This is a genomic window from Microcystis wesenbergii FACHB-1317, assembly GCF_014696875.1.
GTDB classification, from domain to species: domain Bacteria; phylum Cyanobacteriota; class Cyanobacteriia; order Cyanobacteriales; family Microcystaceae; genus Microcystis; species Microcystis wesenbergii_A.
Map to the genome: position 1 here is coordinate 1 of NZ_JACJQV010000089.1, position 115343 is coordinate 115343.

At 42.3% G+C, this 115343-nt stretch carries 101 protein-coding genes, 4 pseudogenes and 1 other annotated feature (1 of these 106 running past the window's edge); of the genes and pseudogenes, 61 read left to right on the forward strand and 44 right to left on the reverse strand.

Annotated elements, in window-relative coordinates:
* Positions 1 to 618: 618 nt before the first annotated feature.
* Both htpG and ribD read right to left on the reverse strand, forming a co-directional pair.
* Complete coding sequence (gene htpG / locus H6F92_RS04875) at positions 619 to 2592, reverse strand: molecular chaperone HtpG (RefSeq protein WP_265795887.1); 1974 nt, start codon at positions 2590 to 2592, stop codon at positions 619 to 621.
* A gap of 259 nt (positions 2593 to 2851) precedes the next feature.
* Entirely contained in the window at positions 2852 to 3949 is a 1098-nt protein-coding gene (ribD, locus tag H6F92_RS04880; RefSeq protein ID WP_190356982.1) for a bifunctional diaminohydroxyphosphoribosylaminopyrimidine deaminase/5-amino-6-(5-phosphoribosylamino)uracil reductase RibD, read from the reverse strand.
* A gap of 414 nt (positions 3950 to 4363) precedes the next feature.
* On the opposite strand from ribD, the gene H6F92_RS04885 reads away from it, so the two are divergent.
* Positions 4364 to 5800, forward strand: a complete 1437-nt coding sequence (locus H6F92_RS04885; protein ID WP_190356983.1) for an ammonium transporter — start codon at positions 4364 to 4366, stop codon at positions 5798 to 5800.
* Positions 5801 to 5976: 176 nt separating this feature from the next.
* Positions 5977 to 7401: an ammonium transporter gene (locus H6F92_RS04890; RefSeq protein WP_190356984.1), complete on the forward strand. Its 1425-nt coding sequence runs from the start codon at positions 5977 to 5979 to the stop codon at positions 7399 to 7401.
* Positions 7402 to 7518: 117 nt separating this feature from the next.
* On the opposite strand, the gene H6F92_RS04895 is transcribed toward H6F92_RS04890, so the two are convergent.
* The 3 genes from H6F92_RS04895 to H6F92_RS04905 all read right to left on the reverse strand — a co-directional run bounded on the left by H6F92_RS04895 (position 7519) and on the right by H6F92_RS04905 (position 10624).
* On the reverse strand, positions 7519 to 8409 hold the full coding sequence (locus tag H6F92_RS04895; protein WP_190356985.1) for a hypothetical protein: 891 nt from the start codon (positions 8407 to 8409) through the stop codon (positions 7519 to 7521).
* Positions 8410 to 8615: 206 nt separating this feature from the next.
* Positions 8616 to 9554: a glycosyltransferase family 2 protein gene (locus H6F92_RS04900; protein ID WP_190357056.1), complete on the reverse strand. Its 939-nt coding sequence runs from the start codon at positions 9552 to 9554 to the stop codon at positions 8616 to 8618.
* Between the two features lie 200 nt (positions 9555 to 9754).
* On the reverse strand, positions 9755 to 10624 hold the full coding sequence (locus H6F92_RS04905) for an alpha/beta fold hydrolase (RefSeq protein ID WP_190356986.1): 870 nt from the start codon (positions 10622 to 10624) through the stop codon (positions 9755 to 9757).
* Positions 10625 to 10784: 160 nt separating this feature from the next.
* Here H6F92_RS04905 and H6F92_RS04910 point away from each other — a divergent pair, with 160 nt between their 5' ends.
* The 3 genes from H6F92_RS04910 (at position 10785) to H6F92_RS04920 (ending at position 13604) form a co-directional block, all read left to right on the forward strand.
* A complete protein-coding gene (locus H6F92_RS04910; protein ID WP_190356987.1) occupies positions 10785 to 11702 on the forward strand; it encodes a histone deacetylase family protein in 918 nt (305 codons plus the stop codon).
* A gap of 115 nt (positions 11703 to 11817) precedes the next feature.
* On the forward strand, positions 11818 to 13011 hold the full coding sequence (locus H6F92_RS04915) for a Coenzyme F420 hydrogenase/dehydrogenase, beta subunit C-terminal domain (RefSeq protein WP_190356988.1): 1194 nt from the start codon (positions 11818 to 11820) through the stop codon (positions 13009 to 13011).
* Between the two features lie 380 nt (positions 13012 to 13391).
* Entirely contained in the window at positions 13392 to 13604 is a 213-nt protein-coding gene (locus tag H6F92_RS04920; RefSeq protein ID WP_072926058.1) for a type II toxin-antitoxin system HicB family antitoxin, read from the forward strand.
* A 367-nt stretch (positions 13605 to 13971) separates the two neighbouring features.
* On the opposite strand, the gene H6F92_RS04925 is transcribed toward H6F92_RS04920, so the two are convergent.
* The 9 genes from H6F92_RS04925 to H6F92_RS04965 form a co-directional block, all read right to left on the reverse strand.
* Positions 13972 to 14235: a type II toxin-antitoxin system Phd/YefM family antitoxin gene (locus H6F92_RS04925; protein WP_002748707.1), complete on the reverse strand. Its 264-nt coding sequence runs from the start codon at positions 14233 to 14235 to the stop codon at positions 13972 to 13974.
* Positions 14236 to 14507: 272 nt separating this feature from the next.
* Positions 14508 to 14684 (reverse strand): tetratricopeptide repeat protein, encoded by a 177-nt coding sequence (locus H6F92_RS04930; protein ID WP_149978875.1) that lies wholly within the window; start codon positions 14682 to 14684, stop codon positions 14508 to 14510.
* Positions 14663 to 15076, reverse strand: a complete 414-nt coding sequence (locus H6F92_RS04935) for a type II toxin-antitoxin system VapC family toxin (RefSeq protein WP_110580699.1) — start codon at positions 15074 to 15076, stop codon at positions 14663 to 14665. Before H6F92_RS04935 ends, H6F92_RS04930 begins: the two co-directional genes overlap by 22 nt.
* Positions 15073 to 15294: a hypothetical protein gene (locus H6F92_RS04940; protein ID WP_190356989.1), complete on the reverse strand. Its 222-nt coding sequence runs from the start codon at positions 15292 to 15294 to the stop codon at positions 15073 to 15075. The genes H6F92_RS04935 and H6F92_RS04940 overlap by 4 nt, the downstream gene beginning before the upstream one ends.
* 506 nt (positions 15295 to 15800) lie before the next feature.
* A complete protein-coding gene (locus tag H6F92_RS04945) occupies positions 15801 to 16082 on the reverse strand; it encodes a tetratricopeptide repeat protein (protein ID WP_242030007.1) in 282 nt (93 codons plus the stop codon).
* Between the two features lie 2 nt (positions 16083 to 16084).
* Positions 16085 to 16510, reverse strand: coding sequence for a type II toxin-antitoxin system VapC family toxin (locus H6F92_RS04950; RefSeq protein ID WP_002756072.1), 426 nt, complete (start codon positions 16508 to 16510; stop codon positions 16085 to 16087).
* A 35-nt stretch (positions 16511 to 16545) separates the two neighbouring features.
* Positions 16546 to 16785, reverse strand: coding sequence for a hypothetical protein (locus H6F92_RS04955; protein ID WP_002735146.1), 240 nt, complete (start codon positions 16783 to 16785; stop codon positions 16546 to 16548).
* A gap of 318 nt (positions 16786 to 17103) precedes the next feature.
* The gene (locus H6F92_RS04960; RefSeq protein ID WP_338420898.1) at positions 17104 to 19443 is read right to left on the reverse strand and encodes a tetratricopeptide repeat protein; all 2340 of its coding nucleotides are present in this window, start codon (positions 19441 to 19443) and stop codon (positions 17104 to 17106) included.
* Between the two features lie 135 nt (positions 19444 to 19578).
* Positions 19579 to 20025: a hypothetical protein gene (locus H6F92_RS04965; RefSeq protein ID WP_190357059.1), complete on the reverse strand. Its 447-nt coding sequence runs from the start codon at positions 20023 to 20025 to the stop codon at positions 19579 to 19581.
* A 357-nt stretch (positions 20026 to 20382) separates the two neighbouring features.
* On the opposite strand from H6F92_RS04965, the gene H6F92_RS04970 reads away from it, so the two are divergent.
* Complete coding sequence (locus tag H6F92_RS04970; protein ID WP_002781516.1) at positions 20383 to 20727, forward strand: hypothetical protein; 345 nt, start codon at positions 20383 to 20385, stop codon at positions 20725 to 20727.
* A gap of 225 nt (positions 20728 to 20952) precedes the next feature.
* Here the strand turns inward: H6F92_RS04970 and H6F92_RS04975 are convergent, their stop codons facing one another.
* The 5 genes and pseudogenes from H6F92_RS04975 to H6F92_RS04995 form a co-directional block, all read right to left on the reverse strand.
* Positions 20953 to 21960, reverse strand: coding sequence for a DnaJ C-terminal domain-containing protein (locus H6F92_RS04975; protein WP_190356990.1), 1008 nt, complete (start codon positions 21958 to 21960; stop codon positions 20953 to 20955).
* Positions 21961 to 22194: 234 nt separating this feature from the next.
* Positions 22195 to 22857, reverse strand: coding sequence for a TVP38/TMEM64 family protein (locus H6F92_RS04980; protein WP_190356991.1), 663 nt, complete (start codon positions 22855 to 22857; stop codon positions 22195 to 22197).
* 172 nt (positions 22858 to 23029) lie between these two features.
* Positions 23030 to 24775: pseudogene (locus H6F92_RS04985) on the reverse strand (alpha-amylase family glycosyl hydrolase); the annotation flags it as partial.
* A 16-nt stretch (positions 24776 to 24791) separates the two neighbouring features.
* Complete coding sequence (gene tnpB / locus H6F92_RS04990; RefSeq protein WP_190356992.1) at positions 24792 to 25976, reverse strand: IS200/IS605 family element RNA-guided endonuclease TnpB; 1185 nt, start codon at positions 25974 to 25976, stop codon at positions 24792 to 24794.
* Between the two features lie 56 nt (positions 25977 to 26032).
* Positions 26033 to 26707, reverse strand: a pseudogene (locus tag H6F92_RS04995) (glycogen debranching protein); the annotation flags it as partial.
* A 534-nt stretch (positions 26708 to 27241) separates the two neighbouring features.
* Between H6F92_RS04995 and H6F92_RS05000 the strand changes: the two are divergent.
* The 4 genes from H6F92_RS05000 (at position 27242) to H6F92_RS05015 (ending at position 29606) form a co-directional block, all read left to right on the forward strand.
* Positions 27242 to 27436 (forward strand): hypothetical protein, encoded by a 195-nt coding sequence (locus H6F92_RS05000; RefSeq protein ID WP_190356993.1) that lies wholly within the window; start codon positions 27242 to 27244, stop codon positions 27434 to 27436.
* 62 nt (positions 27437 to 27498) lie between these two features.
* Complete coding sequence (locus H6F92_RS05005) at positions 27499 to 28284, forward strand: chitinase (RefSeq protein ID WP_190356994.1); 786 nt, start codon at positions 27499 to 27501, stop codon at positions 28282 to 28284.
* Positions 28285 to 28565: 281 nt separating this feature from the next.
* Positions 28566 to 28799: a lipase gene (locus H6F92_RS05010; RefSeq protein ID WP_190356995.1), complete on the forward strand. Its 234-nt coding sequence runs from the start codon at positions 28566 to 28568 to the stop codon at positions 28797 to 28799.
* Positions 28800 to 28808: 9 nt separating this feature from the next.
* Positions 28809 to 29606 (forward strand): lipase family protein, encoded by a 798-nt coding sequence (locus tag H6F92_RS05015; protein ID WP_322874235.1) that lies wholly within the window; start codon positions 28809 to 28811, stop codon positions 29604 to 29606.
* Positions 29607 to 29627: 21 nt separating this feature from the next.
* Here the strand turns inward: H6F92_RS05015 and H6F92_RS05020 are convergent, their stop codons facing one another.
* Complete coding sequence (locus H6F92_RS05020) at positions 29628 to 30233, reverse strand: hypothetical protein (RefSeq protein WP_002759942.1); 606 nt, start codon at positions 30231 to 30233, stop codon at positions 29628 to 29630.
* Between the two features lie 644 nt (positions 30234 to 30877).
* Between H6F92_RS05020 and H6F92_RS05025 the strand changes: the two genes are divergently transcribed.
* The 11 genes from H6F92_RS05025 to H6F92_RS05075 all read left to right on the forward strand — a co-directional run bounded on the left by H6F92_RS05025 (position 30878) and on the right by H6F92_RS05075 (position 49570).
* Positions 30878 to 37372, forward strand: a complete 6495-nt coding sequence (locus tag H6F92_RS05025) for a jacalin-like lectin (protein ID WP_190356997.1) — start codon at positions 30878 to 30880, stop codon at positions 37370 to 37372.
* Positions 37373 to 37533: 161 nt separating this feature from the next.
* Positions 37534 to 38190 (forward strand): DUF1906 domain-containing protein, encoded by a 657-nt coding sequence (locus H6F92_RS05030; protein ID WP_190356998.1) that lies wholly within the window; start codon positions 37534 to 37536, stop codon positions 38188 to 38190.
* A gap of 126 nt (positions 38191 to 38316) precedes the next feature.
* Positions 38317 to 39834 carry a metallophosphoesterase gene (locus H6F92_RS05035; protein ID WP_190356999.1) on the forward strand — a complete coding sequence of 506 codons (1518 nt, stop codon included), beginning with the start codon at positions 38317 to 38319 and terminating at the stop codon, positions 39832 to 39834.
* Positions 39835 to 39892: 58 nt separating this feature from the next.
* Entirely contained in the window at positions 39893 to 40933 is a 1041-nt protein-coding gene (locus H6F92_RS05040) for a lipase family protein (RefSeq protein WP_190357000.1), read from the forward strand.
* 179 nt (positions 40934 to 41112) lie between these two features.
* The gene (locus tag H6F92_RS05045; protein ID WP_052277385.1) at positions 41113 to 42537 is read left to right on the forward strand and encodes a phosphatidylinositol-specific phospholipase C domain-containing protein; all 1425 of its coding nucleotides are present in this window, start codon (positions 41113 to 41115) and stop codon (positions 42535 to 42537) included.
* A gap of 179 nt (positions 42538 to 42716) precedes the next feature.
* Complete coding sequence (locus H6F92_RS05050; protein ID WP_052277384.1) at positions 42717 to 43997, forward strand: hypothetical protein; 1281 nt, start codon at positions 42717 to 42719, stop codon at positions 43995 to 43997.
* A 123-nt stretch (positions 43998 to 44120) separates the two neighbouring features.
* Positions 44121 to 44579, forward strand: a complete 459-nt coding sequence (locus H6F92_RS05055; RefSeq protein ID WP_052277383.1) for a hypothetical protein — start codon at positions 44121 to 44123, stop codon at positions 44577 to 44579.
* A 138-nt stretch (positions 44580 to 44717) separates the two neighbouring features.
* Positions 44718 to 45905, forward strand: coding sequence for an RNA-guided endonuclease InsQ/TnpB family protein (locus H6F92_RS05060; protein ID WP_190357001.1), 1188 nt, complete (start codon positions 44718 to 44720; stop codon positions 45903 to 45905).
* 125 nt (positions 45906 to 46030) lie between these two features.
* Entirely contained in the window at positions 46031 to 47296 is a 1266-nt protein-coding gene (locus H6F92_RS05065; protein WP_072924906.1) for a metal-dependent hydrolase family protein, read from the forward strand.
* Complete coding sequence (locus H6F92_RS05070; protein ID WP_002759955.1) at positions 47296 to 48318, forward strand: CobW family GTP-binding protein; 1023 nt, start codon at positions 47296 to 47298, stop codon at positions 48316 to 48318. The genes H6F92_RS05065 and H6F92_RS05070 overlap by 1 nt, the downstream gene beginning before the upstream one ends.
* 247 nt (positions 48319 to 48565) lie before the next feature.
* Positions 48566 to 49570, forward strand: coding sequence for a hypothetical protein (locus tag H6F92_RS05075; RefSeq protein ID WP_190357002.1), 1005 nt, complete (start codon positions 48566 to 48568; stop codon positions 49568 to 49570).
* A 171-nt stretch (positions 49571 to 49741) separates the two neighbouring features.
* Here the strand turns inward: H6F92_RS05075 and H6F92_RS05080 are convergent.
* Positions 49742 to 51985: pseudogene (locus H6F92_RS05080) on the reverse strand (Piwi domain-containing protein).
* Between the two features lie 3 nt (positions 51986 to 51988).
* Positions 51989 to 52780: a PD-(D/E)XK nuclease family protein gene (locus tag H6F92_RS05085; RefSeq protein WP_190357060.1), complete on the reverse strand. Its 792-nt coding sequence runs from the start codon at positions 52778 to 52780 to the stop codon at positions 51989 to 51991.
* 196 nt (positions 52781 to 52976) lie between these two features.
* Between H6F92_RS05085 and H6F92_RS05090 the strand changes: the two genes are divergently transcribed.
* The gene (locus H6F92_RS05090; protein ID WP_190357003.1) at positions 52977 to 53333 is read left to right on the forward strand and encodes a helix-turn-helix domain-containing protein; all 357 of its coding nucleotides are present in this window, start codon (positions 52977 to 52979) and stop codon (positions 53331 to 53333) included.
* A 5-nt stretch (positions 53334 to 53338) separates the two neighbouring features.
* Positions 53339 to 54004 (forward strand): ImmA/IrrE family metallo-endopeptidase, encoded by a 666-nt coding sequence (locus H6F92_RS05095; RefSeq protein WP_190357004.1) that lies wholly within the window; start codon positions 53339 to 53341, stop codon positions 54002 to 54004.
* 40 nt (positions 54005 to 54044) lie between these two features.
* On the opposite strand, the gene H6F92_RS05100 is transcribed toward H6F92_RS05095, so the two are convergent.
* On the reverse strand, positions 54045 to 55040 hold the full coding sequence (locus tag H6F92_RS05100) for a LysR family transcriptional regulator (RefSeq protein ID WP_190357005.1): 996 nt from the start codon (positions 55038 to 55040) through the stop codon (positions 54045 to 54047).
* 758 nt (positions 55041 to 55798) lie between these two features.
* Between H6F92_RS05100 and H6F92_RS05105 the strand changes: the two genes are divergently transcribed.
* The 6 genes from H6F92_RS05105 (at position 55799) to H6F92_RS05130 (ending at position 58917) form a co-directional block, all read left to right on the forward strand.
* Entirely contained in the window at positions 55799 to 56083 is a 285-nt protein-coding gene (locus H6F92_RS05105) for a hypothetical protein (protein WP_190357006.1), read from the forward strand.
* A gap of 63 nt (positions 56084 to 56146) precedes the next feature.
* Positions 56147 to 56980, forward strand: coding sequence for a M48 family metallopeptidase (locus H6F92_RS05110; protein WP_190357007.1), 834 nt, complete (start codon positions 56147 to 56149; stop codon positions 56978 to 56980).
* A gap of 71 nt (positions 56981 to 57051) precedes the next feature.
* The gene (locus tag H6F92_RS05115) at positions 57052 to 57426 is read left to right on the forward strand and encodes a DUF4164 family protein (protein WP_190357008.1); all 375 of its coding nucleotides are present in this window, start codon (positions 57052 to 57054) and stop codon (positions 57424 to 57426) included.
* 109 nt (positions 57427 to 57535) lie between these two features.
* Positions 57536 to 57877 (forward strand): DUF4164 family protein, encoded by a 342-nt coding sequence (locus tag H6F92_RS05120; RefSeq protein ID WP_190357009.1) that lies wholly within the window; start codon positions 57536 to 57538, stop codon positions 57875 to 57877.
* A gap of 112 nt (positions 57878 to 57989) precedes the next feature.
* Positions 57990 to 58364 (forward strand): DUF4164 family protein, encoded by a 375-nt coding sequence (locus H6F92_RS05125; RefSeq protein WP_190357010.1) that lies wholly within the window; start codon positions 57990 to 57992, stop codon positions 58362 to 58364.
* Positions 58365 to 58476: 112 nt separating this feature from the next.
* A complete protein-coding gene (locus tag H6F92_RS05130) occupies positions 58477 to 58917 on the forward strand; it encodes a DUF4164 domain-containing protein (protein WP_190357011.1) in 441 nt (146 codons plus the stop codon).
* A gap of 103 nt (positions 58918 to 59020) precedes the next feature.
* Here H6F92_RS05130 and H6F92_RS05135 read toward each other — a convergent pair whose 3' ends face one another.
* Together H6F92_RS05135 and H6F92_RS05140 are read right to left on the reverse strand one after the other, a co-directional pair.
* The gene (locus H6F92_RS05135; RefSeq protein WP_338420899.1) at positions 59021 to 61147 is read right to left on the reverse strand and encodes a tetratricopeptide repeat protein; all 2127 of its coding nucleotides are present in this window, start codon (positions 61145 to 61147) and stop codon (positions 59021 to 59023) included.
* Complete coding sequence (locus tag H6F92_RS05140) at positions 61148 to 61552, reverse strand: hypothetical protein (RefSeq protein ID WP_190357013.1); 405 nt, start codon at positions 61550 to 61552, stop codon at positions 61148 to 61150.
* A 377-nt stretch (positions 61553 to 61929) separates the two neighbouring features.
* Between H6F92_RS05140 and H6F92_RS05145 the strand changes: the two are divergent.
* The 6 genes and pseudogenes from H6F92_RS05145 to H6F92_RS05170 all read left to right on the forward strand — a co-directional run.
* A pseudogene (locus H6F92_RS05145) lies at positions 61930 to 62134 on the forward strand (IS4 family transposase); the annotation flags it as partial.
* Between the two features lie 207 nt (positions 62135 to 62341).
* Positions 62342 to 62522: a sequence feature (ribosomal protein L10 leader region), on the forward strand.
* Positions 62523 to 62558: 36 nt separating this feature from the next.
* On the forward strand, positions 62559 to 63107 hold the full coding sequence (gene rplJ / locus H6F92_RS05150; RefSeq protein ID WP_002781109.1) for a 50S ribosomal protein L10: 549 nt from the start codon (positions 62559 to 62561) through the stop codon (positions 63105 to 63107).
* Positions 63108 to 63151: 44 nt separating this feature from the next.
* Positions 63152 to 63544, forward strand: a complete 393-nt coding sequence (gene rplL / locus H6F92_RS05155; RefSeq protein ID WP_002781111.1) for a 50S ribosomal protein L7/L12 — start codon at positions 63152 to 63154, stop codon at positions 63542 to 63544.
* Between the two features lie 104 nt (positions 63545 to 63648).
* Positions 63649 to 63744, forward strand: coding sequence for a photosystem II reaction center protein T (locus tag H6F92_RS05160; protein ID WP_012267019.1), 96 nt, complete (start codon positions 63649 to 63651; stop codon positions 63742 to 63744).
* 127 nt (positions 63745 to 63871) lie between these two features.
* Entirely contained in the window at positions 63872 to 64387 is a 516-nt protein-coding gene (gene nrdR / locus H6F92_RS05165; protein ID WP_190357014.1) for a transcriptional regulator NrdR, read from the forward strand.
* A gap of 232 nt (positions 64388 to 64619) precedes the next feature.
* Positions 64620 to 65612, forward strand: coding sequence for a 30S ribosomal protein S1 (locus tag H6F92_RS05170; protein ID WP_190357015.1), 993 nt, complete (start codon positions 64620 to 64622; stop codon positions 65610 to 65612).
* Positions 65613 to 65783: 171 nt separating this feature from the next.
* On the opposite strand, the gene H6F92_RS05175 is transcribed toward H6F92_RS05170, so the two are convergent.
* Both H6F92_RS05175 and H6F92_RS05180 read right to left on the reverse strand, forming a co-directional pair.
* Positions 65784 to 66803: an adenylate/guanylate cyclase domain-containing protein gene (locus H6F92_RS05175; RefSeq protein WP_190357016.1), complete on the reverse strand. Its 1020-nt coding sequence runs from the start codon at positions 66801 to 66803 to the stop codon at positions 65784 to 65786.
* 84 nt (positions 66804 to 66887) lie between these two features.
* Positions 66888 to 67589 carry a DUF3120 domain-containing protein gene (locus tag H6F92_RS05180; protein WP_190357017.1) on the reverse strand — a complete coding sequence of 234 codons (702 nt, stop codon included), beginning with the start codon at positions 67587 to 67589 and terminating at the stop codon, positions 66888 to 66890.
* A gap of 163 nt (positions 67590 to 67752) precedes the next feature.
* On the opposite strand from H6F92_RS05180, the gene H6F92_RS05185 reads away from it, so the two are divergent.
* Complete coding sequence (locus H6F92_RS05185) at positions 67753 to 68421, forward strand: hypothetical protein (protein ID WP_190357018.1); 669 nt, start codon at positions 67753 to 67755, stop codon at positions 68419 to 68421.
* Here H6F92_RS05185 and H6F92_RS05190 read toward each other — a convergent pair.
* Together H6F92_RS05190 and H6F92_RS05195 are read right to left on the reverse strand one after the other, a co-directional pair.
* Positions 68418 to 68852, reverse strand: coding sequence for a VOC family protein (locus H6F92_RS05190; protein ID WP_190357019.1), 435 nt, complete (start codon positions 68850 to 68852; stop codon positions 68418 to 68420). The genes H6F92_RS05185 and H6F92_RS05190 overlap by 4 nt on opposite strands.
* Before the next feature lie 366 nt (positions 68853 to 69218).
* Positions 69219 to 69734 carry a TIGR02652 family protein gene (locus H6F92_RS05195; RefSeq protein ID WP_043995535.1) on the reverse strand — a complete coding sequence of 172 codons (516 nt, stop codon included), beginning with the start codon at positions 69732 to 69734 and terminating at the stop codon, positions 69219 to 69221.
* A gap of 108 nt (positions 69735 to 69842) precedes the next feature.
* On the opposite strand from H6F92_RS05195, the gene H6F92_RS05200 reads away from it, so the two are divergent.
* The 24 genes from H6F92_RS05200 (at position 69843) to murI (ending at position 95514) form a co-directional block, all read left to right on the forward strand.
* The gene (locus tag H6F92_RS05200) at positions 69843 to 70394 is read left to right on the forward strand and encodes a gamma carbonic anhydrase family protein (protein ID WP_002786047.1); all 552 of its coding nucleotides are present in this window, start codon (positions 69843 to 69845) and stop codon (positions 70392 to 70394) included.
* A 65-nt stretch (positions 70395 to 70459) separates the two neighbouring features.
* Positions 70460 to 70579 (forward strand): photosystem II protein Y, encoded by a 120-nt coding sequence (locus H6F92_RS05205; protein WP_002737284.1) that lies wholly within the window; start codon positions 70460 to 70462, stop codon positions 70577 to 70579.
* 297 nt (positions 70580 to 70876) lie between these two features.
* The gene (locus H6F92_RS05210) at positions 70877 to 72211 is read left to right on the forward strand and encodes an FAD-binding oxidoreductase (protein WP_190357020.1); all 1335 of its coding nucleotides are present in this window, start codon (positions 70877 to 70879) and stop codon (positions 72209 to 72211) included.
* Positions 72212 to 72426: 215 nt separating this feature from the next.
* Positions 72427 to 73722: an adenylosuccinate lyase gene (purB, locus tag H6F92_RS05215; RefSeq protein WP_190357061.1), complete on the forward strand. Its 1296-nt coding sequence runs from the start codon at positions 72427 to 72429 to the stop codon at positions 73720 to 73722.
* 49 nt (positions 73723 to 73771) lie between these two features.
* On the forward strand, positions 73772 to 73906 hold the full coding sequence (locus H6F92_RS26485) for a hypothetical protein (protein ID WP_256378293.1): 135 nt from the start codon (positions 73772 to 73774) through the stop codon (positions 73904 to 73906).
* A 27-nt stretch (positions 73907 to 73933) separates the two neighbouring features.
* Positions 73934 to 75388: an AAA family ATPase gene (locus H6F92_RS05220; protein WP_190357021.1), complete on the forward strand. Its 1455-nt coding sequence runs from the start codon at positions 73934 to 73936 to the stop codon at positions 75386 to 75388.
* Entirely contained in the window at positions 75330 to 76337 is a 1008-nt protein-coding gene (locus H6F92_RS05225) for a hypothetical protein (RefSeq protein WP_190357022.1), read from the forward strand. The genes H6F92_RS05220 and H6F92_RS05225 overlap by 59 nt, the downstream gene beginning before the upstream one ends.
* A 590-nt stretch (positions 76338 to 76927) precedes the next feature.
* A complete protein-coding gene (locus H6F92_RS05230; RefSeq protein ID WP_190357023.1) occupies positions 76928 to 77626 on the forward strand; it encodes a hypothetical protein in 699 nt (232 codons plus the stop codon).
* Between the two features lie 55 nt (positions 77627 to 77681).
* On the forward strand, positions 77682 to 78767 hold the full coding sequence (locus tag H6F92_RS05235; RefSeq protein WP_190357024.1) for an aromatic ring-hydroxylating dioxygenase subunit alpha: 1086 nt from the start codon (positions 77682 to 77684) through the stop codon (positions 78765 to 78767).
* Complete coding sequence (locus H6F92_RS05240; RefSeq protein WP_190357025.1) at positions 78751 to 79674, forward strand: ferritin-like domain-containing protein; 924 nt, start codon at positions 78751 to 78753, stop codon at positions 79672 to 79674. The genes H6F92_RS05235 and H6F92_RS05240 overlap by 17 nt, the downstream gene beginning before the upstream one ends.
* Before the next feature lie 7 nt (positions 79675 to 79681).
* Complete coding sequence (locus H6F92_RS05245; protein WP_199308132.1) at positions 79682 to 80887, forward strand: P-aminobenzoate N-oxygenase AurF; 1206 nt, start codon at positions 79682 to 79684, stop codon at positions 80885 to 80887.
* An 87-nt stretch (positions 80888 to 80974) separates the two neighbouring features.
* Positions 80975 to 81262 carry a 2Fe-2S iron-sulfur cluster-binding protein gene (locus tag H6F92_RS05250; protein ID WP_045357798.1) on the forward strand — a complete coding sequence of 96 codons (288 nt, stop codon included), beginning with the start codon at positions 80975 to 80977 and terminating at the stop codon, positions 81260 to 81262.
* 317 nt (positions 81263 to 81579) lie between these two features.
* Positions 81580 to 82602 carry an aromatic ring-hydroxylating dioxygenase subunit alpha gene (locus H6F92_RS05255; protein ID WP_190357026.1) on the forward strand — a complete coding sequence of 341 codons (1023 nt, stop codon included), beginning with the start codon at positions 81580 to 81582 and terminating at the stop codon, positions 82600 to 82602.
* A 38-nt stretch (positions 82603 to 82640) separates the two neighbouring features.
* Positions 82641 to 83360, forward strand: a complete 720-nt coding sequence (locus H6F92_RS05260; RefSeq protein ID WP_199308133.1) for a sterol desaturase family protein — start codon at positions 82641 to 82643, stop codon at positions 83358 to 83360.
* Positions 83357 to 83962, forward strand: coding sequence for an LbetaH domain-containing protein (locus tag H6F92_RS05265; RefSeq protein ID WP_190357028.1), 606 nt, complete (start codon positions 83357 to 83359; stop codon positions 83960 to 83962). Before H6F92_RS05260 ends, H6F92_RS05265 begins: the two co-directional genes overlap by 4 nt.
* 2 nt (positions 83963 to 83964) lie before the next feature.
* Positions 83965 to 85494, forward strand: coding sequence for a GH3 family acyl-acid amido synthetase (locus H6F92_RS05270; protein ID WP_190357029.1), 1530 nt, complete (start codon positions 83965 to 83967; stop codon positions 85492 to 85494).
* 50 nt (positions 85495 to 85544) lie between these two features.
* A complete protein-coding gene (locus H6F92_RS05275; protein ID WP_199308134.1) occupies positions 85545 to 86180 on the forward strand; it encodes a YybH family protein in 636 nt (211 codons plus the stop codon).
* Between the two features lie 8 nt (positions 86181 to 86188).
* Positions 86189 to 87487, forward strand: coding sequence for a glycosyltransferase family 2 protein (locus H6F92_RS05280; protein WP_190357030.1), 1299 nt, complete (start codon positions 86189 to 86191; stop codon positions 87485 to 87487).
* A 3-nt stretch (positions 87488 to 87490) separates the two neighbouring features.
* Positions 87491 to 89197, forward strand: coding sequence for an N-acyl-D-amino-acid deacylase family protein (locus tag H6F92_RS05285; RefSeq protein WP_190357031.1), 1707 nt, complete (start codon positions 87491 to 87493; stop codon positions 89195 to 89197).
* Positions 89198 to 89349: 152 nt separating this feature from the next.
* On the forward strand, positions 89350 to 89757 hold the full coding sequence (locus H6F92_RS05290; RefSeq protein WP_045357816.1) for an Mpo1-like protein: 408 nt from the start codon (positions 89350 to 89352) through the stop codon (positions 89755 to 89757).
* Between the two features lie 15 nt (positions 89758 to 89772).
* Entirely contained in the window at positions 89773 to 90780 is a 1008-nt protein-coding gene (locus H6F92_RS05295; protein WP_190357032.1) for an aromatic ring-hydroxylating oxygenase subunit alpha, read from the forward strand.
* Positions 90781 to 91025: 245 nt separating this feature from the next.
* Entirely contained in the window at positions 91026 to 92414 is a 1389-nt protein-coding gene (locus H6F92_RS05300; RefSeq protein WP_190357033.1) for a cation:proton antiporter, read from the forward strand.
* A 288-nt stretch (positions 92415 to 92702) separates the two neighbouring features.
* Positions 92703 to 94601, forward strand: a complete 1899-nt coding sequence (locus H6F92_RS05305; RefSeq protein WP_190357034.1) for an N-acetylmuramoyl-L-alanine amidase — start codon at positions 92703 to 92705, stop codon at positions 94599 to 94601.
* A 100-nt stretch (positions 94602 to 94701) separates the two neighbouring features.
* Positions 94702 to 95514, forward strand: coding sequence for a glutamate racemase (murI, locus tag H6F92_RS05310; RefSeq protein ID WP_190357035.1), 813 nt, complete (start codon positions 94702 to 94704; stop codon positions 95512 to 95514).
* Between the two features lie 918 nt (positions 95515 to 96432).
* Here murI and H6F92_RS05315 read toward each other — a convergent pair.
* The 15 genes from H6F92_RS05315 to H6F92_RS05385 all read right to left on the reverse strand — a co-directional run bounded on the left by H6F92_RS05315 (position 96433) and on the right by H6F92_RS05385 (position 113266).
* A complete protein-coding gene (locus H6F92_RS05315; protein WP_190357036.1) occupies positions 96433 to 97242 on the reverse strand; it encodes a DNA adenine methylase in 810 nt (269 codons plus the stop codon).
* A gap of 72 nt (positions 97243 to 97314) precedes the next feature.
* Positions 97315 to 97890 carry a Uma2 family endonuclease gene (locus H6F92_RS05320; RefSeq protein ID WP_190357037.1) on the reverse strand — a complete coding sequence of 192 codons (576 nt, stop codon included), beginning with the start codon at positions 97888 to 97890 and terminating at the stop codon, positions 97315 to 97317.
* A gap of 134 nt (positions 97891 to 98024) precedes the next feature.
* Entirely contained in the window at positions 98025 to 98612 is a 588-nt protein-coding gene (locus H6F92_RS05325; protein ID WP_190357038.1) for a hypothetical protein, read from the reverse strand.
* A gap of 185 nt (positions 98613 to 98797) precedes the next feature.
* Positions 98798 to 99043, reverse strand: a complete 246-nt coding sequence (locus H6F92_RS05330; protein WP_190357039.1) for a toxin-antitoxin system HicB family antitoxin — start codon at positions 99041 to 99043, stop codon at positions 98798 to 98800.
* Positions 99040 to 99468 (reverse strand): putative toxin-antitoxin system toxin component, PIN family, encoded by a 429-nt coding sequence (locus H6F92_RS05335; RefSeq protein ID WP_190357040.1) that lies wholly within the window; start codon positions 99466 to 99468, stop codon positions 99040 to 99042. Before H6F92_RS05335 ends, H6F92_RS05330 begins: the two co-directional genes overlap by 4 nt.
* 160 nt (positions 99469 to 99628) lie before the next feature.
* Positions 99629 to 101560 (reverse strand): transglycosylase domain-containing protein, encoded by a 1932-nt coding sequence (locus H6F92_RS05340; RefSeq protein WP_190357041.1) that lies wholly within the window; start codon positions 101558 to 101560, stop codon positions 99629 to 99631.
* A 170-nt stretch (positions 101561 to 101730) separates the two neighbouring features.
* Positions 101731 to 102216, reverse strand: coding sequence for a pentapeptide repeat-containing protein (locus H6F92_RS05345; RefSeq protein ID WP_190357042.1), 486 nt, complete (start codon positions 102214 to 102216; stop codon positions 101731 to 101733).
* 425 nt (positions 102217 to 102641) lie between these two features.
* Positions 102642 to 103403: a sulfite exporter TauE/SafE family protein gene (locus tag H6F92_RS05350; protein ID WP_190357043.1), complete on the reverse strand. Its 762-nt coding sequence runs from the start codon at positions 103401 to 103403 to the stop codon at positions 102642 to 102644.
* A complete protein-coding gene (locus tag H6F92_RS05355) occupies positions 103404 to 103955 on the reverse strand; it encodes a DUF2854 domain-containing protein (RefSeq protein ID WP_190357044.1) in 552 nt (183 codons plus the stop codon).
* A gap of 363 nt (positions 103956 to 104318) precedes the next feature.
* Entirely contained in the window at positions 104319 to 106001 is a 1683-nt protein-coding gene (locus H6F92_RS05360) for an alpha/beta hydrolase (RefSeq protein WP_190357063.1), read from the reverse strand.
* A 61-nt stretch (positions 106002 to 106062) separates the two neighbouring features.
* Positions 106063 to 107346 carry an RNA-guided endonuclease InsQ/TnpB family protein gene (locus H6F92_RS05365; RefSeq protein WP_190357045.1) on the reverse strand — a complete coding sequence of 428 codons (1284 nt, stop codon included), beginning with the start codon at positions 107344 to 107346 and terminating at the stop codon, positions 106063 to 106065.
* Positions 107347 to 107503: 157 nt separating this feature from the next.
* The gene (locus H6F92_RS05370) at positions 107504 to 109693 is read right to left on the reverse strand and encodes a coiled-coil domain-containing protein (protein WP_190357046.1); all 2190 of its coding nucleotides are present in this window, start codon (positions 109691 to 109693) and stop codon (positions 107504 to 107506) included.
* A 32-nt stretch (positions 109694 to 109725) separates the two neighbouring features.
* Entirely contained in the window at positions 109726 to 110199 is a 474-nt protein-coding gene (locus H6F92_RS05375; protein ID WP_190357047.1) for a hypothetical protein, read from the reverse strand.
* Positions 110200 to 110661: 462 nt separating this feature from the next.
* Complete coding sequence (locus tag H6F92_RS05380) at positions 110662 to 111972, reverse strand: mechanosensitive ion channel family protein (protein ID WP_190357048.1); 1311 nt, start codon at positions 111970 to 111972, stop codon at positions 110662 to 110664.
* 1 nt (position 111973) lies between these two features.
* Positions 111974 to 113266 carry a sugar ABC transporter substrate-binding protein gene (locus tag H6F92_RS05385; protein WP_190357049.1) on the reverse strand — a complete coding sequence of 431 codons (1293 nt, stop codon included), beginning with the start codon at positions 113264 to 113266 and terminating at the stop codon, positions 111974 to 111976.
* 875 nt (positions 113267 to 114141) lie between these two features.
* Between H6F92_RS05385 and H6F92_RS05390 the strand changes: the two genes are divergently transcribed.
* Positions 114142 to 115343, forward strand: the 5' portion of a protein-coding gene (locus H6F92_RS05390; RefSeq protein WP_190357050.1) for a chloride channel protein. 142 nt of this gene lie beyond the right edge of the window; the window shows 1202 of its 1344 coding nt (coding positions 1–1202); its start codon is at positions 114142 to 114144; the stop codon falls past the right edge of the window.

A 115343-nucleotide genomic window follows, 5' to 3' on the forward strand; every position in this document is an offset into this window, starting at 1 on the left:
ATCAGTTATCAGTTATCAGTTATCAGTTATCAGTTATCAGTTATCAGTTATCAGTTATCAGTTATCAGTTATCAGTTATCAGTTATCAGTTATCAGTTATCAGTTATCAGTTAAGCTATAGCGGTGTGCAGTCGTATGAGGTACAGTGTCACGAGCTATAAACCATGCTAGGCAAAGCTTGGTTTGTATCTCACTCAAGCGCTTACCGCTATAAGACGCATTTAAACCGCTTATTCTTAGATTAGCCGAACCCCCCCAATCCCTTTACTGTTGCCTTTTGCCTCTTGCATGAGTGCCTCGTCTCAACAAGCAATTTAAATTACGAACAGCTTATCAGTAAACAGTAAACAGTATAAGTGAACTGAAAACTTACATCTGATAACTGATAACTTATTCAAGGCTGATGGCTTATATTTATCTAAGGGAGGACTTACGCCCTACGCCCCTACAGAAAAACTAATGCGGGGTAATGTAGGGGCGCAATGCTTGCGCCCAAAATGTAAAATTTACGAACACTTTACACCATGATGTCAAGAGAGCCAATTCATCTTGTTAAAAAAATAGAGTGTGAATTAACACACTCTCAGCATATCGGAACAGCCAAAGTTTGGCAATAGATTAAATCTTTTCGGTTAGCTTAGTTAGAACGCGATTGGAACGTTCCACAAAAGCTTGCATTCCCTCGGCATCAAATCCTTTTTGAGCGATTACAGCTAAATCATAAACGTGCTGACAGAGCATTTTCGCTAATTGCGCCGATGGAGATTCGCCGCTACCGGTAACAATACTTCCCTGACTAATCTGGACAATCTGTTGAATTAGGGGATGATTAGTATTAATCATCAGAATATGTTCTTCGGGGAAAGCCATGGCTTTTTGTTGCATCATTGCCGTCATTTCCTGTAAGCGTCGCATCGCTTCTGGAAGTAAGACAATTGCCGGGGGAGTACCTTGAGGATCATCAGATTTCAAGGCTTCAGTTTTGATATTGATGCGGGAATTATCGAGAGCTTTGGCGAAGATTTCTTTGATCAATTCAGCCCGGGTTTTATTACTACCCGGATCGATAATTTCACTAGCTTGATCCTGTTCGAGCAGCGTCGAGTCTAATTCGGCATCAACCCGGGTGAATTTCACATCGGAGTATTCTCTTTCTAGGAAAGGAATAAAGTAATTAGTATCGATGAAAGAATCAAAGAAGAGGATCTCTAACCCTTGATTTTTGTAGAGTTCAACGTAGGTGGATTGGCTACGAGGATCGGTACAGTAAAAAACTCGATTTTCGTGGCGTTCTTTATGGCGTTCCAGGTAGGCTTTGAGAGTAGTATAACCTTCCTGTTCGATCGCTTCTAGGGGAGTTTTCGCCGTTGTTTCTTGCCATGCGTCACCTTCGGCGGTTTGTACTGCCACTTGTACCGCAGTTTCTGGGGTTTTGTAGGTAGTGCGATAGATTAAAATATCTTCTACCTGCTGTTTAAATTTATCCTCTTTTAAGGAACCAAATTTAATAAAAGTTCCCACATCTTCCCAACAACGAATATATTCTTTTGCGTCTTCGTTGTAGAGAGATTTGAGGCGATCAGCAATTTTTTTGGCAATAAAATCTGCAATACGGCGAACGGTGCGATCTTTGGTTAAAGCACTTCGAGACACATTTAAAGGAATATCTGGACTATCGATAACTCCTCGCAAGGGGATCAGGAAATCGGGAATAATTTCCTCACAATGATCGCTGACAAAAACCTGATTACAGAATAACTTTAATTGTCCTTTTGAGACATCCACATCCGGTCTGAGTTTGGGAAAATAAAGAATGCCATTGAGCAAGAAAGGATAATCGGTATTCAGATGTACCCAGAGTAAAGGTTCTTCTTGGAAAGGATAGAGATAACGATAGAATTCTAGGTAGTCTTCTTTCGTCAGATTTTGAGGAGATTCTTTCCATAAAGCCCGTTGTTGATTAATCACTTCCCCATCAATTTTAATGGGAACGGGCATAAAATCTGAGTAGGTTTTGACTAACTGGCGAATGCGGGCAGGTTCTAAATATTCCCCTTCCTCATCCATTAAAGTTAGGGTGATAGTGGTGCCGATTTGGCTGCGGGAAGAATCGGTTAATTCAAACTCTGGAGAACCATCACAAGACCAATGGACAGGGGTAGCACCTTCTTGATAGGAAAGAGTATCAATCTCTACCTTTTTAGCCACCATAAAAGCCGAATAGAAACCTAGGCCAAAATGACCGATTAAATCGTTGGCTGATTTTTGGTATTTATTGATAAATTCTTCCGCACTGGAAAAGGCAACTTGGTTAATATATTTCTTGATTTCTTCCCCCGTCATCCCGATGCCATTATCGGTAATTGATAGGGTACGATTTTCTTTATCGATGGCGAGATTAATTTCTGGTTCGGGGACTTCTCCTCTTGCTTCTCCTGCTAAAGAAGCCATTTTTAATTTCGAGATGGCATCAACACTATTAGATATCAATTCCCGTAGAAAAATTTCATGGTCAGTGTAGAGAGATTTTTTGATAATAGGGAAGATATTCTCGGTATGAATCGTGATATTACCTTTTTCGAGTACCGTCATACGTTCAATCACTAAGGGTTTGACTATTCTAACTTTTTTATTTTGCTCGATAATGGCACCATTGATCACAGAGCGATTGCCCAACTTCTTCTAGGGGGATAACCGTACCGATAAAGGCATTTAACGGCAGCGGGGCGATTTCTAGAACTCGCTCGCAAAAATCGGGGTTAATTGCCAGATTATCGAGGTTATTGATGACTTTTTGACTTTTACAAGCGGTTGGTTGAGATTTGCCGATTGAGGGGGAATTGCAGTAGCTCTACTTTTCACTTTGCAGATATCCCTCAATCAAAATATCGGGATTGAGATAATTAACCGTGACATTTTCTAACTGTAAAGCTTGGCTCATTAACTGGAAACCTAAATCACCCACGGCAGTAGGTGCATTAATTCCCCCGATGATTTTGGGCGCGATAAAAGCGATAATTTTTTGTACCATGCCCTCAGCGATCGCTGCAGCGCTTAAACCGCCGCCGCACTCCCACAAAACCTGACAAAATCCCCTCTGATAAAGATTTTCCATCACTAAAGTGGGTGTCACCTCGGTTAGTTCGATCACTTCCACGCCTTTTGTTAATAATTGTTGCTTAAGCTTGACATTAGAATCAATTTGTGTATAGACAAGCGTGGGAAATTGACTGGTATCCCAAAGATGGGCCGAGGGAGGTAAATCGAGTGATCGAGTCATGACCACGCGCAGGGGATTATGATCGGAGAGGCCGTGAGTGGTTAGGTGAGGATTATCTTGACGGACAGTGCTACCGCCGACGATAATCGCATCACAGGCCGATCGCAGTCGATGGACTATTTGGCGAGAAGCGGGGCTAGTAATCCAAGCGCTATGACCGCTAGTGGCGGCAATTTTGCCATCGAGAGTCATGGCATATTTGAGGATACCGAAGGGTTTTTGAGCGGTGATGCGATGGATAAAACCCTGATTGAGTTGACGACATTCGGACTCCTCCACTCCCACCAGCGTCTCGATACCTGCCGATTCTAGTCTTTGAATGCCTTTCCCCGCCACCAAGGGATTAGGATCGATCATCCCCACCACCACTTTTTTAATGCCTGCTTGCACAATTGCCTCGCTACAGGGGGGAGTCCGTCCATAGTGGTTACAGGGTTCGAGATTGACGTATAAAGTGGCACCACGAGCTTTTTCTGCTGCCTGTCTCAGGGCGAAAACTTCTGCATGGGGTTGTCCGGCCCCTGGGTGAAAACCTTCGCCGATAATTGTACCCTCTTGAACGATCACAGAACCCACCAAAGGATTAGGAGAAGTCCGCCCCAAGGCTTGCCTAGCAAGGGTTAGACATCTTTGCATCATTGTGCGATCGAATTCCGTTGCCTGGGTCATTGTTTATTTCTCCAAACGAGGGGAGACTTGATCGGTGATCAGTAAACAGTAATCAGTGATCAGTGGGAAGCTTTTTTCAGTGTTGCCAAAGGCACGGCGTAGCCGTCCAGTAAACAGTAATCAGTGAACTGAAAACTCACATCTGATAACTGATAACTGATAATTGATAACTTCTCTACTATTGCTATTTTAAAGTGAAACGTATCAGAGGATACAGAAATCTCAAATAAAAAAAAACAAAGATCAAAAAACATTGACTACTCACAGATCAAGATAAATCCCTAGGTGTTTGGTCTTCTGACGTGATTGACCCCTGTTCCTAGGATTTAGTGGTTGAACGGACATAATTGCTCGCTAATTATTTTCAATAGTAATGAATCGACCTACTAACTCAACAAAGTAAACGAATTAACGATGAAACGAATTGCTCGAAAATCTGGGGAACTTGTCGGTTTGTTACCGAAAATTAACCCTGTCTGGTTAGCCTGTGTTCCTTTGTCCGCGATTATTTTCGTGGTTTGGAACACAGCCGTACAGGCCCAAGATGCGAAACCCCTAACCCCCGAAGATGTCCAAAACGCCCTCAATACAATCTGGGTTTTAATTGCCGCCATCCTCGTGATCTTTATGAACGCAGGTTTTGCGATGCTAGAAACGGGATTCTGTCGCCAGAAAAATGCCGTTAACGTTCTCGCCAAAAACCTGATCGTTTTCGCCCTCTCCACCATATCATTTTGGGCGATCGGTTTCTCCCTGATGTTTGGGTCTGTCAGTAACCAATTTTTCGGTACAGGAGGTTGGTTCCTCAGCAGTAGCGATCCTGCCAGCTACGTTATGCCGGAATATTTGCCCACCTCGGTGTTCTTCCTGTTCCAAGTCGCTTTCGCGGGAACGGCGGCCACAATTGTATCTGGGGCAGTGGCAGAACGGATTAAATTCACCGATTTCCTCGTTTTTAGCTTAATTATCGTCGGTATCATGTACCCGATCACCGGTCACTGGGTTTGGGGTGGCGGTTGGTTAGCTGACCTTGGTTTTAAAGACTTCGCTGGTTCGACGGTGGTCCACTCGGTGGGTGGTTGGTCTGCTTTAACCGGGGCGGCAATTCTCGGGCCGAGAATGGGTAAATACATCAACGGTCGCACCAGTGCCTTACCCGGCCATAACATGAGTATTGCGACCCTGGGTTGTTTAATTCTCTGGATTGGCTGGTTCGGTTTTAACCCCGGTTCTGCTTTAGCGGTTAATGAAACTGTACCCTATATCGCTGTCACCACTAACCTCGCCGGGGCCGCGGGTGGCATTGCCGCTACCTTTACCGCTTGGGCGAAAGATGGTAAACCCGACCTTTCGATGATTATTAACGGTATTCTGGCAGGTTTAGTCGCCGTTACTGCCAGTTGTGATGGTGTATCCTACTGGTCGGCCTTAATTATCGGTTTAATTGCCGGTGTGGTCGTGGTTTACTCGGTGGCTTTCTTCGATAACCTGAAAATTGATGACCCCGTGGGTGCGACTTCCGTTCACCTCGTCTGTGGTGTCTTTGGAACTTTAGCCGTCGGTATCTTCAACAAAGATGCGGGTTTAATCACCGGTCAATTCCAACTGTTTATTAACCAAATTATCGGGATTGTAGCGGTAGGGGCATTTACCGTGATTGTCAGCGGTATCGTTTGGACAATCCTCAAGGCTACCCTCGGTATTCGTGTTACTCCCGAAGAAGAAATGGAAGGTTTGGATGTGGGTGAACACGGGATGGAAGCCTATAGCGGTTTCGTCAAGGAGTCCGATATCGTTGCCGGCGGCCATTATGCTTCCAGTGTTGACATGGAAACGCCTAGCACTCGTTAGGGTGAACCTTGTAAAGATAGATTAATTAGATCCCCGACAAAGTTAAAGAGAAAAGGAAGAAGGCCTCGCCCCGATGCGATCGGTGGCTATAATTAGCTTCTAAACCTTTTCTCTTTCGGTTTTTTGTCTCTTTCCAGACAGAAAAAATTAATCTTGCTACTAGGCACCAACCGTCAATGAAAAAGATCGTAGGAATAATCGTACTTTTGCTGGGACTGGGATTCAATTGCGGAGTTGCCCCAGTTTTTGCGGAAACCATCGCCGCCGCTCCCCCCAATCCGATTAGTGCTGGGGATACCGCTTGGATGCTGATCTCGTCGGCCTTAGTTTTATTAATGACCCCCGGACTGGCTTTTTTTTATGGGGGTTTAGTGCGTTCCCGTAACGTCCTCAACACCATGATGATGAGTTTGGTGGCCATGGGTGTCATCGGTGTAACTTGGGTGCTTTGGGGTTATAGTCTCGCCTTTGATGTTACCCCGGGTAAAAGTGGCTTTGGTGAAGGGATCGAAGCTTTTATCGGTGGTCTGGATTGGATTTTTCTCAACGGTGTCACCGCCGCCGCACCTGACGATATCGGTTATGCACCCACCGTTCCCCATCAAGTGTTTATGGTCTATCAGATGATGTTTGCGATCATCACCCCGGCTTTAATTTCGGGTGCGATCGTGGAACGGGTCAACTTTAAAGCCTATTTTTGGTTTTTACTGCTTTGGTCCACCTTGATCTATTCTCCCCTAGCTCACTGGGTTTGGGGTAAGGGTTGGTTAGCAGCCACTGGGGCGCTGGATTTCGCTGGTGGAACCGTTGTTCACATTAGTTCCGGGATTTCCGCACTGGTGGCCGCCTGGATGATCGGTCCGCGGCGTAGTTTTGGTGTCCAAACCTATGCACCCCATAATGTGCCGTTTGTTCTCCTAGGTATCGGTTTACTCTGGTTCGGTTGGTTTGGTTTTAATGGTGGTAGCGCGCTTTCCTCTAGTTCCCTAGCCACGACAGCTTTTGTTAATACCACGATCGCCGCTTCGGCCGGTGGTTTGACATGGATGCTTATAGAATGGATTTTACGGGGTAAACCGACGGCGATCGGTATTGCTAGTGGATTTTTAGGGGGATTAGTGGGTATTACTCCCGCTGCCGGTTTTGTTCTACCCATCGGTGCGATTCTCATTGGTTCGATCACTGCCCTTACCTGTTTTTTTGCGGTTAGTCTCCGGGCTAAGTTACGTTTTGATGACTCTTTGGATACCTATCCTGTCCATGGTGTGGGTGGAACGGTAGGGGCAATCCTTACGGGGGTTTTTGCGACTAAATCGGTTAATTCCTTGGGTAATGACGGTTTACTATTTGGCAACCCCGGCTTAGTCTGGACGCAATTTGTTGGCGTTGCTGCTACTTATATCTTTGCTGCCGTGGGTACTTTTGTCATCCTGAAAGTTCTCAGTTTATTCATGGATTTGCGGGTTAAACCGAATACGGAAGCAGAAGGGTTAGATGTTCCTGAACACGGAGAGGAAGCCTACGGACAAGAATTCGAGTTTGGTAACAGCCTTTCCTACCAAGAAAATCCTGCTGCCACAAATCCTCGAGAAAATTATTAGCGATTCAATCAGCTATCAGTCCAGCTAACAGAGGCGAAATTTCGTCTCTGTGAAACTGGGCTGAACAATCAAGAAAAGGAACGGGTCTGTTTCTAGGTGAGTTTAAATTTCAACCCCTCACACATTACGCCAATACCAGCGAGTAACATCGGTTAAAAATTGTTTGACTCTGGGAGGAGGGGTTATTTTTAATCCTAGCCATTGATAGGGAAGTTCTCCCACCACCTGATAGGTCTTAGAGACGTTCATATTCGCCGGTAACTCCATTCCCCAGCGTTTAAAACTAGCGGCGCAATTTTCTGTGATTTCACCGCGACTGGTGCTTTCCCCATACACGGCTATATTCTTATCTACAATTAATTGTCTTTCTCCCACTAATTTTGTGGTTTTGAAACTATCCATTTCCTTACCAAGAAACGGTCGATCAGGGAACCCTTCAAAAATTCTTCTCAAAGCTTTTACTTTCATGAATTGATGAGACCAGACATCGGGGAGAGTATCTGCTTGAGAAAATACCGTTTCTCGTAAAACTACTTGCTTTTTAGGGGTGAGAATCTTGACTCCTTCTTGAATAAATTTGTCGCTTTTAAAGTAACCACCTTTAAGGTGGCGCAGGCAGAGAATTGTTAGGAGATCGGACTCGGTGTTATTGATAACAAAATTGTAGATATCATTAGCTGCCTCTTCTTGAATTCGGATCAGATAACGATCATCCATGCACCAATAAATCCATTCTTCGTCAGGCAAGTCTTTTAAGAGATTTAAAACTGTATCCCTGATCAGGCTAACTTGTTTAGTTCCCTTCTCGGTTTCAATAGGATGAATAACCTTGGCAGAATCCATCGGAATTAACTCCACTTTATCGCCATATTTTGCCAAGTTCTCAGGATAATCGCCGTAGGGAACCCGAAAAGTAAAAGGATTACTTGACCACAATTTTTGATAAGTATAAATCATGTGATCGGCAAATTTCATGTACTTATCGCAGGTTAAAACGATCGCTTTCATAAATGATTTTTTGTCCTGAATAGTTTTTTAGTTTTGGCTGCTATCCTTACAGAGCCGCTAATGATAGGATTTTTACTGCCTACTCTACAGCAAAGCTGTCCATTTGTCAAGACTTTTCGAATCCTAGTGCTGAAAAACCAAAGAGCGGCGATATCAAGAAAGCTTTTTCTTCTCTCCATCAACTGGCAATTTTACCGATTCTTAAATCAAGAAATTGGTAAGCCAGCTAACTCAGCAATTGTGTAGGTGGGTCTGCCTTTAACTTCCTCGTAAATTCTGCCGATATATTCTCCTAGTATTCCGATGCTAATTAGCTGTACAGAACCCAGAAAAAATATAGCGATCATAATCGTGGCAAAACCCGTGATCGGTGAGTCGGGTTGCTGTAAACGCCAATATAATACTAACAGAGCCATAATCAAAGATATCAGGGCAGAAAATAATCCTAGATAGGTAGCAAAACGTAAGGGGACACGAGAAAAAGATACTAGGCTATTAATAGCTAAAGATAATGATTTGCTAAAGGTATATTTTACTTCCCCGGCAAAGCGCGCATCCCGCTCAAATTTAACCGCAGTTTGTGGAAAGCCAATCCAAGCGCGCAACCCACGAATATAACGATTTCTTTCCGGGAGAGAATTTAATAGATCTACCACCTGACGATCCATTAAACAAAAGTCTCCTGTATCGGCGGGAATATCCACATCTGCTAGTCTTTTAAGCAAACGATAAAAGAGATAGGCCGTCAGTTTTTTAAACCAACTTTCTTGTTTTCTTTTGGTTCTTTGGGCATAAACTACTTGATACCCCTCTTGCCATTTTTCAATCATTTGGGGAATTAATTCGGGCGGATCTTGCAGGTCAGCATCCAAAACAATAATTACTTGTCCTCGGCAAAAATTAAGTCCAGCAGTTACCGCCGCTTGATGACCAAAATTGCGGGCGAAACTGATATAACATACTCGCAAATCAGCTTTGTGCAGTTCTCGCAGCAGTTTTAAGGAACCATCTTTACTACCATCATTTACTAGGATTAATTCTACCGCCCCATCTAAATTATTCATGATGGCACTCACCCGGCGATACAGTTCGGCAATAGTTTCTTCCTCGTTATAGATGGGGACAATCAGGGAATATTTTAGCATTTGCATAATAATATTTTACCAGTAATTGATTGAAAAAAATCGATTTAATCCCAGTTTTTTCCTCCTGTGTTTAATAATTATCTTAGGTTCAATATTCTAACAGGAGTATAATTTTGTCAAAGTGAAAACCCGATTAGCCAACGATTTACCTCCTTTCTTCCGGCTCCTAACTCAGAGAATTCTGCCGTCAATCTCTTTACTTAGCCAAGGAACTCCTCGATCGCCTGTCCCGTCTCTTCCGGTGCTTCTTCCGGTAAAAAATGACCACTGGCGATCGCCTGTCCCGTGACTTGATTAGCTCGCTGCTGCCAAAGAGCAATCAGATCGTATTGACGTGCAATGAAACCTTTTTCTCCCCAAAGAACCAAGAGGGGAGAGGAAATTTTCCGGTCTAAATCCTGACGATCATGCTCTAAATCGATGGTAGCGGCGGCCCGATAATCGGCACAGGTGGCGGTTATCGTGCTTAAATCTCGAAAACAACGCCGATATTCCCCTAAAGCTTCCTCTGTAAAAGCGCTAAAATCTCGCCCCCAACTTTGCAAGCAATGTTGCAGATAATAATCGGGATTAGCGGCGATCAGGGTTTCGGGAAAAGGGGAAGGCTGAATCAAGAAAAACCAATGATAGTAGGCAGTGGCAAAAGTTTGCTCAGTCGCCTCATACATCGCCAGCGTTGGGGCTATATCGAGTAAAACGAGTTTTTTGACCTTTTCGGGAAAATCAAGGGCGAGACGGTGGGAAACTCGCGCCCCTCGATCGTGGCCGATTAGATAAAACTCCTGATAACCCAATTTTTCCATCAGCAATACCTGATCGAGGGCCATGACTCGCTTGCAGTAATTGCTAGAATCCTCTAGGGGTAAGGGTTTATCGCTATCCCCGTAGCCGCGCAGATCCGTGGCGATCACCGTAAAATTGGCCGCTAATCGGGGGGCGATTTTATGCCACATTTGATGGGTTTGGGGATAACCATGCAGCAAAAGCAGCGGAAAACCGCGCCCACCTTTGACACCATTGATAGTAATGCCATTAACTTCTAGCTGAAATTTCCGAAAATTTGTCAGCATTTTTGCCTCCTGTCACTTTGGGGAAAGATAATTGCATCATCTGGCAAAAGTGACCCAATCAGTAAAGTTTTTTCACTATAGCCGCTCAAGCCGCTGCTTTTCTGGTAGATTAAAACCATTAGGTTGCTCAAAAACCAGCGAGTTAAGCAGTAATTTGATTATGATCTCGATTATCTATTCCGATGAATTTCTCGAGCACGATACAGGTATTTACCATCCCGAAAAAGCGGCGCGTTTAACGGCAATTGTCGAGGCTTTAAAACAAACAGAATGGCAGTCAAAATTAACATGGCATTTACCGACACCGATCGAAATTCGTGACGAAGTACTCACTTTAATCAAACAAGTTCATAATCAAGATTATGTTGATATATTGCGGCGAATTTGTCAACGGGGTGGGGGAAGATTGGATGCAGATACTCCCGTTTCTGCGCGTAGTTACGATGTGGCGTTACTAGCGGTTAGTGGCTGGTTAGATGGAGTCGATCGAGTTTTATCTACTGGCGATCCTGCCTTTATTTTAGCCCGTCCTCCCGGGCATCATGCCACTTCTAATTATGCCATGGGTTTCTGTCTGTTTTCTAATGCTGCTATTGCCGCTTATTATGCTTTAGAAAACAAAAGAGTGCAAAAAGTAGCGATTCTCGATTGGGACGTGCATCATGGCAATGGCACCCAGGATATAGTCGAAAATCATCCCCAGATTGCCTATTGTTCCCTCCATCAATTCCCCTTTTATCCCGGCACGGGAGAAGCGAGAGAAAAAGGTGAGTTTAATAATGTTTTGAATATTCCCTTATCGGCGGGAAGTACGATTAAAGATTATCAAGAACATTTTGAGGGGCAAGTCATACCTTTTCTGAAAAATTTTCAACCGGATTTAGTGATTGTTAGTGCTGGATATGATGCCAATCAAGCGGATCCTCTGGCGGGCATTTGTTTACACCCACAGGATTATGGAATTTTAACCAAATACCTCTTAACTCTTAATAAACCGCTGCTTTTCGGCTTAGAAGGTGGTTATGATTTAGAAACTTTAGCGGCTTCCGTCGTCGCCACCTTAGAAGCTTTGCTCTGATCCTAATCTGGGTAATCATTACATTTCTTTAAAAAGATTGCTAACAAAGCGATCTAATGCGGTAAGGTAAACGATCGATAGAAAAAAAACCTTGACCTAGTTGCCTTTTAAGATTATGAACTCCCTTGCGCCACACCTCAAAGCCAAAGCCCTCAAGCCCAATAGTCGTCGTCCTGCCAAAGAATTGTGTAGCGAGTGCGGACTTTGTGACACTTATTACATTCACTATGTTAAAGAAGCTTGTGCTTTTCTCAATCAACAAATAACTGATTTAGAAGCAGAAGCACACGGCAAAAGTCGCGACTTAAATCAGGAAAATGATCTCTATTTTGGTGTTCATCAAGAGATGATGGCTGCCAAGAAAAAACAAGCTATACCTGGGGCGCAATGGACAGGAATCGTCAGTACAATTGCCTGTGAAATGCTCGATCGTGGTTTAGTAGAAGGGGTGGTTTGTGTGCAGAATACCGCCGAGGATCGCTTTCAACCGCAGCCGATTCTCGCCCGTACCACGGAAGAAATTCTCGCCGCTAAAGTTAATAAACCGACTCTTTCTCCCAATTTATCAGTCCTAGAAGAAATTGAAAAATCGGGCATGAAACGGTTATTAGTTATCGGAGTTGGTTGTCAAATTCAAGCCCTAAGAGCAGTAGAAAAAAAATTAGGTTTAGAAAAATTATATGTCTTAGGAACTCCCTGCGTCGATAATGTCACCCGCTCAGGACTACAAAAGTTTCTAGAAACCACCAGTCGTTCCCCAGAAACCGTGGTTCATTATGAATTTATGCAGGATTTTCGGGTACACTTTAAACACGAAGATGGCTCCATCGAAATGGTTCCTTTTTTTGGCTTAAAGACTAATAAATTAAAAGATGTTTTTGCTCCTTCCTGTATGACTTGTTTTGATTATGTTAACTCCCTTGCTGATTTAGTTGTGGGCTATATGGGCGCACCTTTTGGCTGGCAATGGATTGTCGTTCGTAATGATACGGGTAAGGAAATGTTAGAGTTAGTTAAAGATCAATTAAATACCCAAGATGTTATGTCTAGTGGTGATAGAAAACAGGCTGTACAAAATAGCATTCCTGCCTATGATAAAGGTGTAACCTTGCCGATGTGGGCGGCAAAAATGATGGGAGTAGTAATTGAAAAAATCGGTCCTAAAGGTTTAGAATATGCTCGTTTTTCCATCGATTCTCACTTTACCCGTAATTACCTTTATGTTAAACGTAATTATCCTGAAAAATTAGCGGCTCATGTTCCTGAATATGCTAAAAAGATTGTGGAACAGTATAAATTGCCCGATTAATTAGGGTATGCTGAAAAAGTAGGGGCGCAGCATTCGGATAGGAATCGGTTTCAACGATAGGTTATCGTCCGAATACTTTGCCTCAAGTCAATGATAGGTGGTGCGTTACGACGGATTGTTAGCCTCAAGTCAAAGCAGAAATTTTTGCCGTCTAACGCACCCTACTGGACTGGACTAGGTAATAGGTGTAGGGGTAATTCATGAATTACCCCTACAATAACGTTTGTCTGGATGTTGTTAAAATTTCTCTTGACAAAGGCGACTTGACATGATACTATATTCATAATGGAAAATCCGTGCGCCTACAAACCCTATTTTCAAGTCTCAATAATCGCCAATAAAAGCTTAGATAGCGATAATTTTTTTAAGGATTGAGAACCATGAACCGTCAAAGAGATTTTTATGTTGTCATTGAACGGGATGAGGATGGATATTATGTTGGGGAAGTTCCTCAACTTCGGGGTTGTTACAGTCAAGGGGAAACGATTGATGAATTGATGAAGAATATCAGGGAAGTGATTGAACTTTGCTTGGAAGATGACAATCCTGAAGATGTGTCGGAGTTTGTTGGAATTGAAAAGGTGTCTATCTGATGCGTACCTGTTCATCGGGGGAAAACTGTCGGGAAAGGATTACTCCTAAAAATTTTACGCGATGCTGAACTGACAAAAGAAGAATTTATTCGTCTGCTGTAATTCCCATCTTGATTTAAGCTTCATGTCTCCGTTTTTCTGGATGTTGTTAAAATTTCTCTTGACAAAGGCGACTTGACATGATACTATATTCATAATGGAAAATCCGTGCGCCTACAGACCCTAGTTTTCAAGAATTTTCAAGGTCTAGTTTATTCGCCATAATGGGTTTTAGTACGATGAATATAGATTACATCATCAGTCTAAACTTTGATTGGAATGATTGAATGAATACTATGATTGTGTTGTATGCTGACTTCATAAACCATTAATCAATGTCTCCCAAGACTTCCTCAAGAGAATAGGTTTCATTTTCATTAATTTGCTGTAGAGATAGTTGTAAGCTTTCTCTTAAGTCGGGAATAGAGAGTAATTCGATGGTTTCTTGTAAACTTTCATAGTTTTTTTGAGAAATCAAAATTACAGAATCCTCCTGATTCTCAATGGCATAAATTTTGTTATCTTCTGTAACCGATTTAACGAGACTCTGTAAATCGGTTTGAGCATCGGCTATTTTAATTTTTTTGATCATAATTAATCCTTTTTTTGATGATGAAATAATAAAAACTATTGTAGGGATTTAACAATCTCTCCTAATCACAGTCCAGACAGCATCCTCCTATAATTATCCATCATTGTAGTCATCAGTGATTAATTCAATCACTGTCAATTACAATAACGTTTTTCTGGATGTTGTTAAATTTTCTATTGACAAAAGCCTCTTGACATGATATTATATTCATAATGGAAAATCCGTGCGCCTACAGACCCTATTTTCCAAAGCATTCAAACTCTATCTTAATTCTACTTGCCAGAGTTGGGACAACATAGTTTTATATTCTCCATAATCGTTTGAGTATGGGAATGACTTTCCCCTAATCCTTCTCTGAAAATATTAATCGCTTCTAGATAGAGAGGTTCTGCTTCTGTGTACCTGACTTGAAAATAGTACAATAGTGCTAAATTGTTGAGAGATACCAATTTTCATAACTAAGATTGGGAATATTTTGAAAATGCTTAATGTTAGCTGTAATCAGAGTATAATCGCAATAAATAGCAGTCGCAGCAATAAACAAATCAATCGGGGTAATTAGTTGTCCTTTTATTCTAAGATTAACGTATATTTGAGTAGCTATATCACTAATTTCACGATCATAAGCAATTACTTCACTGACTTCTACAAGACGTTCAAATTGTTGTTGTTGATTTCGTGCATCTTTATACAATAAACCACTTTTAATCTCGTAATAGGTAAAGATTGAAAACGATATATAAGTATAGTGTTGTCGATAGATGCGGAATTGTTCAATTACTGCGGGATTGCCTCGTAAAAAATAAGAGAGGATATTGGTATCAAGTAATGCTTGTTTCATAAGTAATTTATACGTTTTAAATCGAGTTGACGATTAGCTTCTGCTTCTTCGACAATCTCTTGCATAGTATTTTCTATATCTGCTGCCATACCAGCAAATTCCATAAAGTCAACGTCTGGATGTTTTGTTTTTATAGATTGGACAAAATGCAGGATTTCTGGCAGCAGGGAAATGGGAGTTGTTTCAATTTCTTTAATAAGTTGTTCTTTGAGTGTCATAGCTTTATCAGTTATCAGTTATCAGTGAGCAGTGGTTAATTCAATCATAGTCAATGATAGGTGATGGGTTACGACTAAATCTGGATGTTGTCAAATTTTCTCTTGACAAAGGCGACTTGACAGGATACTATATTCATAATGGAAAATCCATGCGCCTACAGACCCTGTTTTCCAACGGTCTTAAGTAGGGTCTGCTGAAAAAGTAGGGGCGAAGCATTCGGGCAATAACCTATCGGTGAAACCGTAGATTTTCTATCCGAATGCTTCGCCCCTACAGGACACGGGCCGATGAAGACGCAAGGTTTTGAACGACGATTCTCTCAAAATCTTGCACCTGTTTCGCAAAACAGAACCCTAAAACCCTTACCTCGTCTATATTTCACATTTATTCAGCAAGCCCTAACTATGATTGGTTTATTCAATCAATCTTCATCTCTAATCCACTCTTAACTAGGTTCCTAGTCATAGTCCATCATTCAACATTCCAATCACAGTTAAGACTGTTTTCAGGGATGAGGGGGTTTTGGTTTCAACATCTCCACCACCTCATCGGGAAACCGTTGTCTTAATTCTGCTTCGGGTAATTGGGATAACATCTCCAGATAATTCCGATAAAAGGTTTGGGTATGGGGATGATTTTCCCCTAATGCTTGGGTAGCAATATTAATCGCTTCTAGATAGAGAGGTTCTGCTTCTGAGTACCTAACTTGGGAGTAGTACAAGTGTGCTAAATTGTTGAGGGAAGTTGCTACAGAGGGATGATTGTCTCCTAAGAGTCGTTTTCTCAAATCTAATGTAACTCTATATTTTGAAATAAAATGAAAAATCCTTCTTGTGTAAAATGCTTATCGTGGGTAAGAATTTCATTTATATTCATTTGGCGCATTGTTTGCATGGATATACAATCTGTTAAGCTGTAATCCTTATCTGGACGATTTTGATATAAATCTAATCCTGATTGGAACGTCTGATGAGTTTGAGGTATAACTAAGATTTGGGGATTATTTTGTAAGCCTCTAATAACTTGTAAGGTTTTTCGTCTAACTGACATTCCATAAGCAGATAGATTGTTGAAAACTTCAATAAAGACTTCATCGGTTGTCACTATTGTTACCTGCTGGAGTTTCCTTGTCATTTCTATAGCTTTCTCATGCCAATCATCACGATTGTTAATGAGAGCAACCCAATAAAATGTGTCTGCAAAGATGGTTTTCATTGCTATGATGCTATAAACTTTAGTTTCGGCTTTGCTTAGGATTTGGGAACTCCATAAAGATAATGATCATGTTGATTAGCAAGATCTATAGGCAACTTTTCTAAGTCGTCATTGTCTAATGGCATCTCTTCCAGAAGCTTTAATATTGCCTCCCCTACATTACTTTCAGATTTAGCATAACTAGCTTGTGCTGAAAGGAGGAAGTTCAAAGTTTCTTCTATTAAAGAATCCGGTGCTTGTTCAATCTCTTGCAATAGTCTCTCTTTAGTGTTCATGGTTTTATTCCTTGCTAATCAGTTATCAGTTATCAGTGATTAATTCAATCATAGTCAATGATAGGTGATGCGTTACGACTAAATCTGGATGTTGTTAAATTTTCTCTTGACAAAGGCGACTTGACAGGATACTATATTCATAATGGAAAATCCGTGCGCCTACAAACCCTCTTTTCCAACGGTCTTAAGTATGATTGATGTGATTATGTGATTGACTATGATTGGTTCATTCAATCAATCTTCATCTCTAATCCACTCTTAACTAGGTTCCTAGTCACAGTTCATCATTCAACATTCCAATCACAGTTAAGACTGTTTTCAGGGATGAGGGGGTTTTGGTTTCAACATCTCCACCACCTCATCGGGAAACCGTTGTCTTAATTCTGCTTCGGGTAATTGGGATAACATCCTCAGATAATTCCGATAAACGGTTTGGGTATGGGGATGATTTTCCCCTAATGCTTGGATAGCAATATTAATCGCTTCTAGATAGAGAGGTTCCGCTTCTTCGTACCTGCCTTGGGAATTGTACAAGTATGCTAAATTGTTGAGGGATTGTGCCACATGGGGATGATTGTATCCTAAGAGTCGTTTTGTCAAATCTAATGCTTCTAGAAGGAGAGGTTCCGCTTCTGTGTATCTGCCTTGGGAATTGTACAAGTATGCTAAATTGTTGAGGGATTGTGCCACATGGGGATGATTGTATCCTAAGAGTCGTTTTGTCAAATCTAATGCTTCTAGAAGGAGAGGTTCCGCTTCTGTGTATCTGCCTTGGGATTCGTACAATGCTGCTAAATTGTTGAGGGAACTTGGCACATCGGGATGATTGTCTCCTAAGAGTTGTTTTGTCAAATCTAATGCTTCTAGATAGAGAGGTTCCGCTTCTGTGTACCTGCCTTGGGATTGGTACAATAGTGCTAAATTGTTGAGGGAAGCTGCCACATGGGGATGATTGTATCCTAAGAGTCGTTTTGTCAAATCTAATGCTTCTAGATAGAGAGGTTCCGCTTCTGTGTACCTGCCTTGGGAATTGTACAAGTATGCTAAATTGTTGAGGGATTGTGCCACATGGGGATGATTGTATCCTAAGAGTCGTTTTGTCAAATCTAATGCTTCTAGAAGGAGAGGTTCCGCTTCTGTGTATCTGCCTTGGGAATTGTACAAGTATGCTAAATTGTTGAGGGATTGTGCCACATGGGGATGATTGTATCCTAAGAGTCGTTTTGTCAAATCTAATGCTTCTAGAAGGAGAGGTTCCGCTTCTGTGTATCTGCCTTGGGATTCGTACAATGCTGCTAAATTGTTGAGGGAACTTGGCACATCGGGATGATTGTCTCCTAAGAGTTGTTTTCTCAAATCTAATGCTTCTAGATAGAGAGGTTCCGCTTCTGTGTACCTGCCTTGGGATTGGTACAATAGTGCTAAATTGTTGAGGGAAGTTGCCACATCGGGATGATTGTCTCCTAAGTGGGTTCGAGTTGCGGTTAAACAAGCTTGATAGTAGGGTTCTGCAGCAGCATACAATCCTTGTCCTTCATAATAACGAGCTAAACCTGTATAGGACCAAAATAAATCCTCATCAGCAATATATTCTGAATATTCCTTGACAGATGCTTGCAGATGGGGAATGAAAGGTGTAAATTCTTCAACTTTTTTCAGAGTCGGATTCTGGGGCATTTCCGCCGATTTCTTCGCCATAATAATACAATAACGGCGTTTTGCGGGTTCTGCGTGGGATGATGCTTCTAACTTATCCCGAAAATAGCGACGCAGCAGGGTATGAATTTCATACCAACCATCACCCGTATCCTTAACCAAACTCAGATGGACTAAACTATCGGTTAACCATTCCTCCACTGTATCCCCATCTTCATCGGGAAATAAATCCAGAATCATCCCCTTGGGAAAGGGCGCAAGAGCGAATAAACTGAGGTAAAGTGCCAAAATTTGCGCTTCTGGTTCGCTATGCAACTCCTCCCAACTGAGATTAAAGGCAGCTTTTAACCCTCGTTCCGCAGTCATTTCCCCATGAAACTTGGGATTTTTGGCTAAAATTGGCTCATCTAAGCCTTTTTCGGCTAATTTCTGCCGTATTTTGCTGATTTTCCAATCCTGTCGTCGTACCAGCAACCTTGCCACCAATTCTAACCCTAAGGGTAAATAACCCAAATCCTGACATAATAATTTAGCTGCCTCGATTTGTGTGTCAATTCTGTTGTCTGCAAGGTAGGAACGCAATAAATCAAGTGCATCTTTTTCTTTTAATACTTCTACCCGAAAAGTCGCAATTGTCGCTGATAAATATTCCTTGCGAGTGGTAATTAAGACCTGAAAGCGTTTCTCCTCTTGCGGTGGTAAATAATCCCTAATTTGCTGATAATCCCGCACATCATCAAAGATAATTAGGACATTTCCCGCTAACCAATTTTGCCAACAATAACGAATTTTTACGTCTAATTCTCCCTCATCCGGTAAAGTTAATTTGAGATGTACCCGCGCAAAATCTAAAATGGAAGTACCGATAAAACCGCCGTCACTTTCTGCCACATTTAACCAACATATACCCCCGGGATAGGCTTTTTCCTGCCATTGTTGCCAGCCAAACTGTCTGGCTAGTTCGGTTTTACCTATGCCTCCCATTCCCGTTAAGGTAGATATAGCAAGCTTTTGGGATTGTTTTAATTGAGTTTTTAAGTCAATTAATTCCTGATCCCTACCAACAAACTTAGGGATATTACTATTAGATAAATTGTGAGGATGTTGTTTAACCTGTTCCTGAACAGGCGGCTCCAGTCATAAATTAAAATTACTATTTGAGAAAGTACCTTGAAAAAGATTCTTTGAGGTATTACCTTGAAAAACATTCTTTATGGAATCAGCTAATTTTTGATTATTGATAACGCTGGCTTGTTGAGATTGAGATTTAAGGGTATTATTAACCAATTCTTTAAGAGAAGGTTCCGCTTCTATCGCTTTAACCAACTCGGTTATAATTTGGCTTAATTCCGGACTGGTTTTAGCAACAGATTCCACCTCCAGAATTGCCTGTCCATAATCTAAAGGTTGTTCGGGTGCTTTTTCAATTGCGGTGACAGTATCTGGAGAAACTTGTTTCAGGGAAGTGAGAAATTTTCCTGTTTGTTGCCAAACCTTTTCTCCCACTTTTTCACCTGTTTTCTCTAACGCTTTAGTGGCAATAATCGAACCAACTGCGATCGCTGCTCCTGTAAGAGGGTCTATAGATAAAATCGGGGTGATGAGGGTTGACTTTATTATATTATTGGGTTTTGATTTTTTCCCACAATATAGGGATTTTAGAGATTGCTTCAGTGGTAAATTCCTGTACTGCTAAAGTAAACTTGTGGTTAAGGGAGCATTCATGATTCAGTCCTCATTTTGGCTTTGATAATTTTATTCTGCCCTATTTTTCTCGATCAGTCACAGTCCATAACACAATCACAGCAATCACAGTCAAGACGACATGGGAGAGGAAGGATCCGTGTTATCGTAAAAATGGGGATAGATGGGGGGTTTGGTCTTGCCAAATCGGCAAATAGGGATAAAATCAAAACAAGTTAATTTTTTCCTTACCACATCATGTTAACCCCATCGGATAGTAAATTATCTAAGCAGCAGCAGATTCTCTCGGCTGTTTCCGAAGAAGAACAGCTTAAACAGCAACGGATTCAGGAAGTGCTATTGTTAATAGATAGTTTATTCCAAAGAGAGGAAACGACTTTTAGGATTATCATCGACTGTCTTTACGATGTGGGTTCGTTAAATTTAATTAATAAAAAGTTTCATCGTCGTTACTTAAATTTTATTATGAAAGCGATCGCTCGTTTTTCTAAGCCTATATTCAGAATTTATGCTCTCTATTGGGTGAAGAAAAATAGCCCCAAATTAATCACTAATTGGTTGGCTAGTAAGGTTAAATTCTAGCCAAGGATAAACTCCAGAGACAGATGATAGGTGGTGCGTTACGACGGATTGTTACCTTCAATTCAAAGCAGCAATTTTGGCCGTCTAACGCACCCTACGTTTTACTACTTAGTTGATGATAGGTGGTGCGTTACGACGGATTGTTACCTTCAATTCAAAGCAGCAATTTTGGCCGTCTAACGCACCCTACCTTTTGCTTCGTACCTCACTATTAAGATCTAGGGACTAAATTTGCACCTGTCTGAGATGACGACGGGGATCGGTGGTACGCTGAGATTTAATTTTCTCGTATAATTCCCGTTCGATCGCCGTTAATTCTTTGGGAGTATCGATGACAATTTTGACTAATTGATCGCCGCGTTGTCCTTTATTATCGATCCAACCTTTGCCTCGTAAGCGCAGGGATTGACCGGAACGAATACCGGCGGGAACTTTTACCGTCACCATGCCATCGGGGGTAGGAACTTCGATCGCTGTGCCTAAAACCGCCTCATCGGGAGTAATCGGTACTTCACAGGTTAAATTATCGCCTTCAAAAGTAAAGAAAGGATGGGGTTCTAATTCCACATCGAGAAATAGATCTCCCCGTTGTTTACTCAAGGGATCGATTAGTCCTTTACCCCGTACCCGGAGACGATTACCGGTTTTGGTTCCTGGGGGGATTTTGATATCGATCATTTCTCCGGCTAAATTAACCCGTTTTTGTACTCCTCGTAAAGCTTCCGCAAAAGTCAGACGCAGTTTAGCGGTGGAGATGCCAGAAGTGACGGATTGCGGTGGAGTACGAGAGCCGGCAAAGTCGTTAAAATTGCTAAAATCGCTAAATCCTCCCCCCGGAGTACCGTAGGAATGGGAACGGGGGCGAGTACCGCCGGAGCGGCCCATGCGACCGAGCAGTTCATTGATAAAATCATCAAAGGTGCTGTACTGGCTAAAGTCAAAACCGTCGGAACCGAAGTCAACCCCCGGATTACCACCTGGCCAATTCGATCGTCCGGACTGTTGCCAATATTGTCCAAATTGATCGTATTTTTGGCGTTTTTCGCTATCGGAGAGGACTTCGTAAGCTTCACTAATTTCTTTAAAACGTTCTTCGGCGCTTTTATCGTTAGGATTGCGATCGGGGTGATATTTGACGGCTAATTTACGAAAAGCTTTTTTAATTTCTTCGGCGCTGGCAGTTTTACCTACTCCCAGAACGGCATAATAATCTTTATAATCTGCGGCAGGCATCGATACGCTATCTCCTTAGCAATGAGGATTCAGTCGGGATATTCCTAATCTAACTTAATTTTATCGTTGTCAGGAGTCGGGAGTCGGTCGTCAGGAGTCAGGAGTCAGAGTATAGGGAAATGGGGAGATAGGGGAATAGGGAAATTTCAACTAATACCCCAAAACCCCAAAACCCTAAAATCCCAACACCCAACACCCTTTTTACCTTTAATGTAACGTCCACTTTTTGACTTTTCACTTTTTACTTTTTATCTGGGGAAATTGCCGACGACGACGATACCAAGTTCCCACACCTACTAACAGAGCAATGAGGGTAAAAGCCAGCATCAGGGGCAATATATCGCCTTTTCCTAAAGATTTTAAACCCGCACCCATCATGACAAAGGGTAAAATTCCGGGGACAGTGCCTAATAAAGTACCGATCAAATAATCGCGAAAACGGATAGAAGTTAATCCCGCAACAAAGTTAACGATACCGTAGGGAATAATCGGTAATAGACGGATAGCAAACATATAAAATAGGCCGCCTTGCTGCATTTCTGCATCGATCGCTTGCCATTTTCCCTGAAATTTTTTGGCGGTATATTCCCGGCCAATAGTACGGGTAAAAGCAAAGGCAACTATAGCGGCCACCAAAGCGGCGATCGTTGTCCAAACGGTTCCCATAACTACCCCAAAGATGGCCCCACCACTGAGGTTTAAGGGGGTAGAAGGCAGAATTAAAATTGTCCCGATCGTATAGAGAATAATATACAAAATGGGAGCCATAATTCCCATTTGTTTTAACCATATCTGTAATTGTTGGGAGTCGATACCACCGAGCAGATAAACTCCGATCGCCGTGGCGATAATACAAATTATGGTTAGGATAATAACACTACTTTTAGTTTTAGACATTTAACGGCAATTTTGGGCTAAGTGCGGGTTGTAAAACATAAGATGCAGCCGGGGTCTATATTTCCCTATTGCCAAAAATATAGCAGAAATCGGCATAGGATCGATCTCGATCTCAATATTAGCGGGCTGCCCTATCTGTCCCCAAATTACCCCCGATATCGGTGTGGGTAGTTCAGTTAATCTCCTCGCAAACCACGATCGAAAAACCATTGACTTTATAGCTATTGGCAATTACTGTCCCTTGATCCACAGACCAACAATTATAATCGGTTTCTGCCCAAGCTGCCGTGTCAATAATTCTTAGCCAACGATAATTATTCGATGACGGGGGAAGACGAAAATCCCCTGGCAGATAATACATATTAATTAACACCAAAAAATCGTGATTACCGACGGCACTACCATCAATTAAAAACCAAATAGAGCGATCATGGGCAGTTAAATCGCTAATACCATCGGGTTTCTTAAATAAATAGGTGACATTATTGCCCGCATCGAGAACCAGATCACCGTAGCGGTGCTGTTTGAGTGCTATATGATTGTTTCTTAAGTGAGCAATATAAGCGGCAAAAATAAATAAAGGATTGCGTTCTTCTTGATTAGTTCCCGTGCCAAAATTATTGTGATAAGCTTCCCGATAACCGGTGGGCAGTAGATGGGGTGAACGGGTGGCAATCATATCATAATTATTCCAAGTGGCCACACTATCAATATTGTAGGGATTATTATTACCATTTTGAGTGCGGCCAAATTCATCGCCCCAGACAGTCATGGGAACACCGCGAGATAAAAATTGCATCGTCCAAAAGTTGCGTAATCTTTGGCGACGTAAGGCCTGATTACCGCCAGAATCCCAAGAATCGTTATTATTATTGCCGCCATCGGAAGGACCAAAGGGCCAGGGAGTGAGGTTATTTTTGTTGTTATAACTGACCAAATCCATCAGGGTAAAACCATCGTGGGCAACAATAAAATCGATCGATTTTTGGGGTCCGCCTTGGTCGTTAAAATTGCGATAATCTCCGTTCACCTGTTCGATGAATTGAAAAGTATTACCATCTCCCTTTAAAAAACGCCGAATTGCATCGCGATAACGGCCATTCCACTCGCCCCAACCCGTCGGGAAATTACCCACTTCGTAACCCCAGCTATCCCAAGCTTCGGCGATCATTTCGGCATCGTATTTCTTGCCTAATTTCTCGATCTTTTCTAACAAAGGATGTTTAGGAAAGAATTGTTTTTGTTTGCCCCGATCTTCTCGTTGATGACTAGAAGGAGTTCGACCGAGGACGGGGGCCAGATCAAAACGAAAACCATCAACTCCCATGGTTTCTAACCAATAGGTGAGGGAATCAAGAACCAGATTACAGGTGACAATATGGGAAAAGTTTAATTGATTTCCGCAGCCGGTGGCCCCATCGACTAGATAATGTTCATCGGTGAGTTGATAGTATTCCACCACATCAAAACCACCAAAACTAACAAATCCGGTGACATCGTTGCTGCCCCAATTGCCCCCTTCTCCGGTGTGGTTATAGACCACATCGAGATAAACTTCCATACCTTGGTCGTGGAAAGCTTTGACCATGGCCTTAAATTCTCTGGTGGGTCCACCGGGGGAGCGATCATAAGCATAACGGCGATCGGGGGCGAAATAACCAAAGGTCATGTAACCCCAATAGTTACCACCCGGGCGATCATCGGGGTTATTATCGTTAGCGGTTTCTTGGACGGGTAAGAGTTCGATGGTAGTAAATCCTAGTGCTTTTAGGTATTTGGCCATATAGCCGGCTCCCGCATAAGTTCCTCTGTACTGGTAGGGAACGTTGGCCACTTCCTCAAAACCCGTAATTCCCTTGAGAATATCTTCTAAACGACTAGCGGAGGGGTGATTGCTTAAACCGCGCACATGGGCCTCTTGACACTCCCGTTGCCTAAAGGCGTGGGGATTCTTCATTCACAGGGAGATGCCTTGCAAAAGCAGTGCCTTTACTTGGTCTTACTCTCCCTCCAGAAGCAGTAGCGGTATGCCCTACCGCCAAAATTCGTAAACCTTCATCCCGAATATTCTTAGCGGCATTGATATCTCTATCGTGGGTTTCTCCACACTTAGGACATTGCCAACTGCGAATATCTAAACTCAAACTATCCAGACGATTTAAACAGTTACTACAAGTCTTAGAGCTAGGAAAGAATCTATCTACTTCTATATAGATTTTTCCTTCCCATTCAGCCTTGTATTTTAACATGGTACAGAATTGACCCCAACCAGCATCACTAATTGATTTGGCTAGTTTAGGGTTTTTGACCAGGTTTCTGACTGCCAGATTTTCTACCACTATGACTTGGTTTTCGTCAACTAATTTACGACTTAGTTTGTGCAGAAAATCTTCACGACAACGAACGATTTTAGAGTGAACTTTAGCCACTTTAACTCTAGCTTTATTTCGATTCTTAGAGCCTTTTTGCTGGCGGCTTAGTTTCTTTTGTCTCCTCGCTAATCTTTGTTCGTACTTACGATAGTATTGAGGATTCCCATGTTTAGTCCCATCTGATGTAATAGCAAAATGGGTTAGTCCAACATCTATCCCGATAGCTTTTCCTTCTGATGATTTTTGGGGTAAATCCTGACCATCATCATAAAGACAAGATGCGAAATATTCTCCTGATGGATTAACTGAAACCGTAACAGACTTTAAGTCTCCCTCTGGTTGCCGTGAAACTTGGCAATAGACTTCACCAATTTTAGGTAATACCAAAACATCATTTTTTAACTTACAGTGTTGAGGAAATCTAATCGACTGCCTATTTTGCTTTTTCTTGAAGTTAGGATATTTAGCTCGACCTTCAAAAAAGTTAAGGAAAGCACTAGAAAGATTTAAAGCAGCTTGTTGTAATACCTGCGATGGTACTTCGCTTAACCACTCATGCTCTTTTTTTAAGGAAGGCAGCAGCTTAATTATTTCGTCTCTGCTTAATCCTTTTCCAGTTTGCTTGTAAGTTTCGGATGTTAAGTTGAGAGCGTAATTGTAAAACCATCTAGTACAGCCAAACGATTTGGCGAGCAAAACTGATTGCTCACTGGTCGGATAGATTCTGTACTTAAACGCTTTTAACATCTTGTTTACCAGACTATATTTACCATGGTAAACTATTTAGCTAGAAATGTCAAGCCGTCCTCCGCTACGCTAAAGGACGGGGTTTTAGACCCAAATTTTCGATAAATGATCGCTTTTTCGTCGCCCAGACGGGGACGAATCCCGGTAGAAGTCCCATCCGGGGCGATAACAATGCCTTTGGGCGACCATTTGCCCGTATCGTATTGCCGCCGGATCACTCCTTTGTAGTCCCCTTCTCCCGTGGCATACATTCCCGCATTTTCTCCGGCTGCGATCATGGCCAGGGTTTCAAAGTCGTGGGAAAGTTCTCGCGCGTAGGGATCGAAGAGGACTTTATTGGGGTTAAAACGATGGCCAAAATCGTCCACATCTGCCCGAAAACCGGCGTTACTGTGGCCTCTTTGCCATTTTTGATCAAATTGCCAATTGGGACCCCAACAGCGAAAAGCGTAGTAACTGCCCTGGGCAATACCAGCGATTTTTGCCCGCCATATATCATCCTTTGGGTTTTTTGTCAACCAGTAATCATACTTAGCGTTTTCTCCCGTCGGGCGATCGTAGATTTCCAGAAGAATCTGACTGGCATTTTTAGAATAGACGGCAAAGGTGACACTATCGCCCCGATAATGCGCCCCGAGGGGATAGGTGGCATCGGCCCAGAGATGGCTATCTAGGGGGGCATAATTACCAGATTGGGGATGATTTTGACCGATCTCACTCTCCGATTTCATAAGTTTAATAAATCTCAGATTATGACTGTCTAAAGTATAGATTTAGTATGCTCTTGAATGTAAATTTTTATGACGAAATTCAACGTTTCTGGGCTTAATCCATTGACTTAGTTACTCAAATGGTTGAGGATGGGGGGGCTGACATAGGCATAACTTTTAGCTGCAGAACTTAAGCATCTCATAAAGTTGCTCCTCCCGACAATCCTCTATCTAATTATGAGAATCAGACAAGCTGGAATCCAAAAGGCAAACAAGTCAAGGTTTATACGCAATTTTCTGCCGGTGCAACCCTTGGCGATCAAGACTTGGCTAATTACTATGAAACGACAGAGCCAGGACTCAATCTTTCCAGCCGATTATGGAATAGTTTAGACATTGTTCCCCATGCTTGGATACCACCCAACTTGCTCAAATCCCCCCCTTTACCAACCCTGTAATATTGCTAAATCTTGACAAATTTCTCTACTGGTAAACAAACAAATTAAAAAGGTTAAAAACTGTAATTATCAGCACCTTAATCCAAGAACTTTGGCTATGAAAGGGCAATCTAGTATATTGAAAAAACCACAAACAACGGCAATGAAACAGTTTTTTCAAGAGGCTTATTTTCTACCTATTCAAGCCTACTTTAATTTACTCAATATTGAGGGGTCACTGACTAACAATTTATCTGATACTCTAACCCTATCTGATCAGGATTTAGATACAATGGATGCTAAACTATCTTAGTTTTTTAGTCTTGATTAACTCAGCGATCACCATCGGAAAATCTCAACCAGGAAATAAACACCATGAAATTAGAAGACATCATTCAACAAAACCTCGTTAAACCCATTGATTCCTTAGCAGGAGACTCGGAACTTTGCCGAGAAGTTCAGACCCGTTTGCAAGTTTTCGGATTACTTGCTGCTCATGGTGTTGATGGCATTTATGGACCCCAAACAAAACAAGCCTTTGAACAATTCAAACAAAAAATCAAAGAAGGCGAATTGGATACCTTGGGAGCATCTTCGGCGAAATTTTTACTAGAACTTAAAGAATTACCAGGGGATAATAATTTAATCTCCAAAACTCAAGCCGAATTTATCTATGGTAATGTCATTAGCGATGGACAATTAGCAGACCTCAATTCTTGCTTAAATCGCTTTGAAATTAACACTCACCCCCGAATGTGTCATTTTTTAAGCCAAACTGCCCATGAAAGTGGCGGCTTGAAATGGATGAAAGAACTCGGTAGCGGTGAGGAGTATAACGGACGGAAAGACCTGGGAAATATTTATCCAGGAGATGGTCCCAAATATAAGGGAGCGGGCGTTATTCAACTAACGGGACGCAGTAACTATCAAGCTTTTGCGAATTATATTCATGATCCGAAAGTGATGGATGGAGTTGACTATGTTAGTACCACCTATCCTTTTACCAGTGGCGGTTTTTGGTGGCATAACAATAACATGAATGCTCTTTGTGATCGCGGTGCAACGGTGGAAGAAATCACCCGACGAGTCAATGGTGGTCTTAACGGACTAGCTGATCGTCAGGCTTACTACGAAAAAGCGATCAAAGTTTTTCCTGTTTAGCAATGCTTGTCCTACATTTTCCGCCAATAGCTGTTCTGGTGCTAATTTTTACACCTCTAATGATAGGGTAAATTGGGGTCAACTTAATCAAGTTAAAAAGAGCGGTCATCCCTTTTTTGTGAAATTTGTTTTGTGACCAAACCATTAACAATTTTCTGGCTCAATCGTCATTGAGTCTCCTCGATTTAGTCATGTCTTAATCGAGGAGACTCAATGACTCAATTACCTGGATTTGTCTAAGATACGCCTAATCAATTCACAATTGGAGGGAGAAACTTTCAATGCCTACTTACGATCAGCAACAAACGCTTTTCTGTCTTTCCATGTTCGCTAATATCAGTAATAGCGAGAAAGTTATTGCAGATTTAGCCGATCCTACGGTGCAAGTAAAAATTGGTCAATGGACAATTGTTTGGGGTCCTGTTATTTATTATCATGATCCTAAAAATCAGAACTGGGATAATATTATGTATGTGGCGAAGGGAGAAAATGCCGAAACCAATAACCCTCAATAGGTAGTTGCGATCGCCGCTACGAATCCCCAATCAGTTTTTGATTGGTTACAGGAGGATGCTGCTACCCATAACATGGTTTCCTGGTCAACGCAATTCCCCGAACGCGGAAAAATTTCCCAAGGAACAAATACCGGAATTACTATTCTGCAAAACCTGAAAGATTCCTCTAACCGTTCTCTGTTAGAATTTTTGACCCAGGAAATTCCCAGCCAATCTGATCAACCTATTGAAATCATTACCACCGGCCATAGTTTAGGCGGAGCATTATCTCCAGTAATGGCATTATGGCTGTACGAAAATCAAGCAACTTGGAACCCTACCGGTAAACAAATCACCGTCAATACCCAATTTTCTGCGGGAGCAACTCCAGGGGATCAAACCTTTTCTGATTACTACGGAAATACGGAGCCAGGTCTCAATCAAAGCAGCCGACTATGGAATAGTTTGGATATTGTTCCCCATGCTTGGAATATTGAGCAATTACAGCAGATTCCCACCCTGTATCAATCTTGTAATATTCCTAAATCTTCGAGAATTGCACTATTAGTTAATAGTCAAATTCAAAAAGTGAAAAACTGTAATTATCTGGCGTTAAATCCCAGCACTTTTGCCATGAAAGGTAAATGTGGCGTTTTTTCTCAACCGCAAACAACTCCCCTAAAGCAATTTCTGCAAGAAGCCTATTTTCAGCATATCCAAGCTTATTTCAATCTTCTGGAAATTGACTGGCCGCTGACGGAAAATGTGGCTAATGCTCTGACACTAACGGATCAAGATTTAGATGATATTGCCACTAAGTTAAGCTAATTATTCTATACTACGAACAGATTACCAAGCTTTAGGCTGAAATTGAGGATCGTTTAAAATAATTACATTGTCTCCTGACTGAGCTAAGACAAATAATCCTTGACGATAAGCATAAAGAGCAATATCGTCGGGGACAACCATTCCGGCTACCGCTCCTAATGCTTTCAGATTCTGGTAACGAGGCATTAATCTTTTGAATTTTTCTAGTCGCTCTAAATGTTCGTCAACATCGCTTTGAGTCAGTTTACTTTTCACTTCAATTAAGACGGCTTCGGTATTATTAACTACTAATAAATCTATTTCGAGTCCCCCTTCGGGGCGTTGGGCTGACACTCCTGAGTATAATTCATGAACATCAAGCCCTCTTTCTTTAAATAATCTTACCGCAGCGGGACGAATTTGCCATTCGACAAATTCTCCCAAGCGATTTCCGAGTTTTCCTAGCTGTTTATCAACTCTCTGGCTTTGCTCTTTTAAAAGTCTTTCTGTTTCTTGAAAACGGCGATCGCTTTCTTGACGTTGTTCTCGCATTAAACGTTCTGTTTCTTGAAAACGGCGATCAGTTTCTTTTTGAGCTTCGACTAATTCCCCTAATAAACGCCAGACATCATCAGCGGTTGTGGCCATCAGATTTTCCCCTTAGATTTTTATTTCAATTATTATTCTACCAAGCTTTAGTCCGACATTGTGTGCTTAGGATTTCTTGGTCTTAAAATTATTTTTTTGAGACTTTCTTCTGGCTTGTGACAACTAGGTTAAATAAAGTCAACATTCCCACTGGATAAATTTGTAGAAGAACAAAGAAGAGGATTAATTGGCTAAGAAGGGCAATGTAAAGATTGGTTAAATTTTTTACATCGGCCACTTGACAGGGGGGGGGATTGTGTATTCCGTTATTATCAACTATTGGAGTTATCGCAGGCAATAGGGAAAAAAAGCTTAAGCTTTGTGGGAATTTGCCGCACCCTACTTATCCTTAACAATAGGTTTACTGCTATAAGTTTTGACCCAACAGGAACTAATTTCCTGTTCAATCGTTCTTAATAAATGAATCCTCAATTGAGTCACGTTTGTTATTGAAGATAATCGATGATTCAATTACCCAGGATTGTTCAATATCTGCTCAATATAGCAGGTGACAAGGGGAAAAAAGCTTAAGCTTTGTGGGAATTTGCCGCCTCCTAGTTGTCCTAGCTGCCTTGGCGGTTGCCAAGTAGAGAAAAGCCAGATTATTTAATTTCAACTCAATCCGTATTAGGAGAATTTTTGCCATGGCTGCGCTTGCAAATATGAATCTTATTGGCGTTCCTCATGCCGTTGAATTAATCAGCGGTATCGGCGTTGGTTTTAATTGTTTTACTGGCAAGCAGATGACGAATGCTTTGGCAGCCAATCCAACAATTCAAAACTTAGGCACTAATTCCCAAAGTTTTTTTAAGATTTGTTATTCGGCTGAAGATTTCAATAATACCGTTACCGATTCATTAGGCGTTTCGGTGCAGATTAGCTTAAAAAAAGCCAGCAATGATTCCAGTTCTGGTTCCGATTCTGGTTCTGGTTCCGGTTCCGATTCTGGTTCTGGTTCCAGTTCCGATTCTAGTTCTACCTTTAGCGACCCTTCAGTAAGTTCAACTCTGAGCCTATCTAATGCCTTGTCTATCAATGATACTTCCGTCAGTGTTATTGTTTATGCACGGGTTGAGAACATTCATCAGGCGCTGAGTCAATGCCAGTTAAACAGTAGCATTACTGTACCGACAACGCCAAGTGAATGCTTGAACTTTTATCAACAGTATGGCGATAGTTTTGTGTCTGAATTGACGGAAGGGGCGGAGTATGTGGCAGTTTTTGTTTTTTCTTGCCAAACCAAAGAAGACCAGCGCAGTTTACAGGCGGCATTGACAGCACAGGTGACAGTGAATGTTTGTGATCATATTTCGCCAACGCTGGGCGCTAATTTGACTGCTGGCATAACAGAAACCCTGAACAATACCACCGTGCGTTGTCAGATTTATCAATCTTTAGTTGGTAGCAGCGCTAGTTTGCCGACCTTTGCCAATAGTTCAGATGTGAGTCAATTTGTCTCTAACATAGTTTCAACTGCACAAAACTTAAACGCGAATACGCCAGTGGTGTTTGATTTTGCGGTAACTGGCTATGAAACCCTGTTTGGCAGCAGTTTAAGCGCCTCGTTTATCAATATTGCCAATAACCGACAGATTTATCTTGATTGTATTGCCCCAACCCTGACGAGTTTAGGGCATCTTGCCAGCAAATATCAGTGGATTACTACTGCGTATCAGGCTTATAAATATAGCGGCGATACCACGTTTAGCACCAAACAAAATCAGTTAAACAGCGATATAAGTAACGTCAATAGCTGGATTAGCAGTATTGCGGCGAACCCAACACAAACGCCGAGCCTTGCTAGTTCAATTAATCCGCCACTGAGTTTGATGAACGGCATACCGGTATTTAATTATTTAGTGCCGACGCAACCGCTATATGGCGATACCAGTAACGAGCCGTTTCAGGATATTAATGTCGGCTCTGAGGTAACTAACTCAAGCAGCACCATTACCGGCACGACAGCACTGAATGCGGGGATTAATGGCTCGATTTCTGGTCATGACAGCCCAACTGTTTCGGGTACTTATTCCCAAACCACTAGCCAAACTACGGGCATAGCGGTGGCGATGTCGAATATTCCAGTGCTTTATATGATTACCGTTTGGGGCAATAACAATGTCGCCCAGTTTTATGCCTCTTACAACACACTAAACTATACTAATCCATTTGCTCATGGCGCTGCTAATGTGTCTTCATGTAGTGGCGAAACCCTGTTTTTAACTACTACTAATCAGGATGATGGTGTCGATAGCTTGGATAATCAGGTGTATATCGACAAGATGAGCGGTCAAATCTCCAACGGCGTGATTACTCAGTTGAGTTTTACCGACAGTGCTAGTCACAGCATCACCCAACCGACAAGCGCCAGTGGTAGCAGTTTTAGCTGGAGTTTGCCAGCAGGAGCGACGCTGATTGGCTTTCAGGGTTATTGCAACAGCAGTAATCTCCTCGGCTTGCAGCCAATTTGCATTATCGTACAGCCAGCAAAATGGTTAGCGCCATCGATTGAGACGCAACCGTTTGTCAACACGCTGCCAGTCAGCACCTTGGGCGTGGGCTATAATTCTTTTCTTGGCAGTGCTTTGCCGAATTCCGCACTAAACAGCAGCGCCTGTACCAGCGTTGACCAGGGGGCGCAAAGCGAAGTCATTATGAAAATTTGCGCCAGTCGCCAGTCATTATCGGAAACTTTGAGCAAAACCAGGGGATTTTCCATTGGCATACCAGGCTTTAAATTGAGCCACACCAAAACCAAAACCAAAACCATTCAAGTAACCGATACCGATGTGACGCTGGTGCTGATTACCCGTGTGGTGACATCGAGTCCGGTTTATACGCAATGCAACCTATCTCCCACGTTGGCTAATTTAACCACAGAGCAATTGTTCACTGAATATGGCGATTCATTTGTCTGCGCTACGGTTAACGGCGGATTGTATGTGGCGGTATTTGTGTTTCAATGCGATAGTAGCGCCGTACAGGAAACGGTGCAAAAAACCCTGAGTGCCAGTGCGTCGATTAAATCGGCCTCTCTCGATGCCAGTTTAAGTTCCGATGTGAGCAATGCCCAAAGTTCCAAAGGTGTTAATCTGATCTGTTACCAACAAGTCATAGGTAGCAGTAGTTTCTCTTTGCCAAGTATGACTGGCAATGCCGAAACCGATGCGGAGGCTTTGGTGCAGACGGCCAGCCAGTTTTCTGCCAGCCATGTAGATACGCCTTGGGTGCTGTCATTTACCACGATGGGTTATGAAGGCCTGTTACCCGCCTCCGCTTTGAGCAGCTTCCAACCGATAGTTACCAACCGCCAGACTTATCAACTGACTGTTGCACCTGCTCTGACGCAGCTTTATGGCATCTGGTCGGAGATTCAGAATATCCTCCAGATTTATACGACTTACAATTACTACGCAGACCCTAATATTGGCTTTCCCATCAGGGGACAGCAACAAATGGTCTATAACGCGATCCAAGAATTGACCGCCTGGCTGACTGATGTTGCCGCCAATCCGCAACAGGCTGCTACCTCCCCTACTAACGGTTCCTGCGATCCCCTTGCCATTATCGCCAAAGGGACTCCCAGCCTTAATTACAGCATAACCATCACCCCCTGTAACAGCAGCAGCAATCGCTCATCGCCGCTGTGGGGCAACAATAATTCGGTGTCCTTTCAGGATATTTGCGCCGGACAGCCATTTTTCAACAGTAATACAGCCTTTAATAGCAGTCATCCAGCGAACAGTACGCCGACACCACTTTGTTTAAAAGACTTGCCAAAGATCGCTGCTGTTCAGTTACATGGCGGCGATTATGTTGATCAGCTATCAACTATTTACAGTTATAAGGCTGGGGCCCAAACCTTTAGCCATGGCGGAAGTGGTGGCGGCCCTTGTTTTAATCTGAATCTAGCCGTTGATGAATTTATCAGCAGCGTTAGTGGGACTTGCGGCGATTATATCAATCAACTCACATTCCAAACCACAAGCTCCCAAGACTATACGTTCCCGCTATCACCCTCCAGCACTGGTAACACAATTAGCTGGACTGCGGCAGATAATCAAATTTTGCTAGGTTTTCAAGGTTCCTCCGGCGATTATCTCAATCAGTTGCAATTGATTGTCCTGAGTCTCAGTCCAGCCAAATGGGCAGCCCCCCTACTGGATGACCTCTCCTCCCCCTTGCCTTGTCTTCCCATCACAACCGTGGGAATTGGCTTTAACAGCTTTAGCAACAGCGCTATGCCCAATGGTGCCTTGGATTTATCATCCCTGACTATCGGCGATCAAAACGCTACTGGCAAGCAGTGGTATCAAGTCTGTTCCTCTGGTGAAAGTTTGTCAAAGACGCTGAAATATGCGATCGGCGGCGGTGCTGACGATGATTCCTTCCATCGTAAAGTTACGCGCACGGCGAAGGTGAGCAATCTATCCGTAACGGTGGTGATCTATGCCTCCCATGAAAAAACCAGCCCGATCATTAATGGCACACCGCAATTAAGCAGCAGCGCACAAAGCTTGTTTAGCAGTTCACCGACGCAGTTTTATAGTGCTTATGGTGATAGCTATGTCTCTTCGGTAGTGTTGGGACTGGAATATATTGCCTTGTTGGTTTTTGAGTGCAGCAGTGTTTCGGAACAGCAATCAGTCCTCAACAGTTTAAGCGCTCAAGGGGTTGTGCCAAGTGAGCCGCCGGTCACTTTAAGCGCTAATTTTTCTAAACAGATGACTAGCGCCGTGTCTTCACTCACCCTTGATTTCTACGCTTACCAGGTGATACGCGGCAGTGATACGCCCCTGCCCAATCCATTTAACAGCACCGGCAGTTCCAGCAGTTCCAGCAGTTCCAGCCAAGGCGCAGCACCGTTAATGAAGGCCTTGAATCCTGAAATCAGTAAGTTATCCCTTCCCTACGCCACCAGCAGCACCTCGACCAGCGATCCTGCTAACAGCGTCACTGTAACCAATGTAATCCAAAGTCTCCTGGCATTTGCCAATGGCTTGAGTGCCAATAACGTTACTGGTTCAGGCATCGCCCTCAGTTATACCACCGCTGGTTATGAGAATCTGGTTAGTGAAACCAGTAACTGGCAATTTCTCGCCAGTAATCGCCCAGTAGCTGATGCCATTAACAGCTATCTGGGTACTCTGGCCACCATCAATAACCAGATGCAGATTGTTGACGATTTGTATCAACGTTATAACTACACTGGCGATGCCACTTTTGCCGCAAACTGTGGGCAGTTGAAAAGTGATTATCAGGCGTTGCGATCGCAACAGATTAGTTTGTTTCAAAATCCGTTTACTGCCTCCTCCTACCCAACACAACCTCAAAGTATTACTAATGGTGTACCTACGGCTAACTGGTCAATCGTTACCGGACCAATCTGGGGTAATGATGCAAGCGCCGATTTCTGGGATATTAACAGTTCAATCGCGATCGGCTGCGAAACCATCAATGGCAGTACTGTAACCACAGCAACGAGCAGCAACAACAGCAGTAACCCGACACCACTCCCGTTGAGCCAACTACCGCTGTTGATTTCTGTTTCGATTTGGGGTGGTGATTATGTCAACCAAATTGGCACAACTTACCAATCCCTCAACGGGACCCAACAGTTTGCCCACGGACAAGGCACGGTGAATGCCTGGCCAGCACTCAACTTGAGCAAAGGAGAATTTATTACCGAAATCACTGTCATCTCTGGTGATTATGTGAACGCAGTTCAATTGAGCACCAACTATGGCCAAACCTCCTTGCTTGCACCTGCCAGTTGTGATTCAGCTTCTGTTTCCACTTGGCGTGTCCCTGAGAACTGCACTCTCATCGGCTTTCAAGGCAGCAGCGGCGATTATCTGAATCAATTGCAACCGGTGTGTCTGAGTTTTTCGCCTGCTACTTGGTCGTCCGTATCTGTCAATTTCAATCAGATTTTGTTCACGCCTTTTCCATACACTCAATGTATCTCGGCAATCACTGAAGGTGGATATACTTTTCTCGTCTCTGCTTACCAAAGTGGCATCTCAGTTGGTCAATTTTCACCGAATCCAACCGCGCCAAATTATACTTTAGAAATGGTGAGTAATCTTGGTAGCGGTATCACTGCTGTTGAGTTTCTGGCTGGTGTCAGCTCTTATGTTAATTCCGGCGGGGGTCTTTCGAGCAATATCTACAGTTACTTTTTTGTTACTGGATCTTCCAACGGGAAGATTTCGCTCAACCAGATTACTCCCACTTATGAGCAAGCTTTTTCAAGCAGTAATGTTGTTCAGATATCTGAACACAGTGAACCCAATGCAGCAATTGCTGGACTTTTTTATTATGCCCCCACAGGCTATCTTTATGTGGCAGCGTCTAATGGCAACCTCTACTGGTATTCAGTTTCTCAGGTTAGCGGCCAGTACCTACCGCAATGTTCTTATGTGGGTTCAAACACATCTTATACGGGGGAAGCTCCATCTCCAGTATCTCTGACCTTTTTCCCTGCGAACACGCTAACTAATTACGATTGTGTGCTACTCGGCGGCATATCAGAGGCCACGGGGGTTATCTTCAATGCTAAGAACCCATCTTCAACTCCTACCCTTTACGGGTATTTAGAGCAATATTGCAAGCCGATGGTGTATCCATCTGCTGTTTGTCGAGGACCAAATGGTCTTTATTTTGCCACACTTTCGGGTAATTTACACTATCAACCCTATAGTGGTTTCAATGCCTCGTTAAGTCCTATTTGGACAGTACCCAGTGGACAGGTCATTTTATCTTTAGCCTATTCACCAAACACCAATAATGTAGCTCCGGGAAATTATCCAGATGGAGCAATCTTTATTGCCACGGCTCCGTCCAACCCCTCTAATTCCTCTATGGGCAGTATCTGGGTTTGCGATGTCAGTAATAATACGGTGGGCAATGCCGCCCAACAGGATGCAACTATCTCAGGGTCCCCTTGGGCGATCATTGCTGATGCCAATCTGAATTATATGTGTGCAACTGGTTCATCTGGTGTTTTCCTGAGTACCTTGGCAACTGATAATCCACAATCAAAGATGTTAGTCCCCAATGTAGGGTCTCCTATTGCATCGGATTCCTCTTCCTCGCTCACTGTTGTTACCGGTGCCGCCTTGGATTTTACACCATGAGATTCTGACACCACATGATGAATGTCTATTGTCAGGCATAATCAGTGGAGTGGTTGGGTTTCGTTCCTCAACCCAACCTACAAAACTAACCAGTACAGCGGAATCGTCATTCATAAATAAGTCATCAATTTAGTTGAATTTTGCTCAAGGAGACATCAACTATGACTCAATTACCCGGAATTATTCAAAGTGCGCCCAATCAATCTTTGGGGTTTGATGCTGATTCTGTAATTACCAAAGCTACCGCCCAACAATTTGCCAGTCAAGGTTACAAATTTTGTCTCCGTTATCTTTCCTTAGGTGCAGGAGAAGCGCCAGGAGATTTAACCTACGAAGAAGCTCTTGGCATTTTACAAGGAGGACTGGCATTAATGCCTGTGCAGCACGTTTCTTCCCCTGGTTGGGTTCCTTCCGCCCAATTGGGAACAACCTACGGCGATAATGCGGCAAATAATGCTATTAGCGTGGGGTTTCCCAGGAAAGTAAATGTTTGGTTAGATCTGGAAGGAATTAGTTCTGAAGTTTCAGCCGAAGCGGTAATTCAATACTGCACAAGTTGGTATAATGCTGTCGCAGGCGCGGGTTATTTACCCGGGTTATATGTGGGGGCTAATTCGATTTTGAATAGTCAGCAACTCTATGATTTGCCTTTTCAACATTATTGGCAATCAGAAAGTACCGTTCCCCCAGTGGCGGTTCGTAGTTATCAAATGGTGCAATCTTACGTTGGTGAACCAGTTAATGGCATTGGCATTGACCGAGATATTACCTACATTGATAAGGAAGGCGGTGTGCCTCAATGGTTAATTTTAACCTAAGTTTAATCTTTGGATAATTGACTTGACGGGTAGGTATCTATACATTGATGTTATGCCCTATGGGATTTAAATTTTGCTCCAGGAATATCAACCACTTTACTTTTTGAAAAGGAGAGAAAATCTATCATGGCAAAGAATAAAATTGTTGTCTTAAGTGACGTACATATTGGCACGAATGTCCCTACTAATTGGTATCAAAAAAGTTTTCATGAACCGTATTTGTCAGCGATTCTAGATTATGTGATTGATAACGCTGACTCTATTCAGGAGCTAATTTTACTTGGTGATCTGTTCGACTTTTGGACTTATCCGCCTAATTTTACTCCTCCGGCTACCGTTGATATAATTAACGCCAATCCTAATATTTTTGGAGCAACAGGAAAGTTAAGTCAAGCTTTAACTGCTCTGCAAGGGAATGTAACTTATGTCAATGGAAACCATGACATGAATGTCACTCAAAATGACTTAAATAACATTCAAAACTCAGCTAATTACAAGATCAAATATTGTTCAGATACGATTTATTATGTCACCTCTAGCAATGGACAAAAAATGGCTTTTACCCATGGTAACATTTTTACCATGTTTAATGCTCCCGATCTTCAATCTTCCCTGAGTCCTTTACCTGTTGGTCATTTTGTTACCCGAGCTATAGGTTATATGTTAAACAACACCCTTACTCCGGGACAAACTGTTGCTGATTTATCGGGACAAGGTAATCCTAACGGAATCGATTTAAGTGGTTTGGTTTCCTCGGTTAGTTCTCTCATTACTTCAGGTAACTTAGTCAGTGCCGTGCTTGATTACATAATTAAAGTAACTGGAATACCGGAAAATGAGCCGATTATTTTAGCGAATGGCCAAACAAAAACTATGGCAGATGCTAAACAGATATATAGTGGTTTACAAGATCAGTGGATTGCTGATTGGGGAGGAGGTACTAATGGTGAAATGATTACGGGCAAATCGGCAATCGCTGATTTAAGTGGAACTTATATTGCTTGGTTTGCTCAACAATCCGCTTTAGAATCCAACTCAAATTTAATCGTTTTAGGACATACCCACGCTCCGAAATTAGGTATAACTAATGGCTTTGTTCAATATGTTAATGATGGGTTTGAGTGTCCTTCCAGTCCCGATGTTCCCCCACAAACCTTTACTTTTGCTGTGATTGATACAGATACCTGCCAAAGTAATGTTTGTCAAGTAATAAAGCAGAATAATTCTTATCAAATTGTTCCTTTTGCTGCCCCGCCGGACTCAGTAATTTCCTCGATGTCAATGGATTATTCCTGTTATGTTAGTATTGATAACACTCAAGGAAAGTCAACCTTAACCTTAACTAAACCTGCAACTAATGAACACGGTTATTATGTTGTCAGTCCTCCTCAACAGATTAACCCCGGAGAACAGGTCAAGTTCTGGTTACAAGATGCTCCCGGACTATATGGCACCCAAGGAAGTGCAGTCTATTCCCAAGTAGGGGGTAACTCTCTTACTTTTGACTATGCTTGTCCTACAGGTTTATCCTCAAATAGCTGTTCTGGTGCTAATTTTTACACCTCTAATGATGGGGTAAATTGGGGTCAACTTAATCAAGTTAAAAAGAGCGGTCATCCCTTTTTTGTGAAATTTGTTTTGTGACCATTACCTAGATTTGTCTAAGATACGCCTAATCAATTGACAATTGGAGAAAATTTCAATGCCTACTTACGATCAACAACAAACGCTTTTCTGTCTTTCCATGTTCGCTAATATCAGTAATAGCGAGAAAGTTATTTCCGATTTAGCCAATCCTACGGTTCAAGGAAAAATTGGTCAATGGACAATTCTTTGGGGTCCTGTTATTTATTATCATGATCCTAAAAATCAGAACTGGGATAATATTATGTATGTGGCGAAGGGAGAAAATGCCGAAACCAATAACCCTCAATATGTAGTTGCGATCGCCGCTACGAATCCCCAATCAGTTTTTGATTGGTTACAGGAGGATGCTGCTACCCATAACATGGTTTCCTGGTCAACGCAATTCCCCGAACGCGGAAAAATTTCGGAAGGAACAAATACCGGAATTACTATTCTGCAAAACCTGAAAGATACCTCTAACCGTTCTCTGTTAGAATTTTTGACCCAGGAAATTCCCAGCCAATCTGATCAACCTATTGAAATCATTACCACCGGCCATAGTTTAGGCGGAGCATTATCTCCAGTAATGGCATTATGGCTGTACGAAAATCAAGCAACTTGGAACCCTACCGGTAAACAAATCACCGTCAATACCCAATTTTCTGCGGGAGCAACTCCAGGGGATCAAACCTTTTCTGATTACTACGGAAATACGGAGCCAGGTCTCAATCAAAGCAGCCGACTATGGAATAGTTTGGATATTGTTCCCCATGCTTGGAATATTGAGCAATTACAGCAGATTCCCACCCTGTATCAATCTTGTAATATTCCTAAATCTTCGAGAATTGCACTATTAGTTAATAGTCAAATTCAAAAAGTGAAAAACTGTAATTATCTGGCGTTAAATCCCAGCACTTTTGCCATGAAAGGTAAATGTGGCGTTTTTTCTCAACCGCAACCAAACCCCCTGAAGCAATTTCTTCAAGAAGCCTATTTTCAGCATATCCAAGCTTATTTCAATCTTCTGGAAATTGACTGGCCGCTGACGGAAAATGTGGCTGATTCTCTGACGCTAACAGAGCAAGATTTAGATGATATTGCCACTAAGTTAAGCTAATTATTCTATCGCTAAACAGTCGGCAGTGGGAATCGGCACGACTGTAAATATTGAGGTACAGAAAGGGCTAATATTTAAATTATTCACTTCTGACCTCTCAAGTAATTCTCTTTAACTGTAACTCAATTAACGACTTTAAAAAGTCAACAATACTCATCTTCATCAAGGAGAAAATTATTATGGGTGCTGGATTTCACATACAAATTGTCAACGCTACGCCATATAACATCAATCAAGTAAAATCCCATAGTTACCAGATGGAGTGGGATCCATCTTCTCAGATTAGTCCTAATTCCTTTACTCAATTTTATGCTGAGTTTAAAGAAACAGTAGGTCATGACAGTATAGATGATGCGGGTGATGCTAACTACACCCTTGAGGGGGTAAGTAACTTTAACTTTACAATTAGTGCTAAAAAGAGTGGAGTTCACGGACTATCAACGCCTGTCCCCTCAGAAGCAGGTTATGGGGTTTTAGTTGAATGGCAAAATATTCCCAATGGTCTTTTTGTTTATCCTACTCCAGATACTACTAATACATCTGCTGTAGGATGGATTCATGATGGAGTAGTAACGATCGCCCTTGGTTATTTCCCTAGTAATACCCAAAACCCAATTAGTTCCTATCCAACCCCTAATTATGGCAGTGGCGGATTAGCAGATGATCAAAGTGTGTTACGTCCTTCCGTATTACACTGGGCTAATAATTGGATGGAATTATTTGCCCCTTGTATTCAAAACCTTTGTCTCAATGAGTTAACCCTGCCAGGCACTCACGATGCTTCAACTTATTGCGCTGGTAGTATTAGTCAAACGTGGGTACAAACTCAATACCAAAACATCAATCAGCAACTTAGTCAAGGTATTCGTGCCCTTGATCTCAGATTAATGCTTAGTAGTGGCTCAGGGGATAATCAATTTGTTATGTGTCACGGGAGTTTTGCTCTCCCCCTGACTTTAGTAGATTTTCTCAATCAAGTAACGCAATTTTTAGCTGATAATCCCCAAGAATTTGTTATTCTTGACTTACATGATTTTGAGGGAAATTGGACAAGCCAAACCTATCAAGATTTATCTAATCTGATTATCAACACTATTGGACAAGATAAATTAATTCCGCCCTCTGGTATTTCTCAACCCTTAAAAGACCTTTGGCAAACTACTGGCCGAGTTGTAGTTGGTTCTCTCGAATTTCCTGATAGTATGTCTGATTGGTTAGCACAAAATACACCCTTTTGGAGCAGTTCTATTAAACAATATTGGTGTGGTACAAGTGTAACTGTTTGGTCAGACGTGCAGAGTTATTTACAACAACAAATTGACGCTATCAACCAACCTAATAATTTTCTCTGGTCATTAATGGCTCAGTATAATTATGAAGGTGCTTATGGAGTACCAGCTAATGTGCCTAAAGAACTCTCTAGCTTTTTCGCTGGTTTAAATGGCATCAAATCTAACATTATTGCCACTGATTGGTGGAATCGTGTCAATACTAGCACTGGACAACTAGAAACCACTGTCAATAATTTTTCTGCTCTCATTAATGGAGTCCCTTTAAACATTTTAAAAGGGTATCGACGGGCAAATAACTTACCCCTATGGTAACTGCCATTAGATAGGCGATCGCCACTAATTGAGCCTAGTTATCCTAAATCTCTGATACAGTCGGCAGTGGGAATCGGCACGACTCTAAATGGGGAGGGAAAGAAAGGGAAAATAATTAAATTATTTACTTCTGACCTCTCAAGTAATTCTCTTTAACTTCAACTCAAAAGGAGATAATCATGTCTTTTCCCTACACTCAATGTATTTCGGCAATCACTATTCCTGCTGGTGAATATAAGAACTATACTTTTGTCGTCGCTGCTTACCAAAGTGGGATCTCGGTTGGGCAATTTTCACCGAATCCAACCCCACCAAGTTATACTTTAGGGGGGGTGAGTAATCTTGATAATAATGGTGCCAGTACCACTGCTATTGAGTTTCTGCTTGATTACAGCAACACTGACTATTCACCACCTTACTATTTTGTTTACGGATCTGAAGACGAGAATATTTGGCTTAATAGCATTAATCCCGCTACTGGAGGCAGCCACTTCACAAGTAGTAATGTCACGACTCAGATCGCTTCGGAAAAACAACCCGATGCGCCAATTGCCGGACTTTTCTATTATTTCCCCGAAAGCCTTCTTTACGTGGCAGCGTCTAATGGCAACCTCTACTGGTATTCAGTCACTTGGTCTAACGGCGTGCCGAGCTTGTCTTATGTGGGTTCAAACACATCTTATAACGAAGATGGAGCGTCTGGAGCGTCCGTATCTCTGACCTTTTTCCCTGCGAACACGCTAACTAATTACGATTGTCTGTTACTCGGCGGTGTGAAAGAAGCTACGGGGGTTATCTTCAATGCTCAGAACCCATCTTCAACTCCTATCCTTTACGGTTATCACGGCGGATGTACTGCAACTGACGTTTGTAAAGGACCAAATGGCATTTACTGGGCAACCCCGGCTGGCGGTTTACACTATCAGCCCTATAGTGGTTTCAATGCCTCGTTAAGTCCTATTTGGACAGTACCCAGTGGACAGGTCATTTTATCTTTGGCCTACTCACCAAACGCCGGTAATGCAGATCCGGGAAATTATCCAGAGGGAGCAATCTTTATTGCCACGGCTCCGTCCAACCCCTCTAATTCCTCTATGGGCAGTATCTGGGTTGTTGATGTCAAGAGTAATACGGCGGGCAATGCCGCCCAACAGGATGCAACCATCTCAGGGTCTCCTTGGGCGATCATTGCCGATGCCAATCTGACTTATATGTGTGCAACTGGTTCATGTGGTGTTTTTCTGAGTACCTTGGCAGCTTATAATCCAGAATCAAATATTCCTGAGAATGGAATGTTAGTACCAAATCAGGTGACTAGCGGTGTTGGGCATACCTGGATCAGTGATCTTGTTTCCGCCGCCGCGTTGGTTTTTGGCGTGGTGACAGAGGATCCCGTTGCTGTCGGTTGGGCAGTTGCAGGTATTGATGCTGGGGCAATCGATTCCAAAACGGGTTATTAAGCGAATAGGACGCTATAGTACCAGTTGGTTGGTGTGAGGAAAAAAACCAAACTTTCCTCAATCAACCTAACAAGCTCTTTCATCAACAAAACTTAATTAAATATTCAAGGATGTTATCAATCTATGGTTCTATACCGATGCCAAGAAACTTATATTATCACCGTCAAAAATGAGGATGGATCTTTTTTATGGAATTTTAATAACTTTCCCTGCGATTTTGTCGGAGACAGACGGGGTGAAGCCGATATGGGAGCTATTCCTTTTGAGTTTAAACCCTACAATATACCTCTAGTGGTTGCCAATGCTAGATTATTTTCTGTCTTTGGTTTTGATGATCCCTCTTGGTTGGGAAGTCCCTTAGATATTCGTCTCTGCTTTGCCGCTGATAATGGGATGCAGTCGATTACTTTAATCCCCAATAAAACGGCGGGTTTTGATGTAATTGAAGACAGCGAACGTTGTAACATCCTTCGTCATGTCTATGATAGTCGTTCCTATTTTGAAATTTTGTTAGGTAGTACACAAGAAAACGCGGATACGGATACCATTTGGCTACATACTATGAATGTCTATCAAGACTAACCATTAAAGCGGATTCGCTAACTATCAACTTGAATTGGCTTATTCATCGAAAATTTGGGTCTGAAACCCCGTCGTTCTACGACGGCTTTACTGTTAAATATGAGCATCGTTTACGAAATATATGCTAAAATGTGAGGTATGGAAAAAGCCTATTCGTTTCGATTTTACCCCACACCAACACAAGAGTCGCTATTGCGGCGCACATTGGGCTGTGTAAGATTAGTTTACAACAAAGCTCTCCACGAACGAACACAAGCATGGTACGAAAAGCAAGAAAGAGTAGGCTACGCTCAAACTTCTTCAATGTTGACCGATTGGAAAAAGCAAGAAGAATTAGACTTTCTCAATGAGGTAAGCTGTGTACCTTTACAACAAGGGTTAAGACACCTACAAACAGCTTTCACTAATTTCTTTGCTGGTCGTACTAAGTATCCTAACTTTAAGAAAAAACATCAAGGAGGAAGTGCCGAATTTACCAAATCTGCTTTTAAATTTAAAGATAGACAAATCTATTTAGCTAAATGCACAGAACCTTTACCTATTCGATGGTCAAGACAAATCCCAGAAGCTTGTGAACCAAGCACAGTAACAGTCAGATTACATCCGTCTGGACGTTGGCATATCTCAATAAGATTTGATGACCCAACAATTAAGCCTTTACCAGTAACAGATAAAGCCATTGGAATTGACTTAGGAATTAGTAGCCTTCTGATTACTAGCGATGGTGACAAAGTATCTAATCCTAAGCATTTTAAAAAGCATTATCGGAGACTGCGAAGAGCATCTAAAAGCCTTTCTAGAAAACAGAAAGGGTCAAAAAATCGGGAAAAAGCGAGAATCAAAGTAGCCAGAATTCACGCCCAAATTACTGATAACAGAAAAGACCATTTACATAAGCTAACCACTCAATTAGTTCGTGAAAACCAAACGATTGTAGTTGAGAATTTAGCCGTCAAGAATCTGGTCAAAAACCCGAAATTATCTCAGGCAATATCTGACGTTAGTTGGGGAGAAATCACCCGACAATTAGCCTATAAATGCCGTTGGTATGGGAGAAATTACATCGAAATAGATAGATGGTTTCCTAGCTCTAAAAGATGTAGTAATTGCGGGTATATTGCTGAAAAAATGCCGTTAAATATTCGAGAATGGGACTGTCCAGACTGTGGGACTCACCATGACCGAGATATTAACGCGAGTAAAAATATTTTGGCCGCAGGGCTTGCGGTGTCAGTCTGTAGAGCGACCATAAGACCAGAACAGAGTAAATCTGTTAAGGCAGGTGCGAAAAATCCTTCGGGAAAGAAGCAGAAACCTAAATCGTGAGGTTTGGGAATCACCGTCCGTTTACGGCGGCGAGGATGTCAACCAGTGGAAGTCGAGATATTAAGCGATCGCCTAGCTCAAGACTAATAAAAACGCTGAAAAAATTAACAACAGGAGAAACAACGATGACTGGTACTAATTCCACTAGCCCAAATTATGTAATCGTAACCGATCAATATTGGGATGGTTTGGCTGATAATCCCCTTGGTGCCACGGAAATTCGCATCGAAAATGGGAATATCACTGCGATCGCTACAACAGTTGATCACAGCAACGCTCAAATTATTGAACTAAAAGGACACACCGTTACCCCTGGTTTCATTGATTGTCATGTTCATATCACCTTCTGTGAAGGGGATCCTACAATTCCAGAAAATCCTTATATGGTGACAGTGCCATTAATGACCCTTTATAGCTTAAATCCCCTGAAAATACTGTTAATGAACGGTTTTACTACTGTAAGGGAAGTGGGTTGTCCCGATCCAGAATTTATTACCGTCGATCTCAAAAAAGCGATCGCCAATGGCTGGATTATTGGACCAGATCTATTGGTAGCACCTCACCTGATTTCAGCCCAAGGAGGACATGGTGATTTTACCTCTTTAGTTGCTTTTCAGTTCAGACCAGAAAAATTTGAAGTAGCAGACGGAACAGCAGAAATTATCCGCATAGTACGGGAAGAAATTCGCTCAGGAGCAGATTGGATTAAATTCTGTGCCACAGGGGGTTTTAGCTCTCCTACGGATGATCCGAGTCAAACCACCTATTCCCAAGAGGAGATGAATATTCTGGTTAGTACCGCCAAAGATTTCGGTATTTCTGCTTGTCCTCACGCTTATGGAGGGGAAGGGGTTCAACGTGCTGTTAATGCGGGGGTACGTTCCATTGAACATGGTAATCTTGCCAGTTCCGAGACTTTGCAATTGATGGAGCAGAAGGGAGTTTATCTGGTACCAACTCAATACACTGTTTTAGAAAAAGCTCGCAATGCCAATAATCCTGAATATTGGAAAAGTCGTTCTCCTTGGCAACACGCTAAATATCAAAAATATGCCTCTCAACTGATTGCTTGTGCTGATAATTTAGCTAAAAGTAACGTTAAGATTGCTTTTGGTACTGATGCGGGAACTTTTCCTCATATAGATAACTGGAAAGAGTTTCCAGCGATGGTTCAAAATGGTATTACTCCTTTACGCGCTTTAAAAGCAGCAACTACTGTAGCGGCTGAATTATTAATGCAGCCGAATATTGGTGCGTTAGCGGTGGGGAAATTTGCTGATATTATCGCTATGCCGGGTAATCCTTTTGAGGATATTAATGTTACTGGTAAAGTTGATTTTGTGATGAAACGGGGAGTCATCTATAAACAACCATCGGGAGGACAAGTATAATGGTTTTGTCATCAAATCTCTGGAAGACACCAGTAACACTGCTGACGGGTTTTTTAGGTGCGGGTAAAACTACTTTACTTAACTCCATTCTTAAGGGTAAAAGTGATCGCCGTTTCGGCATACTGGTCAATGATTTTGGTAGTCTTAATATTGATCAGATGTTAATTAAAAATAGAGACGATGATCTAATCACTCTTGAGGGAGGTTGTGTTTGTTGTAGTTTACAAAATAATCTGGTTAATTCCCTTCCCAAAATCCTATCTCTCCGTCCAGATCAGATCTTAATTGAAGCCAGTGGAATTGCTAACCCTTATACCCTGTTACAAACCCTAAAGCGTCCAGTTTTAAGTAGAATAATTCGCTTGGAAAGCATTATTACCCTAGTTGATGCGACCTATCTACCCCAAATTTGTGAACCATCTGGAAAAATTAACTATCAAGATTTGCTAATTGATCAAATTTCGGCTGCTGATATTGTGGTTCTCAATAAAATTGATTTGATTGATGAAAAAGCACAAATTAATGCTAGTCAAATTATCCAAAAAATAGCACCTTGGGTGCGTTTGTTAAAAGGGAGTTATGGGGATGTTTCCCTAGATTTATTATTAGGATTTAGGGACTCATTTCCCGTTCGTTCTGTATCTAGTCAATTAAAATCTAATCACTCTGATAACTTTCATACTTGGAGTTATGAAAGTGTTCGCCCTTTTCAGTTATTAACCCTGGGAAAAATATTAGGGAAATTACCCGTAACTGTATGGCGAGCCAAGGGTATTTTATCTACTGTTGAACATCCCAATAGAGGAGTAATTTTGCAACAAGTGGGGCCGAGAATCACCTTAGAAATAGGCGAAGAATGGGGTAATAATCCACCCTTTACCCAATTGGTATTAATTAGCACGGAGGCAATAAATACAAAAATATTACAGCAGCAATTAGATAGCTGTTTAAGAGTAGAGGATTTTGAGGTAAATTTAAAAACTCAAACCAAAGATAATTTTATTTTAAGTAACGAAATGTAACAAATATATCACAATTATCCAGGGTGAAACGTTTTACTAATGTGACAACGAGAAAGTGGCTAAAAAGTTATCAAAAAACTGGGTTTAAAACCTCGCCCTTCTAGGGGGACTTTATGTTAGAATTTTAGTAATCTAGAAAACCCGCCCTATCCTAGAGAAAGTCCTGCAACGGGTTGACGATGAGTAAGGGGAAGCTGGAGAGATAGCCTTTTCATTCTATTAATCAATCTAAAAAGTCCCAAAAAATATGATAACTTCCACTCCAGTAAAAAAAAATGACGATGTTAACGCATTAAATGCGGATATCAGGGAAATTTTATTAGAGGTTTTGCCGATAATTTCTCCTGAATTACAACTAGAAATCGCTAACTTAGTTCAACAGATTCATCATCTGAATTATTTGATTTATAAAAAAAGTAATAGCTGGAAAATTGGTTGGTTTATTTTTAACAATGATCCAACTAAATTTATTTTGTTATTAGAGGAAATTAAATATATATTGCTCATGGCAAAAACTAATAAAGTCGGAGTTGATGCTATTCGAGAATTCAGAATTAATCTAGAAAAGGAAATTAATCATAGTCGCTATTTTTTATGGGGACATATTTTAAATGGATTTAGTTCTATCTATTCTACAAGATCAGTCCCATTCAAAATATTTTTAGGTTTATCTATGACAACTTTTTTATCTATTATTGCCCTGAAATTTTCTGCTGAAGAAATTTACAGATTTGATGATAATTTACACCAGAAATCCTCTCAAAAGGAGGCAATTATTTCAAAACCATTATCTCAAGCAAACTCCCCAGTACCCATTCCTTCTAGTAGTTATTCAGAACAGTTAAAATCATCGAGTGATACGATAAATCCTAATCGGCATATATTTTATGGTTTAGTTTATGCGGCAACAGCAGGAGTGTTGGGAAGTGTTGCGAGTATTTTACTCAGAATTATCGACTTTACAGACAAAAAATATGACGACCCCCTCATTCCTCTTTTTATTGGTTTGTTTAGACCCTTAATTGGTCTAATTTTCGGTATTTTTATCTTTAGTTTAATTAGCTCAAATACGTTGATTAAAATTGATTTTATGATTACCCAGGATCAAAATTCTTCTAGTTTAATAACCAACAAAGCCCGTCAGGATTTATTTATCTTCTCCTGTGCTTTTTTAGTGGGATTTAGTGAAAGATTTGCCTCAGATTTACTGAAAAAAACTGAATCGGAATTAATTGAAGAAAAAGAAAAATAATGTTAAGTAGTCGTGCAAAATAAATTTCCTAGTGAAGAAAGGCACTCATGCAAGAGGCAAGGGGGGGTTAGATATGTGTAATTAATTTTGCTTAGGTACTTAAAACCCTACTCCTGCCTACTTTTCAAGCTTTTTGTCCTGTACTTAGGAGAATTTACATAATTTTCCTCTCTAAAGCCAGAATTGATAATCATCTTCTAATAAACTAGGATAAATTCCTTGTAAGCGTCGATAAGCAATAGCATCCGCTCCATACAAAGGGATAGGTAAACGGGGTTCTTTGAGAGAACCATAGTGAAGTAAAGTTAATTTTAATGTAGTGTCAACTAACTGTTTTAAATTTACTTGCTCTCCTAATTCATGAACTTTTAAGCGCAAGGGACGAGGAACACCTATTTTTTCAGAAACTTGGGACGTTATCAGGATAACTTCCCGATTTGATAAAGCTAAAGCTAATCCTTTGGAGGGAGCATTTATCTGTTTTTGCTCAAAATTATAAAGTCTAGGGATGCCACTTTTATAACATTCCACTAGAATAAATTTAGCATTGATTGCCCTAGCTCTTGCCAGTAAATTTTCAACTTCTTTTCCTTGAAATTTACCATCTCTGTAAATGAGAACTGTCTGATTTTTTAGTTCAGCTTGCGGTAAACAATTTTCCAGAATACGTTGAGGAATTTATTCTCCTTCTGTTAAACTATTTTCTACTCGACAGCGAACAAATTCTCCCTGTTTTCCATATAGTCGCACACTTGCACAAACATTGAGACTCCCCGGAAGATTTTTTTTAGGCATCCTTCCCACATCTAAACCAATAAAATAATCGGCAATTTCTAGAGGTTCAGCAAGGACATAGGGTAAATTTCCTAATTTGGCTAGGATTCCGGGGACAACTTGATTGAGAATATTATTATATTGTCCCTTATTATTTAAAGTTTTCTCATAAATCATTTGAGTCATAACTCCACGATCCAGGAACTTTTTTTTAATCCATGAATATAAACTCCCTTCTTCAGTATTATCAGCATTGCGATCCTCTTGAGGAAGAAATACTAAAGCAATATCTACGGGAACTTCTCCTCGAATTAATTGATCAACTGCTTCTTCCAGTCTAGCTCTTTTTTCAGAACCTTCACCTTCAACAGAAAAATTTATTTGATTCTCTGGTGGCAAAATAGTCTCAAATTTATAAAGTTCTAATCGCTTTTCTAATTGTTCTCTAAAATCTCCTACTTTAAAACTATCTGGTTTAAGAATAGCTAAACGAATTTTACGAGCAGGATCCTCATATTCTCGATGACGTTTATACACACCACCCTTCGATAATCCTTTGAGAGTTTCTCTTTTTTCTCCCCTTTCTCCCTTACCAAATAAGATAGGAGTTTGCTCAAGAGAAATAGAAGGAGTCCAAAAGACTTCGGGGTATTCTTGGCTGTTAATACTTCTTTCTCTTAACTGAAAACCAAAGTTATTTAAAGTCTTTTGTGCTTCCTGTTTATACAACTTTAATAGTTCTTGTCGTTCAGCATAGAAGATTTTTGTTTTCTTTAATAACTCTCCGTAATTGACTTGAAATAAACTCTCATCCTTATCTGTCATACAGGGTTTTAAAGCTGCTAAGGCATAAATATACTCCTGGGGATTTTTGCCAAATTGCACCGCAACCACCGGCTGCTCCGGATCAGCTTCTTCTAATTTTCTTCGACTGATTGAACCCGTAGCTTTTGTTAATAGATACTCTCTTTTTTCCCCAATTGTACCCGCTATTTTAATAATTTTAGCTATGCCATTAGTTTCTATATCTTTAACATTTAAACCTACTAATAATTTAGCAGCATCTTGTCTATAGGGATGATTTTCATAAAACTGTTCTAAATCTCCACTATAGACAATACTACTTTCAAGAGTTAAACAAATAGCTGGATCGGTGTCATTGATGATTTCTGCCCAAAAGTTAACTTCTCTCCTTACCTGTACTTGGTTTTCACTTATCTGACTATCTTTGGGAAAAACTATTGGATAGGAAAATTTACCAAATATTTTCAGAATTCTAACTGCTAATTGTGCTGTAACTAAAGCTGTTATCTGCCAGTCTTTTAGCCAATGAATAGAATAATAGTGATCGCCAATATCTTCTCGTAAAACCTCTTGAATATCTGATAAAGCTTCTTTCCACTGTTGTAGAGAAGGAATAGATTTTTCATCTTTAGCTAATACCCAAAAACAATTATCTTCAAAAATAACCACCACAGCAGGAAACTTATGACTGAATTGCCAACTAAAACGATTGCCTATTTTTCTAGTAACTTGATGACTAAGCTTAAAACAATTTAAACAACTATTCTTGAGAGTTAAGGAACTAATTTCACTCAAAAAAAGCGGGGAATTGGCTATTTTAGCTTCTGTGTAATTCATGATCTAAACCTCCTTATTTGCATAATCACAAATCGATGTAAAAGGACAATAACAACAAGCATAGCCACTTTGGGGCGGGAAAATATGATAAAAATCTTCGGGGTGATCTTTATATTTTTGTAGTTGTTGCTGATGTTTTTTAGCTAGGAAAGCTAGTTCGATTCTAACGGCTTCTATTGCCTCGGAAGACAGGGAGATGTTTTCTGAGCTTGTTTGGGTTTCTAAATTGTAAAAAGAAGCGACAATTTTTTTCTGAGGATAACGGTAACTAGCCGCCAGTAAATAAACATGAGCCTGACGACGATCAAAATTAGATTGACCAGTTTTCAAATCTAAAATATGTATGGTGTCATCAGCTTCTCTAAAAATACAATCAAAGGCAGCGGACAAATTAAACCGATAGTTGCCTTGCTCGATAACAATAGGTTCTGGATAACCTTCATCGCCTCTAGATAAATTAATAATCTCTTTATTCAATAAAATTGGTTGTTGATAGTAATTGTTTAAAATTACTAAAACCCTGGCTTGAATTTCTGGAGATTCTTGATTTAATTGCAGGATTTCTGCCACTTGTTCCACCCCATCAGGCCCCGATAATCTCGCCGGCTCTTGATGAAACTCAAAAACTCCTTTTTGTGACAATTTACCAATTTTTTGCAGCTGATTATCTTCTGATAGTAATCTTTGGACTTCTGGTTCTTTGTTTCGCGCTTTTTCAAACCCCCGTTTTGTCTGACAATGCCAATTCTCATAGCCAATCGCTGGTTTTAGCGATCGCCAAAGACTATAGCTCATCGGAGGATACCAAGGCTTTTTGGGAAACTGGCAGGACACGATTTTTCCCCTCAGTCAGGATAATGCTAGGATGATACGGCAGTGTTGGCTCTGGTGTTGACTAAAATAATCAACGCCGATGAACTAACTCTAGCCTATGTTGACTGAAATAGTCAACCCTTGATATAATTTTTTTTGAGCGGTTGGGAGAAAAGCAGTGTCAGAAACATTTGGACAGGTTATCCGCAAAGCTCGTCGAGAGGAGGAATATAGTCAGAGAGAACTAGCTAAGTTGATCGGGGTGGACTATACCTATCTATCGAAGCTAGAAAATGATCATGCGGGTTATCCTCCTAGTCAGCAGGTTATTGAGTCCTTAGCGACTCATTTAAAATTAAATGCTCAAACCTTAGGAGAATTAGCGGGACGAATTAGTTCAGATGATCAAAAAGTCTTCAAAGAGTTAGTTCAAAAATACCAACAAATGCCGATTTTATTGCGTCGCATGAAAGACAATCCTAATTTTGCCAAAAAAATTATTTCTGAGGCGACAAAATTAGAAACAGAGGAGTAAATATCTTGGATATTATTAAACCCTATAGTTTTATTCCCAAAGCAGTGATTGAAACTCAGGCAGACAATATTCTGAAGAAAGTAAAAGCTAATCGTCGTCGTCCCTTAAAAAATTGCGATCTTGCGGAAGCAGCGGCCGATTATTTTGATTTAGCTATTGAATGGACGGATATAAAGCCAGATCAAGAGGGAGAAATCGCCGCAATGATTATTCCCACAGAAAAGAAAATTATTCTCAATGAAGATGTAAAATTCTTAAGAGATTCTCAAAATTCATCCCTGGCAAAAGAAGGGTTTAAAAATTCGAGTTTAGCCCATGAAATTGGTCATTTTGTTCTTCATATTAATCAAACGGCCGTCTCTAACTTTTTAGATCGAATCAATCAGGGAGATTCCCTAGAGACAATTCAACCTTTTCTGTGTCGGACAGTTGATTCTAGCCAAAGAATTGAATGGCAAGCCCAATATTTTGCCAGTTGTTTACTAATGGCGATGAGTGAGTTAGAGAAAGCCATCAAGGGCCGTGACTTGACTAAATGGGGACATTTGTATGCGATCGCCGACGAGTTGGGAGTAACTATTACTAATCTTAGAAGTCGTTTAGAGAGTCTCCATTGGATTAAAGTCGATAAAAAAGTAATTTATCGGGGCAGTAATTTTCCTAAGAGATAGCTTAAATGTTCCGAGGGAGATTTTGCCCGTCTCGAGCGACTTATTTACTCATAATTTCGGCAGGTTGTGAGTTAGGAATCGGTTCAAAGTTGTGGTCGTCAGCCAGATATTCGGGATAGGTGGAGAATTGGGGTAGTATTTCTAGGGTAAAAGCTTCGGCAGCTTTTGAGCGGTAACGATTCGGGTTAATAATTACCGATAAAGTGCGCCTCACTTCCACATCTTTAATTCTGGTCGCATGGATAACTCCCATTTGTAGTTCTTTTTCGATTGCTGTCACCGAGACAAAAGCCGCCCCCAAACCGGATTGTACGGCATTTTTAATCGCCTCGATCGAGTTAAGTTCCATCTCCACTTTTAAGCGTTTGGTATCGATCTCGCAACGGGTTAAAACCTTGTCGATGACTTTGCGAATCGTCGATTGGGAATCGAGGGTGATAAATTTTAGTCGATATAAATCCTCTTTTTGAATCATTTCTACCTTAGACAGAGGATGAAAAATCGGCAGGACTAAAGCCAGTTCATCTTCTGCGTAGGGGATAATCCGCAGGGTTTCTTGTAATTCGGCAGGAACTTCCCCCCCGATAATGGCTAAATCCACTTGACCGTTAGCAACGCTCCAAGAGGTGCGACGGGTGGAATGAACTTGTAGCTGTACGGATACTTCTGGGTATTTTTGCCGAAAAAGCCCGATCATGCGGGGAAGAAGATAGGTTCCCGTGGTTTGGGAAGCACCGATGATTAGGGTTCCCCCTTGCAGATTTTGTAGATCTTCGATCGCCCGACAGGTTTCTTGACAGAGAGTGATAATTTTTTCGCCGTAGCTTAAGAGTAGGTGTCCCGCTTCTGTTAATTGGGCTTTCCGACCGCCCCGGTCAAATAACGGCACATTTAGCTGTTTTTCGAGGTTTTGTACCTGAAGACTGACCGCCGGTTGGGAGACATACAGGGTATCTGCCGCCCGTTTAAAGCTTCCTTCGGCAGCGATCGCTTTGATAATTCTCAGTTGGTCTAGGGTGAAAGGAATGTCGGTCATAGAAAGCCTCAAAAACAGCGACAGGAGAAGGGGATGACAATAGCGACAAATCTTAAGCCAGTGCCGATCAATACACTGAATTGACAGTACCACACCACGGGGATCAATGCTTTAGGTAGTTCCAGTTATCAGTTATCAGTTACCAGTTATCAGTTACCAGTTATCAGTAAACCTCTTGCATAAGTAGGTGGGTGGAATTAAATATAAGATGAACGTAGGTTGGGTTGAAGCATGAAACCCAACGCCCGATTATGTTACGCTACCGCTAACCCATCCTACAAATAATTGTGCCTCCCTACTTAATTAATTAATTTTTCATGGTTCAAAAACGGCAAAAATAAGGATTAAATGGCATAAAATCTGTAAATAGAGCATTTAATTGATTAATGCTCATTTTTAATTCTCCTGACTACTGGCTACTGGCTACTGACTCCTAACCCTAACAACGATTTTTGATTTCTGCAAGAGGTCTAGTTATCAGATGTGAGTTTTCAGTTCACTGATTACTGTTTACTGTTTACTGATCACTGAAAAAAGCTTCTCCCTACACCCCACACCCCACACCCCACACCCTACACCCCACACCCCACACCCGATGCCGTGTACCACTTAATCCTTCTTAACCAAGAATCTTAATGATATTTTAAGATTTTTTAACAAACCGCCCTTAGCCGAGATGAACGTATATTCTATAGGGGAGCGAGTATAGATTCCTATTCCCGTTCGATCGCCCGCTAATTCTCTGGAGATCAGCACCCATGCTTACTTTGCTCCGTTCCCTGCTATTTTCCACCCTATTAAGTTTTGTTGCCCCCGTCCTCTTGGTAGGTTCTATTTTAACGGCTTTATTGGCCACCAGTCACGTCCCTGGCTTTACTTGGGTTTCTCAGACCGTTTTTAGCCAAATCCTGCAATTTTTAACCATTTTCGGCGACGGTTATCCCCTACAAGGAATGTTAACCATCGCTGTCACCTTTGCTTTTGTTGGCAGTTTATTCGATTTATTTAACTTTTATGTCTATCAAACTAATCGGGGACAGTAACAGGCAAAGGGTGATGTTGACTGTCTAGAATGGGAATGAGGTTTTTATGCGATCAAATCGTCTATGCGCCCTATTTTCTGCCGTTTTTGGCTACTAACAATAATTTCTCTGCTGTTCACCCTCAGTATCGGGATTGTCAATCCCCAACCTAGTTTCGCGCGCTCGTGGATGGATTTACTTTTTCGCGGTGTGCAAGTTATTCAACTCGCCACTATTTCTCCTCAGCAGGAAGTCGCCCTCGGTAAGCAGATTAATCAGGGTTTATTAGAATCAGGTAAGATACAACTGTCCAAAGATGCCAGAATTAACCAATATGTCCAAGAAATCGGGCAGCGATTAGCGGCAACAAGCGATCGCCCTGACCTTCCCTACACTTTTCAAGTGGTGCGCGACAATAGTATTAACGCCTTCGCAACTATGGGCGGATTTGTCTATTTACACACGGGATTGATTAAAACTGCTGATAATGAGGCGGAATTAGCCAGCGTGATTGCCCATGAAATCGGCCATATCGTCGGTCGTCATTCTATCACCCAATTACGCAATACTGCCCTCGCCCAAGGACTTCTCAGCGCGGCGGGATTAGACACAAAAACTTGGGTACAATTGGGGGTCAATCTCGCCTATAATCTGCCCAATAGTCGCAAGGATGAATTAGAAGCGGACCGACTGGGTTTAAACAATCTAGCTGAGGCCGGTTATGCAGCCACGGCGATGATCTCCTTTATGGGAAAATTAGCACAACAGGGGGGTTCTATCCCCGCAATTCTCAGCACCCATCCGGCTACCAGCGATCGCATTTTGGCACTGCAAAAACAGCTTAATTCGGTTAATAACAAGCAGAATCAAGGTTTAGACGAGAATTATTACCAATTGCAGATACGTTCTCTCCAGTAATCTAGAGATAAAATTATTGTACTATCAACGGAGATCGCTTAAGAAAACTTACTCCCAGGGATTTTACCAAAATGTCTAACGAAACCGTTACTTATAGTCTTGAATCCGTCCTCAAGGAAATCAAAGACAGCATCAAGGAAGTTAACCAAAAAATCGATACCTTGCAACAAGATGTTAACCAGAAATTTGACAGCCTACAGAAGGATGTTAACCAGAAATTTGATAGCCTACAGAAGGATTTTAACCAGAAATTTGAGAAAATCGACGAACGGCTAACAAAGCTAGAGGTAGGACAAGCAAAACTAACTGAGAAAGTCGATGGGATGGATAGAAGACTAGAAAAGCTGAAAGGAACCCAAAAAAATCAAGTTTGGACGTTAATTATTCTTTTAGGAGGGGCCATCGGCACGGCAGCGTGGCGCTCTTTCTTTTCTGGTAATCCTTAGAAATATTGCCATAATACTAAATCCTAGGCAATAAATAATCAGTTTTTAATAACCAGATTTAGGATTAAAATAAAATTATTGTACTATCATTACTCCGGATTTTACCAAAATGTCTAACGAAACCGTTACTTATAGTCTTGAATCCGTCCTCAAGGAAATCAAAGACAGCATCAAGGAAGTTAACCAAAAAATCGATACCTTGCAACAGGATATTAACCAGAAATTTGATAGCCTACAGAAGGATCTTAACCAGAAATTTGAGAAAATCGACGAACGGCTAACTAAGCTAGAGGTAGGACAAGCAAAACTAACTGAGAAAGTCGATGGGATGGATAGAAGACTAGAAAAGGTGGAAGGAACCCAAAAAAATCAAGTTTGGACGTTAATTATCCTTTTAGGAGGAGCGATCGGAACAGCAGCGTGGCGATCCTTTTTTTCTGGTAATCCTTAGAAATATTACCATAATACTAAATTCTAGGCAATAGGTAATCAGTTTTTAATAACCAGATTTAGGATTATAATAAAATTATTATACTATCATTACTCCCAGGGATGTTACCACAATGTCTAACGAAACCGTTACTTATAGTCTTGAATCTGTCCTCAAGGAAATCAAAGACAGCATCAAGGAAGTTAACCAAAAAATCGACACCTTTCAACAAGATGTTAACCAGAAATTTGATAGCCTACAAAAGGATGTTAACCAGAAATTTGATAGCCTACAGAAGGATTTTAACCAGAAATTTGAGAAAATCGACGAACGGCTAACTAAGCTAGAGGTAGGACAAGCAAAACTAACTGAGAAAGTCGATGGGATGGATAGAAGACTAGAAAAGGTGGAAGGAACCCAAAAAAATCAAGTTTGGACGTTAATTATCCTTTTAGGAGGAGCGATCGGAACAGCAGCGTGGCGATCCTTTTTTTCTGGTAATCCTTAGAAATATTACCATAATACTAAATTCTAGGCAATAGGTAATCAGTTTTTAATAACCAGATTTAGGATTATAATAAAATTATTATACTATCATTACTCCCAGGTATGTTACCACAATGTCTAACGAAACCGTTACTTATAGTCTTGAATCTGTCCTCAAGGAAATTAAAGACAGCATCAAGGAGGTTAACCAAAAAATCGACACCTTTCAACAGGATGTTAACCAGAAATTTGATAGCCTACAGAAGGATTTTAACCAGAAATTTGACAGCCTACAAAAGGATGTTAACCAAAAAATCGATACCTTGCAACAAGATGTTAACCAGAAATTTGATAGCCTCCAGAAGGATTTTAACCAGAAATTTGAGAAAATCGACGAACGGCTAACTAAGCTAGAGGTAGGACAAGCAAAACTAACTGAGAAAGTCGATGGGATGGATAGAAGACTAGAAAAGGTGGAAGGAACCCAAAAAAATCAAGTTTGGACGTTAATTATCCTTTTAGGAGGAGCGATCGGAACAGCAGCGTGGCGCTCTTTCTTTTCTGGCAATCCTTAGAAATATTACTATAATTTCTCACTTTAGGGTAGTTATGAGGGGAAATTAGCAGATGTCAAACTCAGGTTAAAAATAAGGGATATCTAACCCATCCTACCCCTAATTATGCTTTCCTCAACCATCTTTTTAACAATCGCCACAATGCCACGATAATCCCCCCAATTAAAACGAAAGGAAACATAACCACCCCCAGAAAGAAAGCAACGATTAAGGGATATTTTTGGGTTTCTAATTGCCGAATTGCCTGATCGCACTTTTGAACATATCCTGCTAACCCCAATGCTTGATATAATTCCCGCGACTGAAGATATGCTTCTTTCGCTTCCGATATACGCTTGAGTTTATAGTAGGTAAGTCCCAGATTAAACCAAGCATTCGCTTCACCCCCCCGATCACCGATTTCCCGAAGGATTGCTAAGGACTGTTGATAAAACTCGATCGCTTTTTGGTATTCTCCTAGGGAATAGTAAACAGCGCCTAAATTACCGTAGGAATCCGCTTCACCTTCCCGATCACCGATTTCCCGTTTGATTGCTAAGGACTGTTGATGAAACTCGATCGCTTTTTGGTATTCTCCTAGGGATTGGTAAACATTGCCTAAATTATTGTAGGATGCCGCTTCACCCCACCGATCACCGATTTCCCGTTTGATTGCTAAGGACTGTTGATGAAACTCGATCGCTTTTTGGTATTCTCCCAGGGAATCGTAAACATTACCTAAACCCATGTAGGATTTCGCTTCACCCCCCCGATCACCGATTTCCCGTGTGATTGCTAAGGACTGTTGATAAAACTCGATCGCTTTTTGGTATTCTCCTAGGGAATAGTAAACATTGCCTAAACTGCTGAGGGATGCGGCATAATTCCAGTTGGTTTGCTCCTCCTGTTGTTGGTAAACAGTGACTAATTCAAGGTAATAATCCGCTAGGGTTTGATAATACCCCCCCAGGGTGAGAAAATCATAGATAGCACGGAGAATATCAAAAGCAGAATCATAGACTTTTAGCTGACTCCAATGATAAAAAATTTCTAAATATTCTGTTACGTCTTTTAGGGTTTGCCAAGGTTTTGTTTTTATAGTTGAAAGATAATAGGCGATCGCTTTTTGGTGTAATTCCCTTTGATCGCCGGCTTTGTATTGTGCATATTCCCAAACTAAAGGCTGAAAACTAAAAATTCGCTGGCGATTTTCCTCTTTTTCTTCTAATAATGATCGTCGCTGCAATTCTCGCAGATCTGCCGTGATCTCGGACAGTTCGATCTCCGGGTAATTATCCATCACTGCTTTGGCTGCTGGAGAATCAAATTCACGGCGATAAATGCTGGTTTTAGTGAATAATTCCTGCTGTCTTTGGCTAAGTCGCTGAAAACTAGCATCTAAAACCAAAGCAATTCCCACTGTCTCTTGACGATGACTCCCCACCACCTGCGGATCGCTCAAAAGTTGCGATAAATTTCCTAATCCTAAATCCGCTAACCTTTCTAAACTGGGGTTTTGCGGAAATTCTGCTAGGAGTAAATCCGCCACCAATCGCAGGAGTAATGGATGACCATCCACCCGTCGAGAAAAGTTCTCTAAATCCCCTGTTATTTGCGATTCCGCTAACAATTGCGCCCCTTCAGGTGGTTTCAAACCTTTTAGCTCAATCCAACGGTTAAAACCCTTAGTTTTTGGCTTTTCTCTGGTGGTGACTATAATTTTGCTGGTGTCACCTTTTTCTATCCAAGCAGTGAAAAACTGCTGATAAAATTCATTATTCCAAGAACCATCTTCCCCTAATAAACTCTCTAGATTATCGATAATAATTAGGTGGCGATGGCGTTGCAGTTGTCTGATTAAAGCTTCCTGTAAATCTATTTCTTCTTTGGGGACGGGATAACCAAAGTCCGTCAGGAATTGGCGAGCTAAACCACTAAATCTCCCCAGATTTCCCGCTTCCCACCAAAAGCGTTTTGGGAATAAATCTTCATCGTCCCCTAGGGAAGGATCGAGGGGAATTTCCTCCTCAAAAATTTTACTGGCTAGGGTAGATTTTCCAATCCCTCCAACTCCTTTGATGCCAATCATCGCAACATTTGGATCAGTAAACCACTGCTTAATTTGGGTGATTTCCTCCTTCCTTCCCTGCCAATAGGCGAGACGTTTTCGAGCATTTCCTCCCTTGAAAGTACTCCTTTGACTACTGCGATTATTTTCTATTGCGTCTGCTTTTGCGTGCAGATCCGCCAGTCATTCAGGAGGGATTCCTAGATTTAAATTACCCTTAACTTCTTGAATGTTCAATTGTTGTTTAATATCTTTGTTAATTTGTGTAACAATTTGAGTTTTCGTTTCTGTTTGATTCTGATTAATTATCATAATTTGTTGTGCTAGGGTTTGGATTTCTTGGGCAAAATTGGGGTCTTTGAGCATTTCTACCTGTAAAAAAGGAACCACTTGCTGTTCAATCATTGCCTCGGATTTGGTTTGTTCGGCTGCCGCTAAAACCTGTGCTGCGGCGGGTTCCTTTTGTAACTTTTGCTTAATTTTTTGCCACAATTCTACACCTTTATCCATTGCTCCTTCCGTTAATTTACCGATAACAGCTTCAAAGGCGATTTTAGCGATTTCGGCGGCGGCTAACTCTGCTAACATAATTATCAATCGCAAGAATTTTTCGCCATTCTAACACAACTATTTGCGGATGACATCGGTTCTCCTCCCCCATTTGTCTCGTTATAAGTAGCTCTGGTAGGGTGCGTTCCCTAATGCAACTCCTGCTGCTCCACCGATAGATTTTTGGGAACGCACCATGCTCATTCATTTTTGTGCGGACTGTCTTCAGGTGTTACCTGCTGTCATACCCAGCAAGTGAGCCTGTTCGTTGAGTTGAAGAGTAAAATAGGGGAAGTCTTAATCTAAGACTAAATCCTGTTTAAAAGGTATGGAAGAGTGGGGAGCAGGGAGCGCCAGATCTGCGGAGAAACAATCCATAGCTTGGGAGTTAATCACACTGTTAAAAACGGATTTGGTATGATTTTGGTAATTCCCCCTATTTTTAACCTTCAGAACTAATTGCTGCTCAAACCAAAAGTACAGTAAAAAGAATTAAAGAACATTCAATAGTTTTGGCAGTTCAAAATACAACCAGTTTGGACTTGACGACGCAAAAAGCCCAAAAAAAAGGGTTATCTAGATTGTCAAACATCCTTTGGTCTCAAAATTAATACGACATTATAGCGTTTCCTGTTTGCACGAGGTACATTATCAATGTTGAAAAGCTTAATTATCAAAGGCTTAGTTGTACCACACAAGTGTGAAAACCGCTATAAATGCCTCTTAGCTTACCTCAGCCTTGAGATAACTGCGACCATGAAAAATCCTTTGCGATCGCATTGGACAATCTCTCCTAGGGCTTGACATAAACCCAGCAATAATGTTATAATAAAACACTGGCTTAAGCCAAAGACAGCAGGCGCAAAACAGCTTAAATACCCTGCCGAGGTCAAAGCGAGAAAACAGCAGCCAAAAAGACTAAAGAAAGAGATATTTTCTGTCTTGGTCGTGCCTGAACTGATTCTCTCCACTCAACCCCGGCGCTACAAGGGGTTATTTTTGTGCCTGTGGAACCGGTCCCCCGCATACAGGAGGTGAACAAGGGATGGGGAGAAGCAGAGAAAGCAAGGGAGTAATTCTAGAAGAATTAAAAACCTCCCTGAGGGAAGCTCAATTAACGATGGTCATCGACTATCAAGGTTTAACCGTCGCCGAAATCAGCAATCTACGCCGCAAATTGCGCCCCACGGGAACGATTTGTAAAGTCACCAAAAATACTTTGATGGGCTTGGCGATCGCTGAAGATAGTGGCTGGGAACCGATGAAAAGCCTTTTATCGGGAACATCCGCCTTTCTGCTCGTAAAAGAGGATATCGGTGGAGCTTTCAAGGCCTATCAAGAGTTCAAAAAAGAAAGCAAAAAAACCGAATTGCGAGGCGGTGTCCTCAAAGAGGGGACAAAAGGTCAACTGTTAACAGAAGATCAGATCAAAGCGATCGCCGATTTACCGTCGAAAGAACAGTTAATCGCTCAGGCCGCCGGAGCAATCAACGCCATTGCCACCAAACTGGCCCGCAGCATCAACGAAGTTCCCGCATCTTTGGCCCGTGCCGTCGATGCCGTGGCCCGTCAAGAAGAAAAAGAAGCGGCTTAACACCGCGCCAATCAATCACTTACAAACAATTAGGAGTCTAACCCATGTCTGCTGTAGCTGAAATCTTAGAAAAACTCAAAACCCTGACCCTCTTAGAAGCTGCGGAATTAGTCAAAGGTATCGAAGAAACCTTCGGAGTTAGTGCCGCCGCTCCCACTGGTGGCATAATTATGGCTGCCCCCGGAGCTGCTCCTGCGGCTGCTGCTGAAGCTGTGGAAGAACAAACCGAATTTAACGTCGTTCTCGAAGAAGTTCCCGCCGACAAGAAAATTGCTATCCTCAAGGTAGTGCGCGAATTGACCGGTTTAGGACTCAAAGAAGCGAAAGACCTGGTAGAAGCCGCTCCCAAAGCGGTTAAAGAAGGCACTAACAAAGATGATGCCGCCGCCGTCAAGAAAAAACTGGAAGATGCCGGGGCAAAAGTTAGCGTTAAATAGATCGCCACTGATTCTGGGGATGTAGATTACATCCCCAGACAAGCCGAAAAGCTCATTTCCTGATACTATAGGATTGTTATAGCAGTCTTGTAGGATGTCCAACCATGGAAAGCGTCGCTTACATTTTAGTTTTAACTATGGCTTTGTCGGTAATTTTCTTCGCCATCGCCTTCCGGGAACCTCCCCGGATTCAAAAGTAAATTTCTTAACTCCGTTTAGGTTAATAATTTTCTTCCCTGAGCCGCCCGCTTGTCAAAAGCAGGTTAGCGGCTCTGGTTTTCGTATTTAAAGGCTTAAATTAAAGGTTCCCCTCACCGAGCGCCTCCTATGCAATGCCCTAATTGTCAGCATACCGATAGTCGCGTTTTAGAGTCCCGTTCCTCCGAAAACGGTCAGAGCATTCGTCGTCGTCGTGAATGCTTACAGTGTAAATATCGCTTCACCACCTACGAGCGCATAGAATTCGTGCCGATCACGGTGATTAAAAAAGATGGTAAACGGGAATCTTTTGATCGCTGCAAACTGCTGCGCGGTATCGTCCGCGCCTGCGAAAAAACCGGCATTACCCCCTCAAGATTAGAGGCGATCGTCAATGATATCGAATCCCGTCTGCAGCAAGACTCAAAACGGGAGGTAACAAGTCAGGAGATCGGTCAATTAGTCCTAGAATACCTCCGGCAAGAATCGGAAGTAGCCTATGTGCGCTTTGCTTCGGTTTACGGCAATTTTCAGGGAATTAGAGACTTTATCGCCGCTTTAGCGCTGCTGCAATCCTCCGAAATCGAACGCGCTCATCCTTCTTGGTCTCAAGTGGAAGAAGCCAGCGTGATCACCTCATCTTAAATAGTCCCCGATTCAGTTATAATTAGGATCCCTTGTGCTATTTAAAGCCCAAGCTCTGGTTAGATTCTTAAGAGTCATTCTTGAGGCGGATTGCCTGCAAGAAAGCCGGATGCGGCAGTTCATCCCCTAGGCCCTGCCTAGGAACTAAATTGGGAGGCATCTCCTTTATTTAGAAACTGTACATCACATAGGAGGAAAAACCTACGGAAATTCCGAGGCCCAAACAACGTACATGACCACCCAAAAAACCGCAAACAAAAACATAGGCTTTACCCATGAAGATTTTGCCGCCCTTCTAGACAAATACGATTATCATTTCAGTCCGGGAGATGTTGTCGCCGGGACTGTTTTCAGCATGGAACCCCGGGGAGCGCTTATCGATATCGGTGCTAAAACCGCCGCTTTTATCCCCGTGCAGGAGATGTCGATCAACCGTGTCGATAATCCCGAAGAAGTTTTACAACCCAACGAAACCAGGGAATTTTTCATTCTTACCGACGAGAATGAAGATGGACAGCTAACCCTGTCGATCCGTCGCATTGAATATATGCGCGCTTGGGAACGGGTGCGTCAATTGCAAAAAGAAGATGCTACCGTGCGATCAAATGTTTTTGCCACTAACCGTGGTGGGGCATTAGTCAGGATTGAAGGTCTCCGCGGCTTTATCCCCGGTTCTCACATTAGCACCAGAGAAGCGAAAGAGGATTTAGTCGGTCAGGAATTGCCCTTAAAGTTTTTAGAAGTGGATGAGGATCGCAACCGTCTGGTTTTAAGTCATCGTCGCGCTTTAGTGGAACGCAAGATGAACGGTTTAGCCGTGGGACAGGTGGTAATCGGTTCCGTGCGCGGAATCAAGCCCTACGGTGCTTTCATCGATATTGGTGGAGTCAGTGGTTTACTGCATATTTCCGAAATCTCTCACGATCACATTGACACCCCCCACACGGTTTTCAATGTCAATGATGAGTTAAAAGTGATGATTATCGATCTCGATGCCGAAAGAGGTCGCATTTCCCTCTCGACTAAACAATTAGAACCCGAACCGGGAGATATGCTAAAAAATCGCCCCTTAGTGTTTGAAAAAGCGGAAGAAATGGCGATTAAATACCGAGAAAAACGTCTAGCGGAAGCGGAAGGCCGGACCGTCTCGGAAGTAGTGGAAGAAATCGAAGTTCCCCCCGCCTTGGAGGAGGAAGATTTAGTTCTCGCTGCCGCCGAGGAGTAAGTCAGTTATCAGTTATCAGTTATCAGTTATCAGTTATCAGATTTGAGTTTTAAGTGTACAGTATTAAATAGAAGTTTCCTACTGTCTTTTCACTGATTACTGTTTACTGGACGGCTACGCCGTGCCTTTGGCAACACTGAAACGTCTCCCAACTCCCTGTTTATTCAATCTTCAGACACTGCCGATAAATCCTGTAATTCCGGTCATCCCCTCACTAATATTGACATCGAGGAAACGATCCAAGTCATCGAAAGTGGTTCCGTAGGTAATAGTTTTATCGTCGTATCCTTTCAGACTGACGGTATGTTGCTCAAAAGCTTGGTGGAGATGGGGTAAACCGATGAGATAACTGTAGGTAGTTGCTCCGATGGCTAAATCCCTATCCATTTCTTTAGTAGCCGACTCTAAACGAAAAGCGGCGTTGACTGTATCGCCGATCGCCGTATAATCTGGATGTTCACCGCTGCCAGTATTGCCCACCATGGCATAACCAGTATTCACTGCCGCACCGATGCGTAATTTGAAGGGTAAGGGATATTGTTCGCTTAAGGCGCTGGTCATTTTCTGTAGTTGCCTAATTGCTTGGAAAATTTGCAGGATATCGTCTTGACTGACTTCCTGTTGGCCGTGAAACCAGATGGCCATGATCGCATCACCGATATATTTATCTACCCAACTGCCGGAACTGCGGATAATACTCCCGGCATGGCGAAACCAATTGCCAATCAGAGAAGAAAGCACTTTTTCGTCTAATTGCCTCGTTAAAGCCGTAAAATTTCGTATATCCACCACTATCACCGATGTTAAGCGCCGTTCATGGACGGTGGAGGTGGGGGTATCCCATTCTAAATGGTGCGGTTGCTTGCCCACATTAGTGGGAGTAGGACGATAGAACTGCACTTCGGTTTTGCCAAAGGTAATCTGATCCTTGTTATGGATAGTCACCGGAATGGCTACCCTTCTGCCATTGACAAAAGTTCCATTGCGACTACCCAGATCGATCAGATAAAAATCTCCTGTTTCCGTGCATTGTAAAATAGCGTGATTACGAGAGATACAGTGATCTTTAATCATGATATCGTTATCTTTGCCCCGTCCGATTGTCCAGTAAGATCTGCCCACGAGAGGGAAAAAACGTTGTCCCTTCTTGGTATGGAGTAGTAAATAGGGATTTTTTCCTAGTAGAGCCACGGGTGTATGAGCAGCGATAGACAGGGGGTGCTAACTATATAGTTTATTCTATTGACCAGAAATGGAAATGAGCTAGGAAAACCATTAGGCCAGAGAAGCGGTAATCCAAAATAAACCATCGACTAAAATTGTACTCAATACGGCTCCGCTAAATGCCCACCAATGACACACCCGTTTTTGCAAAGGATAGATACCGATCGCTAAAAGCAGGTTGAGCAGCACGATCGCCCAACTGATGCCCCAGGGGGTCTGAATTTGGGCCAAGGCGTTATCAAATATCGGCGACACTAGGTTGGGGTCTAGTTCCACGGTCATTAATTGTCGCCAGTAGGGAATTAGTCCCGTTAGATAGAAATATAAGTCGGTGATGGCGGTTCCTAACAAAGAACCGAGATAGAAAAGATTGCCCACTTTGCCGCGACCTTTGTATAATCCCCAGAGAACAAAGGGCAGCCCGATCGCTTCCATGGGAATGTGGATCAAGGGTTCCCAACGCCACCAACCCCAGTACAGAGAACCGGCTAACCAACTCCAACTAAAGCCCAAAAGTAAATCCCCCCAAAGACTGATTTTTGCCTGTTTGAGCAGCCAAATCCCTAACCCCACCCAGAAAATGGTTAAACCTAGGCTAATTTCGGGATAGTAGCGCACTAGGGGCGCTTGCACGAACACGGGGACTGATACCAGAAATGCTGCTGTCCAAAAGACGGATTGACATTTTTCCCAGTTGGGGACTAGGGGTTTCAGGCGATCGGGATTGCTGGGGACGAGGGTAGAGTTGAGCAAAGGATTTCAGAATTGTTACAAAACTTTACTTATATTAAGATACATCATTCTTTCTCTACTATATCCCCCCTAGGGGCATTTTGAGCAATTAAAAAATTGTTTTTGGCGATGCGCTATCCTGTTAAAATCGAAACGACAGCAGCGATCGAGGAGTGCAGAAAATATGGCAGCGGGCCATGAGGAAAATCCCAGAATACCCCTAGATAAAGTTATTTTTGTCATTGCTTGCGTCTATCTAGGTTGGGTGGTGGCATGGCTCATCAGTCAAAAAAATGCCCCTGTCTCTCAAAATGGCACGATTTCCCCGGAAGATCAAAAGTTTATCGCCTATCTGCAATCATCTCTGACTATTATCGATCGCCAAGGTGCAACTTCATCCCCCGATCCTTATCCTTCTCCTAAAAATAACCCTTCTCCGGTAGCCACGGTTCCACCACCACCACCCGCTAATTTACCGGTTAATAATACTCCTAGGGTAATAGAAAGAATTTACGTTCCCGTTTATCCCCAACCCCCTAAAACCACTGCCAAAATTGTCCCGGTTCCACCCCCAAATCCCGATATTTCTGCGCCACCATTACCGGCTGCCCCCGAGGTGAAACCGCCGGTGGCAGTGCTTATTCCTACCAATAATCAGGTGAAAAATACCCTGGTGGGGGTGATGGATTTAGGCGATCAATCTTCAGCTTTATTTGATAATAAGGGCATAACTACTCGTATTTCTCCGGGGGAATTTATCAACGGTTGGACTTTAGTGGAAGTTGGTAATCAACAGGTTATTTTGTCTCGCAACGGCAAAATAAAAGTCTTAGAAGTGGGACAATCTTTTTAGGTTAAACGACGGATAAATTCCAGGGGTAAACCGTCTGTATCGGCAATAAAAGTGACTTCATAGACATGAGCGCCGATCATCTGTTGTTGAGGTGGCAAAAGAATGTTTAAAGGTTGATATAGATCGGCATCCTCTTGATGGGCTTGCTGAAAGTTATTTGTTAATTTTTCTAACCATTCTGGTAAACTGCTGACATTTTCTGTTAGGTCAAAAGACAAGTGATAATAACCGACATAATGCTGATCACCAAAGGCATCGGGTGCGGGTTTCGGTTGGGGAATTTGGATTAATTCGATGCGTCCGTTTAACCCGGTTAGCCAACAGGCCAAAGTATAACCCGTAGTGAATCTTTCCTCGAGGGTAAAACCGAGAAGTTGATAAAAAGCGATCGCCCGATGGATATTGGCGGTACGAATAGAAGCATGGTGCATTTTCAGTGATCAGTAATCAGTGATCAGTAATCAGTGAGAATTCGGGGTTGACAAGCAATCCTTCATCGATCTGCCTCCCGATTCAGTTTTGAGGTTGTCAGTTTATGTTTCTTCGTTACTTGGTATGATTTGATCGGGTGGTATAAATCGACTAAATCCTTATCTGGCAAGAGACTTAATTGATTACCAAAAACCGCAGCAATGTCTTTCTCTATAATGGTTTCATCCCTTATCACCTCGTCCATTGCATAACAATTCCCGAAGAGCCGAGTTTATTAAGTGAGATTATTCACTGATAACTGATAACTGATAACTGATAACTGATAACTGATAACTGATAACTGATAACTGATAACTGATAACTGATTAATCAAAAAGACGAAAATAGGGGTAACGTTTGGGAACACCTGGTTCTTTTTCCAGATCAAAGTTAATTACATCCCAACAGGGTTCATCGGGGGCATCGGGGCTAAATTCTACTGGTAAACCGTAGAGACGGGGAATAATGGCTTCACCCGGTTCATTACCGCGCCAAGTAGTGTTACGTTCTAGGTAGGAACTAACTAAATCGCGATAACGGTTGGCAATAATCACTTTAGTCGCTTTAAATCCTTGAGTATAGAGGCGATCGAGTGCTTCGTGAATCTCAAAACGAATACCATCCGGGTGAGTGTGTTGACGATACCACTCACCATTCCAGAGTCGCCAATGCCGTCCTGACTGCAAGTGAACCAACTCACCCGTTTTGGGATCGGCTTCAAAAGCCCCATGGCGCGGACACAAATAGGTATCCGTCAAAGTGAGGGCGGGGATTAGCTGCCGACAGTGAGGACAATGGATATCGGGGCCAAAAACAGGGTATTGTAAACTTGCATTGATCATGGGAGAACCTAAACTAAAAATTGCTATCTTTGTACCAATAATCCTACCCATATTATACCCAACCAAATTGGACGGGTATTCTCTTTCGACTTTAGTGCAGATCCTTCCATGTCTTTAGATAACTTAAGATCAACTTCTAATTTCTGGCCCCTTGTTGATGTCAGTCAAGCGGCTTTTATTGCCCCCAATGCCACGGTAATGGGGGATATTTCCCTAGCTGTGGGGGTAAGTGTTTGGTATGGGGCGGTATTGCGTGCCGACGTGGAACGCATCGAAATTGGGGCTTATACTAATATCCAAGATGGGGCGATCCTACACGGAGATCCGGGCAAAATTACTATCCTTGAGGATTACGTTACCATCGGACACCGGGCGGTAATTCACGCAGCCCATATTGAACGCGGTTGTTTAATCGGCATTGGGGCAGTGATTCTCGATGGTGTGCGCGTCGGGGCGGGTAGTATTGTCGGGGCGGGTAGTATTGTGACAAAAGATATACCACCGCGATCTTTAGTGGTGGGCATTCCCGCTAAACGCGTCCGGGAAGTGTCGCCACAGGAGGCTCAAGAGTTGATCGAACACGCCGAGCGCTATGCTAAACTTGCCCTCGTTCATGGGGGAAAAGGTACTGATACCGGATTCCCAAAAGGGGCGGTTTAGGGTATAAATATAAAATGAGAATCAAGTAACAATCTTTTAAGCACCGATCGAGGAGAAGGAAATCTATGGACTGGAGAGTGTTAATCGTTTTAACCCCTTTGCTTATTGCTGGTGGCTGGGCTTTCTTCAATATCGGCGCTGCCGCTATTAGACAAGCTCAACAGTTTCTCAGCAAACAAAGTTAATAAAAGTTTATAATTCTTAGTAAAACCGACCGCCTAGGCGATCGGTTTTTAATTTTTCCTTATCTGGCGATCGCTGATTGGGGTGTGGGGTGTAGGGTGTAGGGTGTGGGGTGTAGGGTGTGGGGTGTAGGGTGTAGGGTGATGGGTGTAGGGTGTAGGGTGTAGGGTGTAGGGTGTAAGATGATGGGGAAATGGGGGAATTATGAATTATGAATTATGAATGATAACTGATAACTGATAACTGATAACTGAATTGTCATCTCGACTAGGAAACTAATTTTACACTAATACCTAACCATGAAATCTAATTGTCAAAATCTCATTCAAGAGCTTTCCCATCTAGAAATTATCACCGATCCGGGGCAAGTGGCGAAACTTTCCTTAGATTATTATCATTTTAGTCCCATTTTAGAGGCACAACTGCAAGATAAACGGGCTGATTTAGTCATTCGTCCCCACAATAGCCAAGAAGTTATTGACATCGCTAAAACCTGCGTTAAATACCAAATTCCTTTAACAGTTAGAGGTGCGGGTACAGGTAATTATGGTCAATGTGTTCCCTTGCAGGGCGGAGTAATTTTAGACACAACGAAACTAACAAAAATTATCTCGATCGAACCGGGTACAGCCCGGGTAGAAGCGGGGGTAAAAATGGCTTTTTTTGATAAACAAGCTCGCGCAATCGGTTGGGAATTAAGAATGGCTCCCTCTACCTATCGGACGGCGACAATTGGCGGTTTTATCGGGGGTGGCAGTGTGGGCATGGGTTCAATTAATTATGGACAATTGAAGGATAGAGGCAATCTGCAAGCAGTGCAATTAGTCACCCTAGAAGCGGAACCAAAAATTATCGAACTACGGGGGGATGAGGTAGAAAAAGTCAATCATGCCTACGGAACCAATGGCATTATTACCGAGTTAGAAATAGCCCTCGCTCCCTGTTATCCTTGGGCAGAATTTATCGTTACTTTTGCCGATTTTCTCACCGCCGCTAAATTTGGTCAAGCTCTCAGTGATAGTGATGGCATTGTCAAGAAAATGGTTAGTGTTCACTCTTGGCCAATTCCCGCTTATTTTACTGCTCTTAAGGATTATTTACCCACAGGAAAAGCGGCAGTTTTGTTAATAGTATCGGACAGCGATCGAGTTGCATTAGAGTCTTTAATTCAAGAATATAATGGTGAACTTACTTACTATAAAACGCCAGAAGAAACCCAAAAAGGCAACAGTATCTTAGAATTTACTTGGAATCATACCACTCTCCATGCGCGTAGTTGTAACCCCAAAATAACTTATCTACAGGCTTTTTATTTTAATCTAGCCACGGTGGAGAAACTCTATAATTATTTTGGGGAGGAAATAATGATGCACCTAGAATTTTTGAGATTTCAAGGTAAAGTTATTCCCGCCGGTCTTCCCTTGCTAGAATTTACCACAGAAACTCGATTAAATGAGATTATTGCTATCTATGAACAACAGGGGGCAGCCATTGCCAATCCTCACACTTATATCATGGAAGATGGCGGCAGCAGACAGATTAATCCCCTGCAACTAGAATTTAAACAACTCGTCGATCCCTACGGATTGAACAATCCGGGTAAAATGCGAGCATGGGTTGAAGCAAGGGGGTAGGGATTCGATTCAAGCTAAATTAAACAAGATGAGTAGGTAGGCGTTAAAAACTATTAGATGCCCCCCTTATCAAGGGGGGATTAAGGGGGGATCGAACCTAAAACACTAACCGGTGAAAAGGGAGTGGGGAAAACAAAACTCCCCGCTGCCCCCTGCCTATTCCCAGACTTACCCCGATCCGATACAATTAAACGGTTGTCTTGGAAGAATTAATAGTGATCGAGCGTTATACTCTCCCTGCAATGGGGAATTTGTGGACGGATAGATATAAATATCAAACATGGCTAGAGGTAGAGATAGCCGTCTGTGAAGCGCAAGCAGAATTAGGCTATATTCCCGCGGATGCAGTGGCAGAAATTAAGGCAAAGGCTAATTTTGATCCCGATCGCATTTTAGAAATAGAAGCAGAAGTGCGCCACGATGTCATCGCCTTTTTAACAAATGTTAACGAATATGTGGGCGAGCCGGGACGTTATATTCATTGGGGTTTAACCAGTTCTGATGTATTAGATACCGCCCTGTCCTTACAATTAGTCGCCAGTTTAAACCTGATTTTAGAACAATTAGAAGATTTTATTCAAGCCCTGCGCTATCGCGCCCAAGAACACCGTTATACAGTCATGGTGGGACGTTCCCACGGCATTCACGCCGAACCGATCACCTTTGGCTTTAAACTAGCGGGATGGTTAGCGGAAGTGCTGCGAGGACGCGATCGTTTAATTCGCTTGCGCCAAGACATCGCCATCGGTAAAATATCCGGTGCAGTGGGAACCTATGCCAATATTGATCCGAAAATTGAGGCGTTAACCTGTCAGAAGTTAGGATTAGAACCGGATACCGCTTCCACTCAAGTTATCTCGCGCGATCGACACGCCGATTATGTGCAACAATTAGCCTTATTAGCGGCTTCGATCGAACGTTTTGCCGTGGAGATTCGCAACCTGCAAAGAACCGATGTCCTAGAAGTGGAAGAATACTTTTCCAAAGGACAAAAAGGCTCCTCCGCTATGCCCCATAAACGTAATCCCATCCGTTCAGAACGCTTAACGGGAATGGCGAGAATTATCCGTAGTCATAGCGTTTCCGCTTTAGAAAATATCGCCCTCTGGCACGAAAGAGATATTTCCCATAGTTCCGTAGAACGGGTGATGCTGCCGGATGTTTGCATTTTGACCCACTTTATGCTCAAGGAAATCACCGATTTAGTCAAAAATCTGCTGGTGTATCCCGAAAACATGAAGCGAAATATGAATGTTTACGGTGGCGTGATTTTCAGTCAAAGAGTTCTTTTAACTTTGGTGAGTAAGGGAATTAGCCGGGAATCTGCCTATAAAATCGTCCAAGAAAATGCCCATCGCGCTTGGAACACCGATAACGGCAATTTTAAAGCTTTTATCAGCCAAGATGAGCGAGTTACCGGCATTTTATCCCCCGACGAGATCGAAAGTTGCTTTGATCCCCAGCAGCACCTAAATCACCTTAATAGCATCTACCAAAGGTTAGATATTTAAGGAGCTTTCAGTGATCAGCTAACCACTAGCTTGTTGCTTTAGAAAGGTAATGACAGCGTTTTGGATTGTCGGTTGGCGATCAATTTTTTCTCAGAAAGCGATCGCTATTCGTTTCTCGATCAAGGTCGCGTTTGAAGATAAAACTAAAGAATCGGCGCAAGCGAGTACGAATCGGGTAAAATAAGGGTCTGTATTCGGAGTGTTCGTTTTTATGATGAAAATCAAACTCTTGAATTTAGGTAGTATTAAAGAGGCAGAAGTGGATCTTCGGCCTCTAACCGTTATTATTGGCCCGAATAATTCTAATAAAACTTATATCGCCTACTCGATTTATGGGTTATATCAGCTTGTCAGCCTTAATTTTTATGATGAAATTTTAGAAAAAATAGAATTTACAACTCAAGCCGATCATTGGTCTTTAAAAATAGACCGACGTTTTTATGATGTTATATCCGAAGTTATTCAAAGTTACGCATCTAGATTTAGCGGGATAAAACTACAATCTTTTTTCCAAGATTCTAGCGGTAAAATTTTTGAAAAAACAAAATTCAGTATCGAAATCAAAATTTCTGAAGATGATATTAAAAGAGCTATAGAAGAAGTTTTAGCGGATACAATACTTGGAATCGAGAAAATCGAGCGAAGTGATAACAATAGTGAGATTTTATTTTATTGGGAAAAACGCAACGAAGAACATACTGATTTTCTTAGCAGGATAGTTATTGGTACTTTTATTAGTACCGTCGGAAAATTTTCTGACATACTTCCTTTACCCGCCGAAAGAAACGCTTTTATAAATACCTATAAAATGCTGGCCAATAGAAGATATAAGCTACTTAAAGAGAATCAGAGAGAGCGATTGATACGAGGACGTATTAATCGAGAGCCATTGATACAAGGACTTATTAATCGAGATAAGCAGTTAGAGTTACTGAAAGAACAGGGAGATATTCGCTATCCTCAACCAGTAGAGGATTTTTTAGATTTTTTAACTGACATAGAACTAGAAAATAAGCCCGATCCCATTGCCAAAAACAAAAATGATTTTCAAAAATTAGCTGATCAAATTGAAAAGTATATTCAAAATAACAATAAAACAATCTTTAAAAAGACTAAAATCGGAGGCAGAGAAATTAAAGTTTCGGTAAAAAGAAGTTTAGAAATCGATCTTTATAATGCTTCCTCGTCTATTAAACAATTAGCACCGCTTTTACTCTATTTACGCTATCGAGCAAAATCGGGGGATTTTCTGGTGATCGATGAGCCTGAAATGAACTTACATCCAGAATCTCAGGTAAAATTGTTAGAATCTTTAGCGATTTTAGTAAATTTAGGAGTTAGAATTTTATTGACGACTCATAGCCCCTATTTGATGGCTCATCTTAACAATATTGTTAATGGTAATCACCAAAATCCAGAACTTTTAGCCGAACAAGCTAAATTGCTTTATCTGCAAGATAGCCGAGCTTTTCTTAAAATGGAACAGGTTAGCGCCTATGAAATGAAAAATAATCAATTACTTTCTTTACACGACCCTGAATACGGTATTCGTTGGGATACTCTCAGCGATGTATCAGTTGATATTCAACAAAAGTTTTTTGCAATTTATGAAGCAGGACAACAAAACCAAGAAACCGAAGAAGGATGTTCCTCAGAAGAAGAATAAACTCGATTGGCAGAAATTTAACTTTTTAGAAAATTTGCTTATTTTCTGTACCGTACCCGATCGGATCGCTCCACCCGAAAGCGGTGTCAGCTTTCGGATTACCAAGCCAAAAAAAGATTCCGTTTGTATTTTATTTAAAACTGATCGTCAGAAGGATCCTCTCGTTAGAGATCAAAATCAGAAAAGACCTGATTATTTATCTCTTTTTATTCAGAATGGCTTACTTCTGCTGACGATTATCGAGATGAAGGGAACTAATAAAAATTCCACGAGTACAGGTATCGAACAAATTACAACTTTTAGAGATATTTTAAAACAAGAAATTGCCGATCATGTCACCAGTAAACTCAAATATAAATTACAAGCTATCCTATTAACTCCCTATAATGCCAATATTCCTCTAGAGGCGATCAACAAGGAAGCGCAGAAAGGATTTATTATTTTACCTATTCAGTATAATTTTAAAGCGGAGCTTTATCCTTATGTTTCCAAGACTTACAGTCAAGCGGATTTAAGCAAAATAAATTATATTCACGACGAGCAACATAAAGAATCCGATTGTTTGTTAATCGAAAAATTGTTGGCTAGACAAGCATCGGACAAACGTAAACAGGATAACTATTATTCATGTAAATTCACTCCCACCAAAGATAGACAAGGCATCTATATAGATTATCAGGTGTCGAGCGATCAAGACTGGATCACCCTATTAACCGATCCGTGGGGAACGAAAGTTCAATTGGCTTACTGTAGTGATGATTCTCAAAGGAACTTGCGTTTTGATAATGTAACAGTGAGGTTTTGGCTAATTCTCCTACAGATGATTTGTTTGGATGGTATTTTATTCCTAAGCAGGTCTCAAAGTTTAATCGATCAAATTCAGGAAGAGATTAAAAATTTAAACATATATGGAATGGTAGAGATGGTAAGTCGCCTAATCAATAGTTAGCATAAAAAAGTGGTGTAGAGAAATCTATATATAAATGGCTCCGCAATAAACTTGACAAACTTGAGGTTTTGGTGCGGTTGTCTAAGGAACCGAAGCGACCACTACTGTTGCCGAATCCGAGCGCTCCGATGCAGCCGATTTTGTCGGGTGCGTTCCCTGCTGCAACGAGGGGGAACGCACCTTACCGATTATGATATAATCGCAGCATATACTTCTCGCTTGCGACAACCGCGATGAATGTTTTCTGGCGCTATTTCCCCTTGGCATTTGTTGTTATGCTTTCTAATTGTTTCACCCCACAACAAGGGCGAACGGAATCGCCTAAAATTACCTGTGAAACAGAAAGCTATCCTTCCACAAAGCAAAAAGTTCCCACGACAATGATCCAGCTCATGTTAAGCTACCGCTAACCCATCCTACAAATAATTGTGCCTCTCTACTTACAGTTCATTCAATGTGTGATTACCCCGCAACCTCGATCAAGTTGTAGGGCGCTGATTCTGGCTGGGAGTCCGAACTTTGACGGCTCTCTTGGATTTACTGGCAAGATGTAGGTTATGCTCCAAGCAGTAAAGTTGAGGTGTTCAATCATGAAAAGTCTTTTGCTAGGTGTTCAAAATTTGGAACTAAGCGATCGCACCGCCATGTATCTACTATTTAAAAATTACTTTAAAGGTGTAACTTGGGATGGGTTTCAAATTGATCTAGAGCGCAAAAACTGGGTTTTATTGTTAAGAGATGAAACTAGCAATGCCCTGAAGGGATTTTCGACTCTTATGTTCTCTCAGCAAACTTATTTAGGAGAACAGATCGGTGTGGTATACTCAGGTGATACCATCGTTGATCCAAGTGCTTGGTCGAGTACCTCGTTACCGCGTAGCTGGATTGCTGCTGTCACTTTTGTGCACCGACAATATGCTGCCAATAAGCTATACTGGCTGTTAATCTGTTCTGGGTTTCGTACTTATCGCTTTCTCCCTACTTTTTGGCAAGATTTCTATCCCCGTTATAATGTTGAAACCCCTCCTAGTATTACCAATCTAATGGCAAGTCTGGCTAAAGAATACTATGGAAATTCTTACCAAGAAGCAACTGGTATCGTCCGCTTCCAACACCCTCAAATTCTCCGGGAGGGATTAGGGGAAATACCGGTGGGAAGACAGGCTAACCCCCACGTTCAGTTTTTTCAAAAAAAAAACCCCGGCTATCAACAGGGAGATGAGTTAGTCTGTTTGACTGAAATCTGCTATGATAATCTCACGGCGGCTGGAAGGCGGATGTGGCCTTGATCTTATTATTGTAACTCCTTTTTCTCGTTAGAACTGCCTCTGTCAGGTTATATTTATGCTGTCTGAACACTCCTTCTCAAATTTTAACAATCCTGAGCAATTTATCCAAGGATGGTACTGGGCATTACCATCCAGAAAGTTAAAATTTGGCCAGGTAAAAGCTCTAACTTTGTTGGGTAGAAGTTTGGCAATTTATCGGGGAGAAAGCGGTCGGGTGATGGCGGTAGATGCCTATTGTCCCCATATGGGGGCCCATTTAGCAGAGGGGAAAGTAGAAGGTGATGGAATTCGCTGCTTTTTTCATAATTGGAAATATAATGAGCGGGGAATGTGTGTAGATATTCCTTCCCAAGAAAAACCTCTACCGGTGACTATTAAAACTTGGCAGACAGCAGAAAAATACGGAATGATTTGGGTTTGGGTGGGAGAAGATAAGCCAAGCCCTTTACCATACCTACCAGAGTTAGAAAATGTCAACTGTGATTATACATTGGGAACTCACTTTTTCAAAAATTGCCACCCTAATGTATTACTTATTAACGCAATTGATGCTCATCATTTCAATACAGTACATCACCTACCCGTAAAAATTATCTTCTCTTCTCAAGAACTGAACCCTAACGCTATTATCTTCAACAACACTACCCGAGGAGGGGAGGATTCTTGGTTAATTCGCCTGATTCGTCCTCTCTACCGCAACGAAGTTACTTATAGTATGTGTTACTGGTATGGGAGCAGCGGAACTGTGACCCTAGGGCCAGATTTTCTGCACTTTTACATTATCTTTGCCCTGCGAATGCTTGCAGGAGGAAAAACCGAAGGACAAACAATTCTGGTAACTTCCCAACGGACTGGATTATCGGGATGGATTATGAATCGCGTTTTGCTATGGTTGACCCAGCAGGTTGGTAATTACTTCGCCGGGGGAGATACCCAAGTATTTCAAACAATTCGGTTTGATTTGCGAACTCCCACCAAAGCAGATAGTTCTATCCTGCAATTCATTGAGCAGGTCAATCGCCAGCAAGCCTTAACCTGGGGAACTTGGAAGGCTGTCAGTCATCCCATGCCTCAAACGCCGGCCTCGTCTTACTCTGAACCCCCATTGATGGAAACGGAAAAAAATGAAATTCCCAGGTAAAATCGCCGGTTTTGACCTACCGCACCATAATTCCCCTGACCATTTACACCGGATACTAACAGCGGCATTGCCTCGGCAGAACAATTATGTTCTTTCTCAGAACTTAAATTATTGGGATGCTGAATTTTTCAATTTACATCGAGTCAAAGTTTTTGAACAATCTCCCGTGGATGAGCAATCTGCTATTTTGGAGCTAGTCGGCGGCGGCCTACTAGAAGAATCCTATTTTATTGAGAAGGCAGGCGTTGGCTACATGGCCAAAATGGTGTTGTTAGCAGAAACCGTTGAGGAACGAATGCTCTATGGGCTGTTTGCTGCTGATGAAGCCATCCACCTTAACCAGATAAGCAATTTTTTACTGCGGCGGGAAATGACTAATACAAACAATCCGTTTCTCTGCCTACTGTCAGAAGTGGCTGAAAGCTCGGATAAAACGGTATTGCTCTTTGTGCTACAAGTGGTGTTAGAAGGTTGGGGTTTGAGCCACTATCGACGTTTGGCGAAGGAATGTCGCCATCCTCAATTAGCAGAGATTTTTTCGGGCTTTTTAGAGGCTGAATCTCGCCATCATAGCACGGGCAATGCTTTATTTAAACAGATTTCAGTTGCTGGCTCCAGTCAGGCGACAATTATTGATATATTAGCACAATTTTTATTTATGGTTCAAATGGGACCCCAAAACGTACTGGCAGGAATTGAGCAAGTAAAAGGTCATTTAACCCGATCTCAAAAAGTCAAAATTCTCGAGGAGCTAGATACGGAAACCCATAGTGGTATTAGGTTGAAACTGCTGCGATCGCTAATGAATATAAAATCAGCATATGCCATCTTTCAAGCTTTAGAAGAAAGGGGTGCTTTTCAACCTATTCCTGCCCATAAATGTGTTCTTCAATCTGCTGGTAATTAAATTAGATATGGAAAAACGTATTCAAGGCAAACTGCAAATTAATTACAATCGGAATAAACAGCAAGACCATACTGCTTTAATGGATGAAGTAGCTGCCAGCTTTCGCTATGAAGATTGTCAGAATGAATATTGGAATCCAGAGGAATTTTCTTTGCTCTACGGGACTCCTTTATGGGAGCAGTCTAGTCCCCATCAGCGCCTTATTTTAAACCAACTTTATTGGGTAGCTTATTACTCACAAATCGTCTCGGCTGAAATTGCTACTATCTTTTTCAATCAGACCAGCGCGGCAGGACTTTATGCCCATGAAGATTTTCGTTTAATCTGCGATACGTTGGACTTAGAGTCATCCCAAGAACGGGCGCATATTAAGGCCTTTCGTACTATTGCCAAGCAGACCGAACAATCGCTATTCGGAAAACTTATCTTCACTTACCCAATGCGCGGACCTTTTACGGAAACGATGGTCTATGCTGAAACCAATACCCTTAAAACATGGTGGAAAAAACTTCAACTGCAATATTTTGGACTGATTTCTGCCAATAATACCTTCTTGGCCTGTCAGTATTTTACAGTGCGAGGGGTGCGGACTCTAAATGGGAAAATAGTCCAACATAAACTCAGCAATTATTATCAGAGATATTGCCCTCAAGAATCTGCTCCTATCCCTGCTCAGGTTTCCCATTGTCACTTTCTAGATGAAAGCTTCCACTTCAATAGTTCGACAATTATCTCCCACGATGTTATTAACTGCTTGACACCGCCAACTGCTTTTGAGCGATTGGTTGCCAATTTAGGACTCTGGGGATGTCAGCGGGATCATTTTCACTTTTCTGTGGCAATTAATGGAATTTTTTGGTACGATCCTGCGTTATATGAGAAAATTTATTATCTACTGCGATCGCCTATTTTTGGCCTGGGTCAAGGGGAGGCGCAGGAAATGATGGATTGTTGTTTTACTCAAGAGTCAGAGGGTTTACACCGTAGTTTTTTAACCCATCAAGAAGCCATGGCATCCTATAAGGTATATGTGGAAAAGCTGGATTATCTTTGGCCGTGCAATCGGGAAATGTCCCTGATGGCATCTAATTGTATCTCTGGATACTTGGCAATTCAAACGCGAGAATTACAAAGGTTTAAATATCGTCTAAGATACAGTTCGCTGACAAGCGAGTGGAACAAACCACAAAGACACAAAGGACACAAAGATTAATCGCTTCTATATAAGTTAAACTGGTCGCAACGCGCTCGCTACGCGAGATCACACAAAGAACGAGAGAGCCTAAATTGGTTAGCTGTTATGACTGATTTGTGTAGAATATCTTTTCCGTCTACTGATTTTGCCGCCATTATTTTGCCATGCCATGAGAATTTATCTGAACATTTGACGGTTCATAATTCCCCTGTTTTATTTGGCTGTCGGACTGGTATTTGTGGTACCTGTTTGGTGGAAGTCGTTGGCGATATCCCCCCTCCCCAACCCGAGGAACGGGAAATATTGGAGAATTTAGCTCCCCATTATCCGCAGGTGCGGTTGGCCTGTCAGCTTGAGCTTACAGGTGATATCGAGATGGTAGTCCTAAAATAGACAAGGGCGAAATGGGAATGCGCTATGGTAGCCGGGGAAAGTTGGGGGGATATCCAATACTGTTCAGTTAGTGTCACAAACTTAACACGAGGAAGGGTGTGGAGAGGGGATGGAATTAGCAAGGCTTTTGGTTTCCCCCGTCCCCTCTCGGCCACTTCACCATTTCTCTTATCTGAACAGTGTTGGGGGGGAGATCTTGTTTCGGGTAGGTAAATTGTGGGATGATAGGTTAATTGGAAAATTTGACAGGGGGCTGGGCCAGGACGGGCGGAATGTAGCCGCAAATCTTTATTAAGGGTCGGTTTTGAGAGTCTGCTATGCAATTTCAGGATTTCTGGTATATTGTATCCCTCAGCAAACATTTAAAGGCTAACCAAGTATTAGCACGCACTGTTTTAGGAGAATGGCTGGCGATATTTCGTGGCAGTAATGGAGAACCAGTAGCGTTGCAGGATCGCTGTTTACATCGTAACAGTCGTTTGTCAGAGGGTAAAGTCAATCGTGGTATCTTGCAATGTCCCTACCACGGTTGGCTCTATGATGGGAATGGCCATGTTATTGCTGTCCCTGCTCAAGGACATAGCTTTAAATCTCCTCCTGGTTGTCGAGGGAAATGTTATGCCGTCAAGGAACGAGATGGTTATGTCTATGTCCGGTTGGCTGCAACCCCAAGGGTTGACTTTGAACCTTTTCCTATGCCTCACTACGGACAGCCCGGCTGGGAAACAGTACGGGTAATTAATCGTTTTGCTAACGATGTTACCAACTGCGCCGAGAACTTTATTGATATTCCCCATACCGCTTTTGTTCATCAGGGTATTTTTCGCTCCTCCCGACAAAAAAAGTTAGGGATGACTGTTAAACGCTGTAATGGTGCAGTTTTAGTGGAGTATCACCACGAAAGTAGTAATTTGGGATGGTACAGATATTTTCTTAATTTTAAAGGCACAGGGATTAAACATAGCGATCTCTTTTTTATGCCTAATATTACCTGCGTGGAATATCAAATGGGAGGTAATCGCCATTTATTTATTACCAGTCAATCTATCCCCGAAACCCATAATTCAACTTTGGTTTACACGGATATTACCTATAATTATGGCATCTGGAATAAATTAGCACTTCCCTTTGTGGGCTGGACTGCTCAACATATCATTCGCCAAGATGTGAAAATTTTAGGGGTTCAAGGAGAAGCTATCGCTAAATACGGCACAGAATTTTTCCCTACTCCTGCGGATACAATTCACCTTTTCGTAGAGTCAATTAGAGGGGCAATTGGTCGGGGGGAAGATCCGCGATTATTGCCCAATAAAACCGTTGAAGTTAACTTTTGGGTTTAAGGTCAATGCTAGAAAAAAATTACTTACAATTGATAACTTTGAGCAGCTTTATTATTTTAATTGCTTGGACGATTAGCCATAAGTCCTCCCGCAGTCATCTCCAAACTAAAACTTGTCAAGATTGGCTACTAGATGGCAGCGGATTAGCAATTCAAGGAATTTTTATGCCCTTACTACAAGCTCTGTTGTTTTCTGAGCTTTGCCAGCATTTGACAACTGATTATCAAGGCTGTCTTAAACTATCACTAATTCCCTCCTTTATCCTTAGCTTTGTTATGGTTGATTATTTATACTACTGGAATCATCGTCTGTTACACCTTAAATTATTTTGGCCAGTTCATCAAGTCCATCATACCGTTAATCAAATGGATGTGTTCGGAACTTCTAGAAACACCATCTGGACAAGTTTGTTAATTATTTATTTATGGATAAACCCATTATTTTTATATTTATTAGCTAAACCCACAGGCTATTTATTAGGAGTTAGTTTGACATCTGCCCTAGATTTATGGCGGCATAGCCGCTTGCTAATCGCCCCTAATAGCTGCTGGGCTAAACTTCTCTCCCCTTGGTTAATCTTACCAGAGGATCATGCCTGGCATCATGGTAGAGAAACGAGGGACTATAACTATGGGGCTAACCTGAAAATTTGGGATAAGTTCCATGGAACCTATTATCAATGTCAAGAATCCCCTTCTGCCCTAGGGATTACTACTTCACTAAACTTGATGCAAAAACTTTTTTTCCCATTCCTATGACTATTTTCGGTAGAGTCATTTCATTCTTTCCTGCCTTTATTTTGTTGCTGACTGGAGCGGCAATATTTTACTTTCTGGCTTTACCTAGTATGTTTAGCCTCCTAGCTGTGTTGCTGTCTATCTATGGGTTCCCGCCGTTGGTTTATCGCTTACATGAATATTTTTATCCTGTACGAGAGGGGATTAGTTATCTACAGATGAAAGAATATAGTCCTTGGTGGGGTAGCCATCAAATCCAGGTGATTTATATTGCCATTCCAGTGTTAGAAACACTATTAAGGTTGATTCCGGGGCTGTTTTCATGGTGGTTGCGATTATGGGGGGCAAAAGTGGGGAAAGATGTTTACTGGACCCCAGCCCTAGAAATTAGTGATCGCGGTTTTTTAGAAATTGGCGACCGGGTGGTTATCGGTCATCGTGTCGGAATTTATTCTCATATCATCAAGCCTCGGAAAGCTGATTTAATGTTATATGTCAAAAAAGTTAAAATTGGTAATAATGTCTTCATTGGGGCTGGCTCCCATCTAGCTCCTGGAGTAGTTCTTAGTGATGGTACATTCTTAACTTTAGCCACTGACCTCTATCCCAATCAAAGGATATAATAATGCCTCCAATTATTCAGCTATTTGGAAAAATACTTGCCCCCAATGCCCAGCGGTTTCAGCAAGCATTGAAACGCCCAGAGTTAGCCCAGAAACTGGTACACAGAGAAATCGTTGCTCGTCTCATCAAGAGTGCCTACGGTCGAGCATTGGGAATTAATTCAATAAAAGATTGGTGGCGAGTTCCCCTAGTAGATTATGAAGATATCATCCCTTGGTTAAAGCCAACAGTTCAACATCATAAATATCAACAAATTTCCCTGACTCCTGAACCCATTCTATTTTTTGAGAAAACCTCTGGTAGTAGCGGGGCGATGAAATTGATTCCTTATACTCAATCTTTGCGCCGCTCATTTAACCAGATGTTCTGTGTCTGGGCCTATGATTTAATCGTGAACGGACCTGACTTTTCTACAGGAAAGATTTACGCTTGTATTTCACCAAGATTAAATGCAGCTGATAGTCAAAACCTACAGAATGATTTAGATTATTTAGATGGCTGGTTGCGCTATTTTTTGCGTCCTTGGTTATTGCTGCCCGAACAACTTAATAACTTGAATAATATCCCAGCTTTTAAGCATCAATTAGCCCTAGCTTTACTCAAGGCTGAGGCATTGGAGATAATTTCCATTTGGAGTCCCACCTTTCTCCAAATCCTTTTAAAATATATTCAGGAGAATCAGCAGTTATTGCAAGCAGAATTACAGCAGCGAATTTCACTTAATCGACTAAAACTACTCAGCGAAAGTCCTATTCCTTGGCCACAAATATGGCCAAGCTTGAAACTAATTTCTTGCTGGGATAGTGCTAATGCAGCAGTTCAAGCTCAAGGGTTGCGCTCGCAGTTTCCGGGGGTATTAGTTCAAGGAAAGGGGTTATTAGCCACAGAAGCACCGATGACCATCCCTTTGATTAAAGCGAGGGGATATGTACCAGTTCTGGATGAAGTGTTTTTCGAGTTCGAGGATAACCAGGGTGTTCTCTTAAGTTTAACCGAACTTACCATTGGTCAAGAATACAGACTCATTTTGTCCCAAAAGGGGGGATTATATCGTTATCGCATAGGCGATTGCGTCCGCGTCACCCACTACTATCAAAACACTCCCTGTTTAGAGTTTCTGGGAAGATATCAAAGCTTGAGCGATTTAGTCGGGGAAAAATTGTCAGAAGCTTTTGTCAATAATGCTCTGACTAGGTTGAACTTACCAGCAACCAATTTTAAAAGCTTGGTGCCAGCCGCCGCTCCACCCCATTATCTTCTCTTGCTAGATAGGGCTGAAGAAACCCCCGCCATGATTGCTCAAAAGCTAGATAGTATCTTATCAGAGTCTTATCATTATCGGAGGGCGCGGGGGCTTGGTCAGCTTGAACCGCCAGAAGTTTTCATCTCCCCTCAAATCCCTGAACTATTGGTTTCCTATCACATCCGCACTGGAAGTATTTGGGGGGGTATCAAGCATCCAATGCTGGCCACATCACCCCTTAGCACCCAACTTTTACGAGATCTCAGAAAAATGTATAATCCTGAGTAGCAGCAAAAATTTTCGTTAAGTGCCATCCAATTTAAAAAGTTTTTAATATAATGAAACAAAAATTTACCAACATCTACAAATTGGCTCAACTACTTAGTATTGTTCTGTTAGCCATAGTAATTGGGAATTTCTCCTCCTCTGCTCTAGCAGATGTCGGCCAGGGGGACATCGACGCAATTATTCGCACCCGAGAAATTGCCTTAGAAGCCCTAAACACTCGTAATTTTACCAAAATTGACCCCTATCTGCACCCCCAGTTCATCATCACAACAGTTGATAACCAAGTTTTTCACACCACCTCTGAGTTTGAAAAGTATTGGAATCAACAGTTTTCCAGTACGATTGAAAATATAAAAATGCAACTGCAAGGGGAGACCATCAGAACCTTTCTTTCTCCAGAAATAGATGTGGCGGCGGGGGGAGCAATAACCACTTTCTCTTTCAAGGATGGTAAGTCGGCTAATATGGCTTTGCGCTGGACAGCGGTATTACAAAAATTAGAGGACAAATGGATGATTCAATCATTGCATTTCTCCTCTAATCTGCTGGATAATCCAGTCTTGAATGCTGCTCGACAATTAAATAAAACCCTAGGGGTTGCAGCGGGGTTAGTCGGCTTTTTACTGGGGGCAGCTACCATGGTAATATTAAATCGTAGAACTAAGCGTCGAGCTACAATAGTATAGCAATTCAAATGAAAATTAATACTGTTCATTCCAGTACCAATATTAGCTTTAACCGTTATCTTCGTCTCAAAGCTATCCTAGTAATTCTAATAGTTTGGAGCGGAGTGAGTCTGGTACACTGGTGGCCAGTAACTCAGGGGTTTATGTTGGTTTTAATAACTATATTGACCATACAAACTCTAAGAATGTTGATAGCAAAACCAGTTAATTTTGTGGTTGAAAGTAATAATTATCTTCCCCTAGTCTCCATTTTAGTTCCTGCCAAAAATGAAAGTGCAGTCCTGACTAATTTGGTGGAAAGCTTAGGGGAATTAGATTATCCAAGTCATTGTTTAGATTTTTGGATTATTGACGATGGTAGTACTGATGAAACACCGCAAATCTTAAAGGAAATGCCAACTAAATTGCCATCTTTACAAGTTTATCGGCGAGAAGCTAAAGGTGGTAAATCAGGGGCTTTAAATGCAGTATTGCCCTACACGCGAGGAGAGATTATTCTCGTTTGTGATGCTGATGCTCAGTTACCGGCTGACTTGCTGCGGCAAACAGTACCTCTGTTCCAAAAAAAAGGGATTGGTGCAGTACAAGTACGAAAGGAAATTGCTAATACTAATACTAATTTCTTAACCCGTTGTCAGCAAATGGAAATGTGCTGTGATAGTTTTCTTCAGACCCATCGCCTTGCTATTGGCGGAATGTGTGAACTGCGCGGCAATGGGATGCTAGTTAAGCGGGATTTCTTAGAAAAGTGTCAAGGCTGGAATGAAAACACAGTCACCGATGATTTAGATCTTTGTTTTAAACTTTATCTAGTAGGTGCTGAGATTGAGTTTGTGATAGTTACATCTATTCGGGAAGAAGGAGTAACTACCGCGCAATCCCTCTGGCTTCAACGTTGTCGTTGGGCGGAGGGCGGGTATCAGCGTTACCTAGATTATTTTCCACAAATTTTTACTTTAGGTTGGGCTAAAGAAATTGATTTAATTTTATTTTTTTTGTTACAGTTTCTACTTCCCCTTGGACTTATAGCCGATTTATTTTGGACAATATTTTATGACCACTACCCAGTTTTGTTGCCACTTCAAGTATTACTAAGTATTATTTTAACAATTGCTTTTATGGTTGGACTTTATCAATTTCAGGGTTTACGAGGATGGTCTTTAGTTTGGGGAACTATGCAAGGTTCTATCTACATGATACATTGGATTCCTGTCATGATTGTAACCACCTTGAAAATGTGTCTGCAAAAGCAGCACTCGCCTTGTATTAAAACCGAGCATCGGGGTTTAAATACTTACGGATCATAAATTATGTTAGATCTACTAATTAAAAATGGATTAATTTTTGATGGCTTATCTTCTCCTGCCATGGTCGGAGATATTGGCATTCAAGAAGGTAAGATTGTCGCCATTGCTCCTGGCTTAAATATCCCTGCACTTGAAGTAGTAGATGCCACTGGGTTGTGGGTAACACCGGGATTTATTGATATTCATACCCACTACGATTTAGAATTAGAAATTGCGCCAGGATTGAGTGAATCAGTCCGCCATGGAGTGACCAGCGTAGTCATTGGTAACTGTAGCCTATCCATTGCTATCGGTGAACCGCAAATGTTAGCAGATATTTTTCAAAGAGTAGAAACAATCTCCCATCAGTTAATTGCAAAATGGCTACAAAAGTCGATTGATTGGCAAACACCGACGGAATATTTACAGCATTTACAAAAGTTATCTCTTGGTGCCAATGTCGCTCCCATGTTTGGACACAGCGCTCTACGCGCCCATGTAATGGGATTGGAACGGAGCTTAACTGCTCAACCAACTAAAATTGACCTAAAAATTATGCAGCAGATAGCCACAGATGCTTTAGAAGCAGGTTTTCTGGGCATTTCCATTGATATGTTTCCTTGGCATCGTATGACTGGAAAGTGGCGAGGTTATACCATTCCTTCTCAACACGCAAAATTTCAAGAATATGCCATGTTAGCTGCTCTATGCAGGCAAAAAGATCGCGTTTTTCAAGTCACCCCTAACCTACAACGGCTCTCTTCTTTCCTTGACATTCTGCGGCTGGGTTCAGGAATTGGCAAAAAACAACTGCGTTTAACAATTCTCTCGGCTTTAGATGCTGTCCACCAGCGCCAACTCTGGCGCATATTTGCTCCACTGCTTTTTATTTGGAATCGGTTATTAGGTGGAAATGTCCGTTTTCAAACGTTAACACAACCGTTTACCATTTTTTCCGATGGACCGGTTACTCCCTTATTTGAAGAATTCCCTACCGGCGCAGAACTCAATAGTTGTCAGTCAAGAAAAGAGCGAGAAGAACTATGGCAATCTCCAGGTTTCCGACACAAATTTTGCCAAGAATGGACCAGTAATTCGCGTAAATCCTTCCATCGCCGTTTAGATATGATAGAAGTTGTCCGTTGTCCAGAAATAAGTTGGTATGGTCTGAGTTTTGCCGAAATTGCTCGTCAAAAACAACAACAACCAGTGGATTTATTTATCGACGCACTCCAACAATATGACACAGATTTACGCTGGGTGGCTACAGGTGCAAATGATCGCCCCATCCCGCGTTTAGCCCTGATGCGGCATCCCTATATCTTAGCCGGTTTTACTGACGCTGGAGCCCATGTCCGCAATCTAGGCTATTATGATGGCGCTCTGTCTTTGCTCAAACAAGCAGTAGCCACTAAGTTCCTTTCCCCTGAAGCTGCTATTAGCCGCGTTACGGGAGAACCAGCACAATGGTTTCGCCTGGATACGGGTATCCTCAAAGTCGGCGCCAAAGCTGATATAGTATTACTTGAACCCCATTCTCTCCATCAGCATATCAGTCCTCAAGTGGAAATATCAGATCCAATCTTGGACGGTGAATTGCGTATGGTCAAGCGCGGCTCGCAGGAGATTGTGCAAGCGGTTTATATTAATGGAGTTCCGGTTGTTAGTGGAGGTAAGGTGAAGGATATCTTGGGAAAAACCAAGTTGGGAACAGTTTTATTTCCTCGCTGAACCTGATACATATATAGCGATCCTATTTAGGTTGTAAACTTACTGGTAGTCACAGGTGGTCGGCAGGAGAGGCGTTTCTATTTCATTGAGAATTGCCAGACAAGAGAAAATAATTAAATCGTGCTTGATGTGAGGAGAAACCCCTAGAGCTTATGAGTAAACTAAATTATGGAAATAATCCAAAATTAATCAATCGAATTAATAACCAAATTTTGGCACATCCGTTTACAGATTATTGGGATATTTTTGTGATCAAACATCAACAGCCAATTAATATTACTTTACACATTCTAGGAATATTCTTTTTCTATAGTTTGATATTTTCTGTTTGGCGATCGCAAAATTTTTGGCTGCTGTTGGGTTTACCTCTAACTCAGGTGCTGGGATTAACCGGACATCTTTTATTTGAGCGCAGCCATATTGATTTACAAGATGCAGTATTTTCCTGGCGAGCTTCTTATTGTTTAGGTAAAATGTTATTGAGAGTTTTGATGGGTAAATATCGAGATGATATTCAAGAGAGAAAAGCAATCTTACAAAATTATCAATCTACTACTTGACTGGAATAGATACCTATGCAAATTTTTAATAATTGGGATGTAATAGCTAAGGGCTGGTATATAGCTTGCTCTAGTCAAGAAATACCTAAAAAGAAAGCAAAATCTCTAGAATTGTGCGGACAAAGAATTGTTATTTTCCGCGGGGAGGACGGGCAAGTGCGGGCTTTAGATGCTTACTGTCCTCATCTAGGAACCGATTTGGGAATTGGAGAGGTTAAAGGCAATTTTCTTCGTTGTGCTTTCCATCATTGGACTTTTGATGAAAGTGGTCTTTGTCAACACATTCCCTCTCAATCAGAAATTCCTGCTCAAGCTAGAGTACCAGCTTATGCAACGGAGGAAAAATATGGATTTATCTGGATTTATCCTGATGCTGAAGCACCAGAAGAAGTACCTAACTTTGATGAACTAAAAGACAAAGAAATTCTCACACAAACTGATCGCTCTTTCACTAGAACTTGCCATCATCATATCTGTATGATGAATGGGATTGATATTCAACATTTAAAAACCATACATCATTTAGATATCAAAATGGAACTATCACTAAATTTCCCCAGTGAAATCGGTACACAAATTGACTTTACCATCAGGGGACAATTTCCACAAACTACTTGGAGAGAAAGGTTAGGTCAAAGATTTCTGGGTGCTACATATCAGTATTCTATGCGATATGCTTATGGCTGTATTGGTTTATTAAAAATGATGGAAAACGTGCAGCTTTTCCCCCCCCTATATATGCTCTATGCTTATACCCCCATAGCACCTGCCAAGACAAGAATTCAGCCGATTTATATAACAGAAAAACGCCCCGGTATTAGGGGGTATCTTCTTAGTACCCTGTTACTGCTCTGGACTCGATTAGCTTATTATCTGCTCAGGGATGAAGACGGCAAAATTTACGATAATATTCAATTTCAGCCAAAATTACTCCTGAGCATGGATCAACCATTAGCTCAATATATAGAGTACGTCAACCAGTTAGAACCGTCTCGATGGTCAACGGAGGCAGTGGCCATGTAACAAGTTACACCGTCAAGGATGAAAGCGGTAGCCTCCCCGCCCCCCTGCTTCCCACACTTCCCACTTCCTACTTCCCACTTCCCACTTTCAAGGTAGGAGGAAGAGGTTGGGAAGAGGCTCTCCGTCAACTCTTGAGGAGTCGTGGGTTTCATTTTTGAGTTGGCGCAATAATTCCCCTTTCGCGTTCCTTTCCAGTTTCCACCCTTCGTTGACCTGACAGAATTGAGAGTAATTTTGAGCAAGCGATGATACTACAGCCTTTCCTTTCTTCCGCTTGGAGTCCTAATCTTCCCCTGTTAGCCTCGGCAGCTACAGCCGAAACTGCTGATAGTGCCTTAGTTTTAGCCTGCGTGCTGCTGAGTTTGACCGTTATTTATTTCGCCTGTAAACTGGGGGGGGAAATCTGCGTCCGATTCAACTTGCCTCCCGTGTTAGGAGAATTAGTCGGTGGCGTGATTATCGGGGTTTCTGTCCTAAAATTACTGGTTTTTCCAGAAGGTGGGGCGGGATTCGAGGATTCTCTCCTAATTCACTTCCTAGAATCCACTTCACCCCTCACCCCGGAGCAATCTCCCGCCGTTTTTAGTGCTGCTAGTGAGGTGATTTCCGTCCTCTCGGAATTGGGGGTAATTATCCTGCTGTTTGAGATCGGTTTAGAGTCAGACTTACAGGAATTAATTCGCGTCGGTCCACAGGCAGCTGCTGTTGCAGTGGTAGGGGTTGCGGTTCCTTTTTTGGTGGGTACTTTGGGTTTAATCTATATCTTTCATCTGGCCACCATTCCCGCTATTTTTGCTGGGGCAGCTTTAACCGCTACCAGTATCGGCATTACCGCCAAGGTTTTAGCAGAAATAGGGCAGTTATCGGCGAAAGAAGGTCAAATTATCATCGGGGCAGCGGTTCTCGATGATATTCTCGGTATTATTGTTCTCGCTGTCGTTGCTTCTTTGGTGAAGACTGGAGAAGTGCAAATTAGCAAAGTAATTTATCTAGTTATTAGTTCTAGCGCTTTTGTGATCGGGGCGATCCTGATCGGTCGTTTTTTAAGCCCCTTTTACGTTCAATTAGTTAATAGCATGAAAACTAGGGGACAATTGCTCTTAGTTTCCCTGATTTTCGCCTTTATTCTTGCCTATATTGCCCAAGTTATCCAATTAGAAGCGATTCTCGGTTCCTTTGCTGCCGGCCTAGTCCTCGGGGAAACGGAAAAGCGATCGGAATTGGCAGAACAAGTGTTCCCGATCGCCGATTTATTTGTACCGATATTTTTCGTCTGTGTGGGGGCAAAAACCGATTTAAGTGTGCTTAATCCCGCTATTCCCAGCAATCGAGAAGGATTAGTCTTAGCGGCTTTCCTAATTGTCGTCGCGATTTTAGGTAAAGTGGTGACGGGGTTAGCCGTTTTCAGTAAGGAAAAACTCAATCGCTTGGCGATCGGAGTTGGCATGATTCCCCGGGGTGAAGTGGGTTTAGTCTTTGCTGGAGTCGGGGCTGCTAGTGGTGCTTTATCCCCCGCTACCGATGCGGCGATTATTATGATGGTGATCTTGACTACCTTTATCGCTCCGCCCCTGTTAAGGTTAGTATTTAAAGAACCCACCGCCAGTCCTCAATCAGTGAGCAGTGAGCAGTGAGCAGTTACCAGTGGCAGTGTATAAGTTACCAGTAGCAGTGTTAAGTGGCACTAACAGCACTGTCTTTTCATTGATAACTGATGACTGATGACTGATAACTGATAACTGATAACTGATAACTGATAACTGATCAGAAACATAGCAGACCGTGTCAACGTCCCATAAGCTTGTTTTTATTGATAGTCATTCTCAGGGCATTAACGGAGCTATGGATGGCCAAAAATCGACAAAATCGTCCATTTTTACCGAAAAAAGGTAATTGATAACTGAGCAACGGGAGCATCGATCGTGAGATTTCATTGGTTATTCCTAAGCGCATTAACTTGGTTGCTGGTGGCGGCCCCTGCTTGGGCGGGCAAGCTCGTCTTTTGGCGATTCGACACCAATGAGAATCGTCTGGTGTTCACCACCGACAATCGAGTGCAACCGCGAGCGCAAATGATCACTAACCCCACCAGGATCGTGATCGATCTGCCCGGGATCAAGTTAGGGCAACCCAATATTAACCGGCCCATTGGCAATATCATCAGAAGTGTCCGTATTGGTCAATTTGATGCGGAAACTACCCGTTTAGTGATTGAATTGGCCCCTGGCTACACCTTTGATCCTCAACAGGTAAAAATTCGCGGAATTTCGCCCACCCAATGGACAGTGGAACTGCCAGAACCCCAACCGATTAGGGAGGAAACGCAACCACCCGTTACCCCTGACCCCACACCTAGCCCCGATCGCGGTTCCACCCGTCCCACTCCCCCACCTCCAGTTAGCCAGACGGACAACAACGATGATTTTCAGGTGACTCGCAATGGTCTTTTTGTCCGTTTAGAGCAGAATGGTGATGAGCGATCGATCCGCAGTCAACGCAGCCGGGACGGCAAAAAAATCGAATTTGAATTACCCGGGGCCACTTTACCCAGCAGTCTCACCGGTCAAACTATCCCAGTTAACCGTTACGGTGTCGGCGATATTCAATTCAGTCAGACTGCCAATCAACGGGCTAAGATTTCCCTAAGCGTTAATAAAGATAGTCCCGATTGGCAAGCTCTCTATAGTCGTTTTGGTGGCTTGGTTTTACTGCCTAGGGGCGGCATGAGTTCCGTGGATAATATCTCCTCTCCTCCCCCCACTCAGGCCACCAATCCCACTCCCCGTCCCAATAATCCCCCCCCGAAAACTGCCAATAATCCCCCTTCTAGCAATCGTTTGGCCACGATCTCCTCGATCGATCTGACGGGCAATAACGATCGCCTGTTAATTCGTGCGGATTTACCCCTAAAAGCTAACGGCAGTGTTAACCAGGATGGTGTCTATGAACTACGCATCGAAAATGCTAAGTTAGCCGAGTCTTTTCGTGGTCCGCGCTTCGGTCGCTCTAGTCCTATCTATCAATTGCGGGTACGTCAGGAAAGTGCCAATAGGGTGCTGATTTTGGTACAGACCGCAGCAGGATTTCAATTAGGTCAACTGAATCAATCGGACGGTCAAACCCTAGCCCTAGAATTGCTTTCCTCCCGCAATTCTAGCCCCGTTTCCCAAGTTCCTGACTTCACCACTATCCCTGTTCCCTTACCCCCCAATACGGGCCAATTTAACCCACCGCCGCGGCCCTCTAACCCCACTCCTAATCCCCCCCAACAACGCAATGGCCGGTTTTTGGTGGTGATCGATCCGGGCCATGGTGGTAAGGATCCGGGGGCGATCGGAATTGGTGGCCTTCAGGAAAAAAACGTAATTCTGCCCATTTCCCTAGAAGTTACCCGCATCCTGCAACAACAGGGCATCGATGTGCGTCTAACTAGAGATAGCGATTTCTTTGTTACCCTGCAAGGGCGCACGGATCTGGCTAACCAGATCGATGCCGATCTATTTGTCAGTATCCACGCTAACTCTATGGGGAAAGCACGACCGGATGTCAATGGCCTAGAGGTGTATTACTTCGGTGATCGCCGTTTATCGGATACCATCCATCGCAATATTGTCCGCACTGTCGATATGCGCGATCGGGGGGTGCGTCGGGCCCGTTTCTATGTGCTGAGAACCTCGAAAATGCCCTCTACCCTCGTGGAAGTGGGTTTTGTCACTGGCGCTGAGGATGCTTCTAAATTAGCCAATGTCAACTTTCAACGACAAATGGCAGCAGCGATCGCAAGGGGGATTATTGAATATATTCAGCGAAATCTCCGTTAATGATTAAATGATTGGAGCATTCGTTTACCAATCAAAAAATCCGTGTTTTAATATCATCAAATAAAGCTACTTTAGATCAGCGTTTTCCTCGATATTATCTATGAGAGAATCACAACTTAGTCCCATTGGTGTGTTTGATAGTGGTGTGGGTGGACTGACCGTTTTAAGGGAGTTGTATCGACAACTGCCCCAAGAATCGATTCTCTATTTCGCTGATACCGCTAGACTTCCCTACGGAACCCGTTCTAAAGGGGAAATTATCGAATTTGTCCGGGAAATTCTCACTTGGATGAGCGAGCGCCAGGTGAAAATGGTGATTATGGCCTGTAATACCAGTTCCGCCTTGGCTTTAGAAGAAGTACAGGCCGAATTTAAAGATTTACCAATTTTGGGGGTAATTTTACCCGGGGCAAAAACTGCCGTTAAACAAGGAAAGCGCATTGGGGTGATTTCTACCCCCGCTACGGCTAAAAGTAATGCCTATAAACAGGCCATTCAAGAAATCGATCCTACTGCCCAAGTTTGGCAAATTCCCTGTCCTGAGTTTGTACCTTTGATCGAGGCTAACCGCATTTTTGACCCCTACACCACCCAAGTGGCTAGAGAATATCTTCAGCCTTTACTGGCAGAAAATATTGATACTCTGGTCTATGGTTGTACCCATTATCGCCATCTTTCCCCGGTTTTACGTCGTCTTTTGCCTAGTTCCGTGCGCTTGGTAGATCCCGCCGCTGCCGTTGTCCGATCGGCGGCAAAAGAACTAGAATTATTAGGTCTAAAAAATCCCGAAACACCCCTACCTACCAACTTCGCAGTTAGCGGCGATCCTAACACTTTTGCTCGTTTATCTCGTCAATGGCTCGGTTTTTCTCCCGGGGTAGAAAAGGTTTATTTGCCAGTCCCCGTTTTATAGCCGTCGGCCTTTTTCAGTGATCAGTAATCAGTGTGCAGTAATCAGTGGAAACTGCTATTGACAGCCTTTCTCGTCAAGGTGAAGCACAGACACTAATACTTCTGAGAAACGCTGTAATACTGCTCACTTAAAACTCAAATCTGAGCAACTGATAACTGATAACTGATCACTGATCACTGATTAGGAGTTGATTTTCGCTTTTTTGGCGATCGCTAGTAAGAGATAGATCACCAGTAGATACACCATTGGTAACACTAAGGTCATGGTAGGCATTGTTTAATTAGGGAGGAGAGAAGATAGTTAAAATTAGGTAGGCTCGATCTTTCGCCATTGATCATTGAATGACTAGGGACGGGAAAACTAGCTAAATCTGCAAACAGATCGAGCTTATCCGTCAGTCACTCTGCCAAAGGACTGCGATCGAGTTGGACAGGTAATCGTCTTCAACTCCATTCTTCCCACTAGAAACTGACGAGAAAAAATTCCTCATCTTAACAATTCCTAGGTGAGAACTGGGGGTTAATTTCTGGCAACTGCCACTATCAACTTAACATAAGTTGTCAAGGACTGGGAAAAAATTTTTTTAGGCTCGATCGAAAGGAGAATAATCAAGATTTGGCGACGAAGAAGATTGTCGTCGTAATCAATCATGATTTGAGAATAATTTGAGCATCGAAGCTAGGATATTTGTCAGAATCTCAAGCATAAAAACGCAATTTTTAAATTTCTTTGAGTTAAATATTAGATAGGACTAAATCTGTTTTTAATAGCGTGATTAACTCCCGATCAAACTTTAAAAACCCACTCCCTGCTCCCCTCTCCCCTATCTCTTTTAAACAGGATTTAGTATATTGGGTAACAGCCGTCAATCTAACATATAAGATTAGCTTACTGCTACCCAGTGCCCTCGGCATGGCACTAATAATTTTTGATCATTAATTCCCTACCAGATGCCGCCGCTCCTTGTTTATAATTATTCATGCCATACTGAAGATTCCACTCGATAATATGGGCAAAATTAAAGAGTTTTCGTATCTCTGGACAATCATCATAGGTAATTAACCATTTAGCCTGACATTGACGCATATTATCGGCAAAACGTTGATGATCGAAGCTGGTATGTAAATTACCTCTTACACCGTACAAACGGGATTTTGTGGCACTATAGTAGGGGGGATCGAGAAAGATAAAAACTTCTTTTCCCTCAGCAAATAATAATTCTTCGTAGTCTTGGTTAGTAATTTTTACTGATGCTAATAAGGGCGCAATTTGAGTTAATCTGGCCATTGATGAATCAGTAAATCTACTGGTAAAAGCCGCTTGGGAATAACCCCCCGAATCCACTGTTCCCGAAAAAGTAATCCGATTTAAGATAAAAAAACGCACCGCTTTCTCAAAGTCGGTTAACTTTAAATCTTCCCTTGTCAAATCTTGAAATAATTCTCGTCCGCTATCATATTTCTGTTTAATTTCTGTTATTTTTGCTACCAATAAATCAATATTTTCTTGAGCGCATTGCCAGAAACAATATAAATCATAATTTAAGTCATTAATCCAATAGGTTTTTATTTGTTGTCCAAAGAGTTGCTTAACAGCAAAAAACACAGAACCACCACCAAAAAAAGGTTCTCGATATTCCCTAATATTCACAGGAATTTGCGGCAGAATTTGCTTAATTGCCCGGGATTTCCCCCCCGGATAACGCAAGGGACTTTTAATTTTTGACATTTTATACTAAATCCGTTTGTTATTGAATTTCGTCTAACGACCAAGTTAGTCCTCGTGATTCTCCCCCGACTTTTACTTACTTTGTCTAGCTTGACCAACTTTTAGCCATGCAAAGATTTGTTGTGGAGTCAGTGTCAACTGAACCCCTGCAATTACCTTAAGTTGGTGATCCCCTCTGCAAACTTCCGGCTCTTGTTGGGGAGTAAACATTAAAACAGAATAATCATCTGGATCAAGCATCCATCCTAATTTACTGCCATGTTTTAAACAATGTAAAATGTTGTCAATTACACGGTTTACCTTTTGATCTGGTGAAAGAATTTCGATAGTCCAATCAGGTGCTTCCCTAAAGTCGTCCTCCGGTTCACCTGCTTGATTGAGGTTAATTCGATTCCATGCAATTACCGCCACATCAGGAACGATCGAACGCCCGCCGAAGGTACATCGCAACTCAGGTAAGGCTGTATAATCAGCAGTGTGGCTGTCAACCTCAGCTAAAAGACGTTTTTGCAGGATAGAGTGTCGAGTCTTAGGCATGGGTTTCTGAATTGCGACTCCATGCAAGTATTCCCATGCTGGAGAATCCTCCAAATATGGCAATTTGAGGAAATCTTCAAGGGTGAGACTCTCAGTCAAGGAAGTCGTCATCGGTTCAAGCAAAGGTTTTTTTTGTGACTTCATTATAAATGAAGTTTATCTGGGTTGCTTACCGACGATTCAGGCATATTTAAGGAAAATTTGCCCTCTCAATATGGCACTCCCCCTAGTGGGCTCCTGACTTTTCAAACGTCCTCTAATTCATATTTCGGGCGACCAGACATATTTACTTCAAATCCTAGCCTATAGGCATGATCCATCCACAACAACTCTAGCTCATAAGCTACTTCATTAAATCGCTCGGCATTTTCAATAGATAAACTGTAAGTTATTGTTTTTTTGCTTTCTGGAAGTGGCAAGAGTTGTTGAGGGAAGTCTTCTGGTACCTCATGTGTTACTGATGCTTTTTGAGGCTTTGCGTGTACAAGCATATTCCTAAATCTCTTCATAGAACTTATTGTTTGCCATGGCTCAACAGAAAAATCCGCCTTAATGTTTAGAAACTCCGAAATCATTACAACCTTGCCTATAAATGAGGTTGACTCAAAATGATCCCAGTGTGGAAACAGATGACTACCATAGATGTTGCACAGGGATTCTACACGAAAAACAGAAAACGCCATTGATGGAATAATCCATCTAAATTGGTACACAGCCTCCTCCTCTTTTGCTTGACTCAGTTGATTAAGCGCTATTGAATTAAGGCATACATGATCATCAATAATATATCTTGTTACCTTTATTTTTTTTCTTTTTTTATTTTCTTCTTTCATGATATGCAAAACCTGTTAAATTGTACCGATATTTTCCGTCTGGTCAACCCCTGTAGAACAAAACGCAGAAACCTTCGGGATAATCACCCTATAGAGGGTGACGGGCAGAAAAATTCACCAATAACAGACCAAAAATAATCTTGGAACTTGTCAAAGTCTAGCAGAAAGTCGGGTGCATTGATATGTCAGATAGTCGGCAGCCGGTCATAGGCTTCTGGCTCAACATCGGGAACTTTTGTTAAGATTGTCTGATACTTTTCTCGACTTCCCTTTTTGGCCTTTTCTATTAGGTAATTTTCTGTCATCAACGCTGAAAGTTTCTCAGCGATCGCAGTAGAGATAAATTGATCGATCGAAATTCCATCACGAGCCGCTAGATCATCTAAACTTTTCTGTAATGAGTCGGGAATTTGAACTTGGATGGTACTCATGGTAACTTACCTATTAATCGTAGGAAACCTGAAGGCTCAAGCAGACATAAACCAAATTGCTCAACACCAGCAAAGTCACGGGTGTTATATGTGATTATACTCTGACATCCTGCTTTAACTGCAAGCTCCAATACCATATCGTCTTTGGGATCACGCAGAAATGGTCGCCACAGGAAGAAAATTTCATGAGGTATCCCCACCGAGCAATAGAAATCAATTAAGTCATCTACTTCTTCTCGACTTAAATAGAGATTGGGCAACTCCCGCAATAGGACATCTGTATATTCCAAGACGAGAGGAACAGATAAGTGCATATCAAATTTTCCTGTACCTATAAGGCTAAGAAGTTGAAACGCACTTCCACGCCTAGATCTTAATCCAGCAATAATGACATTGGTATCAATAACAATCTGAGGTAACGACATTCGCAACTGGGCAACGATGATTATTGGTACAGTTACATCTTAACTTTATCATCACAGAACAAAAATAGCGTGGGTTTCATTTTTGAATTGGCGCTCTTACAAAAACCTAGCCACCTTTACTCGATCGATAAATTACGATCAGACTAATTATATTAACGATCTACTTAACTGTTGGTTTGCGGAATTTGGAAGGAGAAGGAAAATATTCTACCCGTTCATTTTTCAGAGCTTGTGCCATGAAATCGCGCCAAATGGGAGCGGCAAAACCACCACCGGTGATACCTTTACCTAAAGTGCGATTTTGGTCATCTCCAATCCACACTGCGGTGGCTAATTGGGGAACATAACCGACAAACCAGACATTTTTCTCGTTATCGGTAGTACCGGTTTTTCCCGCTGCTGGACGACCGATTTGGGCCGAAGTGGCTGTTCCCCCCTGAATAACTCCCTGTAGGACAGAATTGAGAGAAGCGGTGGCCCAGGGGTCTAAAACTAGCTTCGGTTTGGGTGTATTATCGAGCATGACGTTACCCCGGCTATCAGTAACACGCATGATAAAGGTAGGCTCAGAATGCCAGCCATTACTGGCAAAAGTAGCGTAGGCCCCCGCCATTTCCAGAGGAGTCACATCTACCGAACCTAAAGGTAAAGAGGTGACGGCAATTAAAGGACTCTCGAAACCCAGCAGACGACAGACTTCAATAACTTTGTTTATCCCGACGCGACGACCGAGAACAACCGCGGGAATATTCAGAGACTGCATCAGAGCGCTACGCAGGGAAACCGGACCAGAAAAGCCGCCTCCGTAGTTTTTTGGGCTATAGAAGCCGCCAGCCTCGCGAAAACGGACGGGAGCATCATTAACCACCGTTTCGGGGGTAAAACGACCACTAGCGAAGGCAGTATAATAAACGAAAGGTTTAAAAGCTGACCCCGGTTGACGACGGGATTGAATGGCCCGGTTTAATTGACTTTTATTGTAATCAACGCCACCGACGAGCGCCTTGACGAAATGGGTGCGGGGATCCACCGCAACTAGAGAAATTTGTAGGTCTTTGGTGCGAATACCGCGACCACGCAAGCTATTATAGGCCCGTTGAATGGTGGACTCGGCCATGTTTTGGAAGTCGAGATCGATCGTGGTTTGAATCCGCATTCCCCCTTTAGTTAGGGTTTCCTTGCCAAATTTTTGCCGCAATTCTGCCACCACTGCATCGGTAACGTAGGGTAATTTACTTTCTTGCCAAGCGGTGGGTTTACCCAGTTTCAGAGGTTCCTTGAAAGCGGCCTCTTCCTGTGCGGGGGTAATCCAACCTAAGCTACGCATCCGACTGAGAACCAGTGCCTGTCTTTCCTTGGCGGTTTTATAATTATTAAAAGGACTATAAACTTCCGGCGCTTGGATTAATCCGGCCATCATCGCCGATTCTGCTAAATTTAACTGGGCAGCGGGTTTATTAAAATAACTTTTAGCGGCGGTTTGAACTCCATAATTATTATGACCCCAATAGATATTATTGAGGTACATTTCCAGAATGTCATTTTTGCTAAAAACCTGTTCTACTCGTACTGCCAGGACTGCTTCAGCTAATTTACGGCTAACGGTGCGCTGATGGGAAAGAAAGATATTTTTGACTAACTGCATGGTGATAGTAGATGCACCTTCCACCACACCGCCACTTTTCCAGTTAGCGACTACTGCCCGACCGATACTATTAGGATTAATACCACGATGGTGATAAAAATGGCTATCTTCGATCGCCATCACGGCGCGTTTCAGATTGGGAGAAATTTGAGCGAGTTCCACCACTTCCCGATTCGCTTCTCCGTGTAAGCTGGTCAGGGGTCTGCCTTTAACATCGTAGATATAACTGGTTTCCGTGGGGACATAGCCCTGTAAAATCCTCACATCGGGTAGATTGCGGTAACTAATCGCTAATCCTACCACAGCCCCCGTCACCACGGCCGTGGATACCATCAACAGGCCGAGAGCGGTTCCCCCTGCGACTCTAGAGACTCCTTGGAAAAAGCTATCCGAGTCACTACTGGGTTTCTGCTCTTTATCTTGATTGCCGAGGGTACTGGTGGACACGATGGTTACAATTTCCTTTTTCCAAGAGGGGACTGATCGATTAAACTGGCTTGAAAGTCTATTCTAAAGGTTTTGTTAAAAAATCGAATACTAGCTTACAGCAATTATGGCCGATCTGGCTCTAATTCGATCGGTCATGGCAGCGCGATTAGAGGCAGTATAGTTAGATATCAGGGACAAAATAGGGTATCGCGGGTATTTCTGCCAGTTATGGGGTTAGTTCCTGTGGCTATCTCACAAAGATATTTTTCCACATCGGAGCGAATAATTGCATCGGTAAAATCGGCCCCGTCGATAATTGCACCTTTGATTAAAATGTTAGTGGCGAAAGCTCCTTCGAGAACGGCATTGGTAAAGTTGGCTCTGGTTAAACGGGCCGATTCTAAATCCACGTTTCTCATATTGGCATCGCTAAAGTCGGCCCCCTCCAAGTTGGCCGAAAAAAAGCGTACTCCCTCTAGATTGGCATGACTGAAGTTACTACCGCGCAGATTAGAGTGATCAAAGGTGGAATCGCGCAAATCCTGCCCGGCAAAGTCGTTATCGGTCAAATTGCGGTTATTGTAACTTAGCGCTTCGGCCGGAGCCAAGCAGAATAATAATACTAATATACTAACAAAAAAGGTTAGTAGAGTTTTGCGAGAAAATTGCGCCATATTGCCCCCTGATCGATCAACCTTTTCTATAATAAGCTGTACTGCCTTAAAACTGCATACTAGAAATTTTAGTACAAATGCTCAAGCTGCCGCTCCCATGATCCCATCTCCTCAAGGGGCGTAAATATTGGCGTAATCTTGACTTAGATTAAATTTTTTGTCAAAAAAATATCTATTTGTTATCTGATAGATGCTAAGTTTTTTGAAGGATAAAATTGATAATTTTCCCCTGATTAATTTAATAATGAAGCTCAAACCTAAAACTACGGGACAGCATTTTTTAGCGATCAAAGCTCCTAGATTAGAAAGAATCAAGGGAAATTGATTAATTGATACCATTACGCTGACTCTCTGTGCTGTTATTGGTGGGGCAGAAACTTGGGAAGACTACCTGATCATTAAGATAACTACTATAACTCGGTTTGTTAACGAAGCCAATAAACTATAGCGATAATAATACTCAGAATTACCACAGTCTGGCGCAGATAACTAGGAGAGATAATTCTAGCTAGTTTTCCCCCCAATAAACCCCCAATTAAAGAGCCAATTGCTACCACTATCGCCGCGGACCAATATACCTGATTAGAAAAGAGAAAAAACCAAGATGCGGCCACATTAACTACCAAAGAAAGCAACTGTTTTAAAGCATTTAATCTCGTGAGATTATCCTTGAGAAATAAGCCCAAAATTGCTAACTCAATCACACCTAAACCCGCCCCAAAATAACCACCATAAATTGAAGCGAGAGCGATGGGTAAAACCGCCAAAATTTCTGGGATATGACCATTTTCGTCCCCCTTTCGCCGCTGTAACCAAGAGCGTAAAGTATCTTGAAAAGCCAATAAAGCCGCCGCTAAAAGAATCAGAAAAGGAATGAGGCGATCAAATACTTTATCGCTGCTATTTAACAGCAAAATACCACCGATAATGCCGCCAATAACTGCCGATGGTAGCAATAACCTAATCCGTTTTTGTTGCCCGTGCAGGTCTTTTTTTTGGGCGAGGGTTGCCCCCAGATAACCGGGGCATAAAGCGACGGTATTAGTCACATTTGCCATCACTGGTGGGATACCCACCGCCATCAGCGTCGGAAAAGTAATCAGACTACCGCCACCGGCAAGAGCATTAATTAAGCCAGCAGCCACCGCAGCGAGTGCCAAGAAGCCATACTGAATAGGCGTGAGCATTTAGGCGTTAGGAATAGTAATTAGGGCTAAATCAATTTTTTCCTCGTCAATTTGCTTAATTTCGGCTCTAATTCCTGGGCCAAAGTATCTTTCAATTTTTTCCTGTTTTGCCAGCCACTTTTCTAGGGGTAAAAGGGGCGATTCAAATTCTAGGGTGAGACAATAGGCGGAATCAACAGCAGTTTCACGAATTGCCACTAAAGTCGGTCTTTCCTCGTCGGTGGGGCTTAATCCCAGCTTTTCTAGGGCTTCATCCAGATGCACTTCCTGTCCGTAGCGATAGCGGGTGACATCGTTGCGAAGTTTGGTTTGGGTGACAGTAGCCTGTTGTTGGCGCAATTGCAAGATTTCGGGGCTAGTGGGTTGACTGAAGGGTATCGGTTTGATTTCTGAAGCTTTTAGGGCTAAACCTCCCAATAATAACGGTAATCCGTAGAAAAACCCCGCTAAATTGACCGTGGCGTTACCTTGGGCGTAACCGATAATCCCGATAACCGTTAAAATACTGCCTAAAATTAAGCCAAAGTATGATAGTCTAATTTTTCTGAGCATGAAATAATTTTTTTCTTGAGTACGCTAATCCTTTAGAGATTATACAACTCAAGAGAATCTTTTTTGCAGATGGGCGGTGAGGAGATTTTTCAGTTATCAGTAAACAGTCATCAGTCATCAGTGAAAAGAAAGCGGCGAATGCCACTTAATAAGTAAGTAATCTCAATTAATTGTTAGATAGTGGGACAGGCTTCTGGTTTTTTGTATTTTATCTTTAATTGTAACCAGCTACTTAGTTGATGATAGGTGGTGCGTTACGACGGATTGTTAGCTTCAAGTCAAAACAGGAATTTTTGCCGTCTAACGCACCCTACGTTTTACTGATAAGCTGCCTATTGCAAGAGTGCAAGAGTGCAAGAGTGCCTATTGCCGACCTGCGCGCAATTTTTCAATTAATTGAGATAATTTCTGGTCAGAAGCGGCAGTAATAAAGTCTAATTTAAACTTTTGTCCCTGACTGAGATATTCTGCATAACTAGACAGAAGAAAAGGACGAAACTTGTCATTATCAGCCATATAAACTTCAAAAAAAGCCACCAATAAAGCCCCCGCATAATCCTCGATTAAATTTTGATCGGGTAAAGTGATATTGACCACAGACTCCAGGGTTTTTTGCATTCCTGCATCCAATTCCGTAAAATTTACATGAGCTTGTCCCTCCACCATGACCAGATATTTATCCGGAGTTTTTAACCAAGTAAAAGGAATGGCCTGTTCAAAAATCGGATTAGCTGCCGGGTCATAACTTCCGGAACCCAAGAGGACAGGAATCGAGATTTTGCTTAAACCTTTTTCCCCAAAAATACTGCGGTTAACGGGATTAGCTGCAAAGACGGCCGTGACTCGTTCATCGCGAAAATTATAGACCTGTCTAGGCAATTCTAGGGCGCGACATTCCAGTAAAATAGCGATATTAATCCCGGAGTAAGGACGATTACAATCTTGGGCGAGATTATCAAAATCAATTTGTGCGCCGGCAACAGCTAGAGATGTATAACCCCCGAAGGAATGACCCGCTACTCCCACATTAGTTAGGTCAAGTTTACCTTGAAATTGACTAGCATTACGTCTGGCTAATTCATCGATGACAAAGCTAATATCTTTGGGTCGATTAATAAACTCATCTCGATCAAAAATATTGCGATAATACCCCCCTAACATTCCTTGTAGGTATTTGATATCACTGCCGGGGTGTTGCGGTGCTGCTACTAAAAATCCGTAGGAAGCTAGATGTTCAATTACTTGGGCATAATCTTCCGGTCGCGAGGCTAATCCGTGGGAAAAAATAATTACAGGTGTTTTACCGTCTCGGAAAGTTTCCGGGATATAAACATTCACATATAAACTGCGATTGCGACTGCTATCGGTTAGGTTCCAAACTTCTTTTTTTACCTGAAAGCTACCGCGCTGACGCAAATCGGGTAAACTGGCATAATTAATCGCTGGTTTAACGGCAGCGGCTTCCTCGGCTGTCCAGAGGCGCATATCTTTGATAAATACTTCCGCCACATAAACTGCATAATCGATGGTTTTAGCTAATCCGAGGATTTCTTCCCCCTGTAACTGTATATTATTGGGGAATTTTTTCAGCACATTTAAAAGGGTTAATCCCCCCGGATCAAAAGCGGCACTAACAATCGCACCCCGCAGGGCATATTTTCCATTAACTCCCCCTTGAATGGTGATGCTTTTGCCCAAACGAGAGAGCATATCAGCACCCATCACACTATTAAAAAAACGAGATAGTAAAACAGGATCGATGTCAATCTTTGTTAATAAAGCCTCACGAAATTTCTCTCTTTCTTCGGGAGTTGCTCTGGCCAGAAAATTTTTTAAATTAGCATCGATTTTTCCTTCTTTAGCAAAGGTTTCTAGGGATGCTACCGATACAGAAAAGACGAGGGGAGTATAGACAAATTCAATTTCTTCGGCGGCTTTTAGGGGTAAAGCGGTCATACTGGCGGCGAAAAGACCTAGCAGAAAAGCTCGCAGCCGACGGGTTGGATTATTTCTAGGAAAACGACCTGGTAAACTATGGCTAATCATGCGGTTTTTGGCTAGGGTAAATGACAATAAGTGAACTACTCTCAAGGTCGTTGAGAGCTTCCTATTTCACAGGGGATTGCCTCAAGACAGACTTACGCCCAGCTTTTGGTCTGACATCCCCTCTATAGGCAGTATCGCTAGTTCCTAACGACAATATCCGTAAGCTTTCATCTCGAATATTTATTGCCGCATTTATGTCCCGGTCATAAGTTGTCTGACAATGTTCACAAGTCCATATTCTCATATCAAGGGATAAACTACCCACTTGATTTAGACAGACATGACAAGTCTTAGAACTAGGGAAAAACCTATCAACTTCGATATAGGTTTTTCCTTGCCATTCTGCCTTGTATTTAAGCATTGTACAAAACATTCCCCAACTACAATCACTAATAGCCTTAGCTAAATTATGATTGCGTACCATGGCTTTAACATTGAGGTTTTCTACAGCAATAACTTGGTTTTCGTTAACTATCTTACGGGATAGCTTGTGGAGAAAATCCTCACGACATCTTGAGATTTTAGAGTGAACTTTAGCTACTTTACGTCTAGCTTTTTGACGGTTGTTACTTCCCTCCTTTTTATGCGATAGCTTTTGTTGTTTCCGTTTTAGGTTACGTTGATGTTTAGCAAAATGTTTAGGGTTATCATATTTACTACCATTGCTGGTAATAGCAAAATGATTAAGTCCTAAATCAATTCCTATCGCTTTTCCATCTATCCCCCCGTCTTCGTCACCACCCTGATTAAGGGTAGATCCCCCCGCCTTCGGCACCCCCCTTATCAAGGGGGGCAGCGGAGATTGTCCATCATCAACGTCTCGGCTCCGCTCGACGTTAACCCTGAGCGAAGCCGAAGGGTCAACTAAAATAGAAGCGTAGTATTTACCGTCTGGGTTTTTTGAGATAGTAACGGTTTTAATTGTTCCTGCAAATTCCCGATGACGAACACAATAAACTAAGCCAACTTTACCAGGTAATTTGAGGTAGTCACCTTCAAATTTGACCTTAGCTGGATAGCTAATTGATTGTTTACCATGTTTAGATTTGAATCTTGGTAATCTAGCTCGTTTCTCAAAAAAGTTTTGATAAGCTTGCGATAAGTTCAAAGCAACAACCTGTAAGCACTGGGAATAAGCATCTGTCAACCACTCATATTCTTTTTTGAGACTGGGCAATAGTCCCTGAATATAGTTTCGTGTCAGTCCTTTTCCCGTGGTTTTATAGGTTTCTTGGCATAAATTCAGGGAATAATTCCAAAACCAACGACAACAGCCAAAGCTTTTAGCTAAGGCTATTTCTTGCTCGGTATTAGGCTTAAGTCTGAATTTGTACGCTTTGTGCATAAGAATTATCAAGAAACTATAACTATGATAACATAGTTTTGAGGAATTGTATATATACAAAGTCAGCATTCATGAGTGGCTGTGGGGCGAATTACTTCGGCCCTTTAAAAGCCCCGTCCCATCGCACTAAGCGCGAGGGACGAATGCTGACACTAAGTTAAAAGTGAAAAGTGGCGGCGAGAAAGGGTCCGTTAAAGTTTTCCGTAAAACCGAATGCGTTATCGCCACTACCGTTTTTATACTCGATCCCGTAGAAACGATAGGCGAATTGCAGGGAAATTTGGCGATTCACCCACCAATCGACTCCGAAGAGGAGGTTCCAGCTTAGATCTGGATCGCCGGCCAGCCCGAAACCGGAAGCGTCTCCCCGAATCCATAAAGTGATCGGATCGGACACCTGTACCCCAAATTTCCCGCCGAGGAGCGGTTCAAACCAAGTTCTCCCCTGACTGAAGGTTTGTTGGAAGGTTTGACTGAAGTTGACGAGGGGACTGGATAGCTGTACGGTAAGCGTTTCCTCGATATCGATACTGATACTATTGAGACGAAGGCCCGCATAGGGCTGGAACCAAATTAAGGGAAAAGAGCGATTAGAGGGTTTTTCGGGCAGTTCGTGGCTGATCGGAGCACCGATGTGGTAACTGACGGCGAAATCGTAGATGCCCTGATCGAATTGTAGGTTTGTTTCCGAATCCGCCTCGAGTTGCTGTAATTGGCGATTGTCGGCGAATTCTTGTACCTGTTGCATTGTTTGTTCTAGTTGTTCGAGCGATTCTCGGGCGTTCTGAATTTCTTGTTCGAGTCGTTGCAGGGGTTCGCTATCTTTTAACTCCCGTAACTCTTGGAGTTTCGCTTGCAGTTGTTGCAGGGGTTCGCTATCTTTTAACTGCTGTAGCTCCTGAACTTTTGCTTGCAATTGTTGGAGGATTTCGCTATCTTTAGTCTGCCGCAACTCCTCAATCTTCCCTTGTAGTTGTTGTAGGGGTTCCCTATCTTTTAGCTCCCGTAACTCTTGAATCTTCGCTTGCAGTTGTTGCAGGGGTTCGCTATCTTTTAACCCCCGCAATTCTTGAATTTTTTCCTGCCCTCTAGCCAGAGCTTCCTGTATTTGTGAGAGCTTTTCTTGAAAATCCTTCAAATTTCCTAGCCGATCGCTAAAGGCAGGATCGCGGGGTAATTCTGCTATTTTCTTCTCCAGATCCCGGAGATCTCGAATATCGATATTATCGCGAATCTCACCTATATCCACCTCGGGGAGAGTCGGAATTTTTACGACCATTTCTTGTAAAGTATTCTGGCGTTCGGCCAATTGTCCTTGAAGGCTGTCAAGAGCCTGTTTAAATTCGTTTAGGCGCTCGGCTTTTCGCTCGACCTCTTGCCGCACCTCCTGTCGAATTTCTGCGAGGGTCGTCTTTAGTTCCTGCGCCTGCTCGATTTTCGGAACGATCTCTTGCTGGAAACGTTGCCGAGCGTTATCGATCGCCGTTTCCAGTTCCTGTAATTGTTCCTCCCGAAGGGCGACTTCTTGCCGTATCTGATCGCGCAATTCTTGGGCTGCCGCTGGTAATTGGCTTAATTGTTCGGTTTTTAGGGCTATATCCTGTCGTAAGGCTCGAATTTTGTCTCCTGCCTCTTGAAAGCTCCCCTCTTCTTTTAATCCTTGTATCCGAGCGACCGACTGGGAGATGCCTTCGAGTCCATTGATCGCTTTTTGAATTCTCTGGTTGGCATCCTGACTCAGCAACCAATTCAAGGAGTTGATAAAATTCGGCTCTCGAACCCTTGTCTTCTGGAGGTTGATCACGTTTCTCAAGCTGGCGTAATAACCGTCGAAAATCAAACCGAAACGACCGTTCCAGGCTTCCACGCGCGCGCTACCCGTCACCCGGAGCGATTGTAATACTTCCCCGAGATCGAGATGATAGTTGACGGTACGTCCCCGGGCCGTTGCGGTTCCGTAGGTATTGATCGGAATGGTCGCGTAGGGCTGAAATTTAATCTGCCAACCTCGATCCTCTTGGCCTTGGGGAGCGGGATTTTCCGGTGCGTTCGGGGTCGCAGCCGGGGTGGGTTCTGTGGGGGGAGAGGCTGGCAAAACGGGCGCTCCTACTCCCGCCAGATCCTTGGCACAGGCACTGTCGGGTAATTCCTCGGTTCGGGTTTCCCCCTCGAATACCAAGGGGGCGACCCTATTGGTCAAGGGGGTAAAACCCTCACAGAAGGAAGGGGCAACGGTCACGGGAGCGATCGCTTTCCCGTCATCTATCGCTTCGGCGAGAACACTGGGGACAGGAAACGATAAACCGAGCAAAGTCCAGATCAGCAGGCGGCATGGCGAGAATCCCATAATTTTTCACTCCTCACTATTAAAAAAACGCTCTAGCGGTAGCAGCCGACAACAGTTACCGTGTAGGTCTTGCCGAAATGGTTGACACCACCGATAAAAAGATTGACTTGATAGGGTTCATCGTTGGGTTCCGGTGTGGCGGTAATAGTCAGGGGTTTACCTGGGTCGATCCGTACATCTTGTTGGTTAAAAAACTGTCCCGTGGTTTGATCGCTGTACTTGAGGTACATCTGGATATCGAAGGAACCACCCTCAGCCGAGGAAATAGTGGCCAGGAATTTTTGCCAGATGCGATCGCTCGGAACCGCCCAATCGGTATTCCAGTTATTGCGAGTGATATCGACACCGAACACGCTGGGAACGGTCGGTTGAGAAACGGTCTTGGTTACTTGGTTTCCTTGACCACCGATCAAAGGTATCGGGACGCAGGTTTCTGAGGCACTAAGGGGCAAATTTAAGGCAAGGGCAAGCGATAAAGTACCGAGCCAAGTAGGACGAAAAAGCATCAGCAAAACCTCGATAAATTAATCTGGGAGATTTTGATTCTAGATTATTGAGTATCTCTGAATATACTATCTAGGGTAGATAGTATATTAAAGTTGTTTTTATGTCAAGACATTAACTATTAATAAAAAACAATAAATATATGGATTTAATAAGTAGAATTGATTATCTTAAGATGAAAATAATCAGCTAGGGTTTTTGACCAGAATAAATTGCTAATTAGGGCTGGCTGAATAAATCTAAAAACCTTGTTGGATAAGGCTTTTAGACTTTTTTCCCCTCAAAAAGTGCCGACCATTGGAGTGATTGGGGGTAAAATTCAGGGAAAAATTCCCTGAATTTTAGGTAATTGACCACCTGAAAATGGGTAAAACCCCACACCCCACACCCCACCTGCCCCCCCGATGTCGGGGGGGTTGGGGGGGGTCACACCCTGCCCCTAGGAAAAGCTTTTTCAGCAAACCCTAATTATTACGAATATGAATATCTTGTTGCGGAAAGGGAATCTCGATATCCTGTTGAGTAAACCTATCAAGAATAACACAATTAACATCACTAATTACTCGCTTTTTCCTGTTAACATCATCCAACCAGAACTTTAATTCAAAGTTTAAACTAGAATCACCAAAATTAATAAAAAAGGCTACTGGTTGCGGGTTTTTAAGTATGTTAGGATGATGATTAGCAATGTCTAGCAATAAATTCATCACCTGTTGTGCGTTAGAATTATAACCAACTCCGATAACAATTGAACAATAAATCAAGTTATCACTACCCGTATAGGTGGTGACATCCTCAGTAAAAAACTTTTGATTGGGGATAATTTTTTCAGAATTATCCGTAAGGATTTGCACTGTTGTCGCTCGAATACCTAGCTTTTTTACCTGAGAAGTTTGCCCTTCAATATTAATGATATCACCGGGTTTGAGAACTTTTTCAAATAATAGTAAAATACCGCTAATAAAATTACTTACTACTTGCTGCAGACCGAAACCAATACCCACCGATAAACCGCCAGTAATTGCCGCTATTGCCGTTGCATTAACTCCCACATAACCCAAGATGATAATAAAACCTAAGACAATGAAAAAATAACGTCCTAACAGTAAAGTTGCTTCAATTTCACCGCGACTAGCTTGCTGATTTAAATTAGCAATACTCAGAATTATAGTCTCTATAAGATCAACAACAATTACCAGAAAATAGGGAGCTATTATCAAAACAAATATGCTTCCCAATGTGATCGGACTATTGAATAAATTGAAAGGAGATACTTGGGCGATTTCCTGAATATTATTGTAGAAACCAATCATGGTTCTCAGGAGAAATAACACCAATAAAGGTGCTAAAAGCCGGAAATGATAATATTTAATTGTATTGACGGAAAACTTGGCGTATAGTCCAGCTAATAAACCACGATAAACTAAATAAAACCACAGGAGTTTTATAGATAAACTAATCATTCCTCTTGTCCAGTTTTGACTGAAAAAAATTAGATAATTTAAATCAAGTAAAATTATACTAATAACTGGAAAATTAAGAAACTGTATCAGGATAGCAAAATATTGACGGCGGGTTAAATTTTTATCACTATGAATAAAACTGGTGACGTGAGGAAATCTTTTTTCTAAGTAAGACCATAACCATTTTGACAATAACCAAGCAAGAATTAAACAGAAAAAAATAATCATTAATTGATTTTGAACATTTCTGCGTCCTAAAAATAATAATTGGTTAGCAATTATTTCCGAAAGAGATGGGATATTGTTGTTCATATTAATTTATTTTTCTGACTTCCTGATCAAGACCTGATTGAATATAAAGTGTCAGTTGGTGGGCTGCTGTTGAGGAAGATATTTCACCAGCGATCGCTCTTTCATACCACAATTCTCCTTCTTCTAAAATTTTATTCAACTTTTCCCAATCATCGAGAGGAACTGCCACGGCATTGTGAGATTGTTGTAATAATACTGATTCGATCGGTAGTAAATTTCCTTCGATCTGCACCCGTCGATTAGTGGGAATAAAACTTTCTGTTTGGATGATTGCTTGCAATTGTTGTTCGGGATTAGTGAGAAATTTTCCTAAAGCTAATCCCAACCTATTTTCATTATCACTGTTATTGCGATTAAATACCATCACCCGTGTATAGAGAATTGGTGCTGCTTTACCTTGAGTGTCTTGGGGAAGTAAAGCGACTCTGAGATCATCTTGGAGGCTGTTTTTTAAATCGGCAATTTCAATAGAATTACACACATAATAGGTTAAGCGACCTCTAGCAAAGGCCTCATGAAGTAATTCCCGTTGACGATTGAGGATAAAATTAGGCTGTGACGAGGCAAATTTTAGCCATTCTAGCCATTTTGCCCAACCATCCAAGCGAGGTTGCAGCCTACCCTGATCATCCCACAAATAGCTGCCAAAAATTGCCATTCCCCAAAAAGTATCTTCAAAAGAGGACACCATCCCCACAGAATAACCTTTGCGCGCACGTTCCACTAATCCCTCTAAACTGGTGGGAGGTTGCTTCAGCAGCGGATCGGTACTAACTTGTAATTTTTTTTGATTGTAACACAGTACACGAGTACGAGAACCTAAGGGAATGCCATAGATTTTTCCTTGATAGCTAACTTGTTTCAGGGTTGGAGGATTATAAATAGATAAATCTAGATTTTTCCGGTCAATTTCCCCCAGTACTCCTTCAGAGACTAATCTGGGTATATTTCTCGAAAAAATTAGAATAACACTCGCACCCAATCCGCTTTGAGATTGCTTAAAAAAACGTTCGGGTATCTCATCGACAGGAATAGCTTGTTCAAGAATTGTCACCTGCGGATTTAATTTTTCAAACTCTTGCAAACCGAGACCTACTACTTCAGTTAAATTGCCCTCTTCTGGATACCAAACCAAAAGGGTTCCTTGCAGTTGCTCCGATGATTGGTTAGGAAGATCACTAAAACAAGCATAAAGAAAAATTGGCATCAAGATAAAAAGCAATAGGAGCGATATAATTCTCCTTAGTTTTTTACTTCTCCAAGCAGTTGTAACTCTGAGCCTTAGGGATTGCATTGATCGTGATCCTTGAAAAATCTTGCTATATATTCATAGTATAATAAAAATGTACCCAGTAATCTTCAGGATAAAAATAATTAACATGATCCTTTGTCAAGAGCCACCAATCTAGGAACAATTACAGTTAAAAATTTTGCGTTTTAAGCTGCTGACCTATCTAAATTACTTGTTAACACTGTCTAGGAGAAGGGAGAGAGTGAGTTTCCTAGTTTGTTTTCTAACACTCTAATATCCAGTTTAAATGCACTACAGTTTACCAGTAAATACTCAACCTGAAAGCTAATCATTAAATAACTACCTCTTAAAAACCCAAGTGAACCCCATAAAAAAGACAAATTTGTTCGCCATTCCTGACAGCAAATGATTATTACTTGTCCGAAAAAGCCGAAAATAATGCCGCTCAAAAAGCCAAGATAACCACCTAAATTTAACACCACGATCCCCCATCTAGATATTGAAAATGCCAAGACCAATAACTAAGTAGTCGTGCAAAATTAATTTCCTAGTGAAGATAGGCAAGAGGCAAGAGGCAAGAGGTGGTTAGATATGTGTAATTAATTTTGCTTAGGTACTTATAACAAACTTCAACAACGGCTAAATAACTGGGTTCTTCAGAACATATTATGCTAAATTACTTAGTTATTAAGGATAGGGCCAAGTCCATAGGCCAATACTTGATCTAGAGACCCAAGGCTTGCTTCCCCTCCCGACCTTTTCAGGAAAAAACTTAGTCAGAACCACGGTATAGCGCACCTAAATAAAATGTCAACCCCCTCCGTTTGCCGTCGTGCGACACCTCACTTCTAGGGCCTACCCGTTCACGTCTTTACTGATCACCGAGATCCAGCATTAAATGAAGGTAATTCAACTCTATGGCAAATAACAAACTACAACTTCTGTTAACCAGGGTAGGCCCATGGGCTGTTGGCGGCCTGCTCGGCGGTTTGATCGGCTCTCTGGCCGCGGTACTGCTGACTGAGGCAATTAAGCAAACCCTCAGGATTGCCTCTGGCTTGGGCAACTTTTGGCTACTGCTGCTGCCGCTGGTGGGCGTTACCTTAGCAGTGCTAGTCCTGTTTGGACTGGGTAGGGGCCAACCCGTGCAGACCTTAGCTCCCCGGGATGCCACTGCCTCTGGCCGCTGGGGTTCTCTCATGGCCTGGTACTCCTTCCCCCATGACATTGCTCGCGCCGATCTGACCGGTGACGTGGTCAACGCATCTGGGGCCGAAGAGCGCTTCCCCTGGAATCTAGCACCGTTGCGGGCCCTAGCCATCCTCTCCACTGTTGGACTGGGGGCGCCCATGGGAACAGAATCGCCGGCGGCCCATATTGGCGTGGCGACGGGAACCTGGTTAGGTAGCACAAATCCAGCCCTGGGTCAACTGGTGCGGCCGCTGGCCATCGGCGGCGGTGCGGCCAGTGTTTCTGCCCTGATGGGAATCCCTCTGGTGGGCAGCTTCTTTATGTTTGAGTTGAGTCAGCGACGCCAGGTTCCGATCACCCCGGAGCGAGTGGCGGCGATGTTAGCCGGGGGACTGGTGGGATGGGGAGTCAACGCTGCCTTTAAGCTGCAACTGATCCGGCTGGTGGTGCCGCAGCTTTCCCCCACTGACTTTTGGGATGCGGTGGGTGCCACTTTGTTGATCGGATTGGTCGTCGGCACGATTACAGCCCTCACCGGTGAGGCGATCTACTGGGCCAGAGGCTTGCGGGACAGGCCTGGCACTCGTCTCCTCATTGGTGGCCTGGTGATGCTATTCTTGGCGATCGTGATCGGGCAGGTGGCGACCCCCGCAGCGGCTTTTGGGCCGGGGGGAGCTGCTATCGTCTGGGCCGAAAACATTAAAACAACTCCTTACCATCTGTTAGCGGTAGCTCTGCTCCGGGCCGCGGCCACCACCGCTGCCGTTTTAGCCGGGGGCTGTGGCGGCGTGTTTGTCCCTTTTCTGGCCATCGGCGATCTCAGTGGCCGGGTGTTCGCCACCACCTTTGAGATTTCGGGGGATCTGGCCGGTGCGGCGGGGGCAGCGGCCGGTATTGCGGGCGGCTATCGCCTACCTTTGACCGCCGT

Coding starts and splice junctions, on each gene's coding strand:
- ribD (WP_190356982.1), bottom strand. CDS start 3,949: ATGACCCAGGCAACGGAATTCGATCGCACAATGATGCAAAGATGTCTA.
- H6F92_RS05105 (WP_190357006.1), top strand. CDS start 55,799: ATGCTTACTTTGCTCCGTTCCCTGCTATTTTCCACCCTATTAAGTTTT.
- H6F92_RS05040 (WP_190357000.1), top strand. CDS start 39,893: ATGCCTACTTACGATCAACAACAAACGCTTTTCTGTCTTTCCATGTTC.
- H6F92_RS04905 (WP_190356986.1), bottom strand. CDS start 10,624: ATGCTGACAAATTTTCGGAAATTTCAGCTAGAAGTTAATGGCATTACT.
- H6F92_RS05130 (WP_190357011.1), top strand. CDS start 58,477: ATGTCTAACGAAACCGTTACTTATAGTCTTGAATCTGTCCTCAAGGAA.
- H6F92_RS05045 (WP_052277385.1), top strand. CDS start 41,113: ATGGGTGCTGGATTTCACATACAAATTGTCAACGCTACGCCATATAAC.
- nrdR (WP_190357014.1), top strand. CDS start 63,872: ATGCAATGCCCTAATTGTCAGCATACCGATAGTCGCGTTTTAGAGTCC.
- H6F92_RS05190 (WP_190357019.1), bottom strand. CDS start 68,852: ATGCACCATGCTTCTATTCGTACCGCCAATATCCATCGGGCGATCGCT.
- H6F92_RS05320 (WP_190357037.1), bottom strand. CDS start 97,890: ATGACGACTTCCTTGACTGAGAGTCTCACCCTTGAAGATTTCCTCAAA.
- H6F92_RS05275 (WP_199308134.1), top strand. CDS start 85,545: ATGAAACAAAAATTTACCAACATCTACAAATTGGCTCAACTACTTAGT.
- H6F92_RS05335 (WP_190357040.1), bottom strand. CDS start 99,468: ATGTCGTTACCTCAGATTGTTATTGATACCAATGTCATTATTGCTGGA.
- H6F92_RS05060 (WP_190357001.1), top strand. CDS start 44,718: ATGGAAAAAGCCTATTCGTTTCGATTTTACCCCACACCAACACAAGAG.
- H6F92_RS05205 (WP_002737284.1), top strand. CDS start 70,460: ATGGACTGGAGAGTGTTAATCGTTTTAACCCCTTTGCTTATTGCTGGT.
- H6F92_RS05355 (WP_190357044.1), bottom strand. CDS start 103,955: ATGCTCAGAAAAATTAGACTATCATACTTTGGCTTAATTTTAGGCAGT.
- H6F92_RS05000 (WP_190356993.1), top strand. CDS start 27,242: ATGAAAGGGCAATCTAGTATATTGAAAAAACCACAAACAACGGCAATG.
- H6F92_RS05230 (WP_190357023.1), top strand. CDS start 76,928: ATGAAAAGTCTTTTGCTAGGTGTTCAAAATTTGGAACTAAGCGATCGC.
- H6F92_RS04940 (WP_190356989.1), bottom strand. CDS start 15,294: ATGACACTCAAAGAACAACTTATTAAAGAAATTGAAACAACTCCCATT.
- H6F92_RS04970 (WP_002781516.1), top strand. CDS start 20,383: ATGTTAACCCCATCGGATAGTAAATTATCTAAGCAGCAGCAGATTCTC.
- H6F92_RS05360 (WP_190357063.1), bottom strand. CDS start 106,001: ATGATTAGCCATAGTTTACCAGGTCGTTTTCCTAGAAATAATCCAACC.
- H6F92_RS04975 (WP_190356990.1), bottom strand. CDS start 21,960: ATGCCTGCCGCAGATTATAAAGATTATTATGCCGTTCTGGGAGTAGGT.
- H6F92_RS05030 (WP_190356998.1), top strand. CDS start 37,534: ATGACTCAATTACCCGGAATTATTCAAAGTGCGCCCAATCAATCTTTG.
- H6F92_RS05200 (WP_002786047.1), top strand. CDS start 69,843: ATGTCTTTAGATAACTTAAGATCAACTTCTAATTTCTGGCCCCTTGTT.
- H6F92_RS05240 (WP_190357025.1), top strand. CDS start 78,751: ATGAAATTCCCAGGTAAAATCGCCGGTTTTGACCTACCGCACCATAAT.
- H6F92_RS05375 (WP_190357047.1), bottom strand. CDS start 110,199: ATGCTTTTTCGTCCTACTTGGCTCGGTACTTTATCGCTTGCCCTTGCC.
- H6F92_RS05225 (WP_190357022.1), top strand. CDS start 75,330: ATGAAGCAGGACAACAAAACCAAGAAACCGAAGAAGGATGTTCCTCAG.
- H6F92_RS05315 (WP_190357036.1), bottom strand. CDS start 97,242: ATGTCAAAAATTAAAAGTCCCTTGCGTTATCCGGGGGGGAAATCCCGG.
- H6F92_RS05365 (WP_190357045.1), bottom strand. CDS start 107,346: ATGCACAAAGCGTACAAATTCAGACTTAAGCCTAATACCGAGCAAGAA.
- H6F92_RS05125 (WP_190357010.1), top strand. CDS start 57,990: ATGTCTAACGAAACCGTTACTTATAGTCTTGAATCTGTCCTCAAGGAA.
- H6F92_RS26485 (WP_256378293.1), top strand. CDS start 73,772: ATGACAGCGTTTTGGATTGTCGGTTGGCGATCAATTTTTTCTCAGAAA.
- H6F92_RS05050 (WP_052277384.1), top strand. CDS start 42,717: ATGTCTTTTCCCTACACTCAATGTATTTCGGCAATCACTATTCCTGCT.
- H6F92_RS05055 (WP_052277383.1), top strand. CDS start 44,121: ATGGTTCTATACCGATGCCAAGAAACTTATATTATCACCGTCAAAAAT.
- H6F92_RS04885 (WP_190356983.1), top strand. CDS start 4,364: ATGAAACGAATTGCTCGAAAATCTGGGGAACTTGTCGGTTTGTTACCG.
- H6F92_RS04980 (WP_190356991.1), bottom strand. CDS start 22,857: ATGTCTAAAACTAAAAGTAGTGTTATTATCCTAACCATAATTTGTATT.
- H6F92_RS04895 (WP_190356985.1), bottom strand. CDS start 8,409: ATGAAAGCGATCGTTTTAACCTGCGATAAGTACATGAAATTTGCCGAT.
- H6F92_RS05025 (WP_190356997.1), top strand. CDS start 30,878: ATGGCTGCGCTTGCAAATATGAATCTTATTGGCGTTCCTCATGCCGTT.
- H6F92_RS05210 (WP_190357020.1), top strand. CDS start 70,877: ATGAAATCTAATTGTCAAAATCTCATTCAAGAGCTTTCCCATCTAGAA.
- tnpB (WP_190356992.1), bottom strand. CDS start 25,976: ATGTTAAAAGCGTTTAAGTACAGAATCTATCCGACCAGTGAGCAATCA.
- H6F92_RS05325 (WP_190357038.1), bottom strand. CDS start 98,612: ATGAAAGAAGAAAATAAAAAAAGAAAAAAAATAAAGGTAACAAGATAT.
- murI (WP_190357035.1), top strand. CDS start 94,702: ATGAGAGAATCACAACTTAGTCCCATTGGTGTGTTTGATAGTGGTGTG.
- H6F92_RS05075 (WP_190357002.1), top strand. CDS start 48,566: ATGATAACTTCCACTCCAGTAAAAAAAAATGACGATGTTAACGCATTA.
- H6F92_RS04955 (WP_002735146.1), bottom strand. CDS start 16,785: ATGAACACTAAAGAGAGACTATTGCAAGAGATTGAACAAGCACCGGAT.
- H6F92_RS05035 (WP_190356999.1), top strand. CDS start 38,317: ATGGCAAAGAATAAAATTGTTGTCTTAAGTGACGTACATATTGGCACG.
- H6F92_RS05350 (WP_190357043.1), bottom strand. CDS start 103,403: ATGCTCACGCCTATTCAGTATGGCTTCTTGGCACTCGCTGCGGTGGCT.
- H6F92_RS05270 (WP_190357029.1), top strand. CDS start 83,965: ATGCCTCCAATTATTCAGCTATTTGGAAAAATACTTGCCCCCAATGCC.
- H6F92_RS05285 (WP_190357031.1), top strand. CDS start 87,491: ATGTTAGATCTACTAATTAAAAATGGATTAATTTTTGATGGCTTATCT.
- H6F92_RS04925 (WP_002748707.1), bottom strand. CDS start 14,235: ATGATCAAAAAAATTAAAATAGCCGATGCTCAAACCGATTTACAGAGT.
- H6F92_RS05005 (WP_190356994.1), top strand. CDS start 27,499: ATGAAATTAGAAGACATCATTCAACAAAACCTCGTTAAACCCATTGAT.
- H6F92_RS05370 (WP_190357046.1), bottom strand. CDS start 109,693: ATGGGATTCTCGCCATGCCGCCTGCTGATCTGGACTTTGCTCGGTTTA.
- H6F92_RS05220 (WP_190357021.1), top strand. CDS start 73,934: ATGATGAAAATCAAACTCTTGAATTTAGGTAGTATTAAAGAGGCAGAA.
- H6F92_RS05020 (WP_002759942.1), bottom strand. CDS start 30,233: ATGGCCACAACCGCTGATGATGTCTGGCGTTTATTAGGGGAATTAGTC.
- H6F92_RS04920 (WP_072926058.1), top strand. CDS start 13,392: ATGAACCGTCAAAGAGATTTTTATGTTGTCATTGAACGGGATGAGGAT.
- H6F92_RS05300 (WP_190357033.1), top strand. CDS start 91,026: ATGATACTACAGCCTTTCCTTTCTTCCGCTTGGAGTCCTAATCTTCCC.
- H6F92_RS05380 (WP_190357048.1), bottom strand. CDS start 111,972: ATGAACAACAATATCCCATCTCTTTCGGAAATAATTGCTAACCAATTA.
- H6F92_RS04910 (WP_190356987.1), top strand. CDS start 10,785: ATGATCTCGATTATCTATTCCGATGAATTTCTCGAGCACGATACAGGT.
- H6F92_RS05235 (WP_190357024.1), top strand. CDS start 77,682: ATGCTGTCTGAACACTCCTTCTCAAATTTTAACAATCCTGAGCAATTT.
- H6F92_RS05160 (WP_012267019.1), top strand. CDS start 63,649: ATGGAAAGCGTCGCTTACATTTTAGTTTTAACTATGGCTTTGTCGGTA.
- H6F92_RS05250 (WP_045357798.1), top strand. CDS start 80,975: ATGACTGATTTGTGTAGAATATCTTTTCCGTCTACTGATTTTGCCGCC.
- H6F92_RS05100 (WP_190357005.1), bottom strand. CDS start 55,040: ATGACCGACATTCCTTTCACCCTAGACCAACTGAGAATTATCAAAGCG.
- H6F92_RS05185 (WP_190357018.1), top strand. CDS start 67,753: ATGGCAGCGGGCCATGAGGAAAATCCCAGAATACCCCTAGATAAAGTT.
- htpG (WP_265795887.1), bottom strand. CDS start 2,592: ATGACGGTACTCGAAAAAGGTAATATCACGATTCATACCGAGAATATC.
- H6F92_RS05085 (WP_190357060.1), bottom strand. CDS start 52,780: ATGAGCTATAGTCTTTGGCGATCGCTAAAACCAGCGATTGGCTATGAG.
- H6F92_RS05065 (WP_072924906.1), top strand. CDS start 46,031: ATGACTGGTACTAATTCCACTAGCCCAAATTATGTAATCGTAACCGAT.
- H6F92_RS05245 (WP_199308132.1), top strand. CDS start 79,682: ATGGAAAAACGTATTCAAGGCAAACTGCAAATTAATTACAATCGGAAT.
- rplJ (WP_002781109.1), top strand. CDS start 62,559: ATGGGGAGAAGCAGAGAAAGCAAGGGAGTAATTCTAGAAGAATTAAAA.
- H6F92_RS05195 (WP_043995535.1), bottom strand. CDS start 69,734: ATGATCAATGCAAGTTTACAATACCCTGTTTTTGGCCCCGATATCCAT.
- H6F92_RS05120 (WP_190357009.1), top strand. CDS start 57,536: ATGTCTAACGAAACCGTTACTTATAGTCTTGAATCCGTCCTCAAGGAA.
- H6F92_RS05010 (WP_190356995.1), top strand. CDS start 28,566: ATGCCTACTTACGATCAGCAACAAACGCTTTTCTGTCTTTCCATGTTC.
- H6F92_RS04935 (WP_110580699.1), bottom strand. CDS start 15,076: ATGAAACAAGCATTACTTGATACCAATATCCTCTCTTATTTTTTACGA.
- rplL (WP_002781111.1), top strand. CDS start 63,152: ATGTCTGCTGTAGCTGAAATCTTAGAAAAACTCAAAACCCTGACCCTC.
- H6F92_RS05170 (WP_190357015.1), top strand. CDS start 64,620: ATGACCACCCAAAAAACCGCAAACAAAAACATAGGCTTTACCCATGAA.
- H6F92_RS04950 (WP_002756072.1), bottom strand. CDS start 16,510: ATGAAAACCATCTTTGCAGACACATTTTATTGGGTTGCTCTCATTAAC.
- H6F92_RS04890 (WP_190356984.1), top strand. CDS start 5,977: ATGAAAAAGATCGTAGGAATAATCGTACTTTTGCTGGGACTGGGATTC.
- H6F92_RS05295 (WP_190357032.1), top strand. CDS start 89,773: ATGCAAATTTTTAATAATTGGGATGTAATAGCTAAGGGCTGGTATATA.
- H6F92_RS05255 (WP_190357026.1), top strand. CDS start 81,580: ATGCAATTTCAGGATTTCTGGTATATTGTATCCCTCAGCAAACATTTA.
- H6F92_RS05330 (WP_190357039.1), bottom strand. CDS start 99,043: ATGAGTACCATCCAAGTTCAAATTCCCGACTCATTACAGAAAAGTTTA.
- H6F92_RS05110 (WP_190357007.1), top strand. CDS start 56,147: ATGCGCCCTATTTTCTGCCGTTTTTGGCTACTAACAATAATTTCTCTG.
- H6F92_RS05140 (WP_190357013.1), bottom strand. CDS start 61,552: ATGTTAGCAGAGTTAGCCGCCGCCGAAATCGCTAAAATCGCCTTTGAA.
- H6F92_RS05265 (WP_190357028.1), top strand. CDS start 83,357: ATGACTATTTTCGGTAGAGTCATTTCATTCTTTCCTGCCTTTATTTTG.
- H6F92_RS04915 (WP_190356988.1), top strand. CDS start 11,818: ATGAACTCCCTTGCGCCACACCTCAAAGCCAAAGCCCTCAAGCCCAAT.
- H6F92_RS05115 (WP_190357008.1), top strand. CDS start 57,052: ATGTCTAACGAAACCGTTACTTATAGTCTTGAATCCGTCCTCAAGGAA.
- H6F92_RS04900 (WP_190357056.1), bottom strand. CDS start 9,554: ATGCTAAAATATTCCCTGATTGTCCCCATCTATAACGAGGAAGAAACT.
- H6F92_RS05290 (WP_045357816.1), top strand. CDS start 89,350: ATGAGTAAACTAAATTATGGAAATAATCCAAAATTAATCAATCGAATT.
- H6F92_RS05070 (WP_002759955.1), top strand. CDS start 47,296: ATGGTTTTGTCATCAAATCTCTGGAAGACACCAGTAACACTGCTGACG.
- H6F92_RS05345 (WP_190357042.1), bottom strand. CDS start 102,216: ATGGCGCAATTTTCTCGCAAAACTCTACTAACCTTTTTTGTTAGTATA.
- H6F92_RS05280 (WP_190357030.1), top strand. CDS start 86,189: ATGAAAATTAATACTGTTCATTCCAGTACCAATATTAGCTTTAACCGT.
- H6F92_RS05385 (WP_190357049.1), bottom strand. CDS start 113,266: ATGCAATCCCTAAGGCTCAGAGTTACAACTGCTTGGAGAAGTAAAAAA.